Annotated in this window: 56 protein-coding genes and 7 pseudogenes; 30 read left to right on the plus strand and 33 right to left on the minus strand. The window is 69.7% G+C overall.

From position 1 onward, the window contains the following. Together ACWGR4_RS42255 and ACWGR4_RS42260 are read left to right on the plus strand one after the other, a co-directional pair. On the plus strand, window positions 1-555 hold a 555-nt coding region (locus tag ACWGR4_RS42255), incomplete at its 5' end, for a helicase associated domain-containing protein (protein WP_452130580.1). A 330-nt stretch (window positions 556-885) separates the two neighbouring features. Beyond that, complete coding sequence (locus tag ACWGR4_RS42260; RefSeq protein WP_452130581.1) at window positions 886-2,247, plus strand: hypothetical protein; 1,362 nt, start codon at window positions 886-888, stop codon at window positions 2,245-2,247. Here ACWGR4_RS42260 and ACWGR4_RS42265 read toward each other — a convergent pair. The 3 genes from ACWGR4_RS42265 to ACWGR4_RS42275 form a co-directional block, all read right to left on the minus strand. Then, window positions 2,237-2,782: an SMI1/KNR4 family protein gene (locus ACWGR4_RS42265; RefSeq protein WP_380014900.1), complete on the minus strand. Its 546-nt coding sequence runs from the start codon at window positions 2,780-2,782 to the stop codon at window positions 2,237-2,239. The genes ACWGR4_RS42260 and ACWGR4_RS42265 overlap by 11 nt on opposite strands. A 260-nt stretch (window positions 2,783-3,042) precedes the next feature. Next, the gene (locus ACWGR4_RS42270) at window positions 3,043-14,868 is read right to left on the minus strand and encodes a LamG-like jellyroll fold domain-containing protein (RefSeq protein ID WP_452130582.1); all 11,826 of its coding nucleotides are present in this window, start codon (window positions 14,866-14,868) and stop codon (window positions 3,043-3,045) included. 2,766 nt (window positions 14,869-17,634) lie between these two features. Continuing rightward, window positions 17,635-18,198, minus strand: a complete 564-nt coding sequence (locus ACWGR4_RS42275; RefSeq protein ID WP_452130583.1) for a hypothetical protein — start codon at window positions 18,196-18,198, stop codon at window positions 17,635-17,637. Between the two features lie 1,085 nt (window positions 18,199-19,283). Between ACWGR4_RS42275 and ACWGR4_RS42280 the strand changes: the two genes are divergently transcribed. Continuing rightward, window positions 19,284-19,523 carry a hypothetical protein gene (locus ACWGR4_RS42280; protein ID WP_452130584.1) on the plus strand — a complete coding sequence of 80 codons (240 nt, stop codon included), beginning with the start codon at window positions 19,284-19,286 and terminating at the stop codon, window positions 19,521-19,523. A 102-nt stretch (window positions 19,524-19,625) separates the two neighbouring features. Here ACWGR4_RS42280 and ACWGR4_RS42285 read toward each other — a convergent pair whose 3' ends face one another. After that, on the minus strand, window positions 19,626-19,895 hold the full coding sequence (locus tag ACWGR4_RS42285; RefSeq protein ID WP_452130585.1) for a hypothetical protein: 270 nt from the start codon (window positions 19,893-19,895) through the stop codon (window positions 19,626-19,628). Window positions 19,896-20,324: 429 nt separating this feature from the next. After that, a complete protein-coding gene (locus tag ACWGR4_RS42290) occupies window positions 20,325-20,738 on the minus strand; it encodes a DUF4145 domain-containing protein (RefSeq protein WP_452130586.1) in 414 nt (137 codons plus the stop codon). Between the two features lie 111 nt (window positions 20,739-20,849). Here ACWGR4_RS42290 and ACWGR4_RS42295 point away from each other — a divergent pair, with 111 nt between their 5' ends. Then, entirely contained in the window at window positions 20,850-21,062 is a 213-nt protein-coding gene (locus ACWGR4_RS42295; RefSeq protein WP_452130587.1) for a type II toxin-antitoxin system CcdA family antitoxin, read from the plus strand. Next, window positions 21,059-21,379, plus strand: coding sequence for a type II toxin-antitoxin system PemK/MazF family toxin (locus ACWGR4_RS42300; protein ID WP_452130588.1), 321 nt, complete (start codon window positions 21,059-21,061; stop codon window positions 21,377-21,379). Before ACWGR4_RS42295 ends, ACWGR4_RS42300 begins: the two co-directional genes overlap by 4 nt. A gap of 8 nt (window positions 21,380-21,387) precedes the next feature. On the opposite strand, the gene ACWGR4_RS42305 is transcribed toward ACWGR4_RS42300, so the two are convergent. The 3 genes from ACWGR4_RS42305 to ACWGR4_RS42315 form a co-directional block, all read right to left on the minus strand. Next, entirely contained in the window at window positions 21,388-22,578 is a 1,191-nt protein-coding gene (locus tag ACWGR4_RS42305) for an IS110 family transposase (RefSeq protein ID WP_452130589.1), read from the minus strand. Between the two features lie 407 nt (window positions 22,579-22,985). Continuing rightward, window positions 22,986-23,339 (minus strand): hypothetical protein, encoded by a 354-nt coding sequence (locus ACWGR4_RS42310; protein WP_452130590.1) that lies wholly within the window; start codon window positions 23,337-23,339, stop codon window positions 22,986-22,988. 164 nt (window positions 23,340-23,503) lie between these two features. Next, on the minus strand, window positions 23,504-24,334 hold the full coding sequence (locus tag ACWGR4_RS42315) for a leucine-rich repeat domain-containing protein (RefSeq protein ID WP_452130591.1): 831 nt from the start codon (window positions 24,332-24,334) through the stop codon (window positions 23,504-23,506). Window positions 24,335-24,884: 550 nt separating this feature from the next. Here ACWGR4_RS42315 and ACWGR4_RS42320 point away from each other — a divergent pair. The 3 genes from ACWGR4_RS42320 (at window position 24,885) to ACWGR4_RS42330 (ending at window position 26,708) form a co-directional block, all read left to right on the plus strand. Then, window positions 24,885-25,250: a hypothetical protein gene (locus ACWGR4_RS42320; protein WP_452130592.1), complete on the plus strand. Its 366-nt coding sequence runs from the start codon at window positions 24,885-24,887 to the stop codon at window positions 25,248-25,250. Window positions 25,251-25,298: 48 nt separating this feature from the next. Next, entirely contained in the window at window positions 25,299-26,021 is a 723-nt protein-coding gene (locus tag ACWGR4_RS42325) for a hypothetical protein (RefSeq protein ID WP_452130593.1), read from the plus strand. A gap of 393 nt (window positions 26,022-26,414) precedes the next feature. Next, complete coding sequence (locus tag ACWGR4_RS42330) at window positions 26,415-26,708, plus strand: hypothetical protein (RefSeq protein WP_452130594.1); 294 nt, start codon at window positions 26,415-26,417, stop codon at window positions 26,706-26,708. A gap of 621 nt (window positions 26,709-27,329) precedes the next feature. Here ACWGR4_RS42330 and ACWGR4_RS42335 read toward each other — a convergent pair. Beyond that, window positions 27,330-27,647 (minus strand): immunity protein TriTu family protein, encoded by a 318-nt coding sequence (locus ACWGR4_RS42335; RefSeq protein WP_452130595.1) that lies wholly within the window; start codon window positions 27,645-27,647, stop codon window positions 27,330-27,332. Beyond that, a complete protein-coding gene (locus ACWGR4_RS42340; protein WP_452130596.1) occupies window positions 27,638-30,880 on the minus strand; it encodes a TreTu family toxin in 3,243 nt (1,080 codons plus the stop codon). The genes ACWGR4_RS42335 and ACWGR4_RS42340 overlap by 10 nt, the downstream gene beginning before the upstream one ends. Window positions 30,881-30,963: 83 nt before the next feature. On the opposite strand from ACWGR4_RS42340, the pseudogene ACWGR4_RS42345 reads away from it, so the two are divergent. After that, window positions 30,964-32,452, plus strand: a pseudogene (locus ACWGR4_RS42345) (transposase); the annotation flags it as partial. A gap of 655 nt (window positions 32,453-33,107) precedes the next feature. Here the strand turns inward: ACWGR4_RS42345 and ACWGR4_RS42350 are convergent. Beyond that, window positions 33,108-34,685, minus strand: a complete 1,578-nt coding sequence (locus tag ACWGR4_RS42350; protein WP_452130597.1) for a hypothetical protein — start codon at window positions 34,683-34,685, stop codon at window positions 33,108-33,110. Between the two features lie 1,259 nt (window positions 34,686-35,944). Between ACWGR4_RS42350 and ACWGR4_RS42355 the strand changes: the two are divergent. The 3 genes and pseudogenes from ACWGR4_RS42355 to ACWGR4_RS42365 form a co-directional block, all read left to right on the plus strand. After that, window positions 35,945-36,736 (plus strand): annotated as a pseudogene (locus tag ACWGR4_RS42355) (IS481 family transposase); the annotation flags it as partial. Then, complete coding sequence (locus ACWGR4_RS42360) at window positions 36,735-37,130, plus strand: hypothetical protein (RefSeq protein ID WP_452130602.1); 396 nt, start codon at window positions 36,735-36,737, stop codon at window positions 37,128-37,130. The pseudogene ACWGR4_RS42355 and the gene ACWGR4_RS42360, both read left to right, overlap by 2 nt. Before the next feature lie 542 nt (window positions 37,131-37,672). Continuing rightward, on the plus strand, window positions 37,673-40,651 hold the full coding sequence (locus ACWGR4_RS42365) for a tetratricopeptide repeat protein (RefSeq protein WP_452130598.1): 2,979 nt from the start codon (window positions 37,673-37,675) through the stop codon (window positions 40,649-40,651). A 535-nt stretch (window positions 40,652-41,186) separates the two neighbouring features. Here the strand turns inward: ACWGR4_RS42365 and ACWGR4_RS42370 are convergent. From ACWGR4_RS42370 to ACWGR4_RS42380, 3 genes are all read right to left on the minus strand, one after another. Next, window positions 41,187-42,350 (minus strand): methyltransferase domain-containing protein, encoded by a 1,164-nt coding sequence (locus ACWGR4_RS42370; RefSeq protein ID WP_452130599.1) that lies wholly within the window; start codon window positions 42,348-42,350, stop codon window positions 41,187-41,189. Beyond that, on the minus strand, window positions 42,347-42,472 hold the full coding sequence (locus ACWGR4_RS42375; RefSeq protein WP_395797717.1) for a hypothetical protein: 126 nt from the start codon (window positions 42,470-42,472) through the stop codon (window positions 42,347-42,349). The genes ACWGR4_RS42370 and ACWGR4_RS42375 overlap by 4 nt, the downstream gene beginning before the upstream one ends. A gap of 585 nt (window positions 42,473-43,057) precedes the next feature. Beyond that, window positions 43,058-50,521, minus strand: a complete 7,464-nt coding sequence (locus ACWGR4_RS42380) for a LamG-like jellyroll fold domain-containing protein (RefSeq protein WP_452130600.1) — start codon at window positions 50,519-50,521, stop codon at window positions 43,058-43,060. Window positions 50,522-51,040: 519 nt separating this feature from the next. Between ACWGR4_RS42380 and ACWGR4_RS42385 the strand changes: the two genes are divergently transcribed. Continuing rightward, window positions 51,041-51,721 carry a hypothetical protein gene (locus ACWGR4_RS42385; protein WP_380000109.1) on the plus strand — a complete coding sequence of 227 codons (681 nt, stop codon included), beginning with the start codon at window positions 51,041-51,043 and terminating at the stop codon, window positions 51,719-51,721. 365 nt (window positions 51,722-52,086) lie between these two features. Further along, window positions 52,087-52,389: a hypothetical protein gene (locus ACWGR4_RS42390; RefSeq protein WP_452134321.1), complete on the plus strand. Its 303-nt coding sequence runs from the start codon at window positions 52,087-52,089 to the stop codon at window positions 52,387-52,389. Window positions 52,390-52,481: 92 nt separating this feature from the next. Here the strand turns inward: ACWGR4_RS42390 and ACWGR4_RS42395 are convergent, their stop codons facing one another. After that, window positions 52,482-52,631: a hypothetical protein gene (locus tag ACWGR4_RS42395; protein ID WP_452132040.1), complete on the minus strand. Its 150-nt coding sequence runs from the start codon at window positions 52,629-52,631 to the stop codon at window positions 52,482-52,484. Window positions 52,632-52,858: 227 nt separating this feature from the next. Between ACWGR4_RS42395 and ACWGR4_RS42400 the strand changes: the two genes are divergently transcribed. Together ACWGR4_RS42400 and ACWGR4_RS42405 are read left to right on the plus strand one after the other, a co-directional pair. Next, the gene (locus tag ACWGR4_RS42400; protein ID WP_452132041.1) at window positions 52,859-54,427 is read left to right on the plus strand and encodes a tetratricopeptide repeat protein; all 1,569 of its coding nucleotides are present in this window, start codon (window positions 52,859-52,861) and stop codon (window positions 54,425-54,427) included. A 482-nt stretch (window positions 54,428-54,909) separates the two neighbouring features. Next, on the plus strand, window positions 54,910-55,230 hold the full coding sequence (locus ACWGR4_RS42405) for a hypothetical protein (RefSeq protein WP_452132042.1): 321 nt from the start codon (window positions 54,910-54,912) through the stop codon (window positions 55,228-55,230). Window positions 55,231-55,379: 149 nt separating this feature from the next. Here ACWGR4_RS42405 and ACWGR4_RS42410 read toward each other — a convergent pair whose 3' ends face one another. The 6 genes and pseudogenes from ACWGR4_RS42410 to ACWGR4_RS42435 all read right to left on the minus strand — a co-directional run. After that, a complete protein-coding gene (locus ACWGR4_RS42410; protein ID WP_452132062.1) occupies window positions 55,380-58,412 on the minus strand; it encodes a LamG-like jellyroll fold domain-containing protein in 3,033 nt (1,010 codons plus the stop codon). Window positions 58,413-58,556: 144 nt separating this feature from the next. Beyond that, window positions 58,557-58,679, minus strand: a pseudogene (locus ACWGR4_RS42415) (Mu transposase domain-containing protein); the annotation flags it as partial. Window positions 58,680-58,681: 2 nt separating this feature from the next. Then, window positions 58,682-59,236: a hypothetical protein gene (locus ACWGR4_RS42420; protein WP_452132043.1), complete on the minus strand. Its 555-nt coding sequence runs from the start codon at window positions 59,234-59,236 to the stop codon at window positions 58,682-58,684. Window positions 59,237-59,654: 418 nt separating this feature from the next. Continuing rightward, window positions 59,655-59,975 carry a hypothetical protein gene (locus tag ACWGR4_RS42425; RefSeq protein ID WP_452132044.1) on the minus strand — a complete coding sequence of 107 codons (321 nt, stop codon included), beginning with the start codon at window positions 59,973-59,975 and terminating at the stop codon, window positions 59,655-59,657. Between the two features lie 146 nt (window positions 59,976-60,121). Continuing rightward, complete coding sequence (locus ACWGR4_RS42430; protein ID WP_452132045.1) at window positions 60,122-62,269, minus strand: phosphocholine-specific phospholipase C; 2,148 nt, start codon at window positions 62,267-62,269, stop codon at window positions 60,122-60,124. Window positions 62,270-62,492: 223 nt separating this feature from the next. Continuing rightward, window positions 62,493-62,603, minus strand: a pseudogene (locus ACWGR4_RS42435) (carbohydrate ABC transporter permease); the annotation flags it as partial. 401 nt (window positions 62,604-63,004) lie between these two features. Between ACWGR4_RS42435 and ACWGR4_RS42440 the strand changes: the two are divergent. Beyond that, window positions 63,005-63,142: a hypothetical protein gene (locus tag ACWGR4_RS42440; protein ID WP_452132046.1), complete on the plus strand. Its 138-nt coding sequence runs from the start codon at window positions 63,005-63,007 to the stop codon at window positions 63,140-63,142. 682 nt (window positions 63,143-63,824) lie between these two features. Here ACWGR4_RS42440 and ACWGR4_RS42445 read toward each other — a convergent pair. Together ACWGR4_RS42445 and ACWGR4_RS42450 are read right to left on the minus strand one after the other, a co-directional pair. After that, window positions 63,825-64,022 carry a hypothetical protein gene (locus ACWGR4_RS42445; protein ID WP_380000136.1) on the minus strand — a complete coding sequence of 66 codons (198 nt, stop codon included), beginning with the start codon at window positions 64,020-64,022 and terminating at the stop codon, window positions 63,825-63,827. Window positions 64,023-64,185: 163 nt separating this feature from the next. Continuing rightward, window positions 64,186-64,599: a hypothetical protein gene (locus ACWGR4_RS42450; protein WP_452132047.1), complete on the minus strand. Its 414-nt coding sequence runs from the start codon at window positions 64,597-64,599 to the stop codon at window positions 64,186-64,188. A 299-nt stretch (window positions 64,600-64,898) separates the two neighbouring features. Between ACWGR4_RS42450 and ACWGR4_RS42455 the strand changes: the two genes are divergently transcribed. Together ACWGR4_RS42455 and ACWGR4_RS42460 are read left to right on the plus strand one after the other, a co-directional pair. Next, a complete protein-coding gene (locus tag ACWGR4_RS42455; protein ID WP_452132048.1) occupies window positions 64,899-65,606 on the plus strand; it encodes a helix-turn-helix transcriptional regulator in 708 nt (235 codons plus the stop codon). A 263-nt stretch (window positions 65,607-65,869) separates the two neighbouring features. After that, on the plus strand, window positions 65,870-66,880 hold the full coding sequence (locus ACWGR4_RS42460; RefSeq protein WP_452132049.1) for an aldo/keto reductase: 1,011 nt from the start codon (window positions 65,870-65,872) through the stop codon (window positions 66,878-66,880). Window positions 66,881-66,937: 57 nt separating this feature from the next. Here the strand turns inward: ACWGR4_RS42460 and ACWGR4_RS42465 are convergent, their stop codons facing one another. The 3 genes and pseudogenes from ACWGR4_RS42465 to ACWGR4_RS42475 form a co-directional block, all read right to left on the minus strand. Further along, window positions 66,938-67,174 carry a hypothetical protein gene (locus ACWGR4_RS42465; protein WP_452132050.1) on the minus strand — a complete coding sequence of 79 codons (237 nt, stop codon included), beginning with the start codon at window positions 67,172-67,174 and terminating at the stop codon, window positions 66,938-66,940. Window positions 67,175-67,753: 579 nt separating this feature from the next. Beyond that, window positions 67,754-68,124, minus strand: a pseudogene (locus ACWGR4_RS42470) (mycothiol transferase); the annotation flags it as partial. A 37-nt stretch (window positions 68,125-68,161) separates the two neighbouring features. Then, entirely contained in the window at window positions 68,162-68,614 is a 453-nt protein-coding gene (locus ACWGR4_RS42475; RefSeq protein ID WP_452132051.1) for a MarR family winged helix-turn-helix transcriptional regulator, read from the minus strand. Between the two features lie 161 nt (window positions 68,615-68,775). Between ACWGR4_RS42475 and wrbA the strand changes: the two genes are divergently transcribed. The 5 genes from wrbA to ACWGR4_RS42500 all read left to right on the plus strand — a co-directional run bounded on the left by wrbA (window position 68,776) and on the right by ACWGR4_RS42500 (window position 72,904). After that, window positions 68,776-69,438 carry an NAD(P)H:quinone oxidoreductase gene (gene wrbA / locus ACWGR4_RS42480; RefSeq protein ID WP_452132052.1) on the plus strand — a complete coding sequence of 221 codons (663 nt, stop codon included), beginning with the start codon at window positions 68,776-68,778 and terminating at the stop codon, window positions 69,436-69,438. Between the two features lie 26 nt (window positions 69,439-69,464). Continuing rightward, window positions 69,465-70,889, plus strand: coding sequence for an MFS transporter (locus tag ACWGR4_RS42485; protein ID WP_452132053.1), 1,425 nt, complete (start codon window positions 69,465-69,467; stop codon window positions 70,887-70,889). A gap of 111 nt (window positions 70,890-71,000) precedes the next feature. Further along, window positions 71,001-71,465: a hypothetical protein gene (locus ACWGR4_RS42490; protein ID WP_452132054.1), complete on the plus strand. Its 465-nt coding sequence runs from the start codon at window positions 71,001-71,003 to the stop codon at window positions 71,463-71,465. 110 nt (window positions 71,466-71,575) lie between these two features. After that, a complete protein-coding gene (locus ACWGR4_RS42495) occupies window positions 71,576-71,860 on the plus strand; it encodes a hypothetical protein (protein ID WP_452132055.1) in 285 nt (94 codons plus the stop codon). 276 nt (window positions 71,861-72,136) lie between these two features. Beyond that, on the plus strand, window positions 72,137-72,904 hold the full coding sequence (locus tag ACWGR4_RS42500; protein WP_380000159.1) for a VOC family protein: 768 nt from the start codon (window positions 72,137-72,139) through the stop codon (window positions 72,902-72,904). An 86-nt stretch (window positions 72,905-72,990) separates the two neighbouring features. On the opposite strand, the gene ACWGR4_RS42505 is transcribed toward ACWGR4_RS42500, so the two are convergent. Next, window positions 72,991-73,830 (minus strand): carbohydrate ABC transporter permease, encoded by an 840-nt coding sequence (locus ACWGR4_RS42505; RefSeq protein ID WP_452132056.1) that lies wholly within the window; start codon window positions 73,828-73,830, stop codon window positions 72,991-72,993. Beyond that, the gene (locus ACWGR4_RS42510; RefSeq protein ID WP_452132057.1) at window positions 73,827-74,405 is read right to left on the minus strand and encodes a carbohydrate ABC transporter permease; all 579 of its coding nucleotides are present in this window, start codon (window positions 74,403-74,405) and stop codon (window positions 73,827-73,829) included. Before ACWGR4_RS42510 ends, ACWGR4_RS42505 begins: the two co-directional genes overlap by 4 nt. 292 nt (window positions 74,406-74,697) lie before the next feature. Between ACWGR4_RS42510 and ACWGR4_RS42515 the strand changes: the two genes are divergently transcribed. The 5 genes and pseudogenes from ACWGR4_RS42515 to ACWGR4_RS42535 all read left to right on the plus strand — a co-directional run. Then, entirely contained in the window at window positions 74,698-75,186 is a 489-nt protein-coding gene (locus ACWGR4_RS42515) for a hypothetical protein (RefSeq protein ID WP_452132058.1), read from the plus strand. A 4-nt stretch (window positions 75,187-75,190) separates the two neighbouring features. Continuing rightward, window positions 75,191-76,030: a hypothetical protein gene (locus tag ACWGR4_RS42520; RefSeq protein WP_380000167.1), complete on the plus strand. Its 840-nt coding sequence runs from the start codon at window positions 75,191-75,193 to the stop codon at window positions 76,028-76,030. Beyond that, complete coding sequence (locus ACWGR4_RS42525) at window positions 76,024-77,748, plus strand: prenyltransferase/squalene oxidase repeat-containing protein (RefSeq protein ID WP_380000169.1); 1,725 nt, start codon at window positions 76,024-76,026, stop codon at window positions 77,746-77,748. The genes ACWGR4_RS42520 and ACWGR4_RS42525 overlap by 7 nt, the downstream gene beginning before the upstream one ends. 68 nt (window positions 77,749-77,816) lie before the next feature. Beyond that, on the plus strand, window positions 77,817-78,599 hold the full coding sequence (locus ACWGR4_RS42530) for an inositol monophosphatase family protein (protein ID WP_452132059.1): 783 nt from the start codon (window positions 77,817-77,819) through the stop codon (window positions 78,597-78,599). A 44-nt stretch (window positions 78,600-78,643) separates the two neighbouring features. Further along, window positions 78,644-78,748: pseudogene (locus ACWGR4_RS42535) on the plus strand (ATP/GTP-binding protein); the annotation flags it as partial. A 108-nt stretch (window positions 78,749-78,856) separates the two neighbouring features. Here the strand turns inward: ACWGR4_RS42535 and ACWGR4_RS42540 are convergent. The 5 genes and pseudogenes from ACWGR4_RS42540 to ACWGR4_RS42560 form a co-directional block, all read right to left on the minus strand. After that, window positions 78,857-79,243: pseudogene (locus ACWGR4_RS42540) on the minus strand (histidine kinase); the annotation flags it as partial. 150 nt (window positions 79,244-79,393) lie between these two features. Further along, window positions 79,394-79,867 (minus strand): Dps family protein, encoded by a 474-nt coding sequence (locus ACWGR4_RS42545; protein WP_380000173.1) that lies wholly within the window; start codon window positions 79,865-79,867, stop codon window positions 79,394-79,396. 37 nt (window positions 79,868-79,904) lie between these two features. After that, window positions 79,905-80,543 (minus strand): MBL fold metallo-hydrolase, encoded by a 639-nt coding sequence (locus tag ACWGR4_RS42550; protein WP_452132063.1) that lies wholly within the window; start codon window positions 80,541-80,543, stop codon window positions 79,905-79,907. Between the two features lie 238 nt (window positions 80,544-80,781). Next, window positions 80,782-81,585 carry an alpha/beta hydrolase gene (locus ACWGR4_RS42555; protein WP_452132060.1) on the minus strand — a complete coding sequence of 268 codons (804 nt, stop codon included), beginning with the start codon at window positions 81,583-81,585 and terminating at the stop codon, window positions 80,782-80,784. Window positions 81,586-81,685: 100 nt separating this feature from the next. Next, a complete protein-coding gene (locus ACWGR4_RS42560; protein WP_452132061.1) occupies window positions 81,686-82,507 on the minus strand; it encodes an alpha/beta fold hydrolase in 822 nt (273 codons plus the stop codon). A 246-nt stretch (window positions 82,508-82,753) separates the two neighbouring features. Between ACWGR4_RS42560 and ACWGR4_RS42565 the strand changes: the two genes are divergently transcribed. Then, window positions 82,754-83,590: an alpha/beta fold hydrolase gene (locus ACWGR4_RS42565; protein WP_380000181.1), complete on the plus strand. Its 837-nt coding sequence runs from the start codon at window positions 82,754-82,756 to the stop codon at window positions 83,588-83,590. The last annotated feature ends 92 nt before the right edge of the window (window positions 83,591-83,682 follow it).

Below are 83,682 nucleotides of genomic sequence, written 5' to 3' on the forward strand. Positions count from 1 at the left end.
GTACGACTGCACCTGCGGCGGGGCGGGACCCTCGACGAACTCGTGCCCGGACACGTCGCCGGTGGGCGGGACATCGGCGCCTGGGCGCAGCGGCAGGCCAAGCCCGCCGTGTGGGCCAGGCTCAGGTCCGGGCAGATCGAGCAGCTCGATCAACTCGGCATCCGACCCGAACACGGCGCAGCGGCAGGCGAGCACGGCGCGGCGGGCGGCGACGGCGTGGAGAACGGCGCGGCGGTGGCTGCGGGCGTCGATGTCGGCGGCTCTGCGGCCGACCGCGACGGGGCGCGGGCGGACAGGCGCGGCCGGGGCGCGTGGGAGACGGCGTTCGCCGCGGCCGTCGCCTACCGCGAACGCGAAGGGCACCTCGAAGTGCCCCGCGCACACGTCGAGACCGTGGCGACGCAGACGGCGACCGGACCCGGTGGTGGCGCGCGCGAGGGTGGCGGTGCCGTGGGGGTGCGGCTCGGAAAGTGGGTCAACAACCAACGCACCCGACGCGGATCGTTGAGCGAGGAGCGGGTGCGGCTGCTCACCGAACTCGGCATGCGCTGGTGAACCGCGGCATTGGTCCGGGGGTCTTCGGGTTCGGTGAATGTGAGGTTCACGGTGAGGTCGGGGATGGGGTGTGGTGTCGGTGGGGGTGTTTCGGGTCGCTCCGGTGGGGGGTGAGACGACGTGGTCGTTCGTGAGTCGGATCGCCGGGTGCTACGGGCCGGCGCCGACGCCCTGGGCGGGTCGGTGCGGCATAGCGGCAGCGATAGCTTCGCGAATCGGCGAATGTCGTCGTTCTCGTTGAATGTGGGGTGGGGTGTTGCGCGCGGCCCTGGATCGGCCTCTGCACGAGCGGACCGTCGCCCGGGTCGACGCGACGCGCGTGGTGACGCTTTGAGGGGCGGTGCGCTCGCCGTCGGGGACCGGGTCCGTCTGGAGGGGCGGGAGTGGACGGTCGTGGTCCTGGCGGGGGGTTCGGCGCGGCTCCTGGACGAGGGCGGGGCCGTCGCGGCCGTGTCGCTGCCCCACGTGTTCGCCGACCCGGGCTTCGAGGTCGTGGGGGCCGCGCGGCCCGTGGTGCCGCCGTTCGGGCTCCTGGACGCGCTTCCCGAGGACGTCCGGGATCGGGCCCTGGCGTGGGAACGGCACGTGCGTGAGGTCGAGTCGGGCGTAGCCGATCCGCCCTCGGGGACGCCGCGGGCGCGGTACGACCCGGCGCGGTGGAATCTGACGCAGCGGGAGGAGGCCAAGGCCGCGGAGCTGACGGATCCGGGGACGCCGACGAGTGTGGCGACCGTGCGCAGGATGCGGGCGCGGTACCGGAGGAAGGGCGTGTGGGGGCTGGTCGATCAGCGGGTGGTGCGTCCCAGGTCGCCGGTGGGGCGGGCCGATCCGCGGGTGGTGGAGGCGGTGTCGGCGGTTCTGCGGGAGCAGCGGGAGCGGTCGACGGGCACGCTGACCGCGCTGCGGGTGCGGGTGGGGTGGCTTCTGGAGGACCGGTTCGGGCCGGGGGCGCCGGCGGTGCCGCCCCCGTCGACGTTCAACCGGCTGGTGCATGCGCTCGGCGACGGCCAGGGGCTGTTGGGGAGTTCCGTGCAGCGGCGTGTTCACGCCTGTCGTCCCGAGCCGCCGTTTCGCGTGACGGTGGCCTTGCGGCCGGGCGAGTTGGTGATGATGGACAGCACGTCGTTGGACGTGTTCGCGGTGATGGCGGACGGGGTGCTCGATCGCCCGGAGTTGACGATCGCGATCGACGTGGCGACCCGGGCGATCTGCGCCGCGGTGCTGCGGCCGCCGGGCAGTAGTGCGGTGGACGCGGCGGTGTTGCTCGCGGAGATGGTCGCGCCGATGCGGATGCGTCCGGGCTGGGACGCGGACCTGGCGATGCGGCGGTCGGTGGTGCCCTACGAGCGGCTGGTGAGTCTGGATGAGCGGCTGGAGGGGGCGGCCGCTCGGCCGGTGATCGTTCCCGAGACGGTGGTCGTCGACCAGGGGAGGGTGTTCGTGTCCGCCTCGTTCGTGGCCGCGTGCGAGAGCCTGGGGGTGTCGCTGCAGCCGGTGCCGCCGGCGAACGGCCCGGCGAAGGGTCACGTGGAGCGCACGTTCGACGAAAGACATAGCGGCGCCCCGACCAGCGCGGAATCACCCACGCCACACTCCGACGCCACTGACGACCAACCACCGCCACCCAATCACTCACACCGCGGCAGGCGCCCGGGCGGGTGGCTGACAGCACACCACACACTCACATATTGAATGGTCTGAATCGGGCACCCGGACGAGGCCATGACCTGTCCACAAAGGAAGGGCGCTCCGAAGAATGCTGGAAGCATCGAACGAGATATTCGGTGAACGTTCCGTCAGTTTTGAACCATTCTCCAGCTTCGCTGGTGATCACAATTTTCCAATCAGAGGCGTCTGGTGCGGACGGGAGGAAGAAATAGCTGTTCGAATGCTGGTCCGAACCCCATTCAATCAAGCCATTTCGATCCGGAGCGAAAGCGTACGGGTAAGCATCAGGACGGGACTCCCTTGCCCTCACCCACGACGCCAGGGACCAAAACTCCACAACCTCTTCGGATGACGGCCCTTCAGGGAGATCCAATAGCAGATACTCATCCAACAGACCCGGGCCGTAGAAATCCATAAACTGTTTATAATCTGACGGCAACCGAAGCCCCAGATATTCTTCGCTCGCAATCCATACATCGGAATTTGAACGAACCCACCAGTCCGGATCCCCCAGCAGTGAACGCAAAGATTCGAAACTCGACATATGTGCAAACTCCATTCACCGGATCGTGCGCCCATCTACGGGCGACTACGGAACGCCGCCTCTGTTGGCGCAACTATCCCACGAATCGACTTGGCACCCACCAACGCAGGCACGTTCACTCGCCCCTGCTCTGCGAACACCCCCCGTCAACACCATCACACTCGACCAACCAACGTCGCCCGTACCCGCCGCGCCCCGTCTTCGGCGATATGCGCGCAGATCAACGCAAAGATGCCAGCGATGTTGACCCTTCCCGAGAGGAAACAGGCGGGGCATCATTTTCTGTAGTCCTGCGAGCTGCAGATCGGCGCCTGCGGATTTTGCACGTTCTGAACATAGCAATCGACATTCATGCCCCGATTGCCATTGGCCGTCAAGTGCATGTAATCGGGCCTTGCCCCCGCACCCGGCGAATATACTGGCCGTACTTCGTACACGACTTTCTGCCCATTCTTGATCTCTCCGGCGATTGCATTTTCGATAGTACTCATTTCCGGGCTATTCGCCCTCTTCCACAAGGGGACAAGGTTTCTGAGATCGGTACCCGATCCACCGAATTGCCTGCCCATGATATGGCCACGAGCTCGCTTGTTCTCCGGAATTTCCCAGAAACCAGGAGGTTGAACCATTCCGGATTCGAATGTTTTATTCCATGCGGTGGGAGTGCCATCTTCGAGATCCAGAGGGCTATTGAACCTGCCTATGGCTCCCGTGGCCCGGCACCCGTCTCTTCCTGGCCGGAAACGCTCGCGAGGGTAGTAGGTTATATTTCCATGAAGATTCTGACCAGGACCGTCGTCGCATCTATCCGAGTCGGCAGAATCACCTCCGGGATTTCTGGCTTCGGGTGCAACCAAGAAGGCATTCTCCTCCTCAGAACGGGACAGAGTTTCATCTTGAGAATTGAAAGCGGTTTCAGGGCTCCCCAATGGATTTTGAATATTATCCAGCGTCCGGCTTCCGTCCAGAAAACCTCTAATGATGGCCACCAGCGGGTCAACAATCGGTGTTGCGGCAGTCGGAGGCCGGTTCTTGGGGGCAGTCGGGCGGTGTGGGGGCTTCGGCTTGGGCTTGATGGGAGGCTTACTCGATGGGCCCTTGCTGGGGCCCTTACCGCCTCCACCTCGGCATCCCACGACGCAGCGACCCGGTCCGCCGGAACCGCCGGGGCCGGTGGTGCTTCCGGGGCCCTTACCAGGGCCGCCGCTGGATCCGCAGGCGCCGTAAGTTCGGCATGCCCAGGCGTTGAGGTCGCCTGCCCGCGTCCCGGCTGCCGCCGCGCTGGAGGCGGCGCTACTGGCAGTGGTGGGGTGAGCTATCCACCAACTGGCCACTGCACCAGCGCCGGCCGTTGCTCCCCCGCTTCCGGTCCACGAGTTCCACTTGTTCTTGATCTTGGATCCGAGGCTTTGAGCGCCGGACCATGTGTTCGACAGGCCGTTGGCCAAACCCTGCGCCAGGGACTGGCACTTGGCTATGCATGCGGCACCGACGGCAAGGGCCCCTGCGGCAGCCCAATAGACCGCAGATCCCTCTACCACGCAGCCATCCCATAGGCAATGTCCAGAGGGGTCGGTGTTCCCCATGGGATCGCTTCCGCCGTATGCATATCGGTTGGCATTGGCTGAGGGGCTTGGGTTGAGGGTCCAGGTGTCTCGGGAGTCGAAGCCGCCGGTTGATGGGTCGTACCAGCGGCTGGACATGTTGACCTGGCCGGTGGTGGGGTCGGTCCAGGCACCCTGGTAGCCGAGGCCGGGCTTGGGGCCGGTTTGGGTGGTGACCTGGCCGAAGGGGTCGTATGTGGTGGAGCTTGTGCGGTTGAGGGTGGTGGGGTCGATCGCTGCGGTGACGTCGCCGTGTTGGTCGGTGATGGCAAGGGTGCCGGTGGTGCCGTTGCCAGTGGCGATCAGGTCGCCGCCCGCGCCTCGGGTGAATTTGGTGGTGCCGTCCGCAACGAGGTTGTTGGTGGTGCCGTCGTAGGCGAAGCCGGATTGGGCGTTGCGGGTGATCATGCGGCCCTGGGCGTCGTAGCCGTATGTGGCGTTGTCCTGGGCGAGTTGTTCGAAGGCGTCGAATTGCAGTGATCTGGTCAGGCCGGGGACGGTGATCGTGGAGCGGGTGCCGCGTGGGGTGTAGGTGTAGGTGGTGTCGCCTGCGGTGAGGAGGCGGTTGCGTTCGTCGTAGGTGGCGGTCTTGGGGCCGGCGGTGGTGCGGTTGCCGGCGGCGTCCCAGGTGTAGGGGGTGGCGGTGGTGCCGTCGTTCCACTGGGTGAGGCGGCCCGCCAGGTCGTAGGTGTAGGTGTTGTCGCGACCGCCGGTGGTGGAGTCGTCCTTGCCGGTCATGTGGTCGTCGGCGTCGTAGGCGTAGGAGGTGGAGATCCTCGGCAGGTCGTCCCCTCCTCGTACCTCGTCCGTCGTCAATCGGCCGAGGTCGTCGTAGGCGAATGCGCGGTCGGCTCGAACGGCGGAACGGGCCGCTGCCGTGTTGGTTCGTGGCCATTCGATGACGGGCCAGTGATCCCAATACTTCTGCCCCACGACGTTGCCGGAGCCGTCGTAGGCGTATTCCACGGTGCGGCCGGTCTGCGGATCCGACGCGAGGTAGGGACGTCCCTGCTGGTTGTACGCGAAGCGGGCGGTGCCGGCCGCGTCCGTGCGTCCGGCCATCTGGCCTTCGGCGTCCCAGGTGTACTGCGAGTTGCCCGAGGTGCCGGTGGTGGTCAGCAGGAGCCCGCGGTCGTTGTAGGTGTAGGTGTTCGTGGACTTGGGGGCGGCCGCGCCGAGGGTTTGTGCCTTGCTCAGGCGTCCGGAGTCGTCGTAGGCGAACACGCGCTTGTCGGTGGGGGCTTCGGCGCCGGTGCCGGTTTGTTCGATCAGGCGGCCGAGGTGGTCGTAGGTGTTGTTCGAGCGCACGCCGCCCGGTGCCGATTGGACCGTGGCCTGGCCCACCGCGTCGTACGTGGTGGGCCAGGTGCGGTCGGCGGGGTTGGGGTGTGCGGTGGTGGCGGGCTCGATCACGCTCTCGGGCTGGTCCCAGGCCGTGTGGATGTAGATCGTGGAATTGCCCTTGCCGTCGGTGAAGCGCGTGCGGTTGCCCATCGCGTCGTATCCGAAGGAGGAGACGATCGACTCGGTCGCGTTGATCTTCTCGGTCTGGCGGGTCAGGCGACCGGCCGCGTCGTAGGCCAGGTCGGTGCGGCCACCGGCGGGGGTCACGGTCGAGGTCTGGTTGCCGTCGGGGTCGTACGACTGGGACGACGTGCGCAGGGACGCCTCGCCCAGGACGTCGCCGTTGTAGCGCATGACGATGTCCTCGACCTTGTCCGCCCGGCCCAGCGGGCTGTAGGTCCATCGGTTGCCCCGCCCCTGCCCGTCATAGGTACGGACTTGGCGGCCCAACCCGTCGTAGTCGACGGTGACTTCGTCGGTGTCGCCCCAGCGGCGCGTCGGCTCCCCCGCCGGGTTGTAGATCTGGAATGCCTCGCGGCCCGTCGGCGACGCGGTCGCGACCACGCGGCCCGCGTCGTCGTACGTCATCGTCGTCGTGAAGTTGTTGGCCGTCGGGAAGCGTTCGACCCGGGTCGCGGTGAGTTGGCGGCCGAGTTGGTCGTAGGTGGCCTCGGTGCGGGCGCCTTCGGGGTCTACCGCGGACAGTTGGCGGCCGTTGGCGTCGTAGGTGTAGTGCCAGGTGGGGGGCGTGGGTGGTGTGTCCGTGAAGGTCTGATTCAGCAGCGGGCCCCGGTTGATGCCCGGGGTGGCCAACACGCTCGGCTGGGTGGGTGCCTGGGGGGCCGTCTTCTCGACGACGTTGCCCATCCGGTCGTAGCGCACCTTGCTGGTCCGGCCCAGCGGGTCGGTCGACTCGATGGCGCGGCCGGCCTTGTCGTAGCGGACCTGGGAGGTGGCGGTGATCGGCTGGCCGGCACCCGCGGGGGTGTACGGGGGCAGGGTCGTGGCGGTGGTGCGGCCCGTGCGGTCGGTGACGCTCGTGGTCACCCGGCCGTTCGCGTCGCGGGAGACGACCGGCTCGCCGAAGGTGTTGTAACCGACGGTCGTGGTCGGGCGGGTATTCGTGGGCGGGGCGCCGGCCACCGTGACCTCGACGGTCGGGGACGCCGTGGAGATCTCCCGGCCCAGGACGTCGTAGGTGTGGGTGATCGTGTGCGCGCTCGGCGTCGCGCCGGTGGCGTTGCCGTTGGGTGAGACCTCCTCCAGGACCAGGCCGCGTTGGTCGCGCGTCCAGGTGCCGACGAGGACGTCGTCGACGCGTGGGGCGGCGGTCTCGTTGTGGGCGGTCTGGCGCAGGACGCGGCCGGCCTTGTCGTAGGTGAAGTCGGTGGCTTCCGGGGTGGTGATGCCGGGGCCGGTGCGCTGCGTGCGGGCGACGAAGCCGGCGGTGTCGTATTGCGTGGTGCTTTCGCGGTTCAGGCCGCCGGGGTCGAGGACGGTCCGGGTCGGGCGGTTCAGTGCGTCGTAGGCGAACTCGGTGATCGTGGTGCCGCCGGTGGTGCTGCGTGTGACGTTGCCGGCGCCGTCGTAGCCGAGGCGCTCCAGGACGATGTCCCCGGTCGTGCCGTCGGGTTGACGCACGGCTCGGGCGATCGTTTCGGCCTTGGTGTCGTCGTCGTAGTAGGTGTACGCGGTGGTCGCGCCCATCGCGTCGGTAACCGAGGCCAGGCGCCCCGCCGGGTCGTAGGCACGGGACTGTACGACCAAATCGCGTGGGGTTCCCGATGGATCGCCGTCCCAGGCAACGAGCACGGTCTCCGCCGGTTGCCCGCTCGGTGTGTAGGTGTGGCGGGTTTCGGTACCGACCGGGTCGATGGTGGAGGTCGGGCGTCCGAAGGCGTCGTAGGCGGTGCGGGTCACTCCGCCCTCGGGGTCGGTCGCGGTTTCGGGTCGGCCCTTGGCGTCGTAGGTGTAGGTGGTGGTTCGGGTGGCGTCGCCGCCGGTGAGGTCGGCGGTCGACTGTTCGACGACGCGGCCGTCGACGTCGTACACGGTGGTACCGCGGATCGTGTGGGTGATACCGGTGATCTCGTTGCGGACGCCCGGCCCGGTCGCGGTCGTCGGGCGTGACGCGTAGTCGTAGGACGTGGTCGTGGTGACGCCGGCGGGGACGCTGTCCGAGATCACTGTTTGGGTGATCTTCCGGCCGAGTCCGTCGTAGGTCTGGCGGGTGATCAGGCCGACCGGGTCGGTCGTGGAGGCCAGGTCGCCGTTGGCGTAGTAGGCGAAGGTGGTGATGCGGTCGCCGGGTTCGGTGGTGGAGGCGAGGAGACCGGCCGGGGCGGTGCCGCCGCCGACGGCGGGCTCCGTGCCGGTGGTGTAGGCGCGTTGGGTGGTGGATCCGTCGGGGCGTGTCTCGCCGGTGGGGTGGCCGGTGGGGGTGTACGTGTATGTGGTCTTGTACGTGTTGTCGCCGACGTCGGCGGTGCGCGGGTCGCGGATCGCGACGAGTTGGTCGTTGCGCGGGTCGAGCGGGTTGTCCTTGTCGAGATGGAACTCTTGGTACCCGGTCCAGCATTGGGTGGTGGTGCGGCAGGTGGTGCGGGATATCTCGTTGCCGCGTGTGTCGTGGCCGCTGATGACCGAGTTGCCGTTGGCGTCGGTGACGGTGTGTCGGAAGCCGCCGCTGTCGTAGCCGTAGGTGGTGGTGGCGCCGTCTACGTCGGTGACGCTGAGCGCGCGGCCGCGGAACGAGTCGTAGGTGCGCTTTTCCTGGCGGTTGTTCGGGTCGGTGACGGTGGTCGTGGTGGTGAGCGTGGCCGCGTCGGACGCCGAGCCGCTCGCGTAGTGCCTGCCGATGGTGTCCGCGCCGAGCGCTTGGTGGTAGATCGCCACTTCGTCGATGGCGCCCTTGAAGTAGCCCTTGATGTCGGTGGGCTTGGCCGGCCAGGCGAGGTTGTTCACCGGGCCTGCGCCGATGGTGATGTAGGGGTCGACGATTATCGAGGACGCGTCCAGCGGGGCACCGACGAGGTTGCCGTCGAGGTAGAGCTTCTGGACCTTGCCGGGGGCGTCCACACTGAGCGCGGCGTGATGCCACCGGCCGTCGAGCACCGAGTCGGGCGAAGTGATCGGGGCGGGCATGCCGTTCCAGACCTCGCCGCGCAATTGGCCGTCGGTACCCACATAGAGCATGGGTGTCGCCGGTGTTTCCGCGTCCGTGTACGGCAAGTCCTGGGTGGAGGCACCCATCAGCACGCCCGGCCCCTGGGCCTGGAACCACAGTTCGGCGGTGAATTGCGAAACGCCGCCCAGTTGATCCTTGGGAAGTCGGATGTGCGAGGAGATGCCGTCGAAGCCGGCCGCCCGGTCGCCGCCGGCGCCGAACGCGCCCACGACGCCCTGCCGGACGTTCCAGGCGCCGGCCGCGTCGGTGGCCGGTCCGGGCACCAGGTCGATCGGTGCCGTGGTGCTGTCGGTGGCGGTCAGCGGCCAGTAACCGGTGGGGCCGGCCGCGAGGATACGCGCGCGGTAGTCCGCCGCCGGGCTGCCCGCCGCGGCCGCGTGTGCGGCAGCGGTGGCCGGATCCATGGACTTGCGGTAGACGGCGACCTCGTCGATGCGGCCGTCGAACCAGCCGTTGCCTGCGGGTGCCTTCTCGTAACCGGCGGAGGCTCCGGCGCCGACGAAGCTGCGCATGCTCTTCTCGTGGAAGACCGCGCCGCTGATCGTGCCCACCGCGACACCGTCGAGGTAGAGGGTGTGGACGATGCCGTCGGTGGTGAGGACGACGTGATGCCATCTGTCGTCGTTCACCGACGCGGTGGAGACGATCTGCGGCTGCGGTGGGCCGCCGGTCACGAAGAACTTGCCGCGCAGCTTCCCATCGGTGTCCACGTACAACGCCGGCGTGTACGTGGCCTGGGACTCCTCGATTCCGGCGGACTGGTAGCCGAACAGCATTCCCGGCTTGGAGGTGCGGAAGGACAATTCGATGGTGGCTTGGGAGGAGCCGTGCACCAGCCCCGAAGGCAACTCGATGTAGGAACCGGTGCCGTTGAAGACGGCGGATCCGTCGCCGCCGGTGACGCCTTCGGTGGTGCCGACGGTGGACACCGCGCGTCCTGCGCCGTAGGTCCCTCGAGCGCCCTGTTGCGATGCGACCTGTGCTCCGGACGTCTCGTTCAACCGGAAGTACGACCATGGCCCGGCGGCGGTGACGGCCGCCCGATAGGCCGGTCCCGCATTGGGTACCACCGCGCTGCGGGCGGCGAAGTGCTCTGCGACCGCCGTCGCGTCGATCGCCCGGTCGTAGACGGCGACTTCGTCGATGGAGCCGTCGAAGTGACTGACGCCGCCGGGTGCGTCGGCCCAGAAGGTGGAGAAGCCGGCACCGAGGTAGACCCGGCTCGCGTTCTCGTTGTTGATCGCGCCGTTGATGCTGCCGGCCTTGGCGCCGTCCACGTAGAGCGTCTGCGCGGTGCCGTCGGAGGTGATCACCGCCTGGTGCCAGCGGCTGTCCGTCACCGTCGTGGCGGAGCGCATGGGTATTTCCCGTCCGCCGTCGGCCTGGAGGAACTTACCGCGCAGGTTTCCGTTGACGTCGACGTAGAGCGGGAGTGTCCAGTCGCCGCCGACTCCGGCGGGGTCGTCGATCGGGTTGGACTGATGGCCGAGGATCACTCCGGGCTTGTCCGTCTTGAACCACACCTCGACGGAGAGTCGGGGCAGCGTCCGCAGCAGGTTCTGCGGCAATTCGACGTGGGAGGTGGTGCCGTTGAACTCGACCGCCGTGTCGTCGCCGCCCGCGAACACGCCCGCACGGCCGGGGATCACCTCGTGGTACGTGCCCGCCGCCGCGCTCCCCGAGGCGTTGTTCGCGACGGTCCCGCCCTGCTCGCCCAGGCGATAGTAGGCCACCGGCGCGGACGCGGTGATCGCGCTCGCGTAGCCCGCCGAGAAGGCGGAATAGGTGGGCTGACCCAGCTTCCACGCGCCGCCGTTGACGTCGGTGACCTGGGTGACGCGGTCGGTGCGGGCGTCGTAGGCGACCTCGGCGTGGGTGCGGCCGGACGGCAGCGTGACCCTGGTCAGTTGGGTGGCCGCGGCGCGCGCCGCGTAGTGCTCGGCCACGCCGGTGGCGCCCAGCGGGCGTTCGTACAGGGCGACGTCGTCGATGCTGCCGGTGAAGTAGGAGATGTTCCCGGGCGATTGGGGCGTGCCCTGTGCGAAGCCGGCGCCGATCACGGTGTTGCTCGCGGCGGGGTGGTAGACCTCGCCGGTGATGGTGCCTGCGGCCTGGCCGTCGAGGTAGAGCGTTTGGGCGGTTCCGGTGGCGGACAGGACGGCGTGGTGCCACTGGTCGTCGGTGACGTTCGCGGCGGAGGTGATGGGGTCGGGGGTGGTGCCTCGGGTGAGGAAGCGGCCTCGGAGCTTGCCGTTGGTGTCGATGTACAGGGCGGGGTTGAAGTCGCCGCCGACGCCCGCGGGGTCGTCGAGGGTGCGGGTCTGTTGGCTGAACAGCACTCCGGGGCGGGTGGTCTTGAACCACATCTCGATGCTGAGGAACGTGGACTTGCCGACGATGTCCGCGGGGAGTCGGATGTGGGAGGAGGTGCCGTCGAATCCGGCGGCCTGGTCGGGGGATCCGGCGAGCGCGCCGGGCCGGCCGAGGGTGACGTTGCGGTACTCGGCGCCCTCGCGGGCGGTCGCGGTGGGAACGCTGTCGGCCGCGGTGGTGGTCGGGCCAGGGTCGCCGAGCCGCCAGTACGAGCGGGGGGCGGCGTCCATCACGACGGAGCGGTAGTGCGATCCGGTGGTGTAGTCGTACCGGGTGCACGGCGCGGCCGGGCCGCCGGCGGGGGTGGGCGGGCAGACGGTGGTGAGCCGGTCGCCGTCGTAGCCGTACGTCCATATCGGGCCGGGGGTGTTCGCGTCGATCGGGTTGGTGCCGGCCTGGGTGACGTGGGCGCCGGTCCAGGTGAAGGTCAGGTGGCGGCCCGAGGTGGCATCGGTGGCGCGGGAGATGCGGCCGTCGGCGTTGTAGGTGATCTGTTGGGTACGGCCCGCGTAGTCGGCGACGGAGAGCAGGCGGCCGTTCGTGTCGAAGACCTGGCGGGTACCGGACTTGTCGGCGAGTTGCCAGCCGCCGCCGGGCACGGCGGTGAAGGTGGCGAAGCCGCCGGAGGGTGCGGCGTAGGTGCCGTCGGGGTTGCGGCCGAAGCGGACCTGTCCGCCGGTGGCCAGGACCACGACGACGTTGCCGGAGCCGTCGTTGTCGGGGATCGCGCGCATGTCCCAGCGCGACGCCCAGCCGGCGCCGAAGGCGGTGTCGGTGCGCGGGTCGAGCGAGTTGTAGGTGCGCGAGACGGTCAGGTCGGGGCCGACCGCGCTCACCGAGGCGTCGGTGGCGGCGGTGGTGTAGTTGCCGACCTGTTCGTTGAACTCCTTGCCGGCCGAACCCGCCGAGAGCCGGCTGGTGATCGCCGGCTGGGGCACCTGGGTGGAGAACATGGCGGCGCGTGCGAAGGTGCCGTCGGCGCCGGCGGCATCGCCCACGGTGCCGTACCAGGCGTAGGTCTTGCCCCAGGTGAGGTTCCACTCCTTGGGCACCGTCCACGGCGACTGCGGTTGCCAGTCCGAGGTGTGGCAATCCTTGCGAGTGTTCGCGCCGTCGACCTCGCAGACCTCGAACTTGTAGCGCAGCGGCTGGTTCGCGGGCCACGCGTCGCGGTCGTGCCCGGTGACGTGGAGCATCGGGGTCAGCGTCGAGAAGGTGTAGCCGCTCGGCGGCCAGGCGGTGTCGACGGCCGGTGGGCGGTTGGGGATGGTGAACACGGCCGGGTTGGGCCGCACCGACGGGCTCTCGCCGTCGCCGATGTAGGCGTACCAGGCGTACTTGCCGCCCTTGGCCAGTCCCCAGCTGGGTGGGACGGTGAACGACGCGGACGTCTGCCAGGGCGTGTTCTTGCAGTCCTTGCGGTGGTCCTGGCCGTCGACCGTGCAGACCTCGAAGTAGTAGTCGAGGGACGGGCGGGGGTAGTTGTCGGGGTCGTTGCCCGCGACGGTGAACGTGGGGGTGGTGGTGTCGGACTCGTAGCCGTTGCCGGGGGTCATCGAGGTGATGACGGGCCATTTGTTGGCGGTGCCGAGTGCCATCGGCAGGGGCGGGACGCCCATCTGGGAGAACTTGGGAATGTTGCTGCCGTCCATGTCCCAGGCGAGGGTGTACGTGCCGGGGGGCAGTTTGGCGATGGTGGCGTCGAGGGTGACCGACTGGCCCGGCGGAACGTCGTTGGGCAGTGCGGTCCAGCGGATCTTGTCGCCGCCGAGTTCGGTGCCGCCGGCGTCGAACAGGCGGTAGTGGAGGGAGTGGATGCCCTTGGTCCAGCCGACGGTGCCGTTGTTGGTGACGGTGACGTTGGCGATGCCGTCCTGGGTCGCGGTCACCTCGCGCACGAGGTTGTTGAACCTGTACGCGGCCCGGTAGGGGGTGTAGTCGATGTCGAGCTTGACGCCGCCGTTGGGCGCGGTGTCGAACTTCTTCCACGTCTTCGGGTCGCCCTCGGCGGTACGCACGGTCAGGCCGTTGTTCGCCGCTCCGGTGACCCAGCCCTGGATGAGGTCGCGCCCGCCCGAGCCGAGGTCGACGACGCCCCAGCCGTCGTTGCAGCCGTCCGACTCGTTGCCGAGCGCGAACGAGGCCGAACCGAGGGCGGGGCCGTAGGAGGGGCCCGGCCAGCGCACCGAACTCGGGTTCCAGGCGGCGGTGTTGCCGTGTACCGACACCGCGCGCGGCGCCTGGCAGTCCCACGAGTGCACGTTCCACAGCGCGAGTCGGGCGCCGGTGATCGTGTTGTTCTGCAACTGGGCGGAGACCGCCGAGGTGTTGAGCAGGATCGGGGCGTTGGCGCAGCCGCTGTCGCAGTTGTAGCCGAGGCGGTAGACGTCGGTCTGGAAGAAGTTGCGGCCCTGGATGATGCTCACCGAGGTCGACGCGGGCGTAACCGCGACGGTGGGGTCGACCTTGACGGGGTACACGCGGGCGGGGTCGTTCAGCCAGGCCCGGTCGAGTTTGACCCGCAGGACTCGGGTGTTGTCGTCGCGGGTGAGGAGCTCATAGGTCACGCCGCCCGACGTGGCGCCCTCGCCGGAGGCGGGGGTGACGGCGGAGTCCATCATCCACCCGTGCGGGACCATCGCCTGGACCGCGCCCGCGGCGTCGGTCAACGCCACATTGCCGTTCTCGTCCAACGTGGGGGTCAGGCCCGCCAGGTGCAGCGGGAAGTCCCACGTGTCGGGCGCGGACGGCGAGTTGAGGAGGATCGTCTCCTTGATCTCGCCGTCGCCGGCCTTGAGGTTGACGTCCGACTGGGGACGGGCGCCGGTGAAGGTGATGCTGTCCGACGCGGTACGGCCGACCGTGGGCGCGGCGCCGTCGAGGCCGAAGCCGACGCTGGTTCCGCCGCCCGTGTGCAGGGTCGCCAGCCGCGCCGCGTCGGCCTTGGTGGCGACGTCAACCGGGTTCGCGGCGGCGCGGGTACGCCACCACGCCGGGTCGGCGGGGTTGCCGCCCATCGGGGCGAGAGTGTTGTCGACCTTCGCCCATGACCCGTCCGGGAGACGATAGTTGACCGGGTCCTGGGAGACCTTGAGGGTACGGCTGCCGTCGACGTTCTCGTAGACGCTGGCGTGCGAATCGCGCTCCGCCGGGAGTTCGCGACTCGTCCGCTCGTCGAAGGAGGAACCCGCGGCGGGCTTGGCGGGTTCCGCCGGGGCGGCGGTGATCGTGGTGCCGCCGGCCTGCGGCGGCGACTGGACCTGCTGCGTGGCGGCGCCCGCGAGCGGCCGCTCCGGTGTGGACTCGACCGGGACCGGCGTCAACGGCCCCTGATCGGGGCCGAGTTCACCCGGAGCCTTACCGGCCGGACGCCCACTGCCGTCCAGCCCCGCGCGCGTCTGCGCCGTGTCGACCTGGTGCGACCGGCCGGCGGCCGACCCCCACTCCTGGGTCGGCTTGCCGTACCTCGTCTCCCCCGGGGTCGCGGCGGACACGGCGGACGCCCCACCGACGACGAGACCCACGGTCATCGCCATCGCGGCGACGAACGCGGTCGGACGCTGCGCACGCAGCCACAACAGCCCACCGAACACGGGACTGCTCCCCCACGAGATAGAGAAATGACAGGCGCACATCCAAACGGCTGGTGAAAACCCACGGCGATGTATGTAGATACTTGTCGACAGATGATTCACGTCATACGAAACTCCTACAACCTTGCAGCCCCTTCAGAAGTCGATGGACACCAACAGACGTGCAGACGTGGGTATTTGGTCGGATTACGACCCGCCGGTGAGAGGCAGGGCGGACGCCCGGGCATCGCCATACACGGGATGCAGGACGTCCAGGCGAGCACGGCCGAGCCGATGTCCGGGCAGCGGCTCGTCGCCAGCAACTCCCCACCAACGCCTGGATAATCGCCGGTATCACCGGGGAAGGTGACCCCGGTGTGCCCCAGCACCCGCACGGAACGATCCCGCCGTCCTGCACGCACACGTGAAGGGCGGTACCACGACAAGGCTCACCGCCTATCCGACGCGGAGCCGAGGGCCGATCGTCACTCCGCCCGTTACCCGCGCTCCTGCCCCTGTCGGCGATCCTCACGAAGGAGGGATGGGCGCGCACCGGTGGCTTCTTCTCATGCCGTTGATCCCGGTGTTCGTCCACCGCAGGCAGGTATGCTCGCTGACCGCGCAAGGTGTGATCGAAGTCGTCCCGGACGACGGCCCACCCGCACACGGTCGAGCACGGCCACGGCGACGGTGCTCCGGCCGGCGGCATCGGGCATTCGGTACCACCCGAGCCCACCGGCGCTCCCTCGGAGCGCCGGCGGGCCCGACCGTTCATCGATCTCGGGCGCGGGTAGGTCCCGTGTCAGAGTAGGCGCGACGCCGGCCGCCCCTTACGCATAACCGGTCTCCTAATCGCTGCACGGGTCGAACCAGGCATCCTCGACGCAGACCCGAATTTCGCGTTCATGAAACTCCGCCGCCAACGCCCCGACCGCCGCCACTACGGCGCAGCGGCGCTCCCCACGACTGGGCCACCATTGCTGTCGTGTCCACGACCTCGCTCGGATGGGACAACGCGGTCGCCGGGCCGTTCGACCCCGTCGGCTTCGTCCTGGGGCCGCACGTTCGCAACTGCCTCGCCCAACCTGTCCTGGACGGCCACGGCGGCGGAACCCTGTGGCTGCACGCCCCCGATACCAGCTCGGGGCCTTCCGTCGCCGCGGTCGGGTTCGTCGTCGGGCACAGTCCGAGCCGCGCTGCAGAGCGGGGCGCGACGGCTGTGGGACGAGGTGGAGACGGCGTGGGGCTGGTGGGACGGGCAAGGTCGCCCCGCCGTCCACGACTTCGGCCTCACCGCAACCATCACCACGACCGCCGACGCGGCCGTCGTTGAGCAAACTCGTGTGGTACCGCGACCGAAACCACCCGCTCACCCCGGCAGTGCACGACCGGCATCCCACCGGCACAGCGCGTTGAGCACCCGCACGCAGGCGCGGTGATCGGAAGCCGTCTCCGCCGGCCGGGGTCGGCCGGCTCCGGAGGGTACGGGCGTGTTCCGGCCGGTTCCCGGTCGGCTCAGCCCGGGGTTCAGGCCGTGGAATGCCCGCTGTGCCGGTACTCCTCGGAGGGTATCGAGTCCCACTCGGTGTACGCGCCGTCGCGCGCCACCATGAACAGCGGGCGCGATCGCAGGACCCGCCCGACCGTCTGCCCGCACAACACGATCCCGGAATCGTCCGGTCCCGCAAAACCCCCCCGCGGGCGAGTAGCGAAGGTACACGCCCCTCGCGTCGGCGTACGCGTTTGCGTCGCTCTCCAGTTCCTCGCGGTCCCTGCCGACCAGGGCGAGTCCGTCGTGGGCGACCCGGGGACCGTGCTCGGCGTCGACGGCCACGCAGAACAGCCCTGCGTCTCGGCTCACATACGCCGTGACCGGGGTCGATGAGGGAGGGGGCTCTGGGCTGCGGACCTCGATCCACCACGTCGGCGAGAACGCCGCGTGGCGCCACGCGCACTCACCCACCCTCGTCCGGCCGAGTATCCCGGCCGCCGCCTCGACCACCTCGTCGACCGTCATCCCGAACCGCAGCGGTCCGACACCGACACCCGGCACGTAGAACCACTCGTCCCACACAGCAACCCCGGTCCCGGGCGCCGGGGTCGCCCCCCATGCCTGCCTCCGCCTCGCCATCAGGGCGTCGTCCGGCACCGGCACCGGGAACGGCGGGCCCGGAGGTCGATCGGCGAGAACCTCCTCGAGGTGCTCGCGCTCGTAACACTCGATCGCGTAGGCCAGGGCCTCGTACGCGTCGTCGTCCAGCTGCGGCTGCCACCCCATGCGGCGGTCCCGATCGGCCGCGAAGACGGCGGCGACGGCCCGGGTGTACGCATCGAAATCAGCGAGAACGGCGCCGGGCGCCGGGCGCCGGAACATCGGTCACGGGAAGGATCATCACCGACGACACCGACACACCGGGCGCGCCCCCTCCGTCGTCCGAAAGCCGGACCCGGCGCGGCCGGGGGCGAGCCCCGAGTCGGGAACCGCGCCGAACGCGGCCCGAGGCCGAGTCCGTCCGGGGCGGCGGGATGCGAGGGGGCTGCGCGGTGGCCGTTGTCGAACAGGCACAGAGGTCACCGCGTGACGTCTGTTCGTGACGCCGACGCGGGTCGCGAACGACGGCGCCTTGGCGAATCGGGCAAACCTGACCTGTGACACCGGACTTGGGATCTGCGCAGGTCACCGAGCTGTCCGCCGGAGCCGGTGGACCCGGATGGCGAGCGGTGCGGGCGGGCGGTACATCCGACCGGGCGCCTTCACGAGGAACGGGTGCCGACGTTCGGCACTGGTCAGACTGTTGGCCTTGCACGTCCCAGCAAGCCCACGTCACGCTGTTGAACGGCCTGGATCATCTCCAGGTTGAAGTGGTAGACCAAACCGCCGAGCTGTCGCAGACGGGTTTCGAGGTCCGGGCGCAGCTGCCCTGCTCCTTTCCACAGGGCTTCCACCTCACGTCCGAGGTCCACGAAGGCCGCGCCGATCGTGTTGTCGAGCCGATCGCGCATTTCGGCGCCGTAGTAGCGCTGAACCAGGGCGAGGTTGCGGTTGATGCCGTCGTTCCACTCGAACAGCACCGCCCGGTACGCGTCCATGTGGGACTCGGCGAGCGCGCTGCGGGCTCCTGTGTTGGGTGGGGTGGCCTCGCCGGCGAGGAGCCGGAGCCGGTACAGCCGCTTGTCCAGGAGTCGGCTGATCTCCTCGAAGATCCGCAACGCGAGCTGCAATTCCTGGTCGGCGAGTTGGACGCGATACTGGTGCGCCCAGCTCTGTCGCTGGAAGAGGACCCCCAGCAGCCCGCCCAGCACCGTGGTCAGCAGGAAGCCGACCACGATCGGCATCACGTCCTTCCACACGACCGTCCCCGTCCCAAGCCGCCGCCGACAGGAACAATCAAACCACCGGGCGGAACCGACGCGCTGGCCCATCCGAAATCGCATCGGTACCACGGCCACTCGCACGACGTCCCGACTTCGCCGCCGCGCCGGACGTCGATAGAGCCACCGCGCACCCGACGGCCGCCGCCACCTTGCGCGAGCACTCCCCCACCTCGCACGGCACCGGAACCGGAACCCGGCCCGAACACCGGACGCTCCCGGCCCGACGGGGGCAGGCATCGCCTCGTGGCACCGCCCGGGCCCGTACGAACAACCCTCGTGGGTGTGCCCGTGGTGCACTCTGCGACACACCCGCGGCGCCACCGCGCGGGCACGGGTGTATCTCCCCGCCCACCGCTTGTGGTGCCCGCGGCACGCGTGTTGGAACACCGGCGCGCCCCGACCGCTGATCGTCCATCCCGAAACGCTCGTCCTCGCCCGCGCCCTCGCTCGTACGCGCCTACCGGCGACACCCCGGCCCGACCGGCACCCGGCCGTGACCGGATTCCTCGAACACCTCGCCCACATGCTCGGACTCGGCCGCCTCGCGCCTGGGCACGACGACCTTTTTCGGTCCTGGATCCGCCACCACACCCTGAAAACCCGGGCTGAGCCCTCCGACCACACACAAAAACAGGGACGGGCAACCGCTGCCCTTTGGCATCCCCAACCGAACTGCACAAAATCTCGATGCATCCCACAACACCCGCGAATCCCAGCGGAAATGAGAAAACCCCAGCTCACAACCCCACCGGGCCATACCCGAACACCCACCCCCACACCCCGAAACCCACCCCACCAGCCCTACACCCGGAACAACCATCCCAACACAACAGCGAAACCCCACCCCACACCCCCCACACCACCCCCCACAACCAACAACCACCCACACGCGCTGTTCGAAGCCGATCCGCCGCGGTACGCCCGGCTGCTCGCGGCGCTGACCCGGCCGACCGCCCTGGCGCTCCTGCCCGCCGCGAGCCGGACGTGGGGCCACCACAAAGGCACGGGATGGACGCTCGTGCTTCCGGCGCTCGCCCGGTGCCCTGCGTGCGGGCACGCTCATGCCGGACGACCTGCTCACGCATGCCGCGGCGGCCCCGTTCCTGCTGTGGGCGTACGGCGACGAGCAGCGGAGCCGAGGGAAACTTCGGCCGCTGGCCTGGCCGTTGCACGTACTCGTCGACGCGCACCTCGGCGAGGACCCGGACGCGTGGACGATCGCGATGCGGCTGCTGCCGGACTTCGCGGGCTCGGTCGACGAACTCCTCGCCACCGCCGGTCGCGCCGCCGGTCGTTCGTGATACCGCACCGCGACCGGCGACGCGCGCCGCGTCGAGTCGGCGGCCCGACGCGAATCGCTCGACCGGGGCGCCCCCGACCGAGCGATTCGCCGGACTCCCGCGTCAGGCGTACCAACCCCACTGCTTGACGCGCTTGTAGCCGCCTCCGGGGCAGTACATGCTGATCCCGCGTCGGTCGCCGAGCCAGGGTCCGTTGTTGTAGTTCAGTTGCTTGACCATGGACCCCTTCTTGCACTGGATGCTGGCGCCGTAGCGGGCCGGACCGTGGCCGTCGCACCAGAGGTTGGCGGACGTGGACGTCTGCCAATTCGTGTGACACTTCGGCCCGCTCAACGCCGCCGCCTGCGGTGCGTCGGCCGTGGGCGCGGCCATGACCGGAGTAGACGGCATCGCGACCGCGACGGCTGCCGCCGCTGTGACGAGTAACGTGCGTGCGCGCATGGAAATCTCCCTCTTCGGTGTCGACGAGGCCGCGATACTCGGGTCGCCGAGGGTGCCGGCCTCGGAGAAGACGACGCTACGGTCCGCCGGCCATGCGGTCGTCCCGCGCTCGTTCGACTTTGCGGCTACACCCTGCGCGGCAGGTCCGTCCGCGACTCGACCTCCGGCGGTATGCCCGCACCCGCCCGCTACGCCTTCGGCCAGCCTGCACTGACCGAGACATCGACGGACGAACGGCAGGACCCCGGTCGGTCCTGCCGCTCGTCGGTCCGGAAGCACGTGCTTCCGCTCAGGCGATCCGTCGGGTGTCGTAGCCGTCCCTGCGGCGATCGGCCGGAGGGGTCTACCTGCCCGGCAGGTTCAGGGACCCTGCTGCGCGGCCTTGTGCGCCGCGCGGCGCGCTCCGCGGGCGTCCTTCATCCGCTTGCGCTGGGCGGGTTGGACGTACAACAACTCCGTCGCCTCCTCGATGAGTTCGGCGACGTCCGCCACCTCGTCCGGGGCATAGGAAGGGCGGTCGTGCAGGCTGTCGTTACCCGGGAAGCGGGCCTCGTCGAAGGCGTCGACCATGTCCTGATCGATCACACCTCGCGCGCCGAGGTCCTTGATCATGGCGAACAGGTACTTGCCCTGCGCGCCCCGGTCCTCGCATATGGCCTCGGCCGTCGCCCGATAGCCCGCTCCGGCCAGGCGATAGGCACCCACGACGGCCCGGATGGGGTCGTGGACGGCGATGTCGGACGCGGGAGCGGAGCCCCGGACGCGGCCCGGCACCCGCCGGGAACCTCTCCCGGGGTGTCGAGTTCCTCGGTCGGGCTTTGTGGCGAACCGCTGTCGCGGCGTTGGATGCCGATGGATCGTCATACGTGGCGTATGATCCCTGGTATGACGATTAGGGAACGGGTCACGGTGACGATTCCCGCGGACCTGTTGGCCACCGCCAAGGCCGCGTCGGCGGGGAATCTGTCGGCGTATGTCGAGCGGGCGTTGCGGGCCGAGGCGCTGCGTGAGGCGGGCGAGGCGATCGAGGCGTGGCGCGGTCGGCACGGCGAGGACGCGGAGGAGCTCGCGGACGTGTTCGGCGAGGACCTCGCGTGAACCTCGCACGCGGACAGGTCTGGGAGGTGGCCCTGGCCACCAAGGTGCGCGCGGTGTTGATCGTCGAGTCGGACGCGGCCATCCGCGCGCTGCCGGGAACACTGGTGTGCGTGATGATCGACCGCACCGGGGGCGCCCCCGACACGGTGGTGACGGTGCCGATCGCCGAACCGGTCGCGGGCGCCGTGGTCGCGGTCGACCTGGTCGCCCTCACCGACAAACGCATCCGCTCCGGCACCTACCTGGGAACCGTCGACCCGGCGGTGATGACGCGCGTGTCCGCCGCACTGCGCGTCGTCCTCGAACTCACCTCCTAATGCTGTTGTCAAGCAGCGACTGTGGCGGGTAGTTCACGTTGAAAGCACCGTCCGTCACGAACGAGGGCCCACAGGACGTTGACGCGTCGTCGGGCCAGCGCGAGGACGGCTTGGGTGTGGCGCTTGCCTTCGGCACGCTTGCGCTCGTAGAACCGGCGGGACTCCTCACAGCAGCGAATGCTGATCAGCGCAGAGGTGTAGAAGACGCGTTGGAGACCGCGGTGGTAGCGCCGGGGGCGGTGCAGGTTGCCGCTGACGTTGCCGGAGTCGCGCGGGACCGGGGCGACTCCGGCAAAGCTGGCCAGGCGGTCGGAGCTGCCGTAACGGTCCATGTCGCCGGCGGTGGCGGCGAGGAACTCGGCCCCCAGCAGTGGGCCGATGCCGGGCATGCTCTCGATCACTTCGGCAAGGTCGTGTTCGCGAAATCGGGCCGCAATGAGCCTGTCGATCTCGGCGATCTGCTCGTTGAGGCTCATCACCTCCTTCGCCAGCGTGTGAATCACCTGTGCGGTGACCTTTTCCCCGGGAAGGGCGGTGTGCTGACGCTCGGCGGCCTCCATGGCAGCCTCGGCAAGAGCTTCTGCGCCACGGACCTTGCGATTGTGCAGCCGGCTCAGCAGGCGCTTGGGGCCGGTTCGTCGCAGGGCGGCCGGGGTCTGGTAGCCGGTCAGCAGAACCAGCGGACCGATGTTGCCCAGATCGAGGGCGCGTTCCAACGCGGGAAAAATGCCGGTGAGTTGGCCGCGGAGGCGGTTGATCCGACGTGTGCGGTCGGCGCCGAGGTCGCTGCGGCGGTCGGTGAGGACCCGCAGTTCGACGGCGAGCTCGTCGTCCGGCCGGATGACGGTCAGGTCCCGGCGCATGCGGGCCTGGTCGGCGATGACGGTCGCGTCCTTGGCGTCGGTCTTGCCCATGCCCCGATAGCCGGCCGAGGCCCGGTTGACCGCGAGGCCGGGTATGTAGACGAGTCGCCGGCCGTGGTTCAGCAACAGATTGATCCACAAGGTTGCCATGCCGTCGGCGACGTCGACCGCCCAGACGGCGTCGTCGTCCATGGCCAACACATCGGCGAGCAGCCTCAGCAGTTCCGGCTCGTCGTTCGGGACCCGTCTCGACAGCAGCCGCTTGCCCTCGACGTCCAGCACCACGCAGTGGTGGTGAGACTTGCCGATATCCGTGCCCGCCCAGATCTGGGCCACCCGTGCCTCCGGTCGTTCGATGTGCGCTGTTCGTCCGGACGACCTCGCCGGCGTGGTCCTACTCAGCGATCACCCTGAGGGCCCGCAACTCCCAATCAGCGGCCGAGTCGTCGTGAGACGCCGGGCGGCCAGGTGAGTGGAACCATCGAGGGCAACCGACTGAAAGCCATACCCGGCGTCTCTGGATTTCTGGACCTTACGCCGGCCCAACCAACCCACCAACAACGTAGGACCGACTGATCCGAGTGGCCCTCGCCCCATGCCGGTACACACAGGCATGGGCGAGGGAACGCTGCGGGTCCGGCCGGGGCTCGGGAGCCGCCCCGACGACACGACAGGCAGCAAACGCGCTGCCGGCGGTGGCGTTCGAAACCAGGATGCGGGTTCGCGCGCTTGGTCACCGTCTTTCATCCGGTGAGCCGTTCGGTCAGCCGCGGATCGTCGATGCCTTCGCAGCCGAAGTACGGGCGGCCTTCGACGTCGGCCACGCGGGCGAGTTCTAGGATGGTGTTCGTAAGTTGCGCGTCCGTGCCGTCGAACAGGACGGTGCGCATTTTGTCGTCCCGGGTGATGACCACCAGGGCACGTTCGGTGCGGCGCAGGTGGTATCGGGCGAAGTGTACGCGGGTCGGCTGGGTCCATCGGCAGTTGGGGCGGCCGGATCGGGTGTCGGCGGCGAACCTGCGGTGGCCGGCCGGGTATCGACATCCCCGCAACGGGGGTCGCCCGGGGCTGATCGCCTCGGCGTTCCAGGCGTTCACACGAGAACGGCCACCGATCGAAGGCATCGAGGTGGTCGGCGGCCCGCTCGAAGTTCTCCCCTGCGTCTTCCACGTCCTGTGGCACGGGTGGTTTGACGGCAGCGAGCACACATGCAAGTGCGGACGGGATCGAGCACGTCGCCGGCGGCGCCGACGACCGGACGCTATTCGCCACGCTTCAGCCGGGGTGGGGAGAAACTTGCCGGCGGCTGGCCGATGTCCGGCCCGCCGGTGTGCGGCGTCGGGACGTAGCCCTCGGTCGGTGCGGGCAGCGCATCGACGCAGGCCGTCGAACAGGCGTTGACCAGCAAGGGCAGCACGTCGGCGCCGGATGTCCACAGTGAGATCCACACCTGGCGCAGGTTCGCACCGTGGACACACTCGTCGCAGACGCTGCACGTGCGGATCGAGGTGGCGCCCCACACCCCGGGGTCGACGTCGTCGAGGTCCGCGGCCCGATCATCGGTTGCCGCGGCCCGGAGCGGCGGAAACGGCGGCCGCTGCTTGTAGTTGCCGTAGACGGCACGGGAGCTGACCGTGCTGCGCCGGAGATTGAGGCACCGGGTGATCTCGTACGGGAACCAGTGCAGGCGGTACGAGGTGTACGGGGTGAACTCCTCGAGGCTCGTCATCGCACCGATCTCGGGCGGGATACGCACCAGGTTGCTGCCGTACAGCACGAGGTGTTTCACCGAGGTGAGTTCGGCGATGGTCGCCGGGAGCGTAACGACCTGGCGCCGCTGCTCCGCGGTGAGTTCCACCAGCGGCTTGAAGACCTCCCGTCCGTCGGCCGCGGCCTCTTCGATCAGTTCGAGAAGGCGGATCCATCCCGGTGCGGTGGTGTCCTGACGTTCGGGATGGAAACGGGTCGGCGACTGTGTCCGGGAGGCGTATTCGATACACCCGCATCTCTCGCGCGCCGGACCCTGATCGCCGGGCCCGGTGGCATCGGCCCACCGGTTGGGATACACCTGCGGCCTCGAGTCCTCACTCATCGGCTCACAGTAGACGTCACGGCCGGGGAGACGTAGAGGGGGTCCGGAAGGGTCTTTCAGGGAAGCCGAGTCGGTGGTCGCCTGTCTCGGGGGATGCGGATCATGGTCGGGCCGCGCGCTGTCCGACGCGGAATGGGAGGTCCTCGCCCCTCTCGTGCCGCCGCCGAGGCCGGGAGATCGACCGGGCATCCCCGACGCGAGATCCTCAACGCGCCCTCGTATCGGCTTCGGGCCTGCTGCGCACGGCGCCTGCCTCGGCACGACTTCCCGCCGTACCGGACGGTCCACCGCCACGGGCGCAGGTGGCGGACCGAGGGACGATCGGGGGCGATCCCGGGCGCGCTCCGGGAGCGGGAACGCGCCGGTCGGGCCCGTGATCCGACCTCAGGCTCCGGGATCGTGGACAGCCGAAGTGTCAAGGAAACGGAACGGTGGGGCCAGGGCAATCCCGGCGGCGGTGCCGTAACCGGGCGAGACCAGGGCGGTGGACGCGGCGCCGTCGCCCGCAAAGACGGCCGTCCCCCATCCCGCCCGGCCGACATGGCCCGACGTGTTGCGCTTCGCCCACGCCCGGTTGTTCGCCCGCGATCGGCCGATGACGTTGGACGAACACCTCGGGGGCGCTGCCCCCCGGCACGTCGTCGTACCGGAGACCATCGTCGTGGACCGGGGGAAGGTCTTCCTGTCGAGGGCGTTCACCGCCGCGTGCGAGACGCTCGGGATCGGCGTGCAGCCGGCTCCCCCGTTCGCGCCGACGGCGAAAGGCATCGTCGAGCGCACGTTCGGATCGATCAACACCCTGTTCTGCCAACACCTTCCCGGATACACCGGCTCCGACGTCACTCGACGCGGCAGGGATGCCGAACGCGAGGCGTGCTTCAGTGTCGCCCGGTTGCAGGACCTGCTCGACGAATAGCTCGTCCACCGGCACCACCGCCCGCACGAAGGGCTGCGGCATCCGGTGATGCCGAGGGTCGCGTTGACGCCGAACCAGATGTGGGCCGCGCTGGTCGCGGCGTGCGGATACGTGTCGGTACCGCTGAGCGGCAGCGACTACCTCGAGTTGCTGCCGGTGCGATGGCAGGCGGTCACCGAACGCGGGATCCGCATCGACCACCGCACGTACGACCACGAGGTGCCGGGCCCGCTACGCGGGCAGTCCTCCGGGATCGTCGCCCGAGGCGGGAAGTGGAAGGTCCACCACAACCCGCACAACGGCCGCCAGGTATGGATCCGCCTGCCCGACGGCGAGTTGACCGAGATCCCGTGGATCCACCGCGACCACGCCCACCACCCGTTCGACGAACGCACCCGGCAATACCTGCGCGCCACCGCCGGCCCCCACACCGACGCCGACATCCACGAAGCGAACCTCGCCGACGCCCTCGACCAACTCATGCACCGCGCCCACAGCGGACGCGCCACCCGCGCCGAACAACGCCTCCTCGCCCGCGGCACACCCACCCGGATTCCCCCACCGGGACGCCCCGCGCGCAAAGGGCGGGAACAGGACCTCGGCGGCACCGTCCCGAGGACGGGCGAGGACAGCCTCGACGAACTCGACGACGGCCTCGACGAGTCACCGCTCCCGGGCCCGGACGCCGACGAGGACGAGCCCGGCTCCCCCGCCCCGCCGCACCCGGGACTCGGGATCCACGACGCACACGAGGAGGCCCCGAAATGGTGAGCCCCGGTGAGCAGTCGGGCGACGGCCCCAGTGGCGAGGGGGTGGACGCGACGGAACAATCCCGGCCGGTCACCACCTGACAGGGCCGGCAGGACTTCGCGACCAAGGCGCCCCCGACACCACCCGAGCCCGGCACACCGCCACGCAGCCGGGAAGAACGCCCGGCCCACCACTGCGCGTTCGTGACCATCCGCACCCCGACCATCGACACCCTCGCCACGAACATACGCACGCCGATGATCCTCGGCCGCCAGCAACGCACCACCGCCCGACCGGCATTGATCGTCACCGGCCCCGCCGCGGCAAGGAAGACCACCGCATTGCTCCACGTCGGACGCACGTGCCCCCGCAGAGGCCGCCCGACACAGCGGGAGAGTGGAGGGCCGGGTCCCGGTGGCGTACGTCCTCGTGCCGCCCGGCGCGACCGCGAAGGCCCTCGCCGCCGAGTTCGCCCGCTGTCTCGGCGTCCCCGCCGGCACCCGGATGACGCAGGCACAGATCACCGAGGCCGTCTGCCACACCTACCACCGGGCAGGCGTCCGGTTGGTCCTGATCGACGAGAACCCGCCGTCCTCGACCCCCGCACCACCACCGGCGCCGAGACCGCAGACCTGCCGAAGAGACCTCACCGAACGCATCGGCGCAACGTTCGTGTACGCGGGCATCGACGTGACCGCCACACCGTAGTTCGCGGGTGCACGCGGGGCCGGGCTCGCCGGACGGGCCTCGCTGATCGAGTGCGGGGCGTTCCCCGCACGGCTCGGCACACGCGAACCATTCAAAGAGTTGATCGCCGGAGTGGAAACCGCCCTGGACCCGAAACACACACCGAACGGGCCGGGACACCACCCCGCCTCGCCGCCTACCCCACCAACGCACCGCCGGACGCATCGGCAGCCTCACCCGCCTCATCCGCCAGGCCGCGATCACCGCGATCGACGACGGCACCGAACGCATCACCACAACCAGCCTCGACGCGGTTCGCCTCGACCACCTCGCCGAGACCCGGCGCCACCCCGGCACCGCCACCGGGTCCCGCATACCCGGCAGTAGACACACCCCGGGGCTCCGCAACCATGCAAAACCCTGTGACCTGCGCAAACACGGCCCGGGCCTTTAGACGCACAGGCTATGCGCAACACACCCGGGCATTCTCAACACAACCGCAATAATCCCAGGTCAGGCCCTCACGACCCTCGCCCGGACAGCCACGAAACATTCTCACCCAACCTGCAAAACCCCAGCCCACACCACCCCCAGAATCACATCCGCGGGGCTTCTGTCTCTCTTGGGACGAATAGTCATTGCTCAATCAGACGAACTGATCATCCATTGAAGGACTTGAGTCAAGACATTTTCTAGCTCCATCGAACTTTCGATATCGCAATGCTCGACTCGGACTTCACTCGTCTCGATTACGGCGAAGCTAACCTCAGCTTCTCCGCTCTCCCAGAGAATAACCTCTCCGAATTTATCCGAGCTTTCCAGAATCCACTGAAGGGATCGCGGATCTCGATCGATTGGAGAATAATTAATCTCCATCGCTACGCCACTTTGACGCACCTCGTCACTCCGTGCATCGATCCACTTTTGGGCACTCACCAGCAGAGAAGCACCTAGGGGCATCCCGAGCCACCTCCGAGTCGAATGTTTTCCGCAGCCGGCGATTGCGGGATCGGCAGGCCCTTCTTGGCAGCGAGTCGAGCGTCAAGAGATGTTGGTCCGGAGAGCTTATAGTCGCCCGGCCTCCCGCCCGGAGACAGAAGAGAGTGCGGCACATCAAACTCTACATAGACGGAACCGGGTCGCGCGGAAATATACCCATCGGAACTAGCTGGATATACCACGAAGCTCCTATCCCCCGCCCCCGATTGGACCATTCCCGTTTTCAACATCTTCTGGTATTCCTCCGTCGACATCCAGCGCCCAACGGTAACCAGGCCACTGCCACCGTCGTTAAGAACCAGTACTGGCGTATTTCCGGCGAGTACATAGTACGTGTGGTCCGCATCAACGGTCAGGTCGTGCGTACGTTGCTGCTGACGCAACAAGCGCACAGCGCGGATCTGAACCCAGGTGCCACTGGACGTTTGCAGCCACTGGCCCTGCTTCAACTCACCCGCATTGACCCATCGCTTCAGGTCCGGGACCCAGAAGGGGTGACTGATGGTAGCGATTATGGAGGCGTTGCCGTCGTCCGTGCTGACGGTGAGGTCGACGAAGTCTTTGTCGTTCTCGGTGGTGATTGCGGCCAAGACCGTGCGAGTGTTGCTTTCGCCGGTCTCAGGGTCAGTGGCGAGGACGTTGTCACCCGGTTGGATGTCCTGGATCGGTTTGGTCGATCCGTCGGCCATCTGCACTTTGGTATCAGGAACGAAGCTGTGCGTCAAGCCGCAGCTTTTTACGATAGATCCGACGAGACCGTCACCTTTTCGGCCGACGTCATCGACGATTTCGTTGGCTATCTTCCTTTCCACCTGGCGGGCAACAGCCTCGCCGGCCTTGCCTGCGCCGCCTGTGGCCGCCAAAGTGACAAGGTTGATGCCTGTGTCGATACACGCCTGCGTGTCGCTGCCCCTTGATTCCCAGCATTCGATGCCGGCCTGGACCCCCGTCACCTCGCTGACAAACTTGAACGCACGATTGTCTGCCACCTTTTCCCACACCGACCGCCGAACCTCGACACCGGCAGTCAGTTGGCCTGCCAGGAGAGGATTTCCTGGGCCGCGTGCCGACCCGGTGCCTCCGCCCGTCTTCCCGGATCCGGTGGATATGGGGTTGTTTCTCGATGGCGATGTACCAATCGCCGTCGCATGGGCGGCGGCGAATCCTGCCGCAGCGGCCGCACGAAGTTCGTCTTCAGGCGACAGGCCGGTGGGATCGCTGCGCGTCACCGGGTTGTTGTTGCCGTAGTTGTAGCCGTGCATCTGTTGAGCGTCGGCCAGGTCCATGAGCGGGTCGACGCTGATGAAGCGGCCGAGGGTGGGGTCGTATTCGCGGGCGCCGACGTGAGTCAAGCCCGTGGTGTCCATCGGTTTGCCGAGGAAGCCCTTGTCGTCGGGCCATTGGCCGCCTGCCTGGGTGGGCTGGGGACCGCGCGGCTCGCCGAAGGGCTTCGACTGGCGACGGGTCGCCGTCAGGGTGGTGGCATCGAGGGTGCTCGTGGGAGTGCCGTGATGGTCGACGGCCACGTATACGAGCATGCCGTTGCCGTTGCGGACAACGGCGGCGCCGCCGGCCGTCTGGTAGTAGCGGGTGCCGACCACAGGGCCGGACTGGTCGGTATTCGTGGTGAGTTCGTCGCTGCCGAGGTAGAGGGTGGTCTTGCCGGCCTCGCGGCGGATGATCCGATTGCCGTCGGCGTCATAGACGTAGTCGCCGGTTCCGGTGGCCGAGGCGACCTTGGTGAGCTTGTCCTCTTCGTTCCAGGTGAGGGTCTGGACGTTGGCGTCGGCGCCGGGGCGGGTTTTGGTGTTGCCGGAGGGGTCGTAGGTCAGGCCGGTGGTGACTGCTTCGCGGGTGCCGGTCTTGACGGTGACGGTGTCCAGGCGGTGGGTGCGGTCCGTGGACGTGGTGCCCGCGCGGTAGCCGTACTCCGTGGTGACGTTCTTGGTCGGGTCGTCGGTGGGGTCGTGGTCGACGAGTTTGGTGCGGTTGCCGACGACGTCGTAGGTGAAGGTCTGCCAGTACGGGTCCGGGCCGCCGACCGTGGACGGGGTCGGGGTTTGGGTGGTGCAGGCGCCGAGGCCGCCGTCGCGTGGGGCGGTAGGGGTGTCGGTGCCGGCGGTGTCGGTCCATGCCTCCTTGAGGCGACGGTGGCTGTCGTAGGCGAAGCACTGGGTGTCGGTGGTGGTGCCGTCGCGGACCGTCTTGATCGAGGTGACGTCGCCGTTGGGCTTGTAGGTGTATGACGTGGCGTCGACCTTGACGCCCGGCTTTTGCCATTCGGTCGACAGCAGGCGGCCGGTGGCCGGGTCGTAGGCGCTGGTGAAGCCGGGTTGGAGGGGTTCGGCTCCCAGGACGGCGAGGGTGTTGCGGCCGTAGGGGTCGTACTCGGCCCAGCTGAGGTAGAACGTCGCGCCGCCGAGCTCGGTGAGGAGGCCGGCGTCGTTGTGGCCGTAGAGCAGTGTCTCGGCGGGCAGGCCGCCGTGGGCGGGCACTTTCGTGCTCACCGGCAGGCCCACGCGCGGCTCGTACTTGGTGGAGGTGGTGTAGACGCCGGCGAGTTTGCCCTCGGCTGCGGGGATGGTGGTGCGGGTGCCCGCGGGGCGGTAGGTGCCGGGTTCGAAGCCGGTGATCTCGCTGGTGTACTTCGCGCCCGACTTGCCGCCGACGTAGCGGGAGGAGCCGTCGGCCTGGCCCTTGGCGTAGCGGTCGTACGTCCATTCGGCGAGGAGGTTCGCGTCGGCGACCGTGTCCTTGTAGCTGGCGGTCTTTCGGCCGAGCGCGTCGTAGGTGTAGGCGAGCTTTTGGCCTCGGGCGTCGGTGGTGCCGATGACGCGGCCGACGAGGTCGTAGCGGGTGTCGGACGGGCCCTTGTCGGGGACCTCGACGTGGGTCCGGCGGCCGAGGAAGTCGTAGGTGTACGTCCAGGTGTTGCCGCCCGCGTCGGTGACGGTCTTCAGTTCCTCGCGCGGGGTGTACGTATAGGTGATTTTCGTGTAGCCGTCGCCCTCGGGTTTGCCGCCGTTGTACTCGCGTAGTTCCTTCGGTTTGCCGCGGGCGTCATTGATCGACAGCGTGGCGGTGCCGCCGTTCGGGGGGGTCACACGGGTCTCGTCGGCACCGGCGTACGTGGTCGTGGTGCGCCATTGTTCGATCGCCTTGGAGGAGAAGACCTGGGCGGTGGTGCGGCCCATGCCGTCGTAGACGACGGAGTCCTGGCCGGGGACCTGGGCGTCGTCACCGACGAAGACGGCGGGTTCGGGCTCCCAGTCCTCGTTTGTTGCAGTTCGTGGAGGGGATGACCGACCGGCAGGCCGCGGAGGCGGTGCGGGCGCGGATCGATTTCAAGTACGCGCTCGGGCTTCGGCTGGACGACTCGGGCTTCGACTTCTCGGTGCTGTCGCGTTCCGGGACCGTTTGGCCGGTGCGGGCGGCGGGCGGCGGGTGCTGGACGGGGTCCTGGCGGCGGCCCGGAGACAGGGCTGCTCATGAGCTCGGGCCGAGCTCGTGCGGACTCCACGCATGTGTTGTCCGTCGCGCGTGAACCGTGCCGGCTGGAGCTGGTGACGGAGACCTTGCGTTCGGCGTTGAACGCGCTCGCCCGAGCGGCCCCGGCCTGGCCGGCCGAGGTCGCCGAGCCGGACTGGTTCCGGCACTACGCCACCCGGGCGGAGGACTCCAGGTTTCCCAAGGCGCGCGCGAAACGGGACGAGGTGGGCGTCAGGGTCGGTCGGGACGGGATGCGACTGTTGGAGGTGCTCTTCGCAGCCGACGCGCCCGATGGCCTGCGCGGGGCTCGGGGAAGTGGAGGTCCTGCGGCAGGTGTGGGTCCAGCAGTTCCATCCGGTGGAGGGCGAGGTGACGCGCAGAGGCCCAAATGACCGCCCGCCGGGCGCGACGCGCCTGGTCACCCCCTACGACGGCGACGCGCGCGGCAGCGCAAAACGGGACACCATGTGGGACGGATACAAGGTCCACCTCACCGAGACCTGCGAACCCCAGACGCCCCGAACCTGGTCACGAACGTGGTCACCACTTCGGCGACGGTCCCGGACAGCGTGATGAGCGAGGAGATGCACACCGGACTCGCCACACGGGAGTGCCTGCCCGGCGAGCACTGGGTGGATGCCGGATACCCCACCGCCGCCGCGATTGTCACCGCCCGGCTCGATCACGGTGTCTCCCCGCACGGCCCGGTCGCGGCCGACACGAGCGCCCAGAGCGCCACGGTGGGGGGCTTCGACCAGGAAGCGTTCATCATCGATTGGGAGAACAGGCAGGTCACCTGCCCCGGAGGTCGTACCACTGGCGGCCGGCACGAACGGCGCTCCCAGGAAGGGCTGCCGGTGATCCGGGTGCGGTTCTCCGTGCTCGACTGCCGGCCCTGCCCCGTGCGCCGCGAGTGCATCAACTCGCCCGCCGCCACCCACCGTGAATTGCGGCTGCGGCACCACGATGAACACCACGCGATCCGCGCGGCCCGGGCAGAGCAGCAGACCGACGCCTGGAAGGACCGTTACAAGATCCGTGCCGGGGGCGAAGGAACCATCTCCCAAGGCGTCGGGCGCTGTGGCCTGCGCAGATCCCGCTACCGGGGCCTGACGAAGACCGGCCTCCAGCACCAGCTCACCGGCGCCGCGATCAACCTCGCCCGCATCGACGCCCACCTGACCGACACACCCCGCGCCCGCGCCCGAACCAGCCACTTCGCAGCGCTTCGCCCCGCCGAACAAGTCGACGGGGCGAAGCACCAGGGCCCGAATTGACCAATAGCGTCCGCGTTTGCGCGCCGGGCCCCTGCCCGTCACCTCCGCACGCACAGGGACAGGCACGACGGCCCTCGCACCGCCTTACCTCCAGGCAGGCGCGTCATCGGAGTCGAGGACGTTCGCGCCGCCCCCTGAGGACCATTGCGGTAGTTGTTCGTTTTTGTGGATCTTGAGCCTCCGTGTTCGTCGGTTGGTCGCTGATGCGCGCCCGGAACCTCGTGGCCGTCGAGAGCGCAAACAGCGGCGAAGAACGAGGTGGCCCGGAGGATGCGACCCAGATCGAGGCGGCGCGGTTCATGGATCGTCTCCGAGGAACGATCGTCCCGGTGTCTCCGTACCGAGTACGCGGGGACGTCACGATCCACTGCTCCTCTCCCCTGCCCGAAACGGCCTGGACCGGCCGCCTCCCACTCCTGTGCGCACACCACCCCGCCTGGGCCTTCGCCCCACACCCACCGCACGAAACCGGAACACGTAGCGTTTCACGGCCCGAAAGTTCCTCGACCGGCTCCACGACACCCGCGCCGCAGTTCGCGCGGCCTGGTCGCGTAGGGCGCGAGTCTGCGCAAGGACGGCCGGCGACGGACGCGCCCTTCTGCCTTGCCCGAGTTCCATGGGCGCATCGCGTTTCCGCCGTCGCGCCACTCGGGTGTCAGTCCTTGGGAATGTACGTGAGGCAGGTCGAGAACGGCTGGTCGCGGACACACGCGAACAGCGCCTTCCACGTGCCGGTGTTTTCGCGGCCTGCTTTGAGCAGCGTGGCCGCGCACGCGTCGTCGGAGAGGCCCCACAGGGATCCGTCCGGCCAACCGACCTGGGCGGTACGGCGGTCGATCACGTCGAGGCAGGCTGCGGGCGGGTTGTACTTCTTGACCTCGGTGAGGAACTCCGGGTACTTGGAGTTCTGCGGCGCGCCGGGCGGCGCGTCGGGCGGCGCGTTGGGCGGAGCGCCGCTTTGCGCGGCGGCTGGCGCACTGGTCAGTGCGACCAGCTTCTGTTGCGCCGCGGTCCGCTCTTGCGGGGAGGTCTGCGGGTTCTGGAGGGTTGCCGATGCCTGTCCGGCCTCCCCTGCGATCTTTTCCAAAGCCTTCGTGATCGCTTCCCTGTCCTGCGCGTTCTTCGGTGCCGTCTGCGGGTTCAGGCCGGCCAGGAATCCGGCGGCCAGGGATTCGGCGAACTTGATGAGGATCGCCCGGTCCACCGTGTCGGTCCTCGGCTCCTGAAGGGCCGACAGGTTCGTGGCCAGACTGATCATCAGGAACCTGTGCACACTCTTGTTCTGGGACGTCGTGCCGGGATCGAGGGATATGGCCATTGCTTCGCTGATCGCGTGCACGATCGTCGAGTATGTGGCCCGGTCTTGTGGCGGCGTGACCCGATCCGCGATCACTTTGAGCGTGTCGCCGACAATGCTCACGACCCGCAGTTGCTCATCCCGGTCCGAGGGCGTCGTCTTCGAGTCCTGGGCATCCTGCACGGCACTGGCGAGAGTCGACGCGACCTTCTCGTACATGGCCTTTTCCGCCGGCGTCGCGCCCTGGGCCTGGCTCAGTTTCAACGCCACGTTGATCCCGTCCACGGCCTTTTCGAACGCGGCCTTGTCGGCCGGCTTGGTCGCCGAGTCGTTGATTGCGGCGATCGCCTTGGCCAACCCGTCCCTGAGCTTTTGTTTCTCCGCTTCCGGCACGCCGAGAGCCGCTATCCGGTCCTCCGTCTCCCTCTGTGTGTTCGGCCCGAACTGCTGCGGGCCCGGGGACTTCGCCGCGTCCGACGACGCGGGCACGCCCGGCTGTTCGGGCGTACCGGCGCCGGGCTTCGACTCGGGGAGCTGTGGCTGCTTGTACGTGGGCGCGCCCGGCTCGTCAGGCGTGGAAGTGGCCGGTGGTGCCGAGTTCGGCGGTGGCCCGGACGTGGCCGGCGGTGCGGACGTGCCCGGCCCCGGTCCGGGCGTGCCCGGGGACTGGGGCGCGGGGGGACTGCTTGCGGCAGGCACGGTATTCGGGCCTTGGGCAACGGCGGCGGGTGCGGCCGGGGAAATGGCGGGCAGTGCGATCGCGGTCGCCAGACAGGGCGTGCCGACGATGCGGAAGACGAGTCGCCGTGCGGGCTTGGGCATGGTGAAATCCCGGTGCGTATCGTGGAGTTGCCGTGTGCCGGCCGCGCGGACGTGCCCGCTGCGCGGCCTGGAGTCACCGGAGATCGCGATTTCGACGGTGCGAACGAACGACAAGATCCACTTTTCTCCTATCGTCGACCCGCTGCAACTCGAGCCCCCGGGGCCGCCGCAGCCTTCGGCGGCGAGGTGGAGCGTGTTCGTGGCGTACCCGGGTGCGGGAGGCGCTGGAGCGTGCGTGCCGATCGACACTGGCGGGTGGCGTTCGAGAGCGACAGTCCGGCCGGTGTGCTCGCTGCGGTGCGGGCCGGACTCGGCGTCGCGGCGCTGATGCCGGCGATCGCGCTGCGGCGCACGGTCCGGATCGCGTGGCGGGCGGGTGACGCCGCGTGGGGTCGAGCGGGGCGAATCGGGAAACCGTCGTGGGGTGACCTCGGTCGGGCGCGCGGGCTTTCGTTCCCAGGCGGCTCGGGACCACCCGGCCAAAGCTCCGGCCGACGCCGACCACCTTTGCGAAATCACACCTGTGGTCGATCAGTCGCTTTCGACTTCGAAGGTCGGGAAAAGGTACACCGCGGGAATGGATCCGTCGGGTTGCCGGGCCGCTTCCGGGAAGTCGCTCGGGTCCCCGATGAATATGCGGCCGGCGATCGAGTCGAGCGGGCTGTAGGTGTTGCCAGGCGGCGGGGTCCCGACGGCAACGCCCCGATTTCGCATCCTGCCCTCCACGCCCGGGGCGACGGGCAGCGGGGAAAGCGTGGTTGCCGAATTCTGCGTGCCGGAGCATGTCGACGCGTTTTTGTGCGGTCTCCCGAGCGATCGCACGTCGGGCGCGACGGTCCCATGCCGTCGCTCCGGGCGTGGCCGATCACGATTCCCGTGCTACGCGAAGGCGCCCGGTGGCGGGGACGCCGGGTCGCTATCGGCCGAGTCGTCCCGCGCCACCGGGCGAATAGAGCGGCACCGTCTCGAAGCGTCGACACCCGCACGTCCCGACGCGTCGACTCGGTGTCGACCGTCCCAAGCCCGCTCGGCCAACTCAGGCTCAGCGTGAGCGACCCCGAGTAGGTACCCGGCGGACGAACGCCGGGGTCGTCAACGTCAGCGCGGCGTCCACCGAAACGCTGCCGCCCGTGGCTCGACCCTCGATCGGCGTCTGCATGCACAACTGGGCCCGGGTCGCCCCGAGCGGCCCCGGAGTGCCGGGGGTGACCGTTCCGGGCGCGCCATCGGCCGCCACGCAGCTCCATCGCCCCGTGTGACATGTGCAGTCCCAGCTCTTGCTTGACGTCGTTGTTGCGAGAGTTGCTTGACGGTCGCGGGAGATTTCTGACGGTCCGGCCACGTCCGTGACGGCTGGTGGTCGTTGTAGTGGCATGGGCGAGGTACCAGAGGATGGCGGCGCCGACGAGGACTGGACGGTTGAGCACCGGTTTCGGGCGGTGGTGGAGGTACTGGACGGTTCGCCGGTGGCCGAGGTCGCCCGCCGGTACGGAACGTCGCGGCAGTCCGTGCACACCTGGCTGCGGCGCTTCCGCGAGGGCGGACGGGACGGGTTGAAGGACCGGTCCCGTCTGCCGCACACGTCACCGTCACGGGTGCCGGTCGACGTCGAGCTCGCCGTCTGCCGGCTGCGGCAGACCTACCCGAAGTGGGGTGCGCGCAGGATCGCTCACGAGCCGGCCGCGCGCGGGATCGCGAACACCCCGGGCCGGTCGACGGTGCACCGGATCCTGGCCCGCAACGGCCTGGTCAACCACCAGGTCCAGGTGCACCGCCGTGTCTACAAACGATGGCAGCGCGACGCTCCGATGCAGTTGTGGCAGATGGACCTGATGGGCGGGGTTTTCCTTGCCGACGGCCGCGAGTGCAAACTCGTCACCGGGATCGACGACTGCTCGCGGTTCATTGTGATCGGCGCAGTGGTCCCGCAGCCCTCCGGCCGTGCCGTGTGCCAGGCGTTCATCGAAGCCATGCGCCGGTTCGGGGTCCCGTCCGAGGTGCTGACCGACAACGGCAAGCAGTTCACCGGCCGCTACTCCAAGCCGCTGCCGGTCGAGGTGATGTTCGAGCGGGTGTGCCGGGAGAACGGCATCAACCGGCGGCTGACCAAGCCGCGGTCGCCGACCACGACGGGCAAGATCGAGCGGTTCCACAAGACCTTTCGTGCTGCGCGGTCTCCTGGATGCCGGAGCGGCCGAGGAGGCCACGCGGGCGCTGGGTTGGGTGGTGATGTCGGGTGTGCTGAGCATCGGCCCGGCGATGTCGGCGGTGCTGCCGTTCCTGTTGCGCCTGGCGGCCGATCCCGAGGTTCCCCGCCGGGACGAGTTGTTCACCCTGGTGCTGGCCGCAGCGCTGTCCGAGGCCACCGACCCCGACAACCCGGTGGACATGGCGATCGGCGGCCCCGAGGAGGACCATCCCGAACGCGGCCTGTGTCGGGCCGCGTTCGTCATCCACCAATCGTGGGTACGCCGGCTCCTCGACGACGACACCCTCCTGGCGCACGGCCCGCTCCACGACGACGAACGCATCTGCCTGCACACCGCCGCCCAACTGTGACACCACCGACCGGGCCGCCGCCGCGCCGGCGGCCGATCGGGAACCGGCCGTAGTCCGGCCCGGCCGGGATCGTCCGTGCCGGCGCTCACGCAGGCGGCCGGACCCGTCCCCGCCGGACGACCGTGTCGAGGGACGGCGGCACGCGGCCGGAGCCGTCCCGCGAGTGCGGGCGGCCGGGGCTCAGTGGTGAAGGATCCACCACATGAGCCATCCTCCGGCGGTGCTTCCCGCACCCGTGGCGATCCCGCGGACCGCGTGGGAGGCCGTCGTGCGGGCGGCACGGACGATCGAGGCGTGGACACTTCCGCGAGCCGCAGGGGTGGGGGTGGTGTCGGTCATGTACCGTCTCCCGAGTCCGGTCGGGCGCCCTCGGTATTCGGGCCGCCCGGTGTCAGGACCCATGAGGCCCAGGCAGCGGTGTGTTCGGTTTTCGGGCGGCGACCGGTCCGGACGATCCCTACGCTGGTCACCCGGGAATCCACGAGTTCCCGAGAAGGGGTTCGGTCCGTGTTCGGACCGAAGACGAAGGCCTGGGGGCGTGGGTGGGGACGGACGAGCGAAACTCGGGCGACGACAGCCGCGATCAGGGCCGCGCGGGTGAGTCAGCCGCGGAATGTTTCGCGCGGCGTCTGCGCGAACTCCACCAGTTGGCCATGAGCCCCTCGCATGCCGAACTGATCCGGCGGGGCCTGGCCCACAAACCACCCGTCCGCCTCAAGGCAGCCTCGCTCAGCGACTGGTTCAGCGGCCGCTCCACCCCCACCGCACGCTCCACCCAATTCGCTTTTCTTCTTGGGTATTTGGAAAGCACTGCCAACCGACTCGACCCCAATCGGCGATCCACTCCACTCGCGCAATGGCGCGAGGTGCGCGCACGGGCCGAAAAGGAACGCCGTACATCTCGACGATCTCCTCCCGGGGACACCGAACCCGACAGGACCGACCACGTGCCGGCAGCCATCGACGACGGGCCCGGTGCGCGCGCAGCCGGCTGGCCAGTCACGGTCGCCTACCGGGGCGAGCACATCGACTCCCGTCACGGCACTCTCACCGATCCTTGCCACCGCCTGAACGGCGCGCTCGAAGCCGCAGGCCGGCCTGTGCGCGAGTTCACGGACCCGTTTGCGCTCGAGGTGCACCAGGCCATCGACGCACCCGAACACACCAGGGAGGCACTGCCGGTGCTGCCGGTGTACGTACCGCGTGCCCACGATCGGGTCCTGCGGGCGGCCGTGGAACGCGCAGCGGGCGGGGAGAGCATGATGGTCACACTGGTGGCCGGGTCCTCCACCGGGAAGACCCGCGCCTGCTGGGAAGCGCTGCGGGGCGTGCCCGATGAGTGGCGGTTGTGGCATCCGATCGCGCCGGGACGGCCCGAGGCCGCCCTGGCCGAGCTGTCCGCCGTGGGACCGCGAACCGTGCTCTGGCTCAACGACGCTCAGTTCTACCTTGCCCCTTCCGGGGTGGGCGAGCGCGTCGCGGCGGAGGTGCGCGAACTTCTACGCGACCCCGCCCGCGCACCGGTACTTGTGCTGGCGACGTTGTGGCCGGACCCGTACTGGGACGCCCTGACCGCTTCACCCTCCGCCGGTTCCCCGGACCCACACGCGCAGGCGCGGGCCCTGCTCACCCGAACCGACCTGCGTGTGCCCGACGCGTTCATGGGCACCGATCTGGACGAGGTGCGTGCCCGCGCCGGAGAGGACCCGCGACTGGCGAACGCTCTCGCGAGTGGGGACGACGGGCGTGTAACCCAATTCCTGGCAGGAGCGCTCGCGTTGCTCAAGCGCTACGACCTCGCCCCGGTCGGCGCGCGGGCGGTGATCGAGGCTGCCATGGACGCACGCCGCCTCGGCCACGGACCCGTCCTGCGCCAAGCGTTTCTCGAGGAAGCCGCCGACGCCTACCTCACCGACCACGAATCCGACACCCTCCACAACGACTGGTTCGAACAAGCCCTCGTCTACGCCAGCACCCGTGTCCACGGCACCGTCGCACCCCTGACCCGCATCCGGCCCCGGCGGCGCGCCCGCGACACCACCCGAAACAACGGCCATCAACCGACCTATCGTCTTGCCGACTACCTCGAACAACACGCGCACCACACCCGGAGGCGCTTTTGTCCGCGCACCTCTTTTTGGGACGCCACTCACGAGCACGCACATACCACCGAGGACCTGCTCAACCTCGCTGACGCCGCGCGCGCTCGATTGCGTCTGCGCCACGCCCAACGCCTCTATGACAAGGCGGCGGCTGCCCGCGATCCACGCGCACCGATGAGCCTCGCCGAGCTGCGGGATGAGGCTGGGGATCAGGAAGGCGCCGAACGTTGGTACCGCGGAGCCGCCGACGCTGGACACACCGGCGCTCTGCAGGCCCTGGGGAACCTGTGGGAACGCGCAGGCAATCACACCGCCGCGGAACACCTGTACCGCCAGGCCGCGGGCACGGGAGACACCTCCGCGCTGCGTTGCCTCGTCATGCTGCGCGTGAGGATGGGCGACCTGGACGGCGCCGAACGCCTCGCGAACGAAGCCTGCGACGCCGGAGACACCGACGCGCTGGCAACCCTGGCCCTGAACCGGGAGTACGTAGGGGATCTCGTCGAAGCCGAACGCCTCTACCGCAAGGCCGCCGACGCCGGAAACACCGACGCGATGGGAGCCCTGGCCCTGATCCGGGAGGCGGCGGGCGACCTCGACGAAGCCGAACGCCTCTACCGTCGAGTCTCCGGCCTCAGCCTGAGGATCCTGGCCCTGACGCGAGCGAGGGCGAGCGACTCTGATGGTGTCGAACGCCTCATTCGCGAAGCCGCCGACGTTGGGGAACCCTTCGAGCTGGTAACCCAGGCATGGCTTTGGGATGAGGCGGGCGACGTCGTCGAAGCGGAGCGCCTCTACCGCAAGGCCGCCGACGCCGGAAACACCGACGCAATGACAACCCTGGCCCTGATCCAAGAGGAGGCGGGCGACGTCGTCGAAGCGGAGCGCCTTTACCGCAAGGCCGCCGACGCCGGAAACACCGACGCAATGACAATTCTCGCCCGGTTGCGGTACGAGGCGGGCGACCAAGGCGGCGGCGAAGACCTATACCGCAAGGCCGCCGACGCCGGGAACACCAACGCACTGAGCACCTTGGGTCGGATCCGGGAGGCGGCGGGCGACCTCGACGAAGCCGAACGCCTGTACCACCAAGTCGTCAACACCCAACTTGAAAGGATCCGCAGGTCGTCCAATTGGAGAGCAGGCGATCCGCTACTCCTCAGCCGTACATACCACCCAAGCCTCGGCTATGGCGCTGCACGCGGGCTGTTGTCCCTGGTCCAGGCCATGGAAAGAATGGGTGACCGCGACGGTGGCGAACGCCTCGCCCGCGAAGTCGCCGACACCGGAGACACCCACGCACTGACGACTCTCGCCCAATACCGGGAGGAGACAAACGACCACAACGGGGCCGAACGCGTGTGGGGGTGGCTACGCAACGGCCTCGACGCAGACGACGCGCCATCCTTCGACGGCTGAGGACATATCGGCGCGGTGCCCGGGTGTCGGGCGAGAGTGTCTTCGATCCGGGAGTCCGGGCGGATGACAACCACCGGCGGCCGCAACTCCCCGCCTGGGTGAACACCCTTTTTCTACCGCCCCCGGATGGTTTCCCCGCCGTCGGCCTGATCGCGACCTCGGCGGGGAACCGGGCGAGCGGCCGGCCCACACCGATGCGGAATCACCTGGTGATGCCGTTCGCGGGGTGTTGCGGTAGCGGGCGAAGTCGGCCTCTCCCGCTGCGCAACCCGGCATCTGCTGCGTATTCTCTCGCGGGATTTCGATTTCCTCGATCGGACTTTGTGGCGGACCGCTGTCGCGGCGTTGAAGGTCGAAGGCTTGTCATACGTGGCGCCTGATTTCGGACGCCCAAGGCGCAACGCACCTCGCGTCGCTCCTCATCCGCTGGTTCGCCACGGGAATCGGCGCCGCAAACCCTGACGGTCGGAAAGCGCGACGGCCCGCCCGCATCCGGGTCTGCCGACACGCGAGATACCCACGCACGCCATGCGCCTCATCCCGTGCCGACCTCTGCGCGGGCCGGGATGGGCCATCGGGGGCCGGTGTCGGAGTCGCCCGCCCAGATGAACTGCTCGTCGTCGGCCGTGATGGTCATGCCGTGGTCGTACAAGCCGATCGCGCCCGCCTGGATCCACGCGTCCCACGCGGCCTCGAGTTCGTCGACGAGGCGACGCGGACCGCCCTGCGAGGCGATCGCGGGCCCGTTCGGTGGTGTGGAGATGGTCGCCCAGGACTCGGCGCCGTCGTGGAGGCGGGCGTGGACGCCGTGCGTGTCGGCGGTGGTGTCGAACAGGACGTCGGGCAGGCGCAGGCGCAGTGCCCACATCAGGTGGGCGTTGTCGTGCAGGGGGCGTGGGTCGCGGGTGAGGGGGCGTTGGTGGTCGGGGTCGCGGTCGGCGCGGATGTGGCGGTGGGTGGGGGTGGTGGGGGTTCCGCGGGCGTTCATGAATTGGGCGAGGCCGTGGAGCCATCCGCTCGCCGAGCCTCCGTCGTTGGCGGTGGTGAGGGCGAAGTAGCCCAGGCGGGTCCAGGGGAAGACGATGCCGCCGCCGGGGGTGGTCTGTTCGATCCAGGCGCGAGGGACGCGGTCGACCGCGTAGGTGGCGATCAGCCGGTCGTAGGGGGCGGCCGGGGCCCAGCCGAGGGCGCCGTTGCCGACCCGGACGTCCACGCGCGCTCCGGCGCGGGCCAGGGTCGCGGCAGCGCCGGTGGCGAGGGTGGGGGCGGTCTCGACGCTGGTGACGTGTCCGGTGGGTCCGACGCGGTGGGCGATCAGGGCGGCGTTCCAGCCGGTGCCGGTGCCCAACTCCAGGACGCGGTGGCCGGGTTCGAGGTCGAGGGAGTCGAGCATGTCGACGACGATCGACGTGCAGGACAGGGACGAGGAGGGGACGCCGTCGGTGATCTCGGTGATCGTCGCGTCGTCCGGGCCGGCGTGGACGAGCCGGGCCCAGGCGTGCGGGTCGCCGGCGCGGTGGACCCGGCGCCAGGCGTGGCCGTCCCAGGTCCACACGGTGTCCGGCGCGAACGCGTCGCGCGGCAGGTCCTCGACCGCGTCCCGCAGCCACGGGGAGTCTTTCGGCCACGCGTCGCCGGTGTCCATCGCCGCGAGCGCGCGGCGGCGATGGACACCGATGTCCTCCGGGTCGGCGTTCACTCCTGCCGGTCCTTCTTGTGCTTGCCTTTGGGGTCCTCGGGCTTCGGCACGCGACCGTCGCCATTCCCGGGAGGCGGATCGCCCTTGTCCAACGGCTGCTCCGGCTTGTTGTGCTCGCCCACCGCACAACACCCCCTGGGGTCGTCACGTTCCGGAGTCCCATGATGACGCGGAACACACCTCGAGGGGAACCCGCCGGCGGCGGGCGCGGTCACCCCTCGCGCCGTCGGCGTACCACGGGAAATCGAGGACCGCGGCACGCGCCGCGGCCAATATCGCCCGTCGAGCCGCCGATCGTCGATCGGCCCGCCGCCGACGCGCCCTTCGACCGTGTCGGTACTCGTCGCTGGTGAACGGCAGCGGGCCGAACTCAGCGTGGTCGGCGCGGGGTTCAGCGCATTGCCGGTTCAGCGGCACGAAGTCCACGACCGCGTCGACTCCGAGGTCCCGGAGGCGGTCGCGGAGCCCGGCGGGGTCGCCGAACGCGCCGTGCTCGACCGAGGGGTGATCGTGAGCGCCTTGGTGTTCACGGTATCGGGCGATGTGTCGAGGTCGAGCGGATCGCGGTCCGAGTACGACCTCGTCGGCCCTTGCGACCGAATGGCCGACTGCCCGGGACCCGATGGGGCGGGTCCCGGGCGCCGAGGACGGAGCGCGATGGTGGCGGTGGGTCCGGTGCGGTGTGCGCCGGTTCGGTGGGAGTGGGGTCAGAGGAAGGTGACGGTGACGGGTCCGGCAAGGGGCGTGTACCCGTCATCGTGCAGGTACCAGGCCGTGTAGGTTCCTGCGGGCAGCTTGCGGCCGGCCGTGAACCTGAGGGTGCCCGCGGTGCCGGGGGCGTACGTCCAGTCGGCGGCGTCGCCGTTGGCGGGGCCGGTGCCGGGGCCGTACAGGCCGATCCAGTTCTTGGGGGTGGCGGTCGCGGCCGGTGTCGCATAGTCGAGGGCGAGTTCGTTTCCTGCGGCGGCGGTCGGGTTGGCGGTTTTCAGCGTGGAGGTCGGGGCCGGGGCTGCGGGCACGGGCGCGGGGGCGTCGAGGTTGTAATAGGCGGCGACGCGGGCGGTGATGGTGTCGGTGTAGGGCACGAGTGTCGGGAAGCGGGCGGCGATCGTGGCCTTGGTGGCGGCGGTCAGTGCCGGGGCGCTGCCGGTGGAGCGGGTCAGGTACGGCTCCAGTTGCTTCATCAGGTGGTAGTCGCTGGTGATGCCGAGCGAGCCCAACGCCCGTGCCAAGGACGGTGTGGCGGTGGTGGTGTCGTGGACGCGGCTGACGAACGTCACCCGGTGCAGGACGCGCCAGCACGGGGGCTTGCGGTCGCTTTGTCGGGTCTGCCGCAGGGCGCGGGCGGCCGCGCCGGTGTCGCGATCCAGCCAGTCCGGATCGACGACCTTGCCGTAGAAGTCCTCGAAGTTGTCGGCGGAGCTGTCGAGGTAGAACGTGATGAACCGGTAGGCGTCGACGCGTCCGGGCACCAGGACCGGCTTGCCGTCGATGTCGAACACCGGCTTTCCGTTCTCCTGCTTCTGCAGGATGCGCCCGGGATCGGCGCTGACGTCCAGGCGGAACGTGAGCGAATCCCCCTTGGTCTTGCTGCGCGTGACCGTGTAGCCGCCGCCGAGCGTGGCGCTGCCGCTGAGGTTGACGCCGGAAGGTCCCATTTCGAAGTTCCCGAAGCCGCCGTGCTTCACACTGCTGCTCACGCTGTACTCGCCCGTGGTCACCTGGGTGACTTGGTCGGTGGTGGACGTCGTCTCCGAGAACAGGCCGCCCGCGGCCGTCCACACGTAGGTGTTGGCCATGTGGCGGCGCGCGGCGACCTGGGCACTGCGGCGGGCCACCTCGGGGTCCGCGGCGCCGGTGCCGAGACCGGAGCCGCCGTGTGCGCCGAGCATGCCGCCCAGGACACGTTCGGCTTGGGCCTGGACCGGGTTGCGGGCGGCGAAGGTGGAGCTGTCGGTGGAGACGGACTCGTAGAAGCTCTGGAGCTGCTGCTCCTCGCGCTGGATGCGCCGCTTGATGGCGTAGGCCTCGCGGGGGCGGTAATAGCTGCACTCGCCGCCGTCCCCGGCATGGGGGAACACGGGGTCCGGGAACGGTTGCATGGCCCCGGACGCGGCCTTGGGCGCGTAGCCGACGAGGCCGTCGAGCGTCCCCTGCTTCGTGTAGCGGGAGTTGATGGGGAAATCGATGATGTTCCAGTCCAGGGGGATGTCCGCGTTGGGGAGCATGCGGTAGGCGACCAGGACCCCGCTGTGGGCCAGGCGAAGGGCGTACACGTCGGCGGTCGCGGACTGCACGATCGCGAAGCCGGTGTTGGCCGGCACCCACCGCCGTCCGACGGCGGGGTTGACCTGTCCGCTTGCCGCGTCCTCCTCCCACTGTCCGTTGAGGGTGACTTTGCTGGTGCGCGTGGTCGCGGTGCTCTGCGAGACCTGGAGGTTGGTCGACCAGCTGTTGGCGAACTTGATTTCCGCCTCCACGGTCAGGCCGAACTTGACCTCGAGTGCGGGCTTGGCGGTACCGACGCCGAGCGGAGCGGCGACGACGTTGGTCTTGTCCTTGGCCCAGACTTCGATCGTCGCCTTCGCGGAGGCTTCGAGACTGCGTTTCTCGTTCTGGGAGAGCGTGTTGGTGACGGAATCCGCTTGGACGAAGGACACGGCCGCCTTGTCGGCATAGGTGGCGGCGGTGCCCCAGACCATGTTCTCGGACGGCATGGGCGGGGCGCCCTCGAGGAAGCCGACCAGTTGCGGGTCGAACTGTGCCTGCCCGACCCAGGTGGTGGTCAGCGCGCCGATCTTGTATCCGGTGCGCAGATGCCACCGGTGATTCCGGATGTACGCGTAGGCGCGCTTCATGACCCCGAACGGGTGGCCGTTGCTGTCGGCTTGCAGGTCGCCGTACTCGGAGACGGCGGGCATCGTGTCGATGGCGGTGTTGAAGGTGCTGACGATGCCGGTCAGCGCGGAGCGGACCTCGGCGGTGTCCGCGGAGATCGGCGCGCTGGAGATCACGTTCCGCGGCGGAGTGGAACCGGGGGTCAGGTCGTTGCCGCGCGGCCCGGCGTCCTTGACGTTGGCGCCGGGCATCGTGGAGGCGCCGTCGAACGGGTAGTAGGCGATGAGGTCGTTCTGTTCGCCGCGCAGGCGGCCGAACATGTTGTCCAGCACCTGCTCGCGGGTACGGCAGGTCCGCCACACCCGGACCTCGTCGAGTACCCCGGCGAAAACGCCCGTCGTCGCTGATGCGCCCTGCGCTTCGCCGGCGACCGTCGCCCGCGGCCTCCCGGCCGACGGCGGGTCATCGGCGAGTGCCGGGACAACCTCGGCCGATTCCGCGGCGCCGTCGATGTAGAAGGTGGCCTGATTGCCCTTCGGGTCGGGGGTGAGGATCCGCCGTGGGCCGCAGAGCTTGGCGGGGTACGCCCGGCACGCGTCCGCGGTGACCGGCCCGTCCTTCTCGGGGAAGTTCCACCACGCGAGCAGCCCGGGCGTATCGGCGCCGGTCGGGGCGCCGATCTGCTTGTCCTCGCGGACGATGTTCCAGATCCGCGCATACGTGAGGCACCCCCGCAGCCCTGCGGATTCTCGGCCCCGGCGGATGCGCCCGACCTCGCAGTTCTCGTCGTTGCCGACGGGCGGGGCGCCATCGAAGGTGTGCACCGCGGGGGCTGTGGGGGAACCGTCGGAGAGGTGGATCGTGATGGTCGCGTTGCCCTTGCCGTCGTTCTTGCGGGTGACGGCGACCCGGGTGACGGTCTTCGCTTTCATCGGGATCGTCGAGCGGAGGATTGTCACCCCTTTCTCGCCGGCCCCGGGTTCGAACGCAAACGCGACACGCCCGTCGGGTTCCACGTAAAGCGCGTACGGCACCGCCGTTCCCGCACGGCCTCCCTGCAGGGAACCCTTGCCGACGAGCCCGTGCACGACCCCGAGTCGGTCCAGGTATACACCTGCCTCGATGGTCAGGTCCCCGGTGAGATTCAGTCCGTCGGGTCCGCCCGCGTCCAGGTGGCCGCCGTCCATCGACATCGCCCAGTGCTGCTTGAACGCGAAGGCGACATGCGTCCAGTCACCGAACGGTGTGGCGGCCTGGGTGCGGAACTCCTGGTCTCCCACCGTCGCCACCGGCCGATAGCCGAGCAGCGGGGACTGAGCGCTCCGGTAGGGGCCTTGCAGCTTCCCGTCGTGCCCGTTGCCGGAGCGGTCGACGGTCAGCCGGTCGTCGAACTGCCAGTACGCCAACAGGCCGATCTCGTGGCCCCGCAGCCGGCGCCGCATGTTTGCCGTGATCTGCGCCGGGGTCCGCGCACTGTCCCACACCCGTACTTCGTCGATCCCGAACGTGGAAGGGTTCACCCCGACCTCGGCTCCGATGACGGTCTTGCCGTCGGGGCCGGTGTGTCGCATCGGTGCGAGCGGATTGTTGGAGTTCGGGTCGACCAGCGGCTGTGCGGTCCCGTTCCGGTAGACCAGGAATTCACCGGTGCTGTTCTTGTGGACGACACACCAGTGCTCCCAGGTGCCGACCGCAGCCCTGACGATGGTGGCGGCAACCATTGGGTTGGGTCCGTGAACTCCGACGACGAACCGATTCCCGTCAGCGAATCCGAGGGTCAGCGTGGTTCCCGTCCCGCCATGGATAGGGCTGCCGTTCGTGAACACGTGGCAGGCATCGGTGCCGTCCGGGCGGACCCACATCTCGACGGTGAAGTCGCGGCCGCCCAACCGCAGGCGATCTCCGCAGTCGACCCGAATGTCGCCGCCCAACTGCAGGCTCTGGTACAGGTGGCCGGTCATGAGGTTCATGCCGTAGCGCGGCGTCCCGGCGGGGGTGGCGTGCAGGACGGTGTACGCCACCATGGCGTTGGCAACCGGCCGCCTCAGATTCCGGCCGGCGCCGATCCCGGGGTCGACCCAGGCTTCCAGCGTGAGGTCCGCGTCCGTGGCGAAGTTCGCGGTGGACGAGGCGGACAGGGATTGGAAGTCGCCGTCGAACGACGGTGCGCGCCCGGGCGCGTGGCCGCGCCAGTGCGGTCCGACGCCGTCGGCGAGGTCGGCCGCGGTGCCGTCCGGTACGGCCGCGGTGGTGCCCAGACGGTTGACGGCGACGATCTGCGAGCCTCGTGACAGGTCGACACCGGGGACGGTGCAGGTGGCGTCGGCGTAGTCGTAGAGCACCGCGGTGACCTGCGTGCCGGGGGCCGCGGTCACCGTGGCGCCGATCACGCCGAACGTCGTGGCGCCGGCCGGGACCGCCGCCTCCAGCGTCCGGATCCGGCCGCCCACCGCCACCCGGCTTCCGACGGCCAGCGGTATCGTCGTCGGGGCGGCGAGTTCGACGAGCCGGTCCTTGACCGACCGCACGGTGCCCAGGACCGCCCCGGGCGGGAGGTTTCCGTTGAGGACCGCGGCGAACGACGCCGCGGCGCGGGGCACGCCCCGGAACGTCTCGGTGCGGAGCCCGCGGGTCACCGTGACGGTGCACAGGTCCGCGGCGGAGTCGGCGGTGACCCGGACGGCGAAGTCCCGCATCCGGGTGCCGGTGTCCCGGGCGACGAACTGCACGGAACCGCTGCCGATGCCGGTGCTGCGGGTGGCCCGGGAAACGAGGGTGGAGTAGTAGGCGCTGAAGAACTGGCCCGCGCCGCCCCGGAAGTACATGACGACGTCGCCGGTGGAGGAATCCGAAAGGAACGGCGCCTGGTCGGTCCAGGCGAACGCCAGCAGCGCGCCGAACACCGTCAGGCCCTGGCGGTCGGTCGACACCAGCGGCATGTCCACCACCGTGTCCCCGCCGCCGCGGGTACCGCCCGACACCGTCGCCAACCTGTCCTCGGCCGCCTCCAAGACCGCCTGGAAGGTGCCCAGCAGATGCTGTGCGGCCCGCGCGGCCCGCAAGCGCTCCTCCAAGCCGAACAGTTTCACATCGCGCGGGTCACCGAAGTCCCAGGTGGTGCGGCCGGGCGACGGGCTCGCGTTGAGTGCGGCGAACTCCGCGAGAATCTGCGGTATCTGGGCGGCGAGTGCGCGATCGGGAGCCATCACGGCCTGCGTCCGCGCCACGTTCGCTTCCGCGTCCGCGATCTCCGCGGGATCCCCCACCGACGCGGTGCTGCCGCGTTCGGGCAGCGTGAGCGAAGCCGGGGCCGAGGCGAGGCGCCCGTCCCGGGTGACACCGAAGTCCACCGTCGCGACATAGCTGCGGCTCGCGTCACCGCCCGCAGGCGCGGGGCCGGTGGTGCCGTAGGCCAGCAGCAGCCGGGTCTGGCTCTTCTCCTGCGTCACCGTGGTGCCGTAGCCGGATATGGCGGGTTCCTGCTGGGAGTACAGCGTTGCGGCGAGCCCCGTCGACGCCTTGCGGCCGGCGACCCGGAAAACGTCCCGCGCCAGCCCCGGACCGTCCCCGACCGGTGCGCCGGAGGCGACCCACTCCGGGGTGTTGCGCGCCTCGGCGTCGCGCCGCGCCCGGGTATGGTCGCCGACGACGGCGCCGGTACCTTCGTCGAACCGGTAGTACGCGGCCAGACCGGGCTCGATCCCGGGCAACCGGCGTCCGCGGTCGGCGAATTCGGGTGCCTGCCGGGCACGATCCCAGAGTCGGACTTCGTCGATGTCGCCCACGAAGCCCACCTCGGGCGCGTCCGCGACCAGCCGTGCGCCCAGGGTGGTTGCCCACCCCGCACTCGGCACGACGGTCGCCGCGACACCGCCGACCTTGTCGCCGTCCACGTACAGCACGGCGTTGCGGCCGTCGAACACGGCGGCGACGTGCGTGTGGACACCGAGCGGAACCTGCGTGCCGGACACCACCCGGACGCCCCGGAACTCCGCGGCCGGCCGGCGGTCCGCGTCCAGCTCCAGCACGAATCCACCGGTGGGAGAACCCATCGCGGGCTGCGCCACGATCGTGCCCGACGCGGCCGCCGGTTTGACCCACGCCTCGACGGTGAAGCCCGCGGGCGCGGCGGCACCGCCGGCGGCCGGGAGCGCGGGTACCCGAACGTGAGTGCCCTTGGCCGCCTCGAACCGCAGCGCGGTCCCCGCCCGGTCGCCCGCCGCGGTCGTCAGCACCAGCGGCCGCTTGGTGAACGGGCACATCCCCGGCGCGCGTTCGAGCACCGATCCGACGAACCTCGGGTCCGGACTGGTGTACAGCTCCGCACCGGTCACGTCGAACAGGCCGTCCTCGCGCTGGGCGCAGTTGTAGCCCTCCACGCCGCCGGCCGCGTTCGTGGCGAACAACTGCCACCGGAACTTCCCCGCGACCGCGGTGGGAATCAGCACCGCGGCGAACTGCCCGTCCCGCACCGGCCCGACGAACGACAACTTGGACGTCGGCTCGTAGAACGGGTTCCCTTCCATGTCCCGGGTGCCGAGCGTGTCGCTCTCCGACGCGCCGCCCGCTTTCGACCGGGACCGCTGGTAGCGCACTTCCACGACCGGCTTCAGGACCGCGCCCACCAGGACGAACCGGTCGCACAACAGCGACCGGTCCACCAGCCCGGCCGGGGTCGTGCCGGTGCCGGCCGAAGCGCTGCCGGCCGCGTCCTCGTGCGACGCCTCGACCGACTGCCGGAACAGGATGATGTAGCGGCCGTCCGAGAGCACCTGGAACGGCTGCGCGGCGCTCAACCGCGCCGTGGTGGACAGGAAGGGGTCACGTTCGTCCGGGGGCACCAGCTTGCCGACCGACTCCGTCCGGCTGCCCTTGCGCACGATCGGCATCTGCAGCGGTCCCGGCGAACCGACACCCGCCGCCGTCGCGCCCGGCGCCGCCACGTCGGCCAGTTCACCGGGGAACGGCACCGGCGCCGGCTCCTCGTTCCAGTACTTCGCGTCCAACGGTCCGCGCTTCGCCGACGCCTGCTCCAGATCCAGGACCGTGTAGCAGATCCGCCGCTGGTCGTCCATCGCGAACGCCACCGTGGTACCGCCGTGCCGCACCATCGTCGTGCTCAGGTACCGGCGATCCCGGTAGACCCTCACCGAGCCCTCGTCGAAAACCACGAACCCCCCAAAAACTCGTGCCCGCGCGCAGGCGGGCGTCACGGCGGCACGCGGGGCTCCCGCGACGCGCCTCGGCACAGGCCGAAGCCGCACGCGGCAGGCCGCACACGGAAGCAAGGAACGCACATCACAAGACGACGCGGCCGACCGGCCGCCGCACACCCACGTCGACGGACACGAGGCCCCACCAGCCCCGCGACCCGTTGCCACCCGGTGTCACAACGGACACCCAAAGCCCCTACCCACCAACGCAGTCGACGGCAAACGCTACCCACCGAACAACAACCGGAGCAGGAACAACCGTTCGCCTTCACCAAACCCACACAACATCGAAAACCTCCAGCCTCGATCGGCGAAATCCCTGCGACGATTCGCCGTGGAGCCTTCGCGTATGCACCCGCCGGCGCGGCCTCGACGTCCCGGCGCTGAGGACTATCAAGGACTCGGTGTACACCCTGAGCAAAGGGAGGGTCTGTAAATCGAACGGTGGACCGGGTGGCTCGGGTCCAGCGGCGTGTGCGCACGCCGGCGAAGTTCGGCCTCGGGGAAACCACATGGGCCGAATGGGCCGAGATACCCCTTCCGGCCGGTGATCGGGTGCTGTCTGATGGGGCGAGGCGTCCGGGAACACGACGCCCGCGGACACCTGGGGGATGGATGTCGACCGGTACCGGACCCGCCATGGATCCCTGGGCGCAGCGGCGGGTTTCCGTGAGTGGTGTGACGTTGCGGCTTCCGGCGGTGGTGTTGGTGTTCGTGGTGGTGGATCTGGCGTGGGAGGTGGTGAAGGCGAATCTGGATCGTGGGGTTCGGGGGGAGTGGCCGTGGCGGTTCACGGTGTTGGACGTGTCTTCGTGTGCCACGCTGGTGACGTTGTTGGGTGGGATTGTGGTGACCCGGGTTCAGTTGTCGCATACGTTGCGTCCGGTTTTGAGTTGGTCCGGGTTCAGGGGTGACAGTCATCAGGTGGTGGATTCGCGCCGGACGGTGATGGTACGGAACGCGGGGGGCGGGCGAGCGGTGGTGTGTTCGGTGTCGTATCGGCTGCGGGCGGCCGAGGCGTACGCGGGTCGGGTCGCGGAGCCGCCGGGGTGGGTTCATTTCAATGTCGTTGTCGACTTCTTCGAGGCGCTCGGGCTCGAGCGGGATCGGGATTTCTTCCTCCTGCATGTCGGGGCCGGTGCGGCGATACCGATGTCGAGCAACTGGCGTGACGGCATGGAGCTTCTCGCATTGAATGCCAAAGGCCGGGAGCGGCTGTCCGTGGTTGACATCAGGCTCGTGGTCTGCGATGTCCTGGGTGACACTCACCAACGTGATCTCCACGGCATCCGCCCGAGTGTTACCAGCTCTGCCACGTGACGGCCCGTCCGAGCGCACGAACGCGGACGGCTCCTCGCATCGGGTCGGCGACGACGCCCTGCGGGCCGGCCTCATCGCTGCGACCGAGAAGCATCTTGCGGCGTGGGCGGACACGCTCACGCCGCACGTTCGCCGCTGTGGGCGCCGAGGACTTCGCCGTGCTGGACCGCAAGGGGGGAGAGTGCACGATGCTGGCCGGGCGCGGGAGGGGCCCGCGCGGCTGGAGGATCGCACCGTGGTGTTCGAGTTCGAGGACGATCCGTTGCGGGCACGGGTGCTGTCGATGCTGGGCGCGGTCCGCGTGGCGGACACCGCGCAGTTGCATCTCGCGTTGACGCCGGATCTGGCGTCGGGGGCGGACGTGGGTGTGGCACCCGACCGAGGCGGGCCGGCGCGCCCTGATCGAGGCCGGGGCGCCCGAGCGACGGCGCGCGGCTACCGGCGAGGCGGCGCTGCGCAACGGGTTGGCCGCGCGCGCTCACCGTGACGGCGACCGCGATCGAGTTCGCCCGGCACGGGTGGGGGTCGATCACGGACTGGGCGGTGGAGGTGGCGCACTCCGCCGCGAACTCGCCCGACGCGACTACGCCACCGCCGGCGAGGACATCCACGCCTACTACGCCGAAGGCGGCAAACAGGGAAAACCCAAACCGACACCGTCTCGCTGAACCCGCCTCGAACGACGACGCGCCCACGTCGATTCCGCGACGACCACGGGTTTCCCGGTTGCCGCCGCAGCGGCAACCGGGAGGCACGGGGGTCAGTCCCGGGTCAGGGTGCGCAGGAGCCATTCGCCCAGTGCGCGGGCCAGGCCCGCCGCGACCGCGGCGCCCAGTGTCCGCGTCCAGCGTGTGCGGGCCCGCCCGGAACCGGGGGCGGAGGTTCGGTCGTTCGTGTCGTCGTGATGCATCGCGGTGCCCCTTCGGGAGTCGGGTCGGGTGTGGTCTCGGCGCCGTGTGTCCACCGTCGCGGCACCGGGCGTGGGCAGGTCTCCAGATCGCACGGCGCCGGTCGAAGGTCGTGCGCGTACGACAGCAAGTCGTGCGCGATCGATCACCGAACCGCCTGCGGGAATCCGGGCCGACGCGCCAGAATTGGCGCAACCTGGCGGGAGTTGGCACACGAGGGGGCGCCCGGATGGCGATCGCGATGCCCGACGAGAACGCGTTGCCGGCCGGACCGCGGCGGGACCTGGTGGAGGCGGTGCACGCGTTGTACCGCGACGCCGGACGACCCGGCACGCGCGCGATGGCCGACGCCATCACCAGGGATCAGTCCCTGGACGCGACGATCGCGCACGAGACGCTCAACCACCTCCTGCACGGGCGGGCCGTCCCCGACTGGCGGCGCCTGGAATCCACCGTGCGCCACCTCGCGAAGAACTCGGTCCACCGCCCGGACCCCGACGCCGTAGCCCTGCGCTTCCACGCCCTGTGGGACACCGAACGCGACGCCCGCACCCCGAACCCCGTGCCGACGCCGGTCCCCCGCCTCGCCGATCCATCGGCCACGGCGCGCACACCGGACCCGAACCACGGAGGCGAACCACCGCCGGACGCGGAAACGCCTCCCCCGGCCACTCCCGAACCGTCGCCGGGGACACCGACATCACGCGCCCCGCAACCCGGCCGGGCGGAGCGGACGCACCTGCGGGCGTTGGAGCTGTACCGCGAACTCGGCGACGCCGACGGTCAGGCCACCGCGCTGGACGCGTTGGCCGACATCAAGCGCACGCACGGTCGAGGCGCCGAGGAGGAGGAACTGCGCTTGCGGACTATCACGTTGTACCGCGACGCCGGCCGGCACACGGCGCACGCCGGCGCTCTGGTGCGACTCGGCTGGGCACGACGCTGGCGACACGACTACCTCGGCGCCGCACACACGCATCGACAGGCACTCGAACTCCACGAGCAACTCGACGATCGCCCGGGGCGAGCCGACGCGCTTCTGGGACTGGGCATCGCGCTCCTGCTCGCGGGCGATCACGCGGACGCCGAACCGGTCCTGCGCGAAAGCCGGGAGTGCAACCGCACGCTCGAGCGTCGACAGCAGCAGGCCGAGGCCACGCTGAACCTGGGCAGCGCCCTGGGAAAACGGGGCGACCTCGAAGGCGCCGAGGCCCTCCACGCCCAGGCCCTCGAGCTCTACCGCGACCTCGACGACCGCCACGCCCGGGCCCGCGGCCTCGACGCCCTGGGCGACGCCCGACGCTCCCTCGACGACCCCGCGGGCGCCGAACCCCTACATGCCGAAGCCCTCGGGTTGTACCGGGACGTCGGCGACCGCTACGGCCAGGCCAACGCCCTCACCGGCCAAGGCCGGGCACTCCGGGCCCTCGGGAACCACACCGAAGCCGAACCCCTGCACCGCGAGGCCCACCGATTGTGGGAGGAAGCGGGCAGCCACCGCGGCCGCGCCGTCGCCCTCCTCGACCTGAGCCACATCCGAAACGCGCTCGGCGACCACTCCCAAGCCACGTCGCTGCAACGACAGGCACTCGAACTGTTCACCGAACTCGACGACGACCACAGCCGCGCCGACACCCTTCTGGCCCTGGGATGCACCCATCAACACCTGGGCGACCACACCGGCGCGGAACCCCTCCTCGAACAGGCCCTCGACCTGTACCGCGCACTCGGCAACCGCGCCCAACAAGCCCGGACACTCACCGCCCTCGGCCACACCCACCACGCCCTCGACCGATAGACACACCACCACACCGACCCCACATCCCTCACACCCGGCGGACTCGGCATCCCGTCCCACCGCCTTCATCGAACGCGACGTCCCCACCGACGAAGACCGACAACGCGAGGAGTCGCGCGTCCTCCTTCGTCGCGCGCCCTGACGACCGGGACGGTGCCGCGGGGACCGAGCGGGCGCCACCCGGCGTCTCGCCGATGGGTGACGCTTTCGCTACCGGCGCAGGTCACCGCACTGCCCGGCCGGCATCCCGATCCCGACGCGATCCAGGTGCCGCCGAAGCACGACGAGACACGTGAACGGCGCCGTCCTCGAATGCGGGTGGGGGGAAACCCGCGCCGACACCAAGCCGCCGAACCCGGATCCCGCGTGGCGGCCAAAAGAGCCGAAAGGACCGGCTCCAAGCTCACGCGCTGCGATGCTGAACCCACGAAAAGTCTCGACGTCCGGACACCACATCCGACGCGGAGTGAGAGGCGAAGGCGATGACCGAACCCGACTACGGCTTCTGGCACACGCCCTACGACTCCGAGCGTGCGTTCATGGAGCCAGGCAGGGTCCCCTACCTCCACCAGCAAGTGATCATCGAAATGCAGCTCGACGGGGCCGCACGCGAAGTCGACATCCACCCCACGTCGGTCAGGAGGGCCGCCCTCGACGACGGCGGCGAGATCCTGGAGTTCACGGTGAACGCGTCGACCCAGGTCGCGGGACAGGCCCGGAACGTTCGGGTCGGACGGATCTGGATCACGGTTCCCCCCGGCGCGAATGCGGTCCCGAAGCTCGTCAAGATAACCCCGGTATAGGCGTTTGCACCCGGAAAGAGTCGCCTCACGGCGGAAGGCGCACTGTGACTCCGGCGAACCGCCCGGTCCCGACCGCCCGAGGTCAGCAGGACGCGGCGGTGAGTGCGTCGGGCAGACCGCGGCAGGGCTGGGGGACGCCCGGATAGTCGTCATCGCCCTCGACGCGCAGCCTGCGCATCACCGTCTCCAGGTGGTGGGGCAGTCGGGGACGGTCGCCGCGTTCGCACTGGGCCCGGGTGGTCTCGCGGGCGTCGGCGGGCAGGAGCGGGCGGTCGTCCTCGGTGGGTGTGAACGGCGGGAATGGGGTGGCCCGGGTGAGGGCGGACAACACCCGGGCCTGGTCGAGCCAGTAGTCGGCGTCGCGGGCCTCGCCGCGGCTGCGGTGTTTGAGGTACAGGCACCACGCGGCGTGGTGGCTGCCGCCGCCGGCGGCGAACCGCCACCAGAACATCGCCCCCTCGTCCCGGCCGGACACGTGCAGCAGGCAGGCGAACACGAGCGCGCCGCGGGGGTCGATCAGCCGGTGGTCGTTGACCAGGCGGCCGAGACGGGCCGCGGCCTTGGGCGAGGTGAGCACCAGGACGTCGGTGACGGCGAGTTGGCGGGCGGCGCGTTCGTGCCGGGGCAGGTCCGGCCCGGCCGCGTGGGAGGGCGGGTCGGCGGCGCGGTCGTCGTCCAGGTCGCGGGCGAGGGGCTCCCGCTCGGCGGCCAGGTCGAGGTCCTCGTACTCGCAGACCAGGACACGGGCCGTCGCCAGGACGTCCTCGATCGTCCGTTCCACGCCCTTCCCGCGCACGTTCACTCTCCCTCGACCTCCGGGTCCTCCAGCCCCAACTCCCGGGCCGAGGTCCGTTTCGCCCACCGTACGTGCGACCGCACGGTGGTTTCCGCAACTCCCGGAATGTGCCCCGTGCGCGCGTCGGAGTACCCCAGGAGCAGCGGGCCGGCACGCCGGTCTTGAACCGGTGGGCCGCCTCGATCCCGGCCGGCAGTGCGCTCGCGTCGTGCGCGGTGACGGCCGCGTCCATGGCCGCGGTGTGCCCGGCGATGTCGACCGCCTGGCCGCCGTGCGCTGCCCGCAGTGCTCGTACGCACCGCTGGTAGACGCGCAGCCGCAGGGAGTCGTCCGGCGGCAGGAGGTCTTCGAAGACGCGGTCGAAGACGAAGTAGGCGGCTGTGGCGGCGTTGATCGCGGTCGGGACTCCGTAGACGGTGTGGACCAGTGTCTTGCCCGGGGTGTCGACGCTGAGGGCGAGGTGGTGCCAGCGGCCGTCGAGGACCGATTCCGGTGAGGTGATCGGCGCGGGGGTGCCGTTCCAGACCTCGCCGCGCAGTTGGCCGTCGGTGCCGACGTAGAGCATGGGTGTGGCCGGTGTGTCGGGGTTCGTGTACGGGAGTTCCTGGGTGGAGTAGCCCATCAGCACACCCGGGCCCTCGGCTTGGAACCACATTTCCACGGTGAATTGTGGGACGCCCGTCAGTTGGTCCTTGGGCAGGCGGATGTTCGATGCGGTGCCGTCGAAGCCCGCCGCTCGGTCGCCGCCGGGGCCGAAGGCGCCCACGACGCCCTGTCGGACGTCCCAGGCACCGGCGGCGTCGGTGGCGGGTCCGGGCACGAGGTCGATCGGCGCGGTGGCGCTGTCGGTGAGCGTGAGAGGCCAGTATCCGGTCGGGCCGGAAGCGAGGATCGTCCTGCGGTAGTCCGCCGCCAGGTCCTGGGCCGCGCTCGCGTGTGCGGCGGCGGTGGTCGCGTCCAGGCTCTTGCGGTAGACGGCGACTTCGTCGATCTGCCCGTAGAAGTGTCCGTCGCCCGGCGGCGCCTTCTCGTATCCGGCCGTGGTTCCGGCGCCGATGAAGTTGCGCAGGCTCCTCTCGTGGAAGACCGCGCCGCTGATCGTGCCGGCCGCCACCCCGTCGAGGTAGAGGGTGTGGACGAGGCCGTCGGTGGTCAGTACGACGTGATGCCAGTAATCGTCGGTCACCGATGCCTCGGTGACGATCTGTGGAAGGGCGGTTCCGCTGGTCGTGAAGAACTTGCCGCGGAGTTTCCCGTCGGTGTCGACGTACAGGGCGGGTGTGTAGGTCGTCTGGGGCTCGCCGATCCCGGCGAACAACACGCCCGGCGTCGACGTGCGGAAGGACAACTCGATGGTGGCCTGGGAGGAGCCGTGGATCAGGCCCTGCGGCAGTTCGATGTAGGACGTGGTGCCGTTGAAGTCCGCGGAGCCCTCGTCCTCCGTGGTGCCCACGGGGTAGCCGGTCGTGTCGTGGGCGCGTCCGGCGCCGTTGGTGCCGGGGGTGCCCTGCTGGGAGTCGACGCGGGCTCCGGAGGTCTCGTTGAGTCGGTAGTACGACCACGGGCCCGAGGACGTGACCGCCGCCCGGTACGCGGGGGCGGTGTTCGGGACCGCCGCGCTTCGCGCCGCGAAGTGTTCGGTCACCGCGCTCGCGTCGATCGCGCGGTCGTAGACCGCCACTTCGTCGATCGACCCGTCGAAGCGGTTGGCGGTGCCGGGGGCTTCCGGCCGGCCGGTGGCAAATCCGGCGCCCAGGTATACGCGGCTCGAACTCTCTTGATTGACCGCTCCGTTGACGGTGCCCGTCTTGGTGCCGTCCAGGTAGAGCGTCTGCATGGATCCGTCGGGGTGTCCGAGGATCACTCCGGGCTTGTCGGTCTTGAACCAAAGCTCGAGGGAGAGTCGGGGCATCGTCCGCAGCAGGTTCTGCGGCAGTTCGACCCAGGAGGTGGTGCCGTTGAACTCGGCCGCCGTGTCGTCGCCACCCGCAAACGCACCGGCGCGGCCGGGGATAACCTCGTGGTAGGTGCCGGGTCCGGCGTTGCCCGAGGTGTTGCGCGCGGTGGTGCCGTTCTGCTCGCCGATGCGGTAGTAGGCGACCGGCGTGGAGGCGGTGACGGCGCTCGCGTAGGCGGCGGAGGATGCCGTGTAGGTGGGCTGGGACAACTTCCACGCGCCGCCGTTGACGTCGGTGACCTGCGTGACGCGGTCGGTGCGGGCGTCGTAGGCGACCTCGGCGTGGGTGCGGCCGGACGGCAGCGTGACCTTGGTCAACTGGGTGGCCGCGGCACGCGCCGCGTAATGCTCGGCCACGTCGCGGTGCTGCAGGTGCCGGTTTAGCAGTAGGACCCGGACCAGGGCCTTGCGGCCGTCGGTCTCACCCAAGGTTGCTTCGCGGTGGACCACAGCGCTTCGTGGGCAGAGGTGAACGTGCCGTCGCGGCGGGCCTGGTCGAGGGCTTCGGAGCCGGCCGGCGCTCCGGGCTTGGCGAGCAGGACCTCGAGGAAGTGGTCCAGGACCACACGAGATGACGAGCTCGTTGGACCGCAGCAGCACGTGGACGGTGCGGCCGATGAACCGGACCGGGACCGAGTAGCGGCAGACCCGAACGGCCACCATGCTGTAGCGGTCGACGCGTGGGCTCAGTGTCAGGTCTAGAAGGACACGTCCGGCAGCGGCAGCAGCAACGGGGCTTCGCGGACGAAGTCCTGGCCGATGGAACGGATCCGCATCCCGATCCGCCTTGCCTCCTCGGCTCGCTCGAACTCCGCGAACGCGGCGTTGAGCGCATCGAGGCTGTCGATGCGCGGGATTGGGGTCAGGAAGTTGCGGCGCCAATAGCCGATCTCCCCCTCCGCCCCGCCCTTCTCGTGCGCGCCGCGGAGTCCGGGCTCGCAGTAGAAGGGGCTGATCGAGTAGTGCCGCCGAAAGTCGGCCCAGCGCGGATGCTCCTCACGTGACCGGCTCTTGTGCATCACCCGGGAGACCGCCGGGGAGAGGTTGTCGTAGCGGGTCTGGCCGGCCGGGACACCGCCCAGCGTGCGGAACGCGTGCACGTGGCCGTCGAAGAACGCCTCCTGCCCGCAGGACGCCGTGATGCGGTGCACGGCCTTGCCGGAATAGGCCGGCCGGAACGCGAACAGGTAGCACTTGGTGCGGCTTCCAGCCAGGTCCACCCACACCTCGCCGAAGTCGACCTCCGCGTCCATCCCGGGCTGGTTTGTGGCGGATCACGAACCCTGCGGTCGGCGCCGCCCCCGCGGCCTCGGCGATTTCCCGGCGGCGCCGGCTCACGTAGTCCCACACCGTCGAATAGGCGACGTCCGCACCGGCCTCCTGCCGCAGCCGCGCCAGGATCCGCGTCACGGTGTGCCGTTGCTTGGGTGGGCGTCCAAGTCGTCCTGGAGCCACTGGTCGATCGTCTTCTTGAACGGCTCCAGCTTGGGCGGGCGCCGACGCGGCGTGCGACGCGGAGCGAGTTGCGTGACCGGATGGCCGAAGGCGACCGTGCGTGGCCGCGGGCACGGAAGTCGAGGATGGACAGGTGCAGTCGGGTCTCCTGCGGACTGTCGGCGGGCGGAAGGTGTCGGCGGTGGGCGTCCGCCGGTTGCTCGGGGAGCGCCTTGGTCACGGGCGTGTCGGGTTGCGGCTGGGGTCGAGCGCGGTGGCCCGGGCCAGGCGCATGACGTCGGCGTGTGGGTCCGGATGGTCGGGGATGCGGGGGTCGCGGGTGAGGTGGGCGTGGGGTTCGGCGTCCAGGAGGGTGCGGTAGGTGTGCAGGGCCGTGCGGCGGGCGGCGAACACGTCGTCGATCAGGGCCGGTCCGCCGGGAAGCCGCCGGTGGGGCCAGTCGTGGGTGGGGTCGATCAGGTGGGCGGCCTGTCGGGCGTGGCCGCGGGGGACGGGTCTGGGGTGGGTCGTGCGCGGTCGTGCGGCCAGGTGGCCCAAGGCCAGGCTGCCTTGAGGCGGCGGTGGCCGTCGTAGGTGAAGCACTGGGTGTCGGTGGTGGTGCCGTCGCGGACGGGCGACGCGTTCGGGATGTCGGGGCTGCCCGCGGGCGTGTGGGTGTGACTCCGCACGCCCGCGGGCGGAGTTCAGCTCGCGTTGGGGCCGGGGTCGCTGGTGCCGGCGCGGCCGTTCTCGAGGTGTCCGGCGTAGCGGCGGTTGAAGGACGGGTCCTCGGCGACGGTCACCGAGACGTCGTACCAGTTGGCCTGCTTGCCTGTCTGCCAGCGGAACTCGAACTCGCCGTTCGCGGGAAGGACCTTCGCGGTCGTTCCCCGGCCGCCGGGCTGGTACGCGTTGGCCAGGCGGACGGTGCGGCGGTCCTTGCTGCGGTTCTTCACCGTGACCCGGACCTGGTTGCCGTTCTCTTCGGAGAAGTTCACCGTGAGCCCGTCCAGACCGGTGCCGGCGAATTCGTACAGACTGCCGTTGGGGCCGTAGGCCGACAGTTGGTAGCGGTCGCCCGCACCCAGCTGCCAGTGGTCGCGCAGCGTGTCGTTTGCGGCGACCGTGTAGCGGCGGGGCGCGGCCTGCGGCTGAAGCCGGTCGTAGATGTACAACGCGGCGCCGAGGCGGCCGTGGTTCTCCAGCTTGAGCGCGAAGACGTCGGCCTGTCGGTGATCCTCGTTGACCAGTGTCCGGTAGCCCAGCGGGCGGGCGGGCCGGACGCCCGGTTCCTGTGTCGGCATCCGCTGGGGAACGGCCACCTGGTACGGCTTTCCCAGCCCCTGGATCGGCGCGGGCACCGGGAAGTGCGGCGGCGTGGCGTCCTTCCCGGTGAAGTCGAACGCGGAGGTGAGGTCGCCGCAGACCGAGCGGCGCCAGTCACTGATGTAGGGCGAGCGAATGCCGAAGCGCTGCTCCAGGAAACGCAGCACCGACGTATGGTCGAAGGTCTCCGAGCAGACGTAACCGCCGCGTGACCAAGGCGAGATGACCGTCATCGGCACCCGGGGGCCCAGGCCTATCGGCTGCTTGCCGCCGGGGTCCGCGCCCGGCACGAGCGGGCTCATCTCACCGTGGTGCACGTCCAGGTCCAGGAACTCGTCGGCCAGGGAGGCACGCAGGCTCTCGGAGACCATTCCTTCGCCCCCGGGCGCGCTGTGCAGGGGTGGCATGGGCGGCACGATGTGGTCATACAGGCCGTCGTTCTCGTCGTAGTTGAGAAACAGCGCGGTGCTGCCCCACACCTCCGGGTTGGCTGTCAAGGCCTCCAGTACCAGGTTGATGTAGTAGGCGCCGTCGGTCGGTGAGGCGGCGGGGTGTTCGCTGTACTTGTAGGGCGGGACGATCCAAGTGACCGCCGGGAGCGTGCCGGACTTTACGTCGGCGGCGAACTCGGCGAGTGTGTGGTTCGAGGCGCCCTTGTCCACGAGCGGGCCCCTGGCGCCTTCGGCGATCTGGAACTGCTCGAAGAACATCAGCGAGTTGTCGGTGTAGTTGTCGGTCGGAGTGCCCGGGATTCCGCTGCCACCCTGGTACAACTTCCAACCGATCCCGGCCTGTTCGAGCAGTTCGGGGTAGGTGGTCCAGGTGTAGCCGTTGGTGTCGTTGCGTTCGCCGGTGCCGGGGCCGTTGAGCTTGGTTTTCCCGTAGACGTTGCGCGGGTCCATGGTGCCCGTCCACAGGTAGATGCGGTTGGGCGCGGTGTCGGCGTGGACCGAGCAGAAGTACGCGTCGCAGATGGTGAACGCCTCGGCGAGAGCGAAGTGGTACTCCAGGTCCTGGCGCTTGAGGTGGCCCATGGTCAGGACGTCCTGCTTCTGGTTCACCCACTGGTCCTGACGGCCCTGGTTGACGGCGAGGTGCCCGCTGCTCCAGCCGTGGTCGGTGCCGGCCTGGTTCTCCGTGGTGTTGCGCGGGTCGATGTACCAGGGCAGCACTTCGGTCTCGCCGGCGGGAAGCCCGCGGTCGTGGTAGCGGCTCGTCTTCGTCTCGACGGTCGGCTGGTGGAAGACGGACTTCCCGTTCGGCAACAGCGCCGGGCGCGGGTCGGCGAAACCACGGACGCCGCGCAGGGTGCCGTAGTAGTGGTCGAAGGAGCGGTTCTCCTGCATCAGGATCACCACGTGCTTGACGTCCTGAATGGAACGGGTACGCGAAATCGCGGGCAGTGCCATTGCCTTGGCGATGGCCGGGGGGAACATCGTCGCCCCGGCCGTCGCGGCCGCTCCCGCGCCGCCGAGTTGGAGGAACCTGCGCCGTCCGAGGTGGGAGGCATTGTCGGAGGAAGTCATGGAACCGCCGTTTCCGTGTCGACTCGTGTGGACGGGTCGGCACGCTAACGACGTCTCGGCGCCTGGGGAGGAGGCAGCAGGAAGCGGGCTGTTGATCAATAAGTGAACATTCGGAGCACAAGCGCGCAGATCCGAGTGGGATCCTGCGGTGTCCATCCGTCGGGGGTCCGAGCCCGGACCCGGACCGCGGTCACCGTGCGCAGGAGCGCCGGTCACCCGTCGGTCAGCCTTTCGTTGCTCCTCCCGTCAGACCCTTGATGAAGTGCTTCTGCAGGGCGAGGTAGAACACGAGCACGGGAGGCGTCGCCAGGAACATCAGCGCGAAGACCGCGCCCAGTACCTGGTTGACCGGACCCGCCGCGTCGAGCAGACGGGTCCGGATGACGCTGACGGCCACCGAACTGAGGATCATCGGTGTGAAGAACACGCTGCGCATCGCGTTGTGGAAGCGGCCGCGCAAGTCCGGCAGGAGCGCGATCAGCAGCCCCGGCACGTTGGGGAGGATCACCACGATCAGGGTGAGGATCGCGGTGACCCGCAGCGTGGTCAGGAACTGCTGGTCGTGCAGCAGCATCCGGTAGTTGTCCAGGCCACCCAACGGCGCGGCGGATTGAACGGGTTGGCGTTGGTCAGGCTGTAGCCGATGCTGAGTCCGATCGGCGCCACGGGTCGCAGAACATCCCGCTGACCACCACACTCAACGGCGTCACGCTGACGGGCGTCCCACAGGAGGTCGTGAACGAGGCCGAGGCAACCCCGGGTGTGGAAGCCGAACTCAGGATCACCGCCGCGCGTCCGAGCGCCACCGAACGCGGCGCGTACACGAGTGCCGTGCGCCTGGTCTTCGACACCGTTCTCCCGGACTCCCCGTAGGGCGAGCAGCCCGTCCCGATATCGGGGCGGGCTGCCCCACCGTCACAGGAGTGGGGAGTGCCGCGTAGCCCGGTCGCGAAGGTGTCGGTGTTTCGGCGAAGTTGTTGTCAGTGGTTGAAGTTCTGCCGGCACAACCGAGTGGACGTCGTGCCGCTCTGGGATGCGGCGGGTGCGCCGGCGCCATGACAGGCAAGCGCGCCATCGGGGGTGTGTTCCGCCGTGCCTCCGACCCTGCGTGGCGGTTCGTGTCGCCGGGCGGGGTTTTCGTGGTCCGTGCGTGTGTGCGGGTCGGCTCGCCGGTCGTCCGATCACGTGTCGTAGCGCCGTGAGGCGGTCTGCAGTCCGCGTGTACGGCGCAGAGCGGGGCGTCGCTGTCCATGAGCGATGTTTCGCTGAGAGTCTGCTTCGTGGGGGGCTACCTGTTTCGTGCAATTCCTCCTTTTGATGGGAATTGCCCATAACAGCCGAGTTTCAGGAATATCGTGCCGATCGCCTGGAGCGGTTGCGCGCAACTGCGAGGCCGGGGCCGGCGTGGCGGTGTCGGTCTCGGTGAGCGGGATTCGGACCGCCGTGGCGGTGGCCACGGTGGGTCCCTCATCGGTCTCCCGGCCGCGCCGGCGCTCCCGAAGGCCGTGCGGCCTCCTGCCGATCCGGCCGCGGCCGGGCCTGCCGATCCGATCGGTCAGCCGTCTTCGTCCTCGTCCTCGGTGCGGTCACCTTCGGCCTGCGACGTCTCGTAGGCGTGGGCGGTCTGCTCCGATGTGGCGTCTTCGTCGGACGGGCGCATGTCGCTTTCCCGCACCACCACGCGCGGGGGCGAGTGCATTCCGTGGTGGTCGTCGTGAGGCCGGTGCTTGCTGCGCACCTCGGTGTCAGGCATGAGAACCTCCTGCGGCCCACCGCACCCGGCGGCGCCGGGTGCGGTGCCGCTACATCTTCAGTGTCCCTCTTCCATGGGGCCGTCCCGCCCCGTCGAGGACATCATCGCCGTCCGAGTTCCTGCCCTGACCGGCGCAAGGCAGCGTGACTGCGCGGCTGCGTGGTCAGGTCGTGATCCTGCGCACGTCGTAGGGCTCGGGGAAGGTCCGGGACTCGACGTATTGGCGGATCTCCTGCACCTGTTTCGGGGAACCGATGCCGGGCAACGCCACATAGGTACTGGAGTGGGCGCCGGACTCGTTGTAGCGCAGTCCGAGCGACGCAGTGGGGATTCCGTCGCCGACGAGGACCGGGTAGGTCTTCGCCGGCACCTCGTCGATCTCGGGCGGCACTGCGCCCGCGAGCAGGCCGCCGCCGGAATCCTGGACGGCCGCAGTGTTACCACCCTCTGGTACTGGGCCGGTCTGCTGCGGGAGCGTCATCTGTCGGTCACGATCCGCGAAGCGGAACTCCATGTCGAGCACACGGGCGTCTTCACCTCCGCCGGCGTCCTCGCCGGAACCGACCTGTGCCTGCACCTCCCACGCCTCGACCACGGCCGGGCGGCGGCGAACACGATGGTCGGCGGGCGAGGGTACTGCGGGGGAATGCGGCCGGGTGGGCCCTTGCTGTGTGGTTCCGTGGGTGACGCCGAGGTGATCGAGGGTCCGGGGCGGGTGGCCGCGATGTGTCGGGAGACCCTGGGGGCGGGCCGGGAATCAGACGTCCTCTGGCGGAGGATTCGTCCCTCGACATTGTCGAGATCACGTGTTGTGACGATCGGCGGTCGTTTCGTCCGCCGATCCTGGTTTCCGAGCCCGAAGCCGGGGTCACGCGGATGCTGTTGGTCCGCTCCGGCGGGTTCTTGGCGCGGGTCAACGGCCGTGAGGAGTTCACCGACCCGGTCACGGGATTCGTGCTCCGCCAAGGCGATGATGTGGCCTTCCCCCACCCGGCCCACACCCGCGACATCAGCACGATGCTCGATCTCGGCCAGGACGTCTACGGTGACCTCCTCCTGCCACCGGCCCGCGATCCTGTCGTACCGGTTACCGCCGCGCTCGATCTGGCCCACCGGCGGCTGGTCTCCGCCTGCCGGGCCGGGATCGACCGCTTCGAGGTCGCCGAGCGGGTGCATCACCTGCTCACCACAGCCCCCACCCCGCACACTCCGGCACGGACCGGGCGGCGCGCGGCCACTGTCCAGGCGCACCGCAGGCTGGTCGAACACACGCGGGCGGTGCTGATCGATGGACCGCTGACGGTGAGCCTGGAGGAACTCGGCCGCCAGGTGGGCTGCTCCCCCTTCCACCTCAGCAGGGTGTTCCATCGGGTCACCGGGCAGACCCTCAACCACTACCGCAACCGGCTACGGGTCCGCGCCGTGGCCGAAGACCTCGCCGACGGACACTCCTCACTGCGGACGCTGGCCGCCACCTACGGCTTCGCCGACCAGGCCCACCTGACCCGCGTGTTCCGCCAGCACACGGGACAGGTGCCCAGCGCGGTCCGGGCGATGCTGAGACCGGCCGGTCCGGGTGAGTGAATGTGCACAAGAATCTTCTACGCCGCCGCGGTACGGCCACGTGACGATCATCAACATGAAAGTCGCCGCCACGTGTTCCGGCCTTCGAGCCGGATCCACGCGCTGTCGCGTGGTGCGGGCTGCTCAGGACTCCGGTCCGGGCGGCCTGGGTTGCGGTCGACCTCTCCGGAGTTGGGCGCCGGAGCAATGTGTCAGCGCACGGAGCGCGTTGCGGAAGTGCCGTTTACGCCGCCACCGGCCAGGCCGAATGAGAGGGAACTCCCGTGAAATACCGCACCATCGGCGCCGACCCGGCGACGCGGCGCGAGGTGAGCGTGCTCAGTCTCGGCGCGATGTTGTTCGGGACGACCATCGACGAGGAGACGTCGTTCGCAATTCTCGATCGGTATGTCGAGGCGGGCGGCACGTTCATCGACACCGCGAACAACTACGCGTACTGGAACACCGGCAGTCAAGGCGGGGAAAGCGAGGCACTGCTCGGCCGTTGGCGGCGCAGCCGCGGTATCGGAGAGGAGATCACCATCGCCACCAAGCTCGGCGGCCGGCCGACCGCCACCACCGAGCCGACCGGCTCCACCAGCAGGCTGGTCCCCTCGGACGGCGTCGAGGGGGTGAACGCCAAGGTGATCCGCGAGGCCTCGGCCGCCAGCCGCGAGCGCCTCGGCGTGGAGAGGCTGGACCTGTTGTATGCGCACATCGGGTTCCCCGACGCTCCGTGGCAGGAGATCGTCGAGGCGTTCGGCGCACTGGTCGCAGACGGCACGGTCGACCTGCTGGGTGCCGGCAACCACTGGGCGTGGAGCGTGGAGCGGGCCAGGAACCTGGCCACAGCCGCCGGCGTGCCCGGCTACGAGGTTCTCCAGTACCACCACAGCTACCTGCGGCGACGGGGCGACCTGCCCGGCAGGCGCTCCCCCGACGGGGAGATCGGCACGATCTCCGGTGACCTGCTCAGCTATGTGCGAGCCGAGCCCGGCCTCGCGCTGGTCGCCTACTCCCCGCTGCTGGGCGGCGCCTACGTACGCCGGGACAAGCCCCTGGACGCCGGCTTCGACCATGCGGGCACGCCCGCCCGCCTCGCGGCGCTGCACCAGGTGGCCGACGAAACCGGCGCCACCCCCAACCAGGTGGTGCTGTCCTGGCTCATCGGCGGCGAGATACCGGTCATCCCCCTGGTCGGCGCATCCTCGGTGGCGCAACTGGAGGAGAGTCTGGCGGCTGTGGACCTGGAGTTGACCGGAGAGCAGCGCGCCAAACTGGACGCCGCACACTGAACCCTTCCATAACGGTCGACAACAGTGTGCGATCGCCGAAACGTCCGGCCCGGTGGCTCAACGCCCGGTAAGCCGCAAAGCCTCTGCCGGAGGTGAGCTTGACCTGCAGGTCGACTTCGTGCCGCCTTTCAGGTGGGGGCCGTAGGGCGCCAGGACGGGCACGGTGGCGTCGGCGTCCAGGGCGTTCAGGGCGTTCAGCGCGGTGGTCAGGGCGCGGGAGAGGAAGTCCCGGCCGCGGTCGAAGCGCACGTGCTCGGGCGGGCCGGCGAACGGCCCGTACGGATCGGTGTGCACGATCGCGGAGCGCAACGCGGCCGGGACAGTTGCGCTGGGCGTGGGGGCGTTTGGCGAACACGTCCGGCGCTCGGGCGGCTTCGGGGTCCTTGCGGTAGTCGATCGCTCCCCCGGCGTCGGATCCCGGCGGAGTGCGCGCAGGAACGTCGCGAGGGGAGCGGCTCCGGCAACGGCATGGCGGCCGATGGCGCGGCGCCCGGGAGCGGCATGCCGCCCGGGCGGTTCGGTGGTGAAGTGGGTGAGGCGGGGTCGCCGGCCGGCCTCCCCGCACCGGTGACCCCACGGACGCGGGTCACGAGTTCGCGGTGGATCGAGCAGGCGTTGCCGTGCCGGTAGGCCGGCGGCACCCGAAGGGGTGGGGTGATCTCGAAGCGGTCGTTGTGGCGGGCATCCGGGGGGCGGCGGTGGCGGGTGTGGTGGCATCGGCCGGCCGGCGCCACACCGTGCGCTCCGACACCCGCTGGGCGGCCTGTGCTGGTGGACGGCGACGAAGGGGGCTACCAGGGCGAAGCCGCCGGGAGAGCGCCGACGCAGCGTCTTGCGGACGAGTCCGGCGCCCTCTCGCGGCTGCCGGGGCCGTCAGGGCCGGCCGGCGTGACTCAGGAGTAGCTCGCGGACGATGTCGGCGTGTCCGGCGTGGCGGCCGGTTTCCTCGACGAGGTGGATCAGCATCCAGCGGAGGTTGGCGCCGCCGGAGTGGAACCCGGCGTGGCGGCCGATGTCGTCGAGGGACGCCCCGGCGGCGATCTCGTTGCTGCGGGCGCACTGGGCTTCATACTCCGCGAGGAGTTCGGCGAGCGGGCGGCCCTGGTGCGCCAGTCGGCGGCGTCGGTGGACTCGTCGAAGGACGGGTTCCGCCTCGCGTCGCCGCCGAGGAACAGCACCTCCAACCACATGTGCTCGGTCCAGCGCATGTGGGAGACAAGGCCGGTGATCGTCATGAGTGGTGACGCCCTTCGAAGCCGGCGCTTCGTTGCCTTCCGAGGTTCATGACGCACCCGTGCCGGCGCGACGCGCGTCGACGTTGGCCGTCATGGCCGCGAGTACGCGGGGCAGCTCGGCCACCGTCGCCTCGGTGATCCCTGCCACCGTCTCCTCGCCGAGCTTGCGCCACAACTCCTTGACCTGCTCGGCGATTTCCCGGCCGCTGTCGGTCAACTCGACGATGCTCGCGCGCTTGTCGGAAGGGGCCTGCGTGCGACGGATGTACCCCGACGCTTCCAGCTTGCGGGCCATCAGCGTGACACTCGGCGGCTCCACCCCGAGCGCCTCACTCAACTGGGCCTGGATGCGCGGGCCGGTGCGGGCGAGTTCGAGCAGAAGCGCTTCCTGGCCGGGGTGCAGTCCGAGCGGCGCGATCAGCGCCGCGGCCCGGGCCCGGTGCCGCAGGCTCAACAGTCGGATGGCCTGGTTGAGGGCATCGGCTTGTGCGAAGTCCACGGTCCTCCTCCTTGACGAAATACTTAGGCGCATAACATTATGCAGATAATCTTATGCGCGTAAGCACTCGACGCACCACCCCGAGGGCGGCTCTGGCAGCCGCACGCCTTCACGGGCCGCCGCGCGCCGTCACCTGCCCTCGTCTTGCCCAGGAGCCGTACATGACCGCCAAGATCGCCGTCGTCTACTACAGCGCCACCGGTTCGGTGCACGCTCTCGCCAAGGCCCTCGCGGACGCCGCCGCCGCGGCCGGAGCGGACGTGCGGCTGCGCCGAGCCGCCGAGCTCGCACCCGACAGCTCGATCGACGAGAACCCGCTGTGGCGCAGCCACACCGATGCCACCGCGTCCATCCCGGAAGCCGCGATCGACGACCTGGCCTGGGCCGATGCGTTCGCGTTCGGCACGCCCAGCCGATTCGGGGCGCCCGCCGCACAGCTCAAGCAGTTCCTCGACCAGGCCGGTGGCCTGTGGCGCGAGGGCGGTCTGGCGGACAAGCCCGTGACCGCCTTCACGTCGGCGTACAACCGGCACGGCGGCAGCGAGGCGACGATCCTGTCGCTGAGCAACGTCTTCTACCATTGGGGCGCGCTGATCGTGCCGCCCGGATTCACCGACCCCACCGTCTATGCGGCGGGCGGCAACCCCTATGGCACTTCCGCCGTCACAGGCCCGTCCGGGGAGGGTCCCGACGATGCGGCGCCGGCCGCGGCCGCCTACCAGGGCCGCCGCCTGGTCGCCATCACCGATCGGCTCCTCGCAGGCCGTGACATCACCGCCGACGCACCGCGTGACGGCGGCACGCCCGCTACCCGGGCCGCATGAGCCTCCGTCTGCCACAAGGGGAAGCCATGACCACCACAACCACCGAATCCACAGCCACCGCACCCCGCTCCGGCCCCGTCCGGCTGATCCTGGCCCTGGCCTGCGCGTGCCAGTTCATGGTCATCCTGGACGCGTCGATCGTGAACGTGGCGCTGCCGTCCGTCCGTCGCGACCTCGGCTTCACCTCGACCGGGCTGGCCTGGGTGGTGAACGGCTACCTGCTCACCTTCGCGGGCTTCATGCTGCTCGGCGGCCGTGCCGCCGACGTATTCGGCCACCGCCGGATGCTCGTCGCCGGGCTGTCGGTGTTCTCCGCGGCGAGCCTGGTCGGCGGCCTCGCCGGCACTCCGGAAATCCTGGTGGGCGCCCGCATCACCCAGGGTGTCGGGGCCGCAGTGCTGGCGCCGACGACTCTGGCCGTCCTCAACACCGCTTTCACCGAAGAACACGCCCGCGCCCGGGCGTTCGGCGCCTGGTCGGCCGCGGGCGGTGTCGGCGGGATGGCCGGTGCGCTGACGGGCGGCGCGCTCACCACGGGCCTGTCGTGGCGGTGGGTCTTCCTCATCAACATGCCGATCGGCGCGGTCCTCGTCGCCGTGGCGATGACCGTCCTGCCCGACGTACGCGCCGAACGCGGCACGTCGCTCGATCTGGCCGGCGCGGTCACCGGTACGGCCGGCCTCGCCGCGCTGATCTACGGTGTCATGCAGGGCACCGAATTCGGCTGGACGTCTCCGCACGTCGTCGCGCCGACCGCCGCCGGACTGGTCCTGCTGGCGGTGTTCACCGTCGTCGAGGCCCGGTTCGCCGCCCAACCGATGCTTCCGTTGCGGCTGTTCGGTCTCCGCGGTGTGGCCGTCGGGAACCTGACGCTCTTGCTGTTCGGCGGGATCACCATCGCCATGTGGTACTTCACGTCGCTGTTCCTCCAAAACGTACTCGACTACAGCGCCCTGCGTGCCGGGCTCGGCCAGACCCCGGCCGCCATTGCGTTCATGCTGGTTGCCCGACAGTCGGCGACCCTGCTTCCGCGCGTCGGTGCGCGCCTGTTGGTCCTCGGTGGCTCGGCGTGCTTTGTGGTCGGCTTCGGCCGGCTGTCCCGCGCCGGCGCGGACAGCGGCTACCTGGCGGACGTGCTCGGCCCGACGTTGCTGATCGCGGCCGGCATCGGTCTGACCTTCCCGACCTTGATGGCTGCCGCCACCGCCGGGGTCGCGGGCGGGGACGCGGGTACGGCCGGCGGTCTGGCGAACACCGCCGTCCAGGTGGGCGGATCGCTCGGGCTTGCCGCGCTCGCCACCGCCGCGGCCGCCCGGGCGGCCCATGCGTCCGATGCCAACTCGGCGAATGCCCTGGCTGACGGCTATGACCTCGTGTTCCTTGTCGCCGCAGGCCTGGCCGCGGCAATCGCCCTGGTCGGCATGCTTCTTCCGCGCCGCCGGCGCACCTGAGTGTCCACCGCAGATGCGCGGATCGACCTGGCTCTTGGCCGAGATCCACAACCCGTCTGGCTTCCGTCAGATATTCCAACCAGCCGATACGGCAACGAGGAGGCAAGTGTCGTGAGGTTCTTCCGGCGCGCGCGGCGCGGCATGGCCAGGGCCGGGGCGGTGCTGTCGGCCGCGGTCGTTCTTGTGGTCGGCTCGATCGGGCCCGCCACCGCCGGAACAGCGGAGATCAAGCGGACCCTCCACCTGACCGCGTGGCCGACCGCGTACGACTACGCCCAGACCGACGGGCGGTACATCGCCCTGGCCGCGGACACCTACGTGTGGCAGGTCATGCTCTACGACGAGACGGCCCGCAAGATCGTGCCGGGCAGCCGGAAGGAACGCCAGATCCGTCTCCGCGCCGACAGGTACTTCTGGTACTGCGCGATCTACGGCGGCGACTACTACCGCTACACGCAGAACTGCGCCCTCTGGCCCAACACGGACGAGGCAGCAAGGGCGTACCTCATCACCGAGCCCTTCAACTTCCCCACCAGCGGCCCGTACACCGTGATCAGCCGACTCATCGGCGCCTGACGGGCGCTGGCCGGAGCGCCACGGAGCAGTGCGGCCGTGGCCGTGCGCCCACGGGCCTCGACGCCGTCGAGCCGCACCGAGATCCGAGGAGAGGATCCAGGCGCGGAGCCATGACCACACCAGAAAAAGCCGGCGCGCTTGGAGGAACTGTGCCGAACGACGATCCGAGCAACGTGCGAAAGAGTGCCGAGCGGCTCGCCGCCGACCTGACCTCGGTGAACCGACAGCTGCTGTCTCTGGGAAGCGAGACCCGGCAGCTGGTCCGTTCGCTCGCGCTGCGGCCCGGCCGGGACAACAACCGGCTGCTGATTGTCGGGGCGGTGGGGGTGGAAGGCGAGGTCGTGGAGGGCGCACGACCAGGTCCGGGGCTGCGTCGGCGTCGCGGCCGGGGCTGATCCACCACGGATGTTCGAGTGCGGGCACGAGGGTCGCCAGGCGGGCGGCGGTGGGTGCCGGTCAGGCGGGCGCGCAGGTGGGTGGAGGCGCCGGGGAGGCGTGCGTCGTCGCGGTGGGCGGCGCACGCCTCCCGGTCAGGGTCGGTGCGGGCAGGGGTGGTTGGGTGGTGCGCATCGGCACGACGATCTCGACGGGCCGCCCCCGAAGCGCCGAGCCGTACGCGGCCATCGGTCGACATGTGCGTGCTCGCCGTCACCGATGATTGAATCGCCGCCATGGTCGACGCACGGATGGTCCCCATCCTCCCTTGTCCCTCGATCGACGAGATCCGCGACTTCCTTCTTCCCCTCGGCTTCGAGGTGACGTACCGGCAGATACGCCCCAACCCCTATCTCGCGCTGCGGCGCGGCGACATCGAACTGCACTACAACGGCATTCCCGGCCTTCGTCCGGAGGACTCGTACGGCTCCTGCCTCCTGGTCACACCGGACACCCGCGGTCTGTTCGAGGCGTTCTCCGCCGGCCTGCGCACGCGGTACGGCAGGCTCCCCCTCACCGGATTCCCGCGCATCACCCGACCCCGCCCACGCAAGAACTACGGCGGCCTGAGCGGGTTCAGCCTCATCGACCCCGCGGGGAACTGGATCCGTGTGGTCCGCAGCCCGGACGCACCGAAGACCGACGCACCCGACCACACCGACACGACGGATGAGCCGGCCGCCACCGAGGGCAGACTCGCGGCAGCACTGGCGAACGCGATCGTATCGGCCGACTCGCGCGGCGACGTCGCGCAGGCCGCCAGGATCCTCGCCGGCGCCATATCCCGCGAGGACCCCGCCGCGACACCCGCCGGACGAGCCGAGGCACACGCGTACCTCGCCGAACTCCACATCCGCCTCGACGACTTCGCCCGCGCCCGCGAACAACTGGACGAACTCACCCGCCTACCCCTCTCGCCGACCGACCGCAAAGCCGCCGCGTCCGCACTCGCCGCAGCCCGAGAACTCCGCGAGACCACAGCCGCCGTCCAGGCCGATTCCTGAATGGTGGCGGTCTTGTCGTATCGGCTGGATGCGCCGGCGTCGCGGTGGTTGTGGATGCGGTCGGCCGGCATCGGGGGCCGTGTGGGTCAGCCGCGGATGGCGCCTGTGGCCAGGCCGGCCGCTATTCGGCGTTGGACGAGGAGGAAGGCGACGACGACGGGCAACGCGGTCAGGGTGGCGCCGGCCATGAGGCCGCCGTAGTCGGTGCCGAAGCTCGTCTGGAAGGAGACCAGCCACACGGGCAGCGTGCGCTTGTCGTTGCTCGAGAGGAGGACGTACGCGAGGACGTACTCGTTCCACGCCTGCACCAGGCCGAAGATCGAGGTGGCGACCAGGCCGGGGGCGAGCAGCGGCAGGGTGACGCGCCGGAAGGCGCCGAGTCGGCCGCACCCGTCCACCATCGCTGCCTCCTCCAGTTCCGGGGGGATGGCCACGATGAACCCGCGCAGCATCCACACCGTGAAGGGGAGAGCGAACGCGAGGTAGGTGAGGATCACTCCGGTCAGGGTGTCGGTGAGCGCCAGGTCGTTGAGCAGCAGGTAGACGGGAATGACGAGGGCGATGAGCGGGATCGTCTGGACGGCCAACAGGACGAGGATCAACGCCCGCCGCCCGGCGAAGGCGAAACGGGCGATGGCGAAGGCGGCGAGCGTGCCGATGACCAACGAGATCAACACCGTCCCCGCGCCGACGACGACGCTGGAGCGCACGTTGGCCCAGAACGTGTCCGAGCCGATCGCCCGGCGGAAGTTGTCCAGCGTGAACGGGCCGGGCCGAAACCGCGGCGGCACGCTCAGGATTCGGCTCGCGGGCCGGAAGGCCGTCAGGACCATCCAGTACACGGGAAAGACCATGACGGCGGCGGCGATCAGCCCGACGGCGTCGGCACGGCGGCGGCGTCGACGTCGGCGGCTGTCGATGCTCATTCGACTTCTCCCGTCCGGAGGATCTGGCGCAGGTAGACCGCGGAGCCGACGAGCAGAAGCAGGACGGTGACGACGGCGATGGCGGCTCCCGCGCTGTAACGGTTGACGGCGAAGGACTCGATGAAGGAGTAGACGCCGAGCAGGCAGTAGTCGCGCTCGGGCCGGCCGCCACGCACCAGCCAGATCTGACTGAACGCGCCGAAATCCCAGATCGTCGACAGCGCCGCGACCACCACGAACAGCGGTGTGATCATCGGGAAGGTGACATGCCGAAAGAGTGTCAGTCCCCTGGCGCCGTCGACCCGCGCGGCCTCCTCCAACTCGGCGGGCACCTGGGCGAGCGCCGCGTGCAGGGTGATGGCGGCGAACGGGATCGCTCCCCAGACCACGACGGCGACGATGACGGCGAAGCCCTGCCAGGGGTCGGCGAACCAGTTGTGGCCCTGGAAGTCCGAATCGGTGAGCCGACCGAGCAGCCAGTTGATCACACCGTAGTCGGCGTCGGAGAGCCAACGGAACACCGACGCGGCGACCATGAACGGCATGGCCCACACCGCGACGAGGACGCCGATCATCACCGTTCGCGGAGCCGGTTGTCGGGCGTGCGGACACAGGGGCCGTTCGGCCCGGGGGCGTCGCGGATCGAATCCCGGACGAGAGCCTCGCGTGCGTCGCAGCCGCGTACGCGGGCCGTCCCCAGGGGTTTCGGCGCTCGCGTTCCGGCGGATGGGCAATATCCGGCAAAGGGGATCCACGGCGCGTGGCCGGTCGCTACCATCGAGTGATGGTGCGGTCGACCAACGCGGTGCCCGAGAACGGCGCCGAGTAGCGGCCGCCGTATGTCGTCGCCGTCCGGGGGGAGACGCGGTGCTCGTCGAGATTGAGCGCAAGTTCCTGTTGGCCGCTTCGGGGAGCCTTCGGCACCCGGTCCTCGACGCCGCGGAACGGGTGAACCTCGAACAGATCTACCTCAAGGTGAGCGCCCACGCGGAGGAGCGAATCAGGCGTAAGGAGGGCAAGGAGGCGGTTCACTACGCCCACACCATCCTGAGGCCGTTGCGCCCCGGAGTGCGCGAGATCGAAGAGGTGGAGATCACCGGCGATCAGTACGACGCATTGCGCGAACGCCATGATCCCGGTCGACGACCCGTGACGAAGGAACGCTGGTTCTTCACGTGGCGTGGCCAGTTGTTCGAGCTCGACGACATTCGCGAACCCGCGTCCCGTGCCTGTCGCATCCTGGAGATCCAACTCGACGACGAACGGCAAGAGGTGGTCCTGCCGGATTTCCTGCGCATCGATCGGGAAGTCACCGGAGTTCCGCAGTTCTCGAACGCCGACATCGCGCGAGGGTGAGGTCGTGGTCTCCGCCATGCATCCCGCGGCTTCGGTCGCCAACCTCGCCGAACAGGAGGAGATGCACGCGTGCGGCCGCCGGGGCGCCCTCGCCGACGCGCTCGCTCCGTTCGAGCAGCGACGAGTCGTCGGCGAACTCCTGCGGACGATCCTTGCGAGCGAGGCCGGATTGGCCGCCGTCGCGGCGAAGTCGTACCGCCATCCGAACGGCTTCTCGAAGGTCGTCCTCGCCTCGGGTCCGCATCACCAGTTGCGATTGCACATTTGGTGGATGCGCGAGGCGACCCGGCACGACACCGCCAATGTGCACAATCACCGTTGGGACTTCTCCTCGTTGTTGCTCACCGGAGGCTACCGCTACCAGCAGTTCGTTCCCCTGGATCCGGTGATGCCGGCCTCGGTCGCGCCCGGTGCCGAACCGGGGATCGAACCAGGGGTCGAACGGGCGCGGGAACCGGGACTCGAACGAGGATCCGAACCGGGGCAACCGTTCCACGCCTACGCGTACCACTCCGCCGACGACTCCTCCTCGTACTCGCTGATCCCCCGAGGTACGCGCCGACTGCTGTGCGTCTTCGACGCCGACCTGGCGGCCGGCACCAAGTACGAACTCTCGGCCGACGTGCTGCACCGGGTGCTGGGCGACCCGTCACGCACGACCGCGAGCCTGGTCCTTCAGGGACGGGACCGCCGCGCGAGCGTCGACGTCTTCGCCCGGAGCGGCCTGCCGGCCGGCCCGGCAATCGCGCTCACGCCGTTCTCGCCGCCCTGCCTGGCCCGCCAACTGACCTTCCTGCTGGAGCACTTGGAGGGTGTCGAATTCTCGGAGGACGCCTCGTGTTGACCCGGGTCGACCTCATCCTGCTCGCCCCGGACGGCGACTGGTTCGTGTTCCGGGCCGACGGATCCCGTCTGGGGTACGTGCGGCTGGACCTCACCGCCACCGGCGCGGACCGCACGATCGGTTTCGACGCACTCGTCCAAAACCACGCGTCGCGGATTCTGGGGGTGGACGTCTCGTACGTGGGCCTGCTCGCGTGCGAACGTGTCGACGACACGGTGGTGCTCGTCGCGGTCGCCACCGTCCGGCCGGCGCAGGTCACGCTCCCAGGCGACCGGCAGTTGCGCGTGTTGAGCTTCGCGGACGCGGCCGGTCGGGGGACCGACATCGACCACGCGGCCCACCTGGTCACGGCACGCGACTGGTGCCGGGCGGCCGGCTCGGCCACCGACCTGACGATGTCGATCCAGCGCGCGTTCACGATGTCCGTCGCCTACCTGGACAGCCACCTGTCGATCGAGAATGGCCAGTGGGGATGGAACCAGTACCAGGACGGCCGATCCATCGGCGTGCTGTCCACCGCCGAAGCCCTGCTCGCGCACATCTACGCCGGGGCCCAAGGGGAATTCGTCACCCGACCGGCGCAAACGCTCGAGGCCGTACAAAATCCGGACGGCGGTTGGCGGGTGCGTAGTTCGCTGATCGGCGGCCAGAGCAGCCTGTCGATCATCGAGAGCACCGCCGCGTCACTGATGGCCCTGCGCGAAGCCGGCCGCTCGGCCGCGGATCCCACGATCGCCCGAGGGATCGCCTGGTTGGAGGCTCGGCAACGCACGGACGGCGGTTGGTCGTCGTCGCCGGCGGACGATCAGTCGATGGTCTTTCCGACCACTGTCGCGGTGCGGGCCCTGGCCGGTTTCGGCCGGATGGACGCCATGACCAGGGGCGTTTCCTGGTTGCGCCACGCACAGTGCCCCAACGGCGGCTGGGGCGCGTCCGCGCGCGCCACCGACAGCAACGGGACCCCGTCCGCCGCGTACACGGGCTACGCGATCGTCGCCCTGCTGGCCGCCCAGTCGCCGGCCACCGACCCGGCCGTGGTCGCCGGCTGCGACCATTTGATCGAGACGTTCGACGCCTTCAAGGACGAGCCGTGGGAGTCGACCACGGCCAACACCTCCGTCGACCCCTCCCGTTCGATCCGCATGGACTACCGGCACTTCGGCACGCCATGGGCGTTGACGGCGCTGAGCCTCGCGGGGCACGGCCTCGACGAGGCGATCATGCTGGACGGGGTCCGTCGGTTGCTCGCGCTGCAACAGGCCAACGGTACGTGGAAGTGCAGTGTCACGGCCCCCGAATCCCCACCCGTGTGGGCCACGCACGACGCGGTTCTGGCCCTGCGTACCGTGTTGCGGGCCGGAACCCGCGACCTCGTGCCGGTCGCCGTCGCCCGATACGTCGAACGCGACCGTCGCGCGACGCTGGCCTGTCTCGCCCACCAAAGCGCCTGGATCTCCGGGCACTCGGCCGCGCCGGCCGACGGCCGCAGTCGATGGTCGACCGCGTTGCTGTCCACGCTCGCGGTCGCGGGCGCGGCCCTGATCCTGTGGCAGGGAGGCGTGTTCGCACAGTTGGGGTCGAGTTCCTCGGCCCGACAGGCGTGGGCTGCGGTGGCGAGCATCGTGCTGCCGGTCGTCAGCGCCACGATCCCCGCCATCGTCGCCGAGGAACATCGGCTCAGACGTGCCGGCAACACGGCCGGGCCCGGGACGCAATGAGCATGGGCCCCGAACCCGGCGGAGCCCGGACGAGCGACCTCGGGCCGGGTCGGGACCCGCTTCCGCCCATGGCCCGCGAGTCGGCGGTCGCCCGCGAGGCGGCGCGGGAGGCCGGGCAGGCCTTGCGTGAGCGGTTCGGGTCACGCTCGATCACCGCGCACAAGGGCCTCAACGACGTCCAACTGGAAGCCGACCTCGCCGCCCAGCGCATCATTGTTCGACATCTGCTGGAAGCCTTCCCGCACCATGGCGTGGTGGCCGAGGAGGAGCCGTACACCCACTGGTCGGATCAGCCGTTCGTCTGGGCGGTGGATCCGCTCGACGGAACCAACAACTTCGGCTATGGCATCGCTCACTGTGCGATCGCCATCAGTTTGTTCGACCGTGATCGGGTCCGGCTCGCCCTGGTGCTCGACCCGTTGTCACAGCGCGAGTACGTGGCCACGGCGCACTCACCGCTGCCGAGCGTGCCGACGACGGAGGTGGCCATGGAGGAGGCCGTCGTCTCCCTGGTCACCAACTACTCCGATACCGGATACGAATGGTTTCGTCGAGCCGACGCCCTGGCCGCGAAGGGGTGCCGCCGAGCGGTGAACCTGTGGGCGCCCGCGCTCGACCTCGCCCTCGTGGCGAGCGGCGCCATCGACGCGATGGTGTGCCACGCGGGCTATCTTCTCGACGTCTGCGGAGGACTCTTCCTGGTGCAGTCGGCCGGTGGTTGTGTGCTGGATCGGGACGGATATCCGTTCACCGCGCGGCGCTCCATGCACGACAAACCCCTGTCGTTCGTCGCGGCACGCAGCAGCGCACTGGCCCACCGGTTGCTGGAGGCCGGGTTCCTCTCCGACTGAAATGGGCCGCCTGACCGTGACGCCGGTCGCCGCGTGACGCCGTAGCGGAGATGGCCGACCTGTTGAAGGACCTGACGGAGCGCATCGGCGCGACGTTCGTGTACGCGGGCATCGACGTGGCCGCCACACCGTTGTTCGCGGTCCGGGGTCACGGTGGAAGCGCGGCCTCGCAGACCGGGGACCAGGCGGACCCCTTGCTCCACAAGGGGAAGGCCGTCCTGGTGCGGCGTCGCAGCGCGTGACGGCGGTAGCGCGCGGTCGCGGCGTAGCGAGGCGGCCACGATGGCCCCGAGCTTGCGGCGCATGGCGGCGACGCGGTCGCGGAGTTCGGCGGTGGCCCGCACCGCGGCCGCCGCCGGGTTGTTCGGCTCGTGCGTCAGGCCCGTGGTCGACGAGCCCAGCACGAGCAGGCGTGCGCGCCGGCCGATGGCCTGCCGGACGTTCTTGGTGCCGAAGAACAGCCCCTCCGGCAGATGCACGGCCGGCGGGACCCGGTCGTGCATGATTGCCGCGAAGGTCTCTGCGGGCAGCACGAAGAACCGGGACCGCTCGGTGACCCGCATCGAGTTTTTGTAGACCTGCGGGACCTGGTCGTTGAGGTAGGCATGGAAGGCGCCCGCGTACACACCGCGCCCGGATCGTCGTCCACGGTCGGGATCACCGCGCGCCGCGTCGGCGTCCTTGGCCATGTCCACCTCCAGGGGGCTTGTCGGCTTCCGGATGTTCGGACCGAACTCGGGTTGGGTGCGGTGTGGCGATCCGTCCGTGCACGGCACGGTTGCGATGACGCCCGGTCAGCCGGTGTTCTCGGCGCGCAGCATCCAGTGGTGCTTCTCCAGGGCCGCGGCGGTGGCGACGAGGAGGTCCTGCGAGACCGGGTCGAGGCCTTCGGTGTCGGCGATGCGTCGGCGTATCCGCGCGGAAGAGGCCCCGACGGCGGTAGTGAAGGCGGCCACGACGTCGGTGTCGGCCACGGGGCCGGCCGGCAGGTCCGCGGAGGCGCCGGTATCGGCGGTCGTGGACGGGCGGCCGTCGGGTGCGAATCCGATGGTGGCGGCGCGTTCGGCCACGGTGTCGGCGAGGGTTCGTGCCGTCTCGACGATGTCGTCGAGTTGGAGGTGCACGGGCCGAAAGCGTGGGCCGTACAGGTTCCAGTGGGCCTGTTTGGCGGTCGCGGCGAGGTGGAGCAGGTCGGTCAGGGTGCCCTGGAGCGCGGTGCCGACGACGTCGCGGTCGCGGGCGGGCAGCAGGGAAGGTGCGTCGGGCATTGGTACTCCGGTGGTCGGCGCCGTGTACGGCGGAGTGTCAGGCTTCGTGGTCGTGCGGGGCGCCGAGGGGCAGCCGGCGGATCCGGTCGCGCACGTCGTGGGGGGCGGCGGCGAGTGCGCGTTCGATGCCGGGGCGGCCTTCGGTGAAGTGCCGCCGGCCCTCGTAGTGCACGGGGAACGCGGTGCGCGGACGGAGTTCGGCGCACAGGCGCATGGCTTGGCGGGCGGTCACGGTGTAGCGGAGTGGGCCGGTGACGGGAAAGCGCACGCCGCCCAGGTGCAGCAGCGCGGTCCCCACAGTGAAGCGGCGGGCGACCTCGCGTACCCCGTCGAACAGGACGGTGTCGCCGGAGATCCACAGCGCTCCGTGGCGTTGCCCCTCCCAGGTGAGCGCGAAGCCGGTGACCTGGCCGACGAACGCCCCGGACAACGGCGGCCCGTGCCGGGCCGGGGTCGCGGTGATCTCCAGGTCCGGGCGCCCGGGCGCGGTCAGCCGGGTGCTCTGCCAGGGTGCCAGTGCGCGGGCGTTCGGGCCGAGGCGGCGGGCCCCGGCGGGTGTGGTCACCACCGTTCGCGCGGCGGCGGCGACCGTACGGCCGGCGTCGTCGAGGTTGTCGGCGTGGTGGTCGTGGGTCAGCAGCACGGCGTCGACCTCGGGCAGCTCGGCGGGCGGCAGGGCGGGGCCGGTCTCCTTGCGGGAGGACGTGCCTCAGCCGAACGCGTAGCTGCGCCCCGGCGGGTCGAACGTCGGGTCGGTCGGCAGCGTCCAACCGCCGGTCTCGATCAGGACGGTCGGCCCGCCGATGTGCGTGATGCGGACGTCGCTCACAGGGTTCTCCTTGGATGGTCCGGGCCCGGGGCGCGCACGACCTGCAGGCGCCCCGGGCCCGGTGTCACGACGACGGCGCTGGTGTTCAGGCGTGTGCGAGCGCCCAGTCCAGGGCGTGGTCGGCGACTTCTTCCCACCCGTCCTGGGCCGGCATCAGGTGCGAGCGCCCGGGGAAGACGACGTGTTCGGTGACCGTGCCGGAGGCCTTGTAGTGCTTGGCGTTGGATGCCTGGACCTTGGGCGGCATGAGGTGGTCGTTCTCGCCGGAGACGAACAGCAGGGGCTTGCGGTCCGGGTTGCGGTAGTCGACGTAGGTGTCGGTGTGGCCGGGGCGGACGTTGGCCGGCGCGCTGCCGAAGAACACGTGCCCGGAGGCGGGCACGTGGTAGCGCTCGTACGCCGCCTTGGCCTGGTCCTCGGGGAAGGTGTTGGTGAACGTGTAGCGCCACTGGTCGTAGGTGAGGCCGACGGCCTTGTGTCGGTTGGCGGGGTTCCGCAGGATCGGGAAGGTGGCGCGGATCTGGGACAGGGGGGCGACGGCGACGCCTTCGGTGGGTGCGGAGTTCATGGCCACCCCGCACGCGCCGTAGCCGTGGTCGAGGAGGATCTGCGTGAACACCCCGCCGGCCGAGTGCCCCATGAGGATCGGCGGGGCGCCCACGTCGCGGATGACTTCCTTCAACGAGCGGATGATCTCGCCCACTTCGAGGTGCTCGATGGCGGTGGGGTCGGCGTTGAGGGACTCGACCTCCGCCTCGAACCCCGGGTAGGCGGGGGCCAGCACGCGAAACCCCTGGGCCTTGTAGTGCGTGATCCAGTGCTCCCAGCTCCGGGGGGTGACCCAGAAGCCGTGGATGAGGACGATCGTGTCGGGCGACGTACCGGTCATAAGGAGTCCTCACGGAAGGCGGTGGGTGGAGTCGGACGTGTCGCGGTCCGGCGGATGCGTACGTGCACGAATTGCCCTGGTGGTGCGAGGAGGAGGCCGCTCAGGAGGCCAGGAACGCCAGCAGGTCGGCGTTGAACTCGTCCTTGAAGTCGCCGTACAGGCCGTGCGGGCGGCCCGGGTAGATCTTGAGCGTGGCGTCCTTGACGAGTTCGGCCGACTTCAGCGCCGACGCGACGATCGGGACGATCTGGTCGTCGTCTCCGTGGGCGATGAGGGTGGGGACGTCGATGCGCTTGAGGTCCTCGGTCAGGTCCGTCTCCGAGAAGGCCTTGATGCAGTCGAGCGCGCCCTTGATGCCGACCTGCATGGACTGCGCCCAGAACGCGCGGGAGATGCCCTCGGACACCTGCGCGCCGTCCCGGTTGAAGCCGTAGAACGGGAAGCTCAGGTCGTAGTAGAACTGCGAGCGATCGGCCGAGACCCCGGCACGGATGCCGTCGAACACCTCGATCGGCAGGCCCTCGGGGTTGGCGTCGGTCTTGAGCATCAGCGGCGGGACGGCGCCGAGCAGGACCGCCTTGGCGACCCGGTCGGTGCCGTACCGGCCCATGTAGCGGGTGACCTCGCCGCCGCCGGTGGAGTGGCCGACGAGCACGATGTCGCGCAGGTCCAGGGTCTCGATCAGCTGGGCGAGGTCGTCGGCGTAGGTGTCCATGTCGTTGCCGTTCCACGGCTGTGAGGAGCGCCCGTGGCCGCGGCGGTCGTGCGCGATGGCGCGGTAGCCGTGGGCGGCCACCAGGTTGAGCTGCTCGTCCCACGCGTCGGCGTTGAGCGGCCAGCCGTGGCTGAACACCACGGGCTGCCCCTGGCCCCAGTCCTTGTGGAAGATCTCGGTGCCGTCGTTCGTCGTGATGAAAGGCATGGCTGTTCCTCTCGCGAATGGCGTGCGGGGTGGTGGCGAAGGGCGGCTTCGCGGACCCCGGTGGGGCGGCGCCGCTTGCCAACTGACGCTAAGTCGGCTTCGAGCGTCCTGGCATCCGACATTTGACTGCACCCGTTTGCCGCGTGCATGCCGCCGAAGTGCAGTACGACGACCGACGCGCAGACCCGCGGTGGGCCCGCAGTCTCGAAGCACCCCAGTCGGGCTCGCCAACGTCAGGAGTACGCAATGAAGCCGTCCCGCCGCTCGCACCGGACCCTCGCCATAGTCGCCACCTCGATCGCGCTCCTCGCCGGCACCGGAGCCGCCGTCGCGCACGGCGATCCGTCCTCCGAGAGCAAGCGCCCCTCCGGGCCGAAGCCGACCGTCGTCCTGGTCCACGGGGTGTTCGCCGACGCCTCGGGCTTCAGCGCGGTGATCGAGAGGCTGCAGCGCGCCGGCTACCCGGTCGTCGCGCCGGCCAATCCGCTGCGCGACCTGCCTGCCGACGCGGCGTACATCTCCAGCGTGATCGACAGCATCACCGGCCCGGTCATCCTGGCCGGACACTCCTACGGCGGCGCGGTCATCACGAACGCCGCCCGCGGCCACGCCAACGTCAAGGCCCTGGTCTACCTGGGCGCTTTCGCGCTCGACGAGGGCGAGACCCCGCTCGGCATCGCGACGCGGTTCCCGGGCAGCGAGCTCGGCGCGGCGCTGGACGTGAAGCAGTACCCGCTCGGCGACGGCAAGTACGGTCATGACGGCTACATCAAGGCGGACAAGTTCCGCGCCGTGTTCGCCGCCGATCTGCCCGCGTCCCAGACCCGGGTGATGGCCGCAGCGCAGCGGCCGGGCAGCGTCGAGGGGCTGTCCGGCGGCAGCGGCGCCCCGGCCTGGAAGACCCTGCCGTCCTGGTACCTGATCCCGCGCGGGGACAAGGTCATCCCCCCGGACGCGCAGCGCTTCATGGCCCGGCGCGCGAACAGCACGGTGCAGGAGATCGACTCCTCGCACGTGGTGATGATGTCGCATCCCGACGCGGTCTACCGGGTCATCGTCGGCGCGGCCCGCGCGACCGGCTGACCGCGGCATCGCCCGCCCCGGCCCGGGGCCGATCCCGCCAATCGGGCCATGGTGACCCCGACCTCCGGCCGGGCACGCGCCGGCGGGCCCGG

The sequence above is a fragment of the Embleya sp. NPDC055664 genome, assembly GCF_053618075.1.

Coding starts and splice junctions, on each gene's coding strand:
- ACWGR4_RS42485 (WP_452132053.1), top strand. CDS start 69,465: ATGACCACCACAACCACCGAATCCACAGCCACCGCACCCCGCTCCGGC.
- ACWGR4_RS42455 (WP_452132048.1), top strand. CDS start 64,899: ATGCTGTTGGTCCGCTCCGGCGGGTTCTTGGCGCGGGTCAACGGCCGT.
- ACWGR4_RS42295 (WP_452130587.1), top strand. CDS start 20,850: ATGACGATTAGGGAACGGGTCACGGTGACGATTCCCGCGGACCTGTTG.
- wrbA (WP_452132052.1), top strand. CDS start 68,776: ATGACCGCCAAGATCGCCGTCGTCTACTACAGCGCCACCGGTTCGGTG.
- ACWGR4_RS42560 (WP_452132061.1), bottom strand. CDS start 82,507: ATGCCTTTCATCACGACGAACGACGGCACCGAGATCTTCCACAAGGAC.
- ACWGR4_RS42530 (WP_452132059.1), top strand. CDS start 77,817: ATGGCCCGCGAGTCGGCGGTCGCCCGCGAGGCGGCGCGGGAGGCCGGG.
- ACWGR4_RS42405 (WP_452132042.1), top strand. CDS start 54,910: ATGACCGAACCCGACTACGGCTTCTGGCACACGCCCTACGACTCCGAG.
- ACWGR4_RS42495 (WP_452132055.1), top strand. CDS start 71,576: ATGACCACACCAGAAAAAGCCGGCGCGCTTGGAGGAACTGTGCCGAAC.
- ACWGR4_RS42545 (WP_380000173.1), bottom strand. CDS start 79,867: ATGCCCGACGCACCTTCCCTGCTGCCCGCCCGCGACCGCGACGTCGTC.
- ACWGR4_RS42445 (WP_380000136.1), bottom strand. CDS start 64,022: ATGCCTGACACCGAGGTGCGCAGCAAGCACCGGCCTCACGACGACCAC.
- ACWGR4_RS42265 (WP_380014900.1), bottom strand. CDS start 2,782: ATGGAGTTTGCACATATGTCGAGTTTCGAATCTTTGCGTTCACTGCTG.
- ACWGR4_RS42420 (WP_452132043.1), bottom strand. CDS start 59,236: ATGGACGCGGAGGTCGACTTCGGCGAGGTGTGGGTGGACCTGGCTGGA.
- ACWGR4_RS42500 (WP_380000159.1), top strand. CDS start 72,137: ATGGTCGACGCACGGATGGTCCCCATCCTCCCTTGTCCCTCGATCGAC.
- ACWGR4_RS42400 (WP_452132041.1), top strand. CDS start 52,859: ATGGCGATCGCGATGCCCGACGAGAACGCGTTGCCGGCCGGACCGCGG.
- ACWGR4_RS42555 (WP_452132060.1), bottom strand. CDS start 81,585: ATGACCGGTACGTCGCCCGACACGATCGTCCTCATCCACGGCTTCTGG.
- ACWGR4_RS42510 (WP_452132057.1), bottom strand. CDS start 74,405: ATGATCGGCGTCCTCGTCGCGGTGTGGGCCATGCCGTTCATGGTCGCC.
- ACWGR4_RS42285 (WP_452130585.1), bottom strand. CDS start 19,895: ATGGCCGCGCCCACGGCCGACGCACCGCAGGCGGCGGCGTTGAGCGGG.
- ACWGR4_RS42335 (WP_452130595.1), bottom strand. CDS start 27,647: ATGCCCCTAGGTGCTTCTCTGCTGGTGAGTGCCCAAAAGTGGATCGAT.
- ACWGR4_RS42280 (WP_452130584.1), top strand. CDS start 19,284: ATGCCGGACGACCTGCTCACGCATGCCGCGGCGGCCCCGTTCCTGCTG.
- ACWGR4_RS42430 (WP_452132045.1), bottom strand. CDS start 62,269: ATGACTTCCTCCGACAATGCCTCCCACCTCGGACGGCGCAGGTTCCTC.
- ACWGR4_RS42385 (WP_380000109.1), top strand. CDS start 51,041: ATGGATCCCTGGGCGCAGCGGCGGGTTTCCGTGAGTGGTGTGACGTTG.
- ACWGR4_RS42395 (WP_452132040.1), bottom strand. CDS start 52,631: ATGCATCACGACGACACGAACGACCGAACCTCCGCCCCCGGTTCCGGG.
- ACWGR4_RS42340 (WP_452130596.1), bottom strand. CDS start 30,880: ATGGGCCGCACCACCGCCCAGGTCTTCTCCTCCAAGGCGATCGAACAA.
- ACWGR4_RS42565 (WP_380000181.1), top strand. CDS start 82,754: ATGAAGCCGTCCCGCCGCTCGCACCGGACCCTCGCCATAGTCGCCACC.
- ACWGR4_RS42325 (WP_452130593.1), top strand. CDS start 25,299: ATGCCGAGGGTCGCGTTGACGCCGAACCAGATGTGGGCCGCGCTGGTC.
- ACWGR4_RS42505 (WP_452132056.1), bottom strand. CDS start 73,830: ATGAGCATCGACAGCCGCCGACGTCGACGCCGCCGCCGTGCCGACGCC.
- ACWGR4_RS42315 (WP_452130591.1), bottom strand. CDS start 24,334: ATGAGTGAGGACTCGAGGCCGCAGGTGTATCCCAACCGGTGGGCCGAT.